We start from the raw sequence: 85,524 nt of genomic DNA on the forward strand, positions 1-85,524 counted from the left end.
ACAGACGATCACGCGGTGGCCGCGCCACCTCTACCCGCTCCCATCAGCGAAATCTCAAACGGCGGCTGCCGTACTAGCTTTACCCGCCAACGGCTACCTCCGCCTTTACCCGCCAACGGCTACCTCCGCGCTTTCCCACGGCCATTCGTCTCGTTGCTGCTCCGTGCCGGCTGGGTGCGCCACCGATGGGGACCACGGCAGGGGCGGTGCCGGGCTGCCTCTCACCGGCCTTCCCGCTCCGACGGCGCCGGTGACCCGAACACGCCAGCAACACCACATTCCATACCCTCAACCAAGGAGTTCTCGTGCTTTCGCCGACACCTTCACCTACTGCCATAGGCATTGGCAGTGGCGAGTTCCGGCTTGATCCCCGTTCGGGGGTCGGGCTTGGCGTCAGCGTTGACGTCAGTCTTCAGCCGGACCCCCGAACAGACCCCCTATTTCCTCTCACACCGCAGGCCAACCCGCCTGTCAGCACTGGAGCCTCGTCCTGCGACAGACCCTGCTTAGTCTCGGGTCTCTCCCCCTGGGGCTGGTATCCCCTACCTGGGAAGAAGGTGGTAGCCGGTGGATGATCCGGTCCTTCGGGTCCAGTCTCAGCTGACCGGCCGTGATCGTGTGCTGCTGGGCTGGTTGTACGACCACGGCGTGTTGACGTCGTTCCAGCTCGCGACCGCCCTGTTCCCGTCGTTGGACTTCTGTCAGCGGCGGCTGCGGACCCTGTACCGGTTGCGGTTGGTGGCCCGGTTCCGGCCACAGCGGGCCGACGGCGGCTCGTACCCGTACCACTACGTCATCGATCAGCTCGGCGCTGAGGTGGTCGCGGCCAGCCGGGACGAACGCCCACCGCGGCGGGACCACGCCCGGGTGGAGCGGCGGCGCTGGACCTCGACCCGCAGCCTCGCCCACCGCCTCGGAGTGAACGGCTTCTTCACCGACCTGGCCGGGCACGCCCGCACCCATCCGGGCACCGGCTTGGTGGAGTGGTTGCCGGAGGTGGCGTGTCAGCGCGCCGGTACGTTCACCAGCCGGCAGGATCCGGGGCTGGTGCGGGCGTATCAGCCGCGGGTTCGCCCGGACGGCTACGGCCGGTGGGTCGACGGCGGCGCCGAGGTGCCGTTCTTCGTCGAGTACGACACCGGTGCCGAGCAGTTGTCGATCCTGGCCGGCAAGGTGGCCGGCTATCGGGAGTTGTTCGGGACGATTGGGCGGGCGTTGCCGGTGCTGTTCTGGCTGCATTCGGCCGCCCGGGAGCGCAACCTGCGCCGTGTGTTGGCCGACGTGCCGCTGATGGTGCCGGTCGCAACCGGATCCCGCGACCACGCCGCCACGGCGGGCCTGGGCCCAGCGGACGCGGTGTGGGCTGTGGCCGGCGGGGGAGAGCAGCGGCTGCGGCTGGCGGATCTGGCCCGGCACGCCGTTGACGCCCCAAGCCGGGGTGAGGCTGCGTGATCGGCGACGGCACGACGGCGGCGGACAGTACCTCTGCTGAGGCTCGGACAGCAAGGGCCGGCGTCTGTCACGGATCTGTCGTGAGCGGCTCGGCCGGTGCTGACAGATCCGTGATAGCACCGGACGTCCGCTCCCACAGCGGCAGGGCCCCGTCCGAGTCCCGCGTCCGCTGCGGGCGGTCCGCGACCAGTGTCCGGTCCCTGTCCCGACGGTTGTCTGACGCTGGGTCGGTCCGCCATCCGGTCCCGCCTCCTGCGACTCACGGACGGACCGGAACCCCGGTCCGCGTCGAGGAGGTGATGGGCCACGACAGCACCGGCCCCTGACCCGGCCACCAGTCCGCGCGATAGCCGCGTCGAGGGTGTCATCCAGGTCGTCATCATGCTGGCGATCGGCGGCGCGGCGGGGGCGGCCAGCTTCACCCACGTGCACAACGTGGCCGCCGCGCACGGCCAACCCGGCTGGCTGGCCTGGGCCGACGCGATCGTCCTGGAGCTGATGTCCATCGCCTCCGGCCTGGAACTCCGACGCCGCAAACGCGCCCACACATCCACCGTGTTCCCAGCCACCGTGCTGGCCTGCGCCGTCACCCTGTCCCTGGCGGCACAGGTCGTCGAGGCCGAACCCTCGATCATCGGCTGGGTCGCCGCCGCCGTACCCGCGCTCGGATTCCTCATCACGGTCAAGATCGCCCTCGGCCGCACCAGCACCGCCACGCCCGCCACCGCCGAGACGATTCGGGACTGTCGACCGGATGAGGCAGGGTGGACCGTTCCAGCTGGCGGACCGGACGAGGGGACCCGGTCCGCCGTCACGGCGGGGGAGCGGTCCAGTACCCGGACCGTCCGCTCACCAGATGCGGGCTCGCCGCGGACGGGCAGGCACTGACCCGGGCGGCGCTCGCCGAAGCCCTCCGCGCAGCCGGTCACACCGTGTCCAACACCCGCCTATCCGAACTCCTCAAGACCCTCAAGATCGAGTCATCGGCACCACCCGAGCTGATCGCGAGCCCGGCCGTGCCGACCAACCCGACGCCACCGCCTCTGTCACCAGAGCGGCGCAACGGTGGCGGAGCAGCCACCCCTGCGCAGGTCGACCCCGACGGGGCTACCCCGCTCCTACCGCACACCCATCCATCTCATAACCAGGAGAACCCTGATCATGAACAGCCCAACGAATCACGCTGACCAGACCACCCGCACCACGACCGACAACACCACCGCACCCAGCGTCGGGGAGGTGTGGACGATCGAGCGCATCCGTGCCCTCGGCGTCACCACCAGCCTCGCCACCACCGCCTCGGTGCTCGGGATCAGCCGATCCCAGGCCTACCGGCTCGTCGCCACCAACCAATTCCCCATACCGCTGATCCGGGCCGGTAGCCGCATCATCGTCCCGGTCGCCGCCCTCCTCCACCTCCTCCAACCCGACCCCGACGCCACCGGCGGCGGGCGACTTGATGCCGATGCGAAGGTGAGCGTGGATGCGATGACCCCGCCACCAGCGGATTCCACCCGGCACTGCTGGCGGCACCATCCGAAGCATCCAGGAGACGATGAGTGAAGGGATCAACCTTCAAACGCTGCGGCTGCCGCGACAGCGTCACGGGCCGGCGACTGGGACGCTCCTGTCCCCAGCTCCGCCGGCCCGGCGGCGGCTGGTCCCGCACCCACGGCCACTGGCACTGGCAGATCGAGATCCCCGCCCGCGCCGACGGCACCCGCCGACCACTCCGCCACGGCCCGTACACCACCCAGGCCGACGCCGACGCCGTCCTCGACCGCATCCGGGCCGCGCTCGCCGTCCCCGACCCCACCGACCCGCACACCACCGTCACCACCCCGGCGACCTCATCGAAACCGCCGTCAAGACCGGCGCACCCATCCCCAACCCGGACCAGATCAGCCGGGCGCTGCACCTGGACATCACCCCCACCGAACTACCAACCATGCAGGCATACCTGACCGACTGGCTCGCCGGACGCAAGAACATCAAGACCGGCACCCTGCGCTCCTACGAAGGTCACATCCGCCTGTACCTGATCCCGCACCTCGGGCACCTGCGCATCGACCGGCTCCGCCCCGGCCACATCGACGCCATGTACGACACCATCGCCGAGCGCAACACCACCATCGCCGCCCTGCGCGCCAGCCGCGACCCCGCGAAACGCGACCAGGTCAAGAACCAGCGGATCGTCGGGCCGAGGACGCTGCACGTCATCCACGCCACCCTGCGCAAGGCCCTCAACGACGCCATGCGCCGCCACCGCTACATCGACACCAACCCCGCACTCATGGTCGAACTACCCACCGCCCGACCACCCAAGCCCACCGTCTGGACCGACCAACGCGTCAAAACCCTGGCGCGATACCGGCAAGACCCCCAGCCCCGTCATGATCTGGACCCCCGAACACACCGGCAGATTCCTCGACCACACCCACGGCGCGAACGACCGGCTCTACGCCCTCTACCACCTCATTGCCTTCACCGGCCTGCGCCGAGGTGAGGCCTGCGGCCTGCACTGGGACGACCTCGACCTCGACGCAGCAACCCTCACCGTCCGCTGGCAACTCGTCCAACACGGCTGGGCCACCGCGATCGACACGCCTAAAACCACCGACAGTGAAGCCGCGGTCGCTCTCGACACCGAGACCGTAGCGGTGCTGCGCGCCCACCGCGCCCGGCAACACCGTGAACGCCTCGCCGCCGGTGCCGCCTGGACCACCACCGGGCTCGTGTTCACCACGCCCACCGGTGGTCGGCTCCACCCGGCCGACGTCACCGACCACTTCCGACACCTCGCCACGCAAGCCGGGCTACCACCCATCCGGCTTCATGACCTTCGACACGGCGCCGCCACCATGGGCTTAGCTGCTGGTGTGCAGATGAAGATCATCTCCAGCCGGCTCCGGCACTCTAGCCCGCACTTCACCGCCAAGTTCTACGGCGATGTCCTACCCGAGCTATCCCACGCCGCAGCCGAAGCCACCGCCGCCGTCGTCCCTCGGCACCGTGGCGCGACAAAGCCGGCGTAGCCGCGAGCTGCCCACACGTCGCCACCAGCGTTGCGTCAGCCGGCACTGCCGCCCGTTGGCCGCGCTCCTTAGTGGATGTTCCGGAGTTGGCGGGCGTGGTGGTGCCCTATTTGACGGCGGTGGCGGGGGCTTATGGCGGGGCGGTGGTGCAGCGGGTGGCGGATCAGTCTGCGGACGCGACGGCGGATGCGGGGTTCCGGCCGAGCAGCACACGTACGCCTTCGTCGCGGAGGTTGGCTACGGCGTGCCGGAAGGGTGCCCGCGCGGCGAGGGCGGCGTTGACGAAGGGGACGATGGCGGTCGGCACCTGCCTGCCGATCAGCTCGGCGACCGAGGCCATGGCGTAGTTGTCGGCTAGACCGAGAGCGATCTTGTTGATCGAGTTGTATGTCGCCGGGGCGATGATCAGGGCGTCGGTGGTGGGCAGGGACCGGCGCTGGCTGGGGGATGCCCGGTAGCTGGAGCTCACCGCAGCACCGGTGAGCTCCTCGATCCCAGGCACGTCGATGAAGTTCAAGGCGCTCGGCGTGGCGGTTACCGCCGCTGTCCAGGATCGTTGCTGCGCTGCCCTGACGAGGTGGGCCACGTCGGAGGCAGGACTGGCCCCGCAGACGACGATCTGGAGGTGACCGCCGGTCACAGCCGGGTCCCAGCGCTGTGGGGGTGAACCAGGCAACACATGATCAGCGCAGGGCTGGGATGTTGTCGAGCTGATCCGGACGAAGGTGCTCCCTGAGGATGCCGGACGGGCGCTCCCGGTCCGGTGTGCATGCGACCACCTCGTCGGGGGTGACCGCGTAGTCGACGCTGAAGTCGTGATCGGCGTCAGGTAGTTCCTCGTCGAGGAGTTGGCTCTGGTGGATCGTGGTGGCGATGATGGTCTCCGTGGTCACGAGCCCGGCTTCGGTCAGGAGTGCGATCTCCAGGTCGGAGTAGCCGGCTCCCTTGCCGACCCGTACGCCGTTGCGTCGGCTGATCGCGACGCTGCCGCACACGATCATGTCCACCGGTCGCATGTCGTCGGGGCCGACCGTGGGGGCGATCTCGGGTGCTCCCGTGCTCGTGGCCGCAGTCTCGAAGGGGATTGCCAGGTCAGCCGGGTCCAGCAGGTAGAAGGGTTTCGGTGTGGCGAGTCGTGGGACCGCCATGTAGAGCAGTTTGCCCTCCTGTAGGGCGCGTACCCGGACGGGTAGTTGGGCTCGGTCGGGATTGCATTTGATGACCCGCGCCTTCTTCCAGGCATCCAGTTCGGCGAGCCGGGCCGCGGCGGCTTCCTTGCCGACGAAGTCGGGGATGTGGCCGTGCACCCCGGGCGGTGCGGCGCCTTCGCGTTCGAGGAGGTCCCAGACTCGTCGGCGGACGGACTGCTTGGCGTCGTCGGTGCTTGTCACGCTGCTGCTCCTACGGGGTGATGAGGGTGAGGAGTCGGTCGTTGACATCCTGAACCGACGGCTGATCGCTCCAGGGACGCAGTTGGCGGGCGGCTGAGAAGGCGAGGGTGAGGCCGCCTCCAGCACGGGTCCGCTCGATGACATCGATGCTCAAGTGAAGGTAGGAGACAGCGGTGTCGAGGTCGCGGTGACGGATGTTGGCGAGGGCTAGATTGCCGAGGATGACGGCGGTCGACTTGCGCCGTGCGGCGACGAGTTGATGAGCTTCTTCCAACGCCTTGATTGCCATGGTCGGCTTGTTCAACGACAACCAGCAGGAGCCCGCGAGTCGCGCGTGATGGCTGGGACAGTAGAGGGCTGAGGCCGGGTCCTGCGGGCTCATCGCAGCGAAGTGATCCTCGGCGACGCCAAGGGCCTCAGCGCAGTCTCGTACCTGGCCGAGCATCGCGTGTGCCTCAGCGCGGTGTAGTTGGGCGAGGCCGGCGAGCACCCGGCTGTCGCGACGGCTCACCGCAGCGGCCTGGGCGGTCAGGGCGACGGCGGCGGTTGACTGCCTGGTGCCGTAGAGCGCTAGGTAACTCTTGCGAAGGATGGCGTTGGCCTCGGCGACGGTGTCGCGGGCTTCTCTCGCGGCCTTGATCGCCTGGTCGAAGTAGGCGGCGCTGGCGGCGTGGTCGTGTCGCTGGGTGGCGTCCCAGACGAGTTGGCCCATCAGGGTGGCCGCTTCGGCGACCGCCGCAGCCAGTTCGCGCTGAACTGAGCCGGCGTCGGAGTATTGACGGAGGAAGACCGCCTGAGCGTGCAACTGTGCCGCTTCGGCGAGCAGGAGGGTCGAAGGGGTCCGGTCGTAGCGCTCGTCGAGATGCCGTACGCGTTCCCGCAGGTATGCCACGGTGACCAGGTCGACGCGGCCGGGTTGCCGCAGCGCGTGGTCGAGCCGTCCATCGGGTGTGGCGGGCGGCCGACGTGTGTCGGCCAACAGGTCAGCCAGTTCCTCTACGGAGACGTTGAGCGCCTTTGCCAGGTGCGGGCGGTGCCAGGGCTGCGGGTCGGTCTCTGCCCGTTCCCAGCGCACGACGGTGGAGCGATCGACGCCGAGGACCTCGGCTAGACGTTCCTGGCTGAGGCCGATCGCCTTTCGGCGCTGCGCCAGCCGATACCGCCGTGGGCCTCGCCGTCCGTTGCCGCCACTGTGCGTCACAGCTTCATTCATCCAGTTCACGGCATTCATCGCAATAGGGATGCATCGGTTCTGCGTCATTGCCGCCCTGGGATCTGCCAGTCGACAGCGGTTGAGTGGAAGGCGGGCGATCAAGCCGACCTACTGAGCTGGGGGTTCGAGGTGCGTGGTCCGAAGCGGAGTGGACCTGGGGATGAGCATCGGCTGCTGTCACCAGGTTCTTCCGCTCAAGGACGGAGAACTCCCCGCCTGCGTACCGCCATCGGGGCTGCGTGGGTGGGTGATCGGCGGCATACCCCAGGCCGCCGTGCGGCGGCGGTGGGCCCGTCATTCCCCCGGTGGGCCCACCGCCGACCGTCTCGACTGTTCGAGCAGCAGGCCAGAGAAGGCGATCGGCGGTGACGGGGCAACCAGGCCGCCTCTCGGGTGGAGGTGAGCATCTGCCGGTACGTCCGCTGTGGCTGTGCCGGCGGTGCGGCCAGCCATGGCCGTGCGGTGCGGCAAAGGTCGCCCTTCTGGCGGAGTATCGGGACGGCCCGGTCAGCCTCTTTCTCTACCTGGCCAGCTGCCTGCACGACGCGATCGACGATCTGCATCAGCTCCATCCCAACAACACCGGTAGCACCGCCAATGTCTTCGACCGATTCCTCGGCTGGCCCACCCAGCGCCGCAGCAGCAGCCCGCCTACGGCCGACTCGCAGACATCGGAGGAGACATGAGCGTGCGCGACATCGGGTCATCACCGCACTGGGGAGTCCTGCGATCGCCGGAAGGTTCCATACCCTGGTCCTGCAAGCCACCAGCTTCTACACCCTGGACTGCACCTACTCCTACCTGCCCGACCGGCGGTCCCGCCGGCTGATGTCCGTTCCGGTCGCATCGGTGAAAACCAGCTTCCCGACCTGACCCGTCTGGCCGTCGAGGCCCTGAGCGTCGTCTGTCGTTCGGGGGAGCAGCGATCAGGAGCGTCGGGTGAGCACGATCGTCGGTTTCCTGCCGTCCGGTGTGGCGAAGGAGTACGTCAGGGTGTCGCCGTCGATCACGTAGTCGGCCGTGTTGCCGAGCGCGGTCCGGAATCCGTCGACGCCGGGCAGGGGGGTCGTACGACCGTTGAGTGTCATCGAGCCGTCCCCCACGACGTCCGACACCGTGAAGGTGAGCCCGGTGTCGGTGTAGTTTCCGGTGAACCGAGCGGTCGCCCGTGCCGTCACGTCGGCGACCCGGCAGGTGGCCTTGTACCCGGCGGTGAACCGGCCCTCCGCCGTGAAGGTCGCCACCCACGGCCCATTGCACGAGGGCAAGGCGCCGTACTCCGCCGACAACGCCCGCATCACGTTCGCGGCGTCGGTTTCCCACTCGCCGACGAGCCCGCCCGACTTGCACAACTCGTCAACGGTGAGCAGTTCGCCCATCACGACGACCTCACCTGCGGCAGTCGCCCCGACGGCGGCGGCGCCCTCTCCCGACCCGGCCTGGGCTACCCCCGGTCTTGCCCCGTCCGGGCAGGCGCATCCTCCCTCGACCAGGCAGAACAGTGCGTGGCCGCCGGGGGCCAGGTCGACCGTTCCGGCGAGCGGCATGGTGACCGCACCCGCCGCGCCGCCTTCGATGGTGAGGCGTAGCACCTCACCGCCGGACGCGGCGATCCGTACCGGCAGCGCACCGAAGGCGGGTACCCGCATCCGGGCCTCGACGGGTTCGGCCGCGACGGTAAGGACCGGGGCGACGCGGGAGTCGGTGATCCCGGGGCCCCGCGACTCCCACACGTCACCGAGTTCGGGTGAACGTACGAGCGACGTGGCGATGCGGCGTACCGCCTCGGTGGCGGACCGGTCGAAGAGGGTCTCGACCGCCCGTGCTCCCCGGCGACCGAGCATGGGCAACATCGTCCGCCACGGATCGGCTCCGGCCGCGTCGGCCACCGCGTACAGGCCGATGGCGTCGTAGCTGCGCCTGGTGAGCGCCTTCGCCGGTTGCAACAGCCAGGTGTCCCAGCGCGACGCGCTCGACGGGGAGCCGCCCACGTAGGCTTCCCCGACCCATTCGGCCTGCCCCTCGATGATCCACAGCGGCGCGTTGTCGAAGCTGCGCAGCGGTGTCGCGTCGTACTGGAAGCAGTGCCAGATCTCGTGCGCGACAGTGCTCGTGATCGAGGAGGCGTCGTCGGAGAACAGCACTCGCGGCAGGGCGATGCGACAGGCCCGGGTCCTTCCGCCGGCATCAACCACCGGGGTCGCCAGGGCGTCGCCGCCGGTCCTCGAATCCGCGACCGTGCGTACCCGTACCGCCAGCCGCAGCCGGTGTCCGGTCCGCTCCTCGATGTCCGCGACGATCCCGGCCACGATGCCGGTCAGCTCCTCGTTCGACGGCACCGTGTCGGGCGCGACTGTGGTCGAGCCGCGTCGCGCGGGGGCCTGACCCGGCTGGAGGACGAGTTCCTCCTCGTCGCCGGCGGGTTCGATGATCGCCCTGATCTGGTCGGCGACGGGAGGGTCGAGAGTGGGCAGCGCCTGTGCGAGGGTACGCAGGGCCAGCCCGGCCAGGGATGGGGCGGTCGAACCCGGGATCGTCCAGGGCTCGACGCCCGGCAGCGGCTCGACGAGTCCGGCGACCATCCGCTGTGCCTGGTCGACCGGGAGCGTACCGTCCGCGTCCAGCAGCTCGCCAAGCGCCAGCAGTGCTGGATCGGGCCGGGCCTCGACCGCGTCGTCGCCGGACTGCGCGGGCGTCTTTTCCGCTCCGGTGCAACCGGAGGTCGCCGCGAGCAGGACGGTGAGCAGGAGCGCGAGGAGCGAACCTCGGCGACCGCGTCGTGACAAGGAGACCTCCGCGCGCTGTCCTGATGTCAGGTCGAGCTGTCCCGTCACCGCCGCTGCGACCGGCGGGCAGCCGAGCGGGGTGCGCGGTCGACAGTACGGGAAGCCGGCCACCGACACATCCGTCGTGAGCACCGGAGTGCGACGTCGGTCGACACCCGTTGGATCTGCGGGGTGTACGCACGGACAGGCCGCCGCCGGGGTCGGCGACGGCCAGCACCGCGAGTCTTCCGGTAGCTCAGCCGTTGTCGATCAGGCTGGCGATCTCGTTGTAGATCAGGTGCGCCTTGGCGCCCTGGTTGGACGGGCATCCACCCAGGTGGTGCAGGGCGATCACCCGGTGGCTGCTGTTCAGCACCGGGGAGCCGGAGTTGCCGCCGGAGGTGTCGCAGCTGTAGCTGATGTTCCAGGTGTTGTAGTTGGCGCTGCGTACGGTGCAGCGGGCGCCGTTCTGGGTGTTCTCGAAGATGGACAGGCGCTTGGGGCTGCCGTCACCGTGGCCCGGGATGTACATCTGGGCGCCGTTGGTGGTGGCGGTCGTCGCCAGGTACAGGGTGCCGAAGCCCTGGATGGCGGCGAAGTTGTTGACGGAGAACAGGGCGTAGTCCAGTTGGCTGGAGCCGCCGCTGCTCACCCGGTAGAGGGTGGCGCCGCTGACCTTGGTGCCGGGGCCGGGGTTCGAGCCGCCGCAGGTGGCGCACTGGTAGTTGAACTGCATCTCGCTGCCGCTGACCGCCGCCTGGGTGGAGAAGCAGTGCTTGTTGGTCAGCATGCGGTTGGTGTTGCCGACCCGCCAGGTGGTGCACATGCCGCCGCCGCTGATCAGCAGTCGCGCGACCGCGTTGCTGCGGGCGAACTCGGTGGGGTGGCTGCTCTGGTAGCAGACCACGTCGCGGCGGGCGTCGGTGCTGCACACGGACTGGGTGGAGAAGTTGTACTGGGCGACCTCGGTGCGGTCGTAGCCGCGCCAGAACCGGTCGATGGTGGCGGCGGTGGCACGCGAGGAACGGTTGCTGTGCAGGGTCACCACCGCGGTGTCGCCCTCCACGGACATGGCCCAGAAGCCCGGTCGGCCGTCGGTGGTGTAGTCCGAGCCGGTCGCCCGGTTCAGGTTGCGGTCGTACCGGTAGCTTTCGCTGCCGTCCGGGCTGGCGACGGTGACGTACTCGCCGGGGGCCAGGCGCAGCGAGCTGAAGTGCACCTTGACGTAGGTGGCGCCGGGGTGCCGGATGACCTGGGTACGGCCGTTGCGCAGGTACGACAGGGCGCTGTCGACCGTGCGCAACTCACCGACGGTGGTGACCCCCTCGGCCTCGAACTGCTCCGATTCGGGGGCCCGATCGGAGTGCGGAGCGAGAATCGGAGCCGAGGACGCCGCGGCGGGTGCCGACAGCAGGCTCAGTCCGAGTGTGCAGGCGCCGAGTGCGGCCACCAACCTACGTAGATGGCGCGGGGCGTTCTTCATCGCCGCTCCTCCCAGGAACCGGGCCTTAACGAGTGTTAAGCCTTCATACTGGAGCTCGGCCAACGCATGCAAGCATGTCGATGTTTTGCCCTCGAATTGCCCGGCGGTGAAGGGGTGATCGGGTCGGGTCCGAGGTCGGTGGTCGATGGCGGGGCGGCCGTCCTCTGGTGGGCCCGCGCGGTGTGGATCCCGGTGCGGTGGATCTTCCGAACGTTATCGCTCACCAACCGGCGAGCCTCTGATTGGGCCGCGCCTCCGGCAGGGGAGGTGGACGGTCCTCGGTCGATGATCATGATTGGATGCATCGCTCTGTGCAGGACTTCTTGAGTGAAAGGAAACTTTGTGGCAATCTCAGCTTCATCGACGTATGACGTTTTCTTGCCCCCTGTGTCGCCCCCGCGCGCAGCCCGACTCAGCCGGTGATGTTAGCGCTCACTCGTCGAGGTGATTCCACTCGAAGAAGGGTTGCGGGCACATGAAGACACTCCTACCACGGCGACGACTGTGGTCCTCCACGGCGATCCTGCGCACGCTGGCGGCCGGGGCGCTGGCGGCCGGCTTCGTCCTGGCACCGGTCAGTCCTGCCAGCGCGGCCAGCACCCTCGGTGCCTCGGCGGCGGAGAAGGGCCGCTACTTCGGTGCGGCCGTCGGGACGTACAAGTTCAACGACAGCACCTACATGTCGGTGCTGAACCGCGAGTTCAACAGCCTGGTCGCCGAGAACGAGATGAAGTGGGACGCGACCGAGCCCCAGCGCGGCGTGTTCAACTACAGCGCCGGGGACCGCATCGTCAACCACGCCCGATCGCGGGGCATGAAGGTACGCGGACACGCCCTGTTGTGGCACGCCCAGCAGCCACGCTGGACGGAGGGCCTGTCCGGCGGCGACCTGCGCAATGCCGCCATCAACCATGTCACCCAGGTGGCCAGCCACTTCCGGGGGCAGATCTACTCCTGGGACGTGGTGAACGAGGCCTTCGCCGACGGCGGCAGCGGTGCCCGGCGGGACTCGAACCTCCAGCGCACCGGCAACGACTGGATCGAGGCGGCGTTCCGTGCCGCCCGGGCGGCCGATCCCAACGCCAAGCTCTGCTACAACGACTACAACACCGACGGGATCAACGCGAAGTCGACAGGCATCTACAACATGGTGCGTGACTTCAAGTCCCGCGGGGTGCCGATCGACTGCGTGGGCTTCCAGTCCCACCTGGGCACCACCCTCCCCGGTGACTACCAGGCCAACCTTCAGCGCTTCGCCGACCTGGGCGTCGACGTGGAGATCACCGAACTGGACATCACCCAGGGCGGCAACCAGGCCAACATGTACGGCGCCGTCACCCGCGCCTGCCTGGCGATCTCGCGCTGCACCGGCATCACGGTGTGGGGGGTACGGGACTGCGACTCCTGGCGTGGTGGGGACAACGCTCTGCTGTTCGACTGCGCCGGCAACAAGAAGCCCGCGTACACGGCCGTCCTCGACGCCCTCAACAGCGGCTCGAACCCCAACCCGAACCCGACCGGCAACCGGCTGCGTAACGAGGCCTCCGGCCGATGCCTGGACGTCAACGGCGCAAGCTCCGCCAACGGGTCACAAATGATCATTTGGGATTGCCACAGTAACGCCAACCAGCAGTTCACCCAGAACGGGCGGGCGCTCCAGGTGATGGGCAAGTGCCTGGACGTGCCGAACAACGCCGGCACCGGGACCCGGGTACAGATCTGGGACTGCAGTGGTGCCGCCAACCAGCAGTGGGTCTTCAACGGCAACGGCACGATCAGCAGCGCGCAGACCGGGCTGTGCCTGGACGTCAACGGCGCCGCCACCGCCAACGGCAGCGCGGTGATCGTGTGGAGCTGCCACGGCGGCGGCAACCAACGCTGGTCAAGGGCCTGAGCTAAAGAGCAGGCACGACGGTCGGCACCGTAAGAAGGGAAACGACAATGGCTAGATCCCGTTCGAGTAACTACCTGACCCGGGTGCTCGCCTGCGCCATGGTCGCTCTCGGCGCGGTGCCGACCGCCGTGCTCGCCGCCGCCCCGCCTGCCGCCGCGGACACCACAGCGTTCCGCGGCGTCAACTGGGCCCGGCTGGGAGACAACTTCCACGGCGGACCGCTGATCCTGCACGGGCTGAGCAGCTCCGACAGCTATGCCACGGTCCAGGCCAAGGCCAACGCCATCTACACCGGATTCCAGAACAACCTGGGTGCCAACACGGTCCGGCTTCCGATCAACACCTACACCGTCGGTACGAGCTGGTGGAACTCGTACACCGGCGCGATCGACGCCGCGACGGCGAAGGGTTTCAAGGTCGTCCTCTCCTACTGGGACGACGGGGTCGCCGCCAGCGGCGGTCGGATCGTCAACACGAGCGCCTTCAACACCATGTGGAACACCGTGGTCGCCAGGTACGGCAACAACGACCTGGTCTACTTCGAGCCGATGAACGAGCCGGGTGGGCACACCGCCGCGGACTGGGCCAACGTGGTCGTCAACTGGCTCAACGCCCGCCCGTCGATTCCACGTCACCGCGTCTTCGTCAGCGGCGCCGGCCTGAACACCGACATCAAGTCGATGTGTGCCGACCGCCGGCTCGACGGGACGATCGTGTCGCTGCACCACTACACCTTCTTCAGCGGCGCGAAGAACTACGACCAGTGGGTGGCGTTCCTGCGGGACGCGATCGGTCCCTGCGCCGGGCGTACCGTCATGGACGAGTTCGGCGCGCCCATGGACACCGGGCTCAACTACCACGACGCCGCCAGCAGCGACAACTTCGTGCGCTACTTCCGCGCCACCACAGACGTGCTGCGGGAGTTGCGGATCGGCTCGATCTACTGGCCGGGCCTTGGCGGCAAGGTCACCGCCGGCCAGGGCGACGACTGGTACGCCATGCAGAAGCTGCACGGCACCGGCACCAACCTCACCCTGAGCACCCCCAACGCCAGCGGCCTCGATCGCCTCCGGTACGCCTGGGGCCTGACCGACGGCGGCGTCGGAGACCGGGTGAGCCGGCTACGCAACGTCGGCACCGGGCAGTGCCTGGACATCCCCGGCGCCACCACCGCCAACATCCAGGTCCAGGTGTACGCCTGCAACACCAGCACAGCCCAGCGCTGGACCGTGACGGCCGGTGGACAACTCACGGCCCTCGCCGGCCAGCGGTGCCTGGACGCGTACAACCGGGGGACGGCAAACGGCACAGTCGTCGGCACGTACGTGTGCAACGGCGGCGACAACCAACGGTGGACGATCGGCGGCGACGGCTCGATCCGCAGCGCTCAGTCCGGCCTCTGCCTGGACGTGAACACCACCACCCTGAAGGTCCAGCTCTGGGCCTGTTGGGGCGGCGACAACCAGAAGTGGCAGGTAGAGAACGTCTGACCAACAGGCCCGGTTCGCATGATGGCTCAGGCGGCGGCCGGTCGACGAAGGTGGGAAGGGCAGCAATGAGATCATTCGTTCGGGCCGGAAGAAGTCTGTTGCTGGCGGTGGGAGTGCTCGTCTCCGCGGTACTGCCTGCCGTGGTCGCCGATCAAGCGCCGGCTTCGGCGGCGACCCAGGCGACGTACTACGTCGCTCCGGGGGGCAACGACAACAACCCGGGCACGATCGCCGCACCATTCCGAACCGTGCAGCGCGCCCGGGACGCCGTTCGCACGATCAATGCGAACATGACCGGCGACATCCAGGTCTACCTGCGGGGCGGAACCTATCCGGTGGGCAGCACGATCGAGTTCGGGTCGAGCGACTCCGGCACCAACGGTTACCGGATCAGCTATGCCGCCTACCCGGGCGAGACCCCGGTACTTCAGGGCGGTGTGCAGGTCGCCGGCTGGACCCAACACAGCGGCAACATCTGGAAAGCCCCGCTCGACCGGGCCAACAAGCTGCGGTCGCTCTACGTCAACGGCAAGCGGGCCTTCATGGCGGCCAAGACCATCAACTCGGCCGGATGCCACGGGTCGTACACCATCACCGCGGGACAGGCCGACTGGGCCTGGGAATCCGGATCACAGTGTGCCGGCGCGAGGTACAGCCTTTCTGATCTCCCGGCGGTTGCCGGAAACCAGGAGGACATCGAGATCGAGACGGCGACCACCTGGACCACCGCCATCGTGGGAGTCCGCCAGGTGATCACCGAGGGGTCCAACCGGGTAGCCCTGTTCCAGCAACCCGGCGCAGCCATCGCCCAGGGAGCCTTCAACGGCAACGCCCAGATCAACGGCACCCACAAGGTCATGAACGCGTACGAGTTCCTGGACGCGCCGGGCGAGTTCTATTTCGACAAGTCCAGCCGGACGGTCTACTACTACAAGGCCGGCAGCGAGAACATGACGACCGCCTCGGTCTTCGCACCGAACAACGTGGCCACCGTGCTGCGGATCGCCGGCACCTCGACCAGCAACCGGGCGCGCAACATCACCTTCTCCGGGCTGACCGTGGAGCACTCCGACTGGAATCTGGTCAATGTCGCCGGGTCGGTGTTCAAGCAGGCGCAACAGGGCAACCTCAGCGCCTTCGCGTACGCCCGAGGCAACTTCCACGTCTACCACTACCGCAATGTCGACCTGACTCCCGGCATCGTCCACCTCCAGAACGCCGACGGCATCCTGTTGGAGCGCAACCGCGTCCAGCACACCGGTGCCGACGGGATCAACATGGTCAACGACGTGATCAACACCCGGTTGATCGGGAACTACACGAACGACATCGCGGGCACCGCGGTCAGCGTCGGTCATCCGCAGCACGTCTACCTCGGGGACCACACGTCGAACAACCGAGAGAAGTATCCGCCCCAGGTCGAGGGGGCGCCGAGGAACATCGAGATCAAGAACAACTACATCCATGACAGTGCGGTGTTGTTCAACGGGCACGGCGCGGTCGCGGCCTACTTCGTCGATTCCCTGACGGTGCAGCACAACCGCATCGAGAAGGCCCCCTGGGCGGGCATCACCATGGGGTGGGGGTGGTGGAACTTCGACGGCTCATCGGGATCGATCGTGCCCAACCGGCCCACCACGACGGCGAAGAACAACACCATCAGCCACAACCACATCATCGACACCGTCCAGCGGCTGAGCGACACCGCCCCGATCTACACCCTGGGCAGTCAGCCGGGCACGGTCGTCAGCGACAACTACCTCCAGGGGGTTCCGGCCGGTCACAAGTACGGGCTCCACCCGGACGAGGGCTCGGCGTACATGACCTTCCGGGACAACGTGCTGAGCGTCGACAAGAACATCACCTGGATGATCAACTCGGACGACTTCGGGCGTAAGCACGACCTGACCATCACGCGGACCTACGGCCCGATCAACAAGGTCTCCGAGAAGAACCTGCCCAACAGCACCATCGACGACATCATCGTCTCCTCCGACTACGTGTGGCCGGCCGCGGCGTACCAGATCGCGGTGAACTCCGGGCCGGAGGACTCGTTCCGGGATCTCGTCCAGGCCCGTGGGGTTCCGATGCAGGACTACGTCCTACCGGCCAGCACGACCGCCGCCGGTGGCGTGACCTCGATCCCGATCCGTAGCACCGGGGACCCGGCCAGAACCCTCTGGCTGGCCCCCTCCGGCACCACCAGCTTCGCGGTCGGCCCGACGATGACCAGGGCGGACGGCAACGCCACCAGCATCGCCGTGCCCACGACCTCGGGCGATTACCGGCTCTACGTCCTCGACGCCCAGGGCAACCGGTCGGCCGAATCCGCGTCGATCGTGCGGCGGCAGGGCACCAGCAGCGGGCAGAACGTCCAGCTCGTCGGCGCCCAGTCGGGTCGGTGTATCGAGGTGCCCGGCGCGGCCACCGCCAATGGCACCCAGGTACAGCTCTGGGACTGCGGCGCCGGCGCCCACCAACGGTGGACCTACACCGCGGGCAAGCAGCTGACGGTGTACGGCACCAAGTGCCTGGACGCCTTCGGCAACGGCACGACCAACGGCACGGCAGTCATCATCTGGGACTGCCACGGTGGGCTCAACCAGCAGTGGAACCTCAACCCCAACGGCACCGTCACCAGTGTCCAGTCCGGACTGTGCGTGGACGCCAACGGTGCCGCCACCGCCAACGGCACGAAGATCATTCTTTGGTCCTGCAACGGCGGCGCCAACCAGCAGTGGAGCCGACGCAACTGAGAAAACGGCTCCGGGGCCAGGCATCCTCGCCTGGCCCCGGAGCCTGCCTGCTCGACCGATCCGACGGGCCGGCGATTCTGCGCCGGCCCGCCGAGGCGGGACTACTCGGACTTGCCGAAGGCGTCGACGCCGGTCAACTCGGCCGAGAGGGCCCAGAGCCGCTCGGCGGCCTCCCGGTCCTCGGGGCTCTCGAAGGTCTTGGCGACCTTGCACGCCTGGAGGTAGCTGCCGCCCTCGGTCTCCAGAGCGGGTGAGGTCGCGGCCCAGACCTGGGTGGCGGCGCCCTGCTCGGGGGCCCGGAACTCCGGCAGCAGGGCGTTGCCCTCCTCGTCGATCCAGCCCGCGCCGACCATCTCCTCCTTGGAGAGGTGGCGCTGCAAGGGGGTGAGGATGTAGCCGGGGTTCACCGAGAAGGCCCGCACCCCGGCGTCCCGACCCAACCGGTCCAGCTCGGCGGCGAAGAGGATGTTCGCCGACTTCGACTGGCTGTACGCCGCCCACTTGTCGTAGCCCTCGACGAAGTGCACGTCGTCCCAGTTGATGCGGGGGGTCTCCCCGGCGCCGGAGGACAGCACGACGACCCGTGCGCCACCCTCGGCGGTCAGGGCCGGCCAGAGCCGGTTGACCAGGGCGTAGTGCCCCAGGTGGTTGGTGGCGAACTGGGCCTCCCAGCCCGGGCCGACCCGGGTCAGGGGGGTGGCCATGATGCCCGCGTTGTTGATCAGGATGTCGATGCTGCGGCCGGAGGCGAGGAACCGGTCGGCGAAGGCCCGTACGCTGTCGAGGTCGGCCAGGTCGAGCTCGTCGACCTCCACCCCCTCGATCTCGGCGACGGCCTCCCGGGCGACATCCGTACGCCGGGCCGGGACGACGACCCGGGCGCCGGCGGCGGCCAGGGCGCGGGTGGCCGCCAGGCCCAGGCCGGAGTAGCCGCCGGTGACGATGGCGAGCTTGCCGGCGAGGTCGATGCCGGCGAGCACCTCGGTGGCCGTGCTGTCGATACCGAAGCCCAGGTCGTCGGACTGATCAGAGAGAGTCATCTTCAACTTCCGGTCAGGCACCACTACTAATGCTGGCGCGTGGGAGGGGTCAGGCGGGCGTCTCGACGCGGTAGAGCCGCTGGGTCATGCTCGGGTACAGCAGCCCCTGGAGGATGCCGATACTGGCTGCCACCGCAGACGTGAGCGTCACCAACAGATGGAGCACCGTGAATTGTAGGCCAAAGGTGACTCCGTGGTGACGGAAGGCGTACGCGTAGGTGCGCTTGTCCAGGGCGATGCCGATCCCGGTGAGCACCGCGGCGGCCAGCAGCGCCCAGGGGCCCAGCAGCACCGTCGAGATCAGTGCGAACACCGCCGCCAGGATGAAGGCGCTGCCCAGGGCCCGGTAGCCGGTGCCGGCGCCGCCGGGGAGCTTGTTCAGCCGCAGCCAGTTGGGGGCGCCGAGCCGGGTGCGGTTGAACACCTTGGTCAGCATCACCCGCATGGTGCCGTCGTGGTCGTGGCGTCCCCGGATGGTCGGGACGGCCTTGACCTCGTAGCGGGCGTTGAGCCGGAAGCCGTAGTCCTGCTCCTCGGTCCACCGGAGCCGGTCGTTGAACTCGCCGACCTCCAGGAAGGTCTCCTTCCTCATCGCGAACAGCGCCGAGTGCAGACCGGGGATGGCACCCTCGACCTCGCAGAACCAGACGTACTGCTGGATGGCGCGGTAGCGCTTGACCAGGCTGTCGGGGAACATCGGCTCGGCCCGGTACATGCCGCAGATCGCGCCGAGCCCCGGCTCGGTCTGGAGGTACTCGACCGCTCGCTCGACCGCGTCCGGGTCGAGGGCCACATCGGAGTCGACGAAGAACAACACCTCACCCTTGGCGTGCCGGGCACCCAGGTTCCGGGCGGTGGAGACACCACTGTTGACCGGTACCTGCAACACCGTGACGTCCAGGGCCCGGGCGATCGCCACGGAGTCGTCCGTGCTGGCGTCGTCGGCCACGATCACCTCGACGGACGGGTAGGTCTGGTTCTTCGCCGCCTTGATGCACTCGCCGATGGTGCTGGCGTAGTTGTAGTTCGGAATGATCACTGAGACCAGCGGTTGTTCGTTCATCGGACTCCAACCTCTTCCTTGTTTCATCGGTATTGCCGTGCTGCCGTGCGCCCGCGAAGGGTGCTGAAGAGAACCTCGTGCGCGTCCAGCGAGGTGGCCACCGAGAAGCGCGCCCGGGCCGCTCGGGCCTTGCGTTCCCGCCACTCCCGTGGCACGGTCGCCAGTTCGGAGATGGCCTGTTCCAGCGCGTGTGGATCCCTGGGCGGCACCACCAGGCCGAATCCGGTCGCGGTGACCGGGTACCGGCTGCCGGGTAGATCGGTGGTCACCGACGGAATTCCGCTCATCATCGCCTCGGCCAGCACGGTGCCGAAGGATCCGGCGACCGCCGGGAGCGCGAACACGTCGACGGAGGCGTAGAAGTCGTTGACCTCCCGACCGCGCAACTCACCGAGGATCCGAACCCGACTGTCGCGGTCGATCTCCGCCTGCACGGCGGCCAGATTGTTGTCCCCGGCGATCGTGTGGTAATTGCCCGCGATCAGCAGTCGGGCGTCGGGGTCGGCGATCCGGTGGAACGCCCGTACCAGGTAGGCGATGCCCTTGTCCGCCACGATCCGGCCGAGGAATCCGACGTGCAGGCCGCGGGTCTCCCGGTATCGGGGCTCGCCGCCCCGCCGATCCAGACATGGTGGGGCGATCGGGGTGAAGGTGCGGTCCCGGATCTCCGGCCAGAACCGGGAGGCGTGGGCCTGGTCCCGGCTGGAGGCCACGACGACGGTGGAGCGACGGATGACCGCTCGGGAGACGGCGTCCGAGACCCGCGCGACCGCCCGGCAGAACCGCTTCGACGGCAGGTGGGGGTCGCTGTGCAGCACGCTCACCACCGGCACGCGCGGCGCCGGTGGCATCAGCAGTCCCGCTGCCGGCATCGGCAGGTTGAGGTGCAGCACCGACGATTGACGCGCCAACTGCCCGACCAGCATCGGATAACGGCAGGCGAGAGGCGACCGGCTGGCTCGCGTCAGCATGGGGGAGCGGTAGACGTCCACCCCACCGACGGCGTCGCGCAGCGGCAGCTCGGCGTCGTGCTGGGCGGTGACGACCGCGACCCGCCAACCCCGATTGGCCATGCCCTCGGCGATGCTGCGCGCTGTCTGCGTGAGGCCACTAACGTACGGCTCGTAGTAGGGGGCCGCAATCGTCAGATCGTATTTCCTGTCCGGCATCAGTACCGCATTCTCTGAGGTAGCTCTACGGCAGAATTTCCTGATCCCTGAACACATTAGCGGCCTGCCTGCGGCAGGCTTCTTGGTGAATTCTTGGAGGGCGGTGGGATGGAATTCCCATCGGTACCCTCCGTTACCGCAGCAGGTGACCCGGCCGCGGCGCGTCGCATGATCGCAGCGGTGACGAGCAGGCCGATACCGGCGGTAGCAAGCTCACTCACCGTGACGACCACTCGGCTGACCAGTGCCACCACTCCGGCCACCGGCACCGGCAGGATGACACTGAGTGCGGCCGTCACCACCACCTCCCGGACCCCGATGCCGTCCGGGGCGAAGACGGCGATCACCCCGGCCACCGCCCCGAGTCCGAAGGCGCCGAGGCAGAGCGGCAGCGCCCGCAGTGGCGGGGCACCCATCGCCACCGCCAGCAGCCACAGGTGGGCCCCGCCGATCAGCCAGGCCAGCAGTTGGGCGACGACCGCCTGCCGGATGCCGGTCCCGGACATCGCCGTCGTCGGCTGCGGGCGACGGCGCAGCCGGGCGACCAGGGTCGCGGCCCAGCCGACCAGCTCGGGGCGGACCAGGACGGCGGCCACCGGCAGGACGGCCAGCAGCAGCCAGGCGGAGGAGGCCCCGAAGACCTCCGGGCCGGCCGCCAGCCCCACGGTGGCGCCGGTCAGCAGGCTCACCACGAGAGCCAGCAGCCAGGCTGCCCCCATCCGGGCCGCCGGTACCCCGATGCGCCGGCCCATCTCGACGCTGACCAGGAAGCCCGCCACCTTGCCGGGCACGTACTTGACGAACTGGCCCAGGTAGAAGATCCGGGCCGCGTCCACGGCGGCCACCCGTTCGCCGACGCCGACCAGCATGGCCCGCCAGGAGATCATCGTGGCGACCAGACCGAGGGCGTTGGCCAGTACGGCCAGCGCCACCATCGTCGCGACGAAACCGGGCCGTTGGCCACGCAGGGTGGCGGCCACGGTGGACCAGTCCTGACCACGGAGGGTGACAACTATGAAGAACGCGGTCACCACCAGCAGGAGACCCATGGCGACCTTGCGGGCTACCGCCCACCATCGCTTCCGGGGCGCCGCGGTGATTGTTTCGGCGATTTCCGGGAAGGCCTGCTCTGCGTCCAGTTCTTTTGTCGACACGGGCCACCTTCTCCGATCATGGAAAGGAATCGACCTGGGTGACCAACGCTAACCGTGAACCGCTTGCTTCTTCCTTGTCCGACCGCCTCGCAGGTCATTTCTCCTGGAGCCCGGCGAAGCGTTCCCGGGCGTACAGCCGCAGGAGTTCGCCCATCCGGTAACTGCCCGGCGCCGAGGTCTCCAGAAGCTGCACGTCGACCAGCCGCTCCAGGATGCGTTCGGTGTGTGCCTCGGAACGGGCGAGCAGCCGGGCGGCGGTGGACCGGCTGAGTTCCGTCATGGGCGAGGTCCCCAGCAGCTTGAAGGCCTCGGCGATGGCCCGCTCCGAGCGGTCCGCGCTGCCGCAGAGCCGGTCGTAGGAGCCGGCCATGCTGGCCCGCAGGCCGACCCCGTCGAACTCCAGATTGTCCAGCCGGCGGCGCTCGTCGGCGAGCCGGTCGCGCAGCTCGGCCAGCGGCCAACCGGGACGGGCCACGAGCCGGGCCCCGACGATGCGCAGTGCCAGTGGCAGGCATTCGCACCACTCGGCGATCGCGGCCGCGGCCTCCGGTTCGGCGGCCACCCGTTCCGCTCCCACCCAGTGGCTCAGCAGCGCGATGGCGTCGGCGACGGTGAGCGGGCCGACCCGCAACTGGCTGACGTCACCGAGCCCCGCCAGCGGCTGGCGGCTGGTCACCAGGGTCCCGCAGCCGGCGCCGCTGGGCAGCAGCGGTCGCACCTGGGCGGCGTCGACGGCATTGTCCAGCACCAGCAGCAGCCGCCGACCGGCCACCACCGACCGGAACTGGGCCGCGGCCTCGTCGACCTGCTCCGGCGCGCAATTGACGCTGCTGACCCCGAGGGTGCGCAGCAGCCGGGCGAGGGCGTCGACCGGTGTCAGCGGCTCCGCGTCCACGCTGGTGCCGCGCAGGTCGATGTACAACTGGCCGTCCGGGTACCGGTTGGCCAGCTTGTGCGCGGCGTGGATGGCCAGGGTGGACTTGCCCACCCCGGCCGCCCCGTAGATCGACACGACCGGGGCCGAGTCGGTCGTGCCGACGGGGTTCAGCCAGTTCAGCAGGGGGGGCAGGTCGTCGTGGCGGCCGGAGAACCGGGCGATGTCGGCGGGCAGTTGCCGCGGTACCTGCCGCACCGGCGCGGAGACCGTCGCGACCGTGCCGGAGTGCGGCTCGTCGAGCTCGCCGCGAAGGATGGCGACATGCAGGTTCCGCAGTTCCGGTCCGGGTTCGGCGCCGAACTGGTCGACGATCTGCGCCCGAATGTCTACGTACGACTGCAAGGCCTCCGGGGTGCGGCCCATCGAGCACAGGGCCCGCATCTGCAACGCCACCAGCGGTTCAGCGAGGGGGTACGAGCCGAGGATCCGCCCCAGCCGGTCGACCACCGCCTCCGGGTTGCCCAGTCGCAGTTCCTCCATGCTCCAGGCCGCAGCCAGGCTGATCAACTGGGAGGCCACGCTGCGCCTGACCCGGTTGGCCCAGTCGCCGGCGAGGGTGGCCAGTGGGTCCCCCCGCCACAGGTCCATCGCCTCCCGCAGGGCGGCGATCCGCTCGACGTCGCTGGTCCGTATCCCGGCCCGACCGGTGTCGATGAGTTGGTTCAGTCGATGCAGGTCGACCTGCTGGCGGTCGACGTTGAGGACGTATCCGTCCCCGTGGCGGCTCAGGCTGATCGGTCGACCGGAGTCGTCCTGAACCTGGGCGAGGGCCCGGCGCAACCGCGCGACATGCGCGTAGAGCGCGCTACGGGGCGCATCCGGAGCCGCCGGGCCCCACACTCGCTCGGTCAGGGTGTCGATGGACACCGGGGTGCCTGCGTCCATGGCCAGGGCAGCCAGGACGGCACGCCGTTGACGTGGTCCCACGTCCAACGGGCCGTCGGCCGCCTCCACCTCGACGGGCCCCAGTAGTCGGATCCTCACACGCTCTCCCCCTGATCACGCCGAACCCGGCGAAGTCCTTAATGGACTTCGACCGGTGTCCGGTACCTCTGTCGAAAGCGCGCGTCGAGCACGTAGCGCAGGCCACCGCTCAACGCACCCGCGGAAATCGCGAGACTGTACAGAAAGCTGAGAAACACGCTGGGCGGAACCATCCGCCAGCCCGCAGTCCGCCGCACGTAGTTGAAGAGCGGCAGGTCGACGCTGATGAACCAGGCCAGAAAAGCGAGAGGTACGGCCGCCAGGTAGGGAGAGACCAACACCAGGGGGAGGCTGGCGGTGGCCAGAGAGGCGGCTGCCACCTCGGCGGGCCGGTGGGTTGCTTCCCGCTCGGGCTTGAGCTCGCGCTGCTTGAGCACGAGGGGAACCAGCGAGCCGGCTCGCCGGTAGAGCTTGCGCAGAATCGAGGATAGCTGGTCGTCGTCGTCGTGGTAACCGATCACGGACAAGGTACGGATGACCGGGTAGTGCTCGGCGATGCGGAGGCTGAACTCGTGGTCCTCGTTGGCGTACTGGCCCAGCAGACGCTCGTCGAAGGCCCCGATCTCGTCGATGACCCAGCGGGGGATGGCGCCGCTGGCGAAGTGGCCGGTGCGGGCCGCTCCCAGCTTGCGGGTGGCCCGGTAGTGGCCGTACAACACCTGCACCCACTCCACCACCCCGTCGTCGACCAGGGGACGGTCGCCGTAGACGCCCCACACCGCGCCGTAGGAGGGGTTCTCCTGGAAGATCTTCACGGCGTTGGCGACCGCCTCGGGGGCCAGGGCGACGTCGGAGTCGAGAAAGAACAGGATGTCGCCCCGGCTCGCCGCTATGCCACGGTTGCGAGCCGGACCGGCGCCCACATTCTCGGTCAGCGCGATCAGGGCGCAATCGAGCTTTCCGACAATCTCCCGAGTGTTGTCGGTGCTTGCGTCGTCAACGACGATGACCTCGACCGACGGGTGGGTCTGATGCAATGCCGAGAGCACACTCAGAGCTATGGTCTTGGCGCTGTTGTGGCAGGGTATTACCACCGACACCAGTGGCGAATTTCCGGAATTCATTGATGCTCCTCGGGCAGGATTTCGACTGCGCTGGGAGGTGAGCGACGCGCCTACTCATCGGTATCCTCATCGTCGAGAAGACCCGTCGGTCACCCTAGTACACAACCAACAGCCGTTGACAGTCGTGGATCACCTGGTGGGCGCTGAAACGCCCGGAATTGGCGCCTTCGCCTACTCGGCTCAATGTGACGATCATCTCTATCGGGGGGCCGAGATGACGAACTGCTGGGCCTTGTGGTCGGACAACCCCCGGGGCATGGTCAGCTCGTAACGGTGCACGGTGATGTCCGGGGTGGTGAAGAGCCAGTCGATGCGCCACAGCCGTGGCTTGTCGCCCACCGGCCAGGTGACCGGGTAGAGCGAGGAGAGCACCTTGGTCTGGTCGACCAGCCGGTCGGAGACCATGTCGAGCAGGTTCATCGAGGGCGAGGTGTTCAGGTCGCCGGCCATCACCGCCCGGTTCGGGTTGTTCTCCAGATCGGCCGCGATGGCCCGGTAGCTGGCCTGGCGGATCTCGAAGTTGAACCGGTCGATCTCGAACATGTTCCGGTCCTCGTCGCTGCGGAGCAGCAGGATCCGCACCGGTGGCTGGAAGATGTGCGCGTTGTAGAAGGAGACGACCTGGCCGTTGACCTGGATGTCGGTGCGCAGCCCCTGCGAGGTGTAGAAGAGCGGCCGGTCGACCAGGGCCGACGGCACCGGCTTCAGGTCATCCGGCAGGTACGGCGTCGAGTCCAGCCAGGCGTGTCCGACCACCGGCAACCGGGTGATCGTCATGTTGCGACCCTCGCGGACGATCGTGTACCCGGGGAAGGCGGCCGCCAGCTCCGCCGCCTGATCGATCTCGTACGCCTGGGCGAAGATGTCCACCAGGGAGTCGTCGACATGGGCGTACTCGTGCAGCATGTAGACGTCGGCGTCCATGTCCCGCAGGAAGTTGTAGAACTGCTCCGTGGTGGTGCGCTGCTCACCGCCGTTGCGCCGGTCCTGGTCCCAGTACTCGGTGTTCCAGGTCACCACCTTGATGGCGTCGGCGGGCGCCGGCGGCGGGGTGTGGAAGATCGTCGCGAAGTTGATCCCGCTGTAGCCGACCCCCAGGGCCAGGGCCAGCAGCGCCGCCCCGACCAGCTTCCAGCGCATCGAGCGGGCCAGCCAGGCCACCGGCAGCAGCACCACCGGGACCACCGCCCAGACGATCGGCGGCAGGAGATCGATCGGACCCCACACGTAGGTCCGGGCACTGAGCAGGTGGTGCAACGCGACGACGGTCAGCCAGCCGAAGCAGGCCACGGCGGCGAGACGTAGCCCCCACCGACGCCCACGGGAACCGGTACGGGGTTCCGGCGACGGCGCTGGTTCCTTTTCGTCCATTGTCACGGTCGTGCTTGCCGCCGCTTCCGTCATGGCAACTCCTTTACGTCACCCCGGTTCCTGCCGAGAGCGGTACCGGCCTCGGAAAAGGTATCGACGTAGACCTTGCTCGAAGCTTGTTCCGCACACCAAGGAGGGGGCAATCGCCGGTCGCTAGCGTCACGAGTACCAATACCGGATTCTGTCGACCTGGAAGGAGCGCGGATGGCGTACGCCCAGCTTATCGGCGCTGACCGGGTGTGGTGTCGGAGATGGTCCGATGTGCGAATTGCGCGGTATCCGGTGGCCGGTCCCGATTGGTCGGCGCGGCCCGCCGCGTATGACTCACCGGTGAATTACTCGATAACGCGAATGTTTGAAACCTGGCCGTCGTTGAGACGTCACATCGTCGTCAAGAAAACGGCATTTTTCGACACGGGAGGCGGAAGTGCACGCAGTGGTGACCGGAGCCGCCGGCATGTTGGGCACCGCGTTGTTGGCCAGACCCTGGCCGGGAGTGACCTGGACCGGAGTGGACATCCGGCCGCTGGCGCCGAGGGTCGAGGGCAAGGCGACTTTCATCCGGGCCGACGTCCGTGACGTCGAGGCGCTGACCCGTGCCTTTCGCTCCGCCGACGTGGTCATCCACTCCGCGGCAGCCCTGCCCAGCCACCGGTCGGCGGACATCCGCTCGGTCGACGTGGACGGCACCGAGGCGGCGCTGGAGGCGGCCCGCCGGGCCGGGGTGGACCGCTTCGTGCACATCTCCTCCACCGCGGTCTACGGACTGCCCAGGGACTGCCCCACCCCGGAGGACTACCCCTGCGAGCCGGTCGACCCGTACTCGGCGGCCAAACTCGGTGCCGAGACCGCCGTGCTCCGGCAACGTGAACGTGGGCTCTGCGCCCCGATCGTGCGGCCCAAGACCTTCCTCGGCGAGGAGCGTCTCGGCCTGTTCGCCATGCTCTTCGAGTGGGCCGACGAAGGCCGCCACTTCCCGCTGATCGGCGGCGGCGACGTCGCCACCCAGATGCTCGACGTCGAGGATCTCTGTGCGGCCATCCAGTTGATCTGCGAAGCCCCCGACGACGTCGCCAACGACACCTTCAACATCGGTGCCCGCGAGTTCCGCACCCTGCGGGAGGACTTCCAGGCGGTGCTCGACGCCGCCGACCACGGCAAGCGGGTGCTGGCCATGCCGGTGGGGCCCGCCGTCGCCGCGCTGCGGGTCCTCGCCGCCACCGGGCTGTCACCGGTCTACAAGCGACTCGTGCACAAGTTGACCCGCGACTCGTACGTCTCGATCGATCGGGCCACCAAGCAGCTCGGATTCAATCCGAGGTTCAGCAACGAGCAGGCCTTGCTGAAGACGTACCACTGGTGGCGGGCCAACGCCGCCGGAGCGCGGCGCAGCGCCGGACGTACCCACCGCGACCCCTGGAAGCAGGGCGCCCTGAGCCTGGCGAAGGCGCTGTTCTGACACTCCCCGGAGCAAGGAGAGGTCCGCCATGAAGCACGCCCTTGAAGCCCCGAGCGCCGCGTCACCGGAGGTGCCCGTGGTCGCCGTCGACCCGGTGGCCGCGGTGCAGGCGCTCAGACCCCTGGCCCGCCTCGGCGGGATGTTCGCCCTGCTGCGCCCCCGCCAGTGGCTCAAGGGCGTGCTGGTGCTGATGGCGCCGCTGGTGGCGTCCCCGGAAGCCGCGGTGACCCAGGTGGTGCCGCTGCTCGGCACCCTGCTGGCCTTCCTGGCCGCATCCTCGGCCGTCTACATCTTCAACGATCTGCGTGACCGGGAGCGGGACCGCCTGCATCCGGTCAAACGCAACCGTCCCCTGGCCAGCGGACTGGTGAGCACCAGTGCCGCGCTCACCCTGCTGTTCCTCCTGCTCGCCGGCACCGCGGCCCTGTTGATGCTGCTCCCGATCCTGGTCGGGGTCATCGTCGCCGGCTACCTGGCCATCAACCTGTGGTACTGCCTGGCGCTCAAGCACCAGCCCCTGGTCGACGTGTCCGTGGTCTCCGTGGGCTTCGTGCTGCGGGTGTTGGCCGGCACGATCGCGGTCGGCATCGCCGTCCAACCGGCCTTGCTGATCGGGGTCTACTGCGCCTGCCTGGCGCTCTCCCTCGGCAAGCGGCGCCACGAACTCGCCGCCCTGTCGGCCGCCGGTGGCGAGGCGGGCGACCATCGCCCGGCGCTGCGGTCGTACTCGGTGCCCTTCCTGGACCAGGTCGTGCTGGTGAACCTGGTGGCGGCCCTGGTCGGCTATGTCGCCTTCATCTGGGCCCAGACCCCGCCGTACGGGCCGGTCACCGCCGGGCTGACCTTCCCGTTCGCGGCCTTCGCGGTGCATCGTTACCTGCAGATGATCGCCATGGGCGGTTCCGGCGGGGATCCGGTGGAGGACCTCTTCCGCGACCGCGCGATGGTGGTGAACGTCGGTCTGTGGGCCGCGGTGCTGGCGCAGGCGATGTTGACCAGCTTCTGGCACCCCTGGTAACCGAACGACCCTCTGGAGATCCCCGTGAGCAGCAAAGACTCCCCTGAATACGACCTCTGTGTCGCGGTCAACTACTACTCGCCCTACGTCAGCGGGTTGACCGAGGTGGCCAGGGTGCTCGCCGAAGGTCTGGCCGAGCGGGGCTGGCGGGTGGCGGTGGTCGCCGTCCGGCACGACCCGTCCCTGCCGCTGCGGGAGAGCCGCAACGGCGTGGACGTCTACCGCAGCCCGGTGGTCGCCTCCATCAGCCGAGGCCCGGTCAGTCCCGGCTTCGCGCCCCTGGTGCGCCGGATCGCCCGCCGCTCGCAGGTGGTCAACCTGCACCTGCCGATGCTGGAGGGGGCGCTGATCACCGCCCTGCCCCTGGGGGTGCCGGTGGTCAGCACGTACCACATCGATCTGTGGTTGCCGCCCACCCTGGTGACCCGGGCGGCGATGGCGGCCGTGCGGGTGTCGTCGCGGATCACCCTGCGCCGGTCGAACGCCGTCGTGGTCAACAGCGACGACCAGGCCCAGTACTCCGAACTCTGGTCGATCCTGCGGGCCAGCCAACGATCGGCGATCCCCGCCCCCTGCCTGGACCGCCGTGGCGGCCAGCCGACCTTCCGGGAGACCGAGGGGCCGCACATCGGCTTCCTCGGCCGGATCGTGCCGGACAAGGGCCTGGACTACCTGGTCGCCGCCTTCGCCGAGATCACCGACCCGCAGGCGCGGCTGCTGCTCGGTGGGGACTACCTGACGGTCGCCGGCGGCAGTGTGATCGACCGGATCCGGGCCGCCGCCCAACGGGATCCCCGGATCCGGATCCTGGGGCTGCTGCGCGGTCAGCAGATCAATGACTTCTACGCCTCGATCGACGCCTTCGCCCTGCCCTCCGTAGCGGAGTCCTTCGGCATCGCCCAGGCCGAGGCGATGATGTGCGGCATCCCCTCGGTCACCACCGACCTGCCCGGCGGGCGGTATCCGGTGCTGGCGACCGGGATGGGCCGGATCGTCCAGCCACGCGACCCGGTCGAGTTGCGCGCGGCGCTGCTGGACGTGCTCGGCTGGGACGCCGACACCCGGCGGGAGGGCGCGAAGCGGGCCATCGAGGAGTTCAGCGTCCAGGGTTGTCTGGACCGGTATGCGACCCTGTTCCGGGCTCAGGGCGCACGGGCCAACGCATTGATGTGAACCATCGTCCCGTCCGGACGCCCGGCGGGAATCTGTCGCGGAGGTAGGCATGCAGAGCAGGGATTTCGGTCGTCTCGGCAGCGTCAGCGCGCTGACCCTGGGTGGGGGCGGGATCGGCGGGGTCTGGGGGGAGACCGATCACGCCGAGGCGGTGGCGACCGTGCAGGCCGCCATCGACGGTGGGGTCACCATGCTCGACCTGGCACCGACCTACGGTGACGGCTACGCCTCCGAGCAGGTCGCCGGTGCCGCCCTGCGCGCCATGCCGACCTCGGAGGTCCTGGTCACCAGCAAGATCGAATTACCCGAGCAGGACGGGGGCGATCTGCCGGAGAAGATGATCCGCAGCCTGCACGCGACCCTGGACCGCATCGGCCGCGAGCATCTGGACCTGTTCCTGCTCCACTCTCAACTGCATCCGCACGGCTGGACCGGTCCCACCCCCAGGACCCTGGGCTGGGACCTGTACCTGGACCAGGTGGTCCCGACCTTCGAGCGACTGCGGGAAGAGGGCAAGATCCGGGCCTGGGGGCTGACCGGGGTGGGTCACCCGCAGACCGTGATCGAGGCCATGCACCGGCAGCCCCGTCCGGACGCGGTCCAGGCCGTGGTGAACGCCCTGGACCTCAGCGGCGACATGTGGCTGCTCGGCTCCTCGGCTGAGCCTCGCAACGACGAGATCCGGCAGGCCGCGGTCGACACGGGGGTCTGCGTGATCGGGATCCGGGCGGTGGCGGCCGGGGCCCTCACCGAGGGCATCGACCGGCCGGTGGACGACGACTCCCCGGTCGCGGTCGACTTCGCTCGGGCGCAGCGGTTCCGGGCCCTGGCGGCGGAGTTCGGTGAGTCCCCGGCCTCCCTGGCCCACCGGTACGCCCTGAGCGTCCCCGGGGTGGCCACCGTGGTGCTCGGCGTGAAGAACCGCACCGAGCTGGCCGAGTGCCTGGCCGCCGAGGCCCGTGGTCCACTGTCCGAACAGGAGCAGAAGGCCCTGCACGACCTGAGGAGCTGACCCGGCGGCCCTCGGTTCGGCGCCACGACCAGAGGAGACCCGATGACGGACAGCATCACTTCGCGCTTCGGCTACGGCCCCGAGCACGACTCCGGCCTGGGTTTCGGTCTGCACCACGTCCAGTTGGCCATCGCCCCCGGCAGCGAGGACGCCTGCCGGGCGTTCTATGTCGGCGTACTGGGCCTGGTCGAGGTGCAGAAGCCGCCGGTGCTGGCCGCCCGGGGTGGCCTGTGGGTACGGGCCGATCGGTTGGAGATCCACCTCGGGGTGGAGCAGGACTTCCAGCCGGCCCGCAAGGCCCACCCGGGCATCGTGGTGAGTGACCTGGACGCGCTGGCCGCCCGGCTGGAGGCGCACGGGATCGAGGTGACCTGGGACGACAACTTCCCCGGACACCGGCGTCTGTACGCCTACGACAATCTCGGCAACCGGCTGGAGTTCCTCCAGCCGGATCCGGAGAACCCCGCGCGGTGGTGATCCAGCGCCCGAGCCGGTGGTGACGACCGGCGGACGCGGCCAGCAACGACCCGGTCCGGGGACAGCCTCGGGCCGGGTCGTCTTTGTTCAACTTATTCATGACGGGCGTCAGAATTTCTTGACTTCCGGTGCTGGGTGACTGACCATGGCCAACACAGCGAAGTGACCTCTCCCACAGTGGAAGGTCACCGGCAACTCCGTGGCATCCGCCGATTTCTGACGCACCCCACCACCCCCGCCCAGGAAGGGCCCCGTCCATGAAGAAGGTCATCGCCCTCGGGTTGATCGCCGCCACCGCGATCGCCCTCACCGGATGTACTGATTCCGACGCCTCCTCCCCGTCCGACTCCACCGACGGCGACCTGCGCCAGGTCCGGGTCGCGGCGCTGCCCATCACCGAGACCGCCGCGCTCTGGGGCGGCATCAAGGCGGGCATCTTCGCCAAGCGCGGCCTCAATGTGGAGGTGCTGCCCGCCCAGGGGGGAGCCCAGGCCATTCCGGCGCTGCTCAACGGCGACATCGACTTCGCGATCGGCCAGCCCTTCGGCCCCTTCCGCGCCGACCTTCAGGACCTCGGGGTCGTCGTGATCGGCAACTACGCCTCCTCGTACGCCGAGGGCGACGACATCAACGCCGTGGTGGCCTCGGCCAAGTCCGGCATCACCCGCCCGGCCGAGCTGGCGGGTCGCCGGGTGGCGGTGAACAGCCTGGGTGCGGCCGGCGACGTGACGATCATGGCGGCGGTCGAGAAGGACGGCGGTGACCCCGCCACCATCAAGTTCGTCGAGGTGGCCTTCCCGGACGCCCCGGCGCAACTGGAGGCCGGCAACATCGACGCCGCCTGGGTGCCGGAGCCCTTCGTCACCCAGCTGCGCAGCCGGGGCGACACCTTCATCGTGGCGCCCTACCAGGCCGTCGTGCCGGGTCTGACCACCCTGACCACGATCACCACCAAGGAGCGTACGGAGTCCGACGCCAAGCTGGTCGACGACTTCGCGGCGGCGATGAAGGAGACCCTCCAGTGGGCCCAGGACCCCGCCAACGAGGCGGCCGTCCGACAGGCCATCAAGGACAACCTCCAGCTGCCGGAGCCGGTGGCGGATTCGGTGAAGCTGCCGGAGTTCGGCTGGGACCTGGACCGCACCAGCCTGCAGACCCTGGCCGAGCTGGCCCAGAAGTACAAGGTGCTCGACAAGCAGCCGAACCTCGACCGGCTCATCCAGCAGAAGTAGCTGTCGTCGCCCGGCCCTCCCCGGCACCCGAGGCCGGGGAGGGCCGGGCCGGGCGTTTCCGATTCCGGGAGTGACATGGCCGTGTTCTCCACCCGACGCCTGCGCGGGCTACGCAAGGCGCTGCTGGGCCTCGTCGGCCTGGCCGGATTCCTCGTCGTCTGGCAGTTGGTCCCGACCCTGGGTCTGATCAATCCGCAGTACCTGCCGTACGTGACGGACGTGTTCGCGCGGTTGGCCGAGGAGTCCGTCGACCTGGCCTTCTGGCGGCGGCTGGGCGCCACCATGACCTCCTGGGCGATCGGTCTGACGGTGGCCACGGTCGCCGCCGGGGTCCTCGGCACCATCGTCGGCCTGGTGTCCTTCCTGCGCCGGGCCACCCACACGGTTGTCGAGTTCCTGCGGCCGATTCCCTCCGTGGCGCTGATTCCGCTGGCCGTGCTGATGTTCGGCATCCAGATGCAGGCCGCCCTGGTCATCATCATCTACGCCTCCTTCTGGCAGGTGTTCGTGCAGGTGATCTACGGGGTGGCCGATGTCGACACGGTGGCCCGGGACACCGCCCGCAGCTTCGGGTTGACCCGTCGCGAGCAGTTGACCCGCCTGGTGCTGCCGACCGCCCTGCCGTACCTGATGACCGGGGTGCGGCTGGCGGCGGCGGTCGCCCTGATCCTGGCCATCACCGCGGAGATGGTGATCGGCAACCCCGGCCTGGGCACCCTGATCGAGTTGTCCCGCTCCGCCGGGGACTCCGTCGGCCTGTACGCCTTCGTGGTGGTCACCGGTCTGCTGGGGCTGGCGGTCAACCTGGTCTTCCGGTTCGTCGAGCGGCGCACCCTGTTCTGGCACCAGTCCATCCGAGGGGAACAGGCCCGGTGAGCAAGCAATCCGACCAGACCCCGGTCGCCGTGGGCGAAGCGGCGACCAGAACCGCAGCCGTACGCAAGGGGGGTGTCGGCGCCCGCATCGCGGCCGGTTTCGGGCACTCCCTGGGGTTGCCGATGCTGCTGCTGGTGCTCTGGGGTCTGGTGGCCACCCGGTCGACCAACCGGTTCTTCCCCGGCCCGCTGACGATCTACGACGCCTTCGTGGAGACCTGGGTCGGCTCCGCCTTCGTCGAGGACGTGCTGCCCAGCCTGTACCGCCTGGGCCTCGGCATCACCGCCTCGGTGCTGATCGGCATCGCCGCCGGCACCATCATCGGTCTGGTGCAGTGGCTGCGTGAGCTGCTCGAACCCCTGCTGGAGTTCTTCCGGGCCATCCCGCCGCCGGTGCTGATCCCGGTGGTGATGCTGCTGCTCGGCATCACCGACACCATGAAGGTGGTCGTCATCGTCTCCGGCGCGATCTGGCCGATCCTGCTGAACACCATCGAGGGGGTCCGGTCCACCGACAGCGTGATGACCGAGACCGCCGACTCCTTCCAGATCACCTGGTGGGAGCGGCTGTGGTTCCTGGTGCTGCCGGCGGCCAGCCCGCGCATCATGGCCGGGGTCCGGCAGGGCCTGTCGGTGGCCCTCATCCTGATGGTGATCTCGGAGATGTTCGCCTCCTCCGCCGGCCTCGGCTACCGCATCTCCTACTTCCAGCGCAACTACCTCATCGCCGAGATGTGGAGCGGAATCCTCCTGCTCGGTCTCGTCGGCGTCTTCCTCGCCGTCGTCTTCGGAATCGTCGAGCGGCGCGTGCTGCGCTGGTACCACGGAATCAGGGAGGTCAACCGTGCCTGACCGGAGCACCCTGCTGCGGGTGGAGCATCTGCGCAAGGTCTACGAATCGGCCACCGGCGACGTCGAGGCGATCGGGGACATCAGCTTCACGATGGCGGCCGGTGAACTGGTCTGCATCGTCGGGCCCTCCGGCTGTGGCAAGACCACCCTGTTGAAGTGCCTGGCCGGTCTGCTGCGCCCGACCAGCGGGGTGGTAGAGATGGAGGGCGCACCGGTCACCGGGCCCAGCCCGGCCATGGCGGTGGTGTTCCAGGAGTACGGCCGCAGCCTCTACCCCTGGCTGACCGTACGCGGCAACGTCGAACTGCCGTTGCGGCACAAGAAGCTCAGCCGCGCCGAGCGGGACAAACTGGTCACCGACGCCCTGACCGTGGTGGGCCTGGATCATGCCGCCCGCAGCCACCCCTGGCAGCTCTCCGGGGGGATGCAGCAGCGGGTGGCGATCGCCCGGGCCATCGCGTACCAACCCGAGGTCATGATCATGGACGAGCCCTTCGCCGCGGTCGACGCCCAGACCCGGGCGGACCTGGAGGACCTGGTGCGGGAGCTGCACACCAGCCGCAACATGTCCATCCTGTTCGTCACCCACGACATCGACGAGTCGGTTTACCTGGGAGAACGGGTACTAGTATTGTCCAAGTCGCCGACCTGGGTACAAGAGGATCTCGCGATCGATCTGCCGCCTGTGCGTGATCAGATCACCACCCGCGCCCTGCCCCGGTTCACGGAACTGCGGACCCACGTCTACGACCAGATCCAGCGGGCCAAGCGCGGGCAGGCCGTCGCCCCACAAGCGGTGCGGTGACCGCCGCTGCCGCGACGAGGGATACGCCGAAAGGGAGGGCTGTGCGCAGTCGTCAGCCGAAGCAACTGCTGCTCGCCTTCTTCGGCGAGCACGTGGTCGACGCCGCCACCGGGCCGATCCGGGCCAGTGCCCTGATCAGTGTGCTGGAGCCGGCCGGTGTCGCCGCGCCGGCCACCCGCGCCACCCTCGACCGCCTGGTGGGCAGCGGCATCCTGGCCCGGACCAGAAACGGCCGGGAGACCCTGTTCTCGCTCACCGAGCACGGGGCGGCGGTGCTGCGTGAGGCGACGGACCGGGTCCGCGGCCCTCGGCCCTTCGACCCGCAGGGGCACGGCTGGACCCTGGTCACCTTCTCCATCCCGGAGGGGCAGCGGATGCTGCGGCACCGGCTGCGCTCGACCCTGACCTGGGAGGGCTTCGCGCCGCTGCGCGACGGACTGTGGCTGGCCCCCGGTGAGGTCGACCTGGCCGGGTCGTTGGAGCCGTTGCGGCAGGACCTGCCACCGCACACCGTGATCGCCTTCCACGCCCGGGAGCTGGCGGGCTTCCCGATCGGGGAGAGCGTGCGCGCCGCCTGGGACATCGAGGCGATCCGGCGCGAGCACCTGGCCTTCATCGAGGTGTGGGAGGACCCGGCTGCGGTGGATCTGGCGCCGAGCGCCCTGACCGTACGGACCATGCTGGTGGCGGACTGGCTGGCGTTGCTGCGGGCCGATCCCCGGCTGCCGGCCGAGTTCATGGACGCGCAGTGGCCGGCCACCCGGTCGGCGGAGACCTACCGCCGGATGCACGAGAAGTTGGCCGAGGCCTCCGCTGCCGAGTTCGCCGACCTCATCGAGGCCCGCACCCCGGTCAGGCGCCGAAGCGGGCGCGCAGCTCCGCCTTCCGCACCTTCCCCGACGCGGTCCGGGGCAGGTCGTCCACGATGACCACGTTCTTCGGCAGCTTGTAGCGCGCCAGCCTGCCGTCGAGGTGCGCCCGTACGGCGTCCACGTCCACGGCCGCCCCCTCGCGTACGGTCACGATCGCCCAGGGCACCTCGCCCCACCGCTCGTCCGGTACCCCGATGACGGCCGCCGCGGTGACTCCCTCCAACTCGCCGAGCAACTGCTCGATCTCGGCGGGGTAGATGTTCTCCCCACCGGAGATGATCATGTCTTTGAGGCGGCCGGAGATGTACAGGTAGCCCTCGGCATCCAGGTAGCCGAGGTCGCCGGAGCGGAACCAGCCGTCCGGGGTGAAGGCGTCCGAGGTCGCCTCGGGCAGCCCGTGGTAGCCCGGGAAGACGTTCGGCCCGGCGATCTCGATCTGCCCGACGCTGCCGACCGGGGCCGGCTGGCCGGTCACGTCCGTGATCCGGACCTGGGTGAAGAAGTGCGGCAGCCCGACGCTGCCCTGCTTGGCGCGGGTCATGTCCGGGGGCAGCGAGGTGGCCCCCGGTGAGGCCTCGGTCATGCCGTAACCCTGGGAGAAGGACAACCCCCGGGCCTCGTACGCGTTGAGGATGCGCGGCGGCACCGCCGAACCCCCACAGGTCAGCTTGGCCAGGGTCGACAGGTCGGTCGAGGCCCAGTGGGGATGGTCGGCCATCAGTTGGTAGGTGGTGGGCACCCCGCTGAGCATGGTCACCCCGTGCCGCTCGATCTGGGCCAGGGCGCGCCCCGGCTCGAAGCCCTTCTCCAGCACCATGGTGGCGCCCTTGAGGATGACCGGGAGGGCACCCATGCCCAGCGAGGCGACATGGAACAGCGGCGAGATCATCAGCGCCACGTCGGTCGAGACGACGTCGTAGTCGACCACGCAGTTGAGCGCCACCCAGGTCAGGTTGCCGTGGGTCAGCACGGCGCCCTTGGCGCGGCCGGTGGTGCCGGAGGTGTAGATGATCGCCGCCGGGTCCGCCGGCCCGGTGGCGACCTGGCCGGCGGGGTCGGGGGCCGTGTCCCGGACCAGTGCCGCGAGTCCCGGGCGCTGTGCGTCGCCCTCGCCGGTGACCACGAGGTGCGGTGGCGGGGTGGCCGTGACGGCGGCGGCCACCCGGGGGGCGAACTCGGGGTCGTGGATCAGTACCCGGGCACCGCAGTCGGTGAGCACATGGGTGATCTCCGGCGGCGCCAGCCGGGTGTTGACCGGGACGAAGACCGCACCCAGTTGCGCCGCACCGAACATCACCTGGAGGAACTCGGGGCTGTTCTCACCCAGGTACGCCACGGTGTCGCCCTTGCCGACGCCCAGCCGGCGCAGCACCGCGGAGATCCGGTCGGCGGCGTCGGCGAACTGGGCGTACGTCACCGTGGCCCCGTCGCCGTGGACCAGGGCGACCTTGTCGGGGGACTTGAGTCGGCGCTTGGCCATCCAGACGCCGATTCCGTGCTGGTGCATCAGCGGTCTCCTGGTGGTGGAGGTGGTGTGCCGACAGTGGCGCTCAGGCGTAGAAGCGGTACAGCCCCCTGGCGACGACGGCGGGTTTGGTGCACCCCTCGACCTCGATGGTCTGGTCGACCGCGATCTGGTAACCGCCCCGGACCTCGGTGACCTCGGCGATGGTGGCCCGCATCCGGACCCGGGCGCCGACCGGTACCGGGGCCGGGAAGCGCACCTTGTCCAGGCCGTAGTTCACCTTCGTGGTCACCCCCTTGACCTCCAGCAGCTCGGTCCAGAACGGGACGGCGAGGGAGAGGGTGAGGAAGCCGTGGGCGATCGGCGCGCCGAAGGGCCCGGTCCTGGCCCGCTCCGGGTCGACATGGATCCACTGGTGGTCGTCGGTGGCGTCGGCGAACAGGTTCACCTGGTCCTGGGTGACCGTGCGGTACTCGGTGTGACCGAGGTCGGTGCCGGCCAGGTCGGCCAGCTGCTCGTAGGCGATGGTGGTGGTCATGGCGGTTCCTCTCGTCGTCACCGGGCTAGGCATAGCAGTCGGGCCGCGTTGTCCTTGAGGATGCCCGGGAGCACCTCGGGTTTGAGGTCGGTGGCCGCCACGTCGCGCAGCCAGCGGTCGGGGGTGATCAGTGGATAGTCGGTGCCGAAGAGCACCCGGTGCTTGAGCATCGAGTTGGCGTAGCGCACCAACTCGGCCGGGAAGTACTTGGGGCTCCAACCGGACAGGTCGATCCAGGTGTTGTGCTTGTGGGTGGCCACCGACAGCGCCTCGTCCTGCCACGGCACCGAGGGGTGAGCCATGATGATCTGAAGGTCGGGGAAGTCGGCGGCGATCGGGTCGAGCAGCATCGGGTTGGACAACCCCAGCCGCAGGCCGTAGCCCCCCGGGGTGCCCGCACCGATCCCGGTCTGTCCGGTGTGGAAGACGGCCGGCACCCCGGCACGCTCGATCAGCGCCCACAGCGGGGCGTACTGCTCCTGGCTGGGGTCGAAGCCCTGCACGGTGGGGTGGAACTTGAAGCCGCGGACCCCTTCGTCCTCGATCAGCCGGGTGGCGAGTTCCAGGGCGGCCTCGCCGGTGCGCGGGTCCACCGAGCCGAAGGGGATCAGCACGTCGGCGTGCTCCGCCGCGGCCCGGGCGATGTCGGCGCTGGACAACGGCGGGTGCTTCAGCTGGGTCCGGGCGTCGACCGTGAACACGACCGCGGCCATGTTCCGCTCGCGGTAGTACTGCGCCACCGCCTCCACCGCAGGTCGCGGCCCGTCGGTCCGGAAGTACTTCGACACCGCCGCGACGAGTGGTTCCGGCAGCGAGGCGTGACCGTGGTCGTCGACCTCGATGTGGACATGCATGTCGATCGCCGTGATGGCGGCAAGGTCGATCGCGGGCTGGTACATCAGCGCAAACCTTCCTCGGGTGGTCAGGAGGCCGCGGGCTTGAACTCCTCGGGGAGTTCGGGGAAGCGTTCGCCGACGCTCTGCATGGCCGGGGCGAACTCGGTGGGCCAGGACTGCACCAGGGCCTCGTAGGTCCAGCCGCCCTCGCGGTGGGCGGACAGCCCCGCCTCCGGGTGGGTCCAGATCTGGAGCCGGTCACCACCGACGCCGATCACCTGGCCGGTCACCGAGGCGGCCGCGTCGGAACCGAGGAAGGCGATCAGACCGGCAACGTCGTCGGCCGTGCCGAAGCCCAGGTCGTGCCGGAAGAAGGCCGGCATCGGCTCACCCTGCGCCTCGGCCTGCACCGCCGCGGCGAAGTAGGGCACGGTGGCGGTCATGGCGGTCGCCGCCACCGGTACGACCGTGTTGGCGGTGATGCCGGCCCGCTTGAGTTCCAGGGCCCAGGTGCGGACCATGCCGACGATGCCGGCCTTGGCGGCGGCGTAGTTGGTCTGGCCGAAGGTGCCCCGCTGCCCGGTCGGGGAGCCGATGCAGATGATCCGGCCGCCCTCACCGGCCTGCCGCATGTGCCGTACCGCCTCCCGCACGGTGGTGAAGGTGCCGCGCAGGTGCACGTTGATCACCGTGTCGAAGTCCTCGTCGCTCATCTTCCACAGCACGGTGTCGCGCAGGACCCCCGCGTTGGTGACCAGGATGTCCAGTCGCCCGAACTGCCCGACTGCGGTGCTGACCAGTTCCTGGGCCGTCTCGGTGGGGCCGACCGGGGCGGTCACCGCGACGGCCCGCCCGCCGGACGCCTGGATCGCCGCGACCGCCTCGGCCGTGACCGTGGCGTCGACGTCGTTGACCACGACGGATGCCCCCCGGCGGGCCAGCTCCTTGGCGTAGGCGAGGCCCAGACCCCGACCGGATCCGGTGACGATCGCGACTTTGCCGTCCAGTGACATGGTGCTGCTCCTTTGTGTCCATTCGATGTGAGCACAAACCATTGAAAAAGTCAATTATTTGTGAAGCTTGCTACCATCGTCCTCATGTCCCCTATCGGAAGGACCCGGCCGACCGGACGCGACCGGCTGCGGGACACCGTGCTCGCCGGGGACCTGAGCTTCCTGCTGGCCCGCGCCAACGCCCTGACCCTCGCGGCGGCCAACGCGGCGTTGGCCGAGCACGGGCTCAAGGCCCGCTCCTACTCGGTGCTCGCCCTCGCCGCCGACGACATCCGTCCCACCCAGCGGGAGCTCGCCGAATTCCTGCGGCTGGATCCGAGTCAGGTCGTGGCGTTGGTCGACGGGCTGGAGAAACGGCAGCTCGTCGAGCGCCAGACCGATCCCGCCGACCGCCGCGCCAACGTCCTCGTCGCCACCGAGGCCGGTCGGGCCCTGTTCGCCCGGGCCCAGGAATCGGCCCGGGCGGTGGAGTTGGGCCTGCTGGCCGCCGTGACCCCCCAGGACCATGAGCGGCTGGCCCAACTGCTGCGGCTGCTGGCTTTCCCCGACTGATGCCGTGAACCGGGCGGTGCTCTGCTGGCACCGCCCGGCCCCGGTCATCCCGCCTGCGACTACGCTGCGGCGCAGTCGACGGCCGGGTAACCCCGGATCAGGGCGGTGGTCACCGCCTGGCCGTTGAGCGAGCCGGTAACTCGGACCGTAGCCGACCCGGTCGGCACCGCCGTCACCCGCGTGGCGAACTGCTGGAAGGCGTTGCCCCCGGCCGCCACCCCGGTGAAGGACCGCTGGCCGTACGCGGTCTCCAGGGTGATGTCCACCGGCGCGTCATGGTCGTTGCGGACCTGCACCACCAGGTACCCCCGACCGGCGATGCACCGGGCCTGCACGGTCACCGTCGCGGGCAGCACCGGTCGCATCGCAGGCTCGCCAGACCAGCGGATCCAGGTGTCCGCCAGTGGCACCTGCCCGACCCCGGGCCTGGACCAGTCGCAGACCCCGCCGGGGAAGACCGCCTGGAGACGCTGCCACTGCTCGTCGGTGAAGCTCACCCCGTAGGCGGCCCGGTCCAGCGGCGCCAGCTGGCACTTGAGCACTGCGGAACTGGTCGGACCGCCGGCGACCACCCGGGGATTGCGGTGGAAGGGGAACAACTGGTTGCACTGGGCGGCCGGATCCAGGGTCAGGGCCTCGGTGATCCGGTCACCGTCGGCCGCGATGCAGCCGTCGGCCAGGCCCTCCGGCCGGGACAGCCGGGTCAGGGCCACCTCGTCCAACTCCGGCCGGGCCGCCGCCAGCGCCGTGCGGGCGGTCAGCCAGGTCTCCATGTTCTCCAGCGCCAGGGTCAAGGCGGTCTCGGCGGCGGCCCCAGGAGCGGCGGTGATGCTGATGTGGTTGTCGGCGTTGCCGTTGGCCGCGACGATCCGCTCCCGCATGGTCCAGGACCGGAAACGGTCGTGGAAGTCGCCGGAGGGGTCGGTGTAGCCCCGGGTCTCGATGATCGGGGTCCAGCGCAGCCCGCGGTCGAACTGGTTGACCCGGCCGGTCTCGTAGGCCACCTTGATCGCCTCGACGTCCGCCGAGGTGCGCTGCGGGGTGCGGTTGCCCTGCACGTCCAGACCGCCGATGCCCTCGTTGAGCCGGACGAACTGCTCCGGGGTGATCGTGCCGGACTCCAGGGTCTCCAGGCCGTACTGCACGCCCACCGTGTCCGGGACGATCGGCCTACCGAAGCCGGTGGCCGGGTCGACGCCGTACACGTTGGAAATGAAGTCGGCCATCGCGCACCGCAGGCCGGTCGGGTTGGTGACCGGGTGGTACCGCTGCGCCGCCGGGACGTGGCTCGGGCAGTTGGTGGGCCAGTCGACCCCGTCGAAGAACTGGTAACCGAAGCAGGTGTTCGGGCTGGCGAAGCCGGTCACCGCGGTGTGCTGCGCGGTGGACAGACCGGCGGCGGAGGCGGCCTGGCTGATGAAGCGGCACTCGTGGCCGCTGACCGTCGTGGAGCGCTCGTCCGGGTAGCCGATCTGGCCGATCACGCCGTCGATGATGCCGGGGTAGGCGTTGGAGAGCAGCAACTGCTGCATGGTGCCGCCCGAGCCGCCCCAGCCCATGGTGAAGGCGGGCACGCCGTACGTCTCGATGAAGTGTTCCTTGACCATCAGAGCGGTCTCGGCCGAGGTCACGTCGTTGCAGTTGTTGGCGAACACGTTGAAGGTCGAACTGGCCACCGCGTAGCCCCGGCTGAGCAGGCGGTGGTCCATGATCCCGCCGGTGCTGGTGGCCTGGGTGTAGCCGATGCCGCAGGCCCCACCGAAGGTGTAGACCAGCCGCTCGTTCCAACCCTCCGTGCCCGTCCAGGGGTCCGGCGCCGGGGTGCCCGGCTCGTGCAGCAGCGCGATCTCGTAGACCGCCCGGTTGATGGTGCCCCGCTCGACGCGCACGATGTACGGGACGGTCCGGCCCTCGATGGTGGTGGTCGTGGCCAGGTTGCCCGGCCGAGGGCCCTCGGGCAGGGCCGCGAAGGTGCCGGCGGTGGTGCGGTACTGGTACGTCACCTGGGGCGCCGCCACATGGCAGTTCTCGTCGACCGGCCCCAGGTTCCAGGGGCTGCCCGAGGCCGTGCAGACCAGCGGGATGTGCGGGCCGGAGAGGACCGGGCCCTGCGCGGGGTGGTTGACCAGGGTCAGGTCGGCCGTGGGGCGGCCCTGCCCGTTGCCGTTGGACCGGACCTGCAGGGTGTTCTCGCCCAGCGCCAGATCGTCGACCAGGCCGAGCAGGGTACGGCCGTCGCCGACCGGGCGGAACTGGCTGCTCAGGTTGCGGCCGTCGAGGTGGACCCGCACCTGGTGCGGCGGAACGTTGCGGGGCACCTCGATGCGGACCAGGGCGTCACCGCCGCTGACCATGTCGGCGCGGGTCGAGACGACCGCCACCTCGAAGGAACGGTCGATGCCCGCACCGGGCGGCGGGGCGGCCAGGGCCGGCACCGCTGAGCTGCCGACCAGTGTGGTGGCGGCGAACGCCGTGAGGGCGACTTTCCAGGATCGGTGCGGTTTTCCCCAGGGTCGACGTAAGTGCATGGCAGGGCCCCTTTCAGCCGGGAACGGGCGGCTGGACCTCCTGGTCACATGTGCACCGGGAACCTAATGCGAAATCTGATCGTGCGTCAACGAATCTGCAATCTATCTACTTCAGACGCTACTTCCCGGCCTCCGCGGCCCACAGGATCTGCTCGAAACGCTGTTGCGCCGGCCGGGCCAGCGCCTGGGAGATGTCCAGGAACAAGGTCCGCGCCTGCGCCCGGGGGAAGGAGGCCGGCAGAAAGGTGGCCGGCAGGTCGGGATCCTCGCCCACCAGGGCCCGCCAGTCGTTGACCATCTCGGTCCGCCGCACCAGCGCCTGCGCCGGTGCCACCATGCCCGCGGTGGCCTTCCAGGCCAGCTCCCGGTGTCGCTGGAGAAAGGACTGGTACCCGGCGGCCAACTCGTCGATCCGCCAGGCGGCCTCCAGCCGGGCCCGGCCACTGGGCAGCAGATCGAGGTCGGTGGCGCGCAGCACCACGGCGTCACTGATACCGAGTTCGCTCAACTGCTCCCGTACCTCGTCGAAGCGGTCGTGCGGGGTGACCCAGGTGGCGTCGTACAGCGGTGAGAAGGTCAACCAGCGCAACCGGGCCCGCAGCAGTCGGCGCAGGTTGGCGTCGTCGAGCGGCAGGGTGAAGGCGATCAGGGTCCACCGGCCGTCCCAGGTGCTCTCGTCCGTGCTGGCGAAGATGCGCCGGGCCCCCCGCTGGAGCAGGTGCCAGGCCGACTCGGTCAGCCGGTAGCTGGTCCGGCGGCCCTCCTTGGTCCGCTCCAGCACCCCCCGCTGGGTCAACCGGCTGAGGGTCGCCCGGGCGTTCGCGGGTGCGATGTCGAATTCGGCCAGTACGGCGACCAGGCCGCCGGACGGCAGCGGGGCGTGCCCGGCGTGCCAGTAGTCCCCGAACAGCGTGACCAGCAGCCGTTGGGCGCGGGCCCGTCCCACCGCCGCCGCGCTGTCCGACGGTGTCTCCAGCGCGTGATGGAGCTCGGACATCCAGCTAAATTACTGCGTCTCGGGGCGCGGTGGTGGCGGCACCCGGCCCGGCGGCTGCCGGTACGAGGCGCCCAACGCCCGGGACAGCGTCCGCCCGGCGGCCTGCACCAGCGGCGCCAGGGCCAGTGGGTCCGCCCGGTCGTGGGCGACCACCAGCGAGATCGCGGCCACCACCTGCTCGGGGGTACGGATCGGTGCGGCGACCGAGAGGGCGTCCATGGTGACCTGGCGGTCGCTGACCGCGTACCCGACCCGGCGCACCTCGGCCAGGCAGCGGCGCAGTCGCCGGGGATCGGTGATGGTCAGCTCGGTGTAGCGCTCCAGGGGTGCGGCCAGCACCTGCTCCTGGACCTCGTTCGGGGCGTAGGCGAGCAGGACCAGCCCGACCCCGGTGGCGTGCAGCGCGAACCGACCCCCGACCCGGGTGAGTACGGGCACCGCGTGCCGCCCGGCGATCCGCTCGATGAAGACGAGTTCCAGGCCCTGCCGGACGGCCAGCTGGACGTTCTCGTGGGTCACCTCGTAGAGGTCTTCCATGATCGGTAGGGCCACCTCCCGCAGCCCCAGCCCTCGGGGGGCCAGCGAGCCCACCTCCCACAGTCGCAGACCGATCCGGTACCGCCCGTCCTCGCCCCGCTCCAACGCCCCCCAGGCGACCAGTTCCGCAGCCCGGCGGTGGGCGGTCGGCAACGGCAGCCCGGCGCGGCGGGCCAACTCGGTGAGGGTCAGCGCCGGAGTGGCCGGGGTGAAGGCGTCCAACAGCGCCAGCACCTTACTGGTGACCGACCGGCCGGGCTGCGCCTGCATCCCGCCATCATCGCGCCTGCTCCGGTCACAGCTCCAGGACCAGCCGGGGGGTACGGGCCCGGGACACACAGATCATCATGGTGTCCCCGGCCGCCCGCTCCTGCTCGGTGAGCAGGCTGTCCCGGTGATCCGGCACCCCGGCCAGCACTGTCGTCTCGCAGGTGCCGCAGGTGCCCTCCCGGCATGAGGAGAGCACCTGTACTCCGGCCTCCTCCACGGCCTGCAGGATCGGCACCCCCGCCGGCACGGTCAGGGTCCGGCCGGAGAGGGTCAGCTCGACCTCCACGGCGGTGTCGACCTCCCCGACTGCGGAGACCGGGGCGACCGGGGTGAACCGCTCGACGTGCAGACTGCCCGGCGGCCAGCCGGAACAGTGCTCCTCCACCGCCTTGATCAGCGCCTCCGGCCCACAGCAGTAGACCAGCCCGGCCTCCGGACGACCCAACAGCCCGGGCAGGTCCAGCAGGCCGGTCTCGTCCTGCGGACACAGGCGTACCCGGTCGCCGTACTTCTCCCGCAGGGAGTCGGCGAAGGCCATGGTGTCGCGGCTGCGGCCCCCGTACACCAGTTGCCAGTCGGCACCGGCGGCGTCGGCGGCGGCGACCATCGGGCTGATCGGGGTGATGCCGATGCCTCCGGCGATGAAGAGGTACCGTCCCGCCGCTACCAGCGGGAAGTTGTTCCGGGGGCCGCGCACCGCGACCGTGGCCCCGGGAGTCAGCCGGTCGTGCACGAGCAGCGACCCGCCGCGCCCCTGAAGCTCCCGCTGCACCGCGATCCGTAGCCCGGATCGGTCCGCCGGATCACCGCAGAGGGAGTACTGGCGCACCAGGTCCGGGCCGAGCAGCAGATCGAGATGGGCCCCGGGGGTCCACTGCGGCACCGGGCCGCCGTCCGGGCGGGCCAGGGTGATCGCCACGACCTCGTCGGCCACCTGCTCCCGGGCGGTGACCATCAGATACATCTCGGTCACGCCGGCACCGCCATGAGGGTCGGCACCTCCGGCGGAGGCGACACCGCCTGATGGCCCTGCGGGTGGGCGAGCAGCCACTCCCACAGCTCCACCGGCTCCTCGGCCACCCGCTCGGCGCCGCAGTGGCAGACGCCGCGCAGGATGTCCGTGCCCGGCATCCAGTGGATCCGGTAGACCCGGTCGCCGGTCAGCATGCCGGCCGGGCCGCTCACCGGGTCGCCTCCACCCTCCCCGCGTCGACCAGGCGGGCCAGCAGCCGCCGGGCCGCCAGGCCGCCGGTGTCGATGTTGATGCTCAGCTCCTGGTACTTCTCCGGTTCGGCGGCGATCACCTGTTCCAGGATGTTGAGGGCGGTCACGTCCTGCATGACCACGGTGTGGTTGCTCTGGTGCAGGTACTCGCTGACGGACTCGTCGTCGATGGCGAAGTCCCGGGCCACCGCCCAGAAGTCGTAGGTGGTGTGCTCCGTCGAGGGGGTGATGGCGTACACGATCTCGGCGTGGAAGGCCTCGCTGTCCTCACCCTGCGCCGGCGGGTACACCCCCTGCGGGGCGATCCGGCTGTGCAGCAGGTAGAGACACGGCGGGTGGTACTCGATGTCCTGCCAGCGGGTGATCCGGCCCTGGATGCCGGTGGAGCGGGCGTAGAAGGGCGGGCACTCCGCGTCGTCCATGTGCCGACTGACGTAGACGATGCCGCGCTCGTCGTCCACCTCGGTGGTGATGGGGGTGTCAGCCACCTCCGGGGTGCCGATGTAGCCACCGTGCAGATAGGTCTCGTGGGACAGGTCCATCAGGTTGTCCACCAGCAGGCCGTACCGGGCGTTCAGCGGGGCCATCCCACGGACCACCGCGTACCGGGGGTCGACCAGCCAGGGGGCCCGGGGAATCGTGGCCGGATCGGCCCGCTCCCGGTCACCGATGAACACCCAGATGAAGGAGTCCTGCTCCACCACCGGGTACGCCGCGACCCGGGCGGTACGCGGAATCCGCTGCTGCCCCGGTACGAAGACACAGGATCCGGTCCGGTCGTAGGTGAAGCCGTGGTAGCCGCAGACGATGGTGTCGCCGTCGAGCCGGCTCTCCGACAACGGGTAGCGCCGGTGCACACACCGGTCGGCCAGCGCCACCGCCTCCCCGGCCTCGGTGCGGTACAGCACCAGCGGCTCACCGAGCACCGTACGGGCCAGCAGGTTACGCCCGACCTCGCCACCGTAGGCCGCCACGTACCACTGGTCACGTGCGAACGCCATGGGGATCCCTCCTCCTCGTCCCACCAGCCGGATCATGCCGGTGGACATCGGTGATCGGGACCACGCCTTTCATTGAATGAAAGGGGAGGGCCACTCGATCACCGGGCTCGTTCTGGTTAGGGTGTGACGTCGTGCTCGGCGGGGGACTCCACATTGGGGCGGTGCTGGATGACGATCACTGCGAATGACCTGGAACTCGTCACCGCAGCGCAGTCGGGCGACGGTTCGGCTCGCGACCGACTCATCGCCGCCCACCTGCCGTTGCTCTACAACATCGTCGGTCGGGCCCTGCACGGTCACGCCGACATCGACGACGTGGTCCAAGAGACCCTGATCCGGGTCATCCGGGACCTGCCCGCCCTGCGCGCCCCGGAGAGTTTCCGGTCCTGGCTGGTGGCGATCGCGGTGCGGCAGATCGCCACCCACCGGCAGCGGCTGCGTACCGCCACCCACCGGACCACCATTGTCGACCCGGCCGACCTGCTGTCGGCCGCCGGTGACGTCGAGGACGAGGCGATACTGCGGCTGCACCTGGCCGACCAGCGCCGTCAGGTCGTGGCGGCGACCCGCTGGCTGGACCCCACCCACCGCCCGATGCTGTCCCTGTGGTGGCAGGAGTGCGCCGGCCAGTTGACCCGCCGGGAGATCGCCGCCGCCTGCGACACCCGGGTAGCGCAGGTCGGGGTGCGCCTGCAACGGATGCGGGAGCAACTCGAACTGAGCCGGGGCATCGTCGCGGCGCTGGCCGTGCGGCCACGCTGTGCCGGACTGACCGAGACCCTCGACGGCTGGGACGGAGTCCCCAGCTCGGTGTGGCGCAAGCGGATCGCCCGGCACACCCGGGACTGTCCCACCTGCTCCACCCTCACCCAGGGGCAGGTGCCCACGGAAAAGCTGCTGCTGAGCATCGCGCCGCTGGTGGTGCCGGCCGGTCTCGCCGCCGCGTTGGCCGCCAAGGGGCTGCTGACCACGACCACCCTGGCCACCCCCGCCCTGGCGGCGTCAGCCACGACGACGGCCACGACGACGGTCGGCGGCGGCACCCCGGGCACCCTGTTCGGCAAGCTGACCCAGATGATCAGTGCCCATCCGGTGGCCGGTCTGGCCGCCGGTGCGGCCCTGGTCGTCGCCCCGGTGACCCTCGTGGTGCTGCAACCCGGGTCGGCATCGAACCCACCGGCCGCCATCGCGGCACCCACCACGGCAGCCCCGGTGGCGGCCACCCTGGCGCCCTCCGCCGAGACCTCACCGGCCCAACCCTCCCTGGCCCGGCGGTCCCCGGTCCCGTCGCCATCCTTCGCCACCCCGCCGCCGGTCGCGCCCCCGCCGACTGCGGCCCCCTCGCCGACGAACGGACCGACCATCCCGCCGGGTACCATCCCGCCGGGCACCTGGTCGCTGGAATCGGTGAAGGTGGCCGGTCGCTACCTCAGCCATGACGGCAAGTACGCCGCACTCGCCGCAATCGACGCGGCCAGCCCCAGGACGGACCGGCAGCGGGCGACCTTCACGGTCAGCCGCGGACTGGCCGACTCCGACTGCGTCACCCTGCGCCTGGCCGACGGGCGATACCTGCGGCACTGGGGGATGCAGGTGCAGCTGAGCACCAGGGACGACACCACCATCTTCCGGGAGGACGCCACCTTCTGCCCGGGCCCGGGAGGCGGCACCGGATCGGTGATCCTCCGGTCGTACAACTACCCCTCGCATGTGGTGCACTACCGCGACGGCGGCTTCTGGTTGGACGTTCCGGACGGCAGCCCGGCCTTCACGGCCGCCAGCTCCTTCGTCGTACGCGATCCCTGGGCCTGACCCGATTTCCGTTATCCACCGGGCGTTCGGGCGGTCTCCTACTGTGTGAGGCACCGACGCATCACCGTCCCGGAGCGGACCCGCCCGGCCGGCATCCCCGCGCGCGGAGGACCGGATCCCGCAGGGTGGGGTGGTCATGGCTGACGACGACCAGCAGCCACCCCCGCATCTGCTGGCCACCGAACCGGCGGAGCATCCGCCGATGCGTCCGCTGTGGATGTGCCGCCAGTGCGGTCAACCCTGGCCCTGTACGCGGGCCAAGCTGGCCCTGCTGGCCGACTACGCGACCGATCCGGTGGGCCTGCGGCTCTACCTGGCCGGCTGTCTGTGCGACGCCATCGACGATCTGCACCGGCTTAGCCCCAGCCTCACCGGCAGCGCCACCGACATCTTCGACCGTTTCCTGGGCTGGCCGGGCCAACTGGCCCGCGCCTACCGGGTGACCCGGCGCTCCGGCCGACCCCCGGGCGGCGATTCGGCGGCGACCCCCCGACCGGGGAGCGGTGCCCGGACCGAAGGTTCAGAAGAGGGTTGTGGGCTCGACCGGGATCGGAGTCGGTAGGGGCGCCAGTTCGGGTACCCGGGCGCGTACCTCGTCGTGGAAACGGCGGGCCAGGGTCGGTGCCTGCGCGTTGTCCGGGGTGTGGACGAACAGGGTGGGGGAGCGTCCCTCGCGCAGCCAACCCACGGTGATGTCGACCCACCGCTGCCACCCCTCGACCGTGCGGTCCGGGTCGTCGCGGCCGAGATAGCGGACGATCGGCCGGTCGGTCAGTGCCCGCGTACGCAGCGGGGTGCGGGGCTTCTTGGTCCAGGCCTCCCGTTCGGCGTCGCTGGTCGGCGGGTCGGCGAAGAAGGTCGTGGTGTCGAAGGGCACCCACTCGGCGTCGGTCTCGGCGAGCACCGCCTCCAGTCGCCGGGCCGCCGGGTCGTCGGTGAAGAACTCGGGATGGCGAACCTCCACCGCACACCGGTGGGCGGCCGGCATCCGGCGTAGGAACCGGGCCAGGGTGGGCAGGTCCGAGGGAGCGAAGGATGGGGGGAGTTGCACCCAGAGGGCGTGGGCCCGCGGGCCCAGGGGCTCGATCGCGTCCAGGAAGGCCCGCATCGGCTCGGCTACCTCGGTGAGCCGTCGTTCGTGCGTCACCACCTTGGGCACCTTCGGCACGAACCGGAAGTCCGGGTCGGTCTGTCGGGCCCAGGAGGCCACCGTGTCCCGGGCCGGGGTGGCGTAGAAGGTGGTGTTGCCCTCGACGGCGTCGCACCACCCCGCGTAGTGCCGCAGTCGTTCCTCGGCCGGCAGCGGATGCGCCAACAGTCGTCCCTGCCACGCCTTGTGTGTCCACATGGCACAGCCGACGTGTAGCCGCATGCTCTCGGTCCCTTCGCCACCACCGGCGTACCGACCCGATGGTGCGCACGCCTACGGCACAAACCGTATCCGCGCTGGATCAGCGGTCGGCCTCGGTGCGCTCGACGGTCAGGCCGGAGACTCCAGCGGTGGCGTCGATGTCGTAGCGGTCCGTCGCCTCCGCCCACTGCGGGGCGGTGAAGGTGGTGCCCCCGGCTACCCCGGAGTGGGTGGTGCCGTCGACCGTGACCGTGCCGGCACCGCCGCCTGCGCGGACCTGGACGGGCGCGTCGCCGGCCAGGCGGACGAGGACCTGACTGGCGCCGCCGCCGAGCACGGTGCGTTGGGTTCCGGTGGGGGTGGGCAGGGTCAGCTCGATCCGGTTGGCCCCCGCGGTGAACTCGATCTCGCCCACCTGGGCGTTGCCCAGGTCCAGGTGCTGCTCCTTGGCCCCGCCGTTGAGCCGGATGTGCCAGCGTACGGATTCGTGCAGGGCCACCTCGACGATCGCCGGGCCCGCCTTGCCGGTGTCCCGCAGGCTGGTCATCACCCTCCCCTCGGTGAGCGAGGCGGCCGGGCGCAGAGCGGCGTCGCCCGGCGTGGACACCCGGTAGGCGTCCTCGCCCAGGTCGGCGGTACGCAGTCGGATCACGTCGGCGCCGTCGAGCAGCACGAAGGTGGCCTCCCGCAGATCACCGACGGCACCGGTGACGACATGCCCGGACCGGCCCTCGCCGCGCACGGTCACCCAGGTCCAGGTGGCCACCAGGACCACCACCACGACCAGCAGCACCCCGCCCAGCCACCACCAGAGCCGTCGCCCGCCGACCGTCGCGTCGCCCATCTCGCCTCCCGTATCGGTTTTTCCGGTGAGCTACTACCCATCGGGTTCCTCACCGACTCTTACGTACCCCGGGCCCCGGGGCTCACCGCATGATCGTCAACCTGGGGTTGACGGGCGGGCAATCGTCAACCTACGGTTGACGCATGACGAAACCGGTGCAGATGAGCAACCCGATCCGGCTCGACGACCTGATCGAGACCATCAAGCAGACCCACACCAACGCCCTGGATCAACTGGCCGGCGCGGTCATGGTCGCCGACCACATCGGTGAGGTCGCCGACCATCTGATCGGCCACTTCGTCGACCAGGCCCGCCGCTCCGGGGCCTCCTGGACCGAGATCGGCCGCAGCATGGGGGTGAGCAAGCAGGCCGCCCAGAAGCGCTTCGTCGCCGGGGCGATGGACCCTCAGGAGGGCTTCCAGCGGTTCACCCCGCGTGCCCGCAACGTGGTGGCCGCCGCGCACAACGAGGCCAAGGCCGTCGGTAATGCCCACACCACCCCGACCCACCTGGTGCTCGGGCTGCTCGCCGAGCCGGAGGCGCTGGCCGCCAGGGCGCTGGCCGCTGCCGGGGTGTCGGCCGAGGCGGTGCGCCAGGCCGCCACGGCCGCGCTGCCGCCGGCGGCCGAGGAGGTGCCCGACCTGATCCCGTACGACGCCGCCGCGAAGAAGGCCCTTGAGTTGACCTTCCGCGAGGCGCTGCGACTGGGGCACAACTACATCGGTACGGAGCACATCCTGCTGGCGCTGCTGGAACAGGAGGACGGCCAGGGGGTGCTGACCGGGCTCGGCCTGGACAAGGCCGGCACGGAGGAGCAGATCGTGGCGACCCTGGCCGAAATCCGGGCCTTCGAATAGATGATCAGGAGGCGGTGGGGAAGCCGTACCGGGCGGCGTGCTCCGGGTCGGCCGGGTCGATCTGGCGCAGGCCGGCGTCGGCCAGGCGCTTGTTCACCTCGTCGAGGTGTTCGCGTACCAGCCGGGCCTCCTCCTCGGTGACCCGTCCCCGGTGGGGCTTGCCGGCGTGCTCGATCGTGCCGTAGTCGATCTTCTCGGTGGCCCGGCGGGACTTCGGCGGGCGGACCCGCTCGGCGGTCCTGAGTAGTTGGGCCATCGGCATGTCCGTGGCCAGGGCGTCGAACTCGCTGGCGGTCAGCACCACCCGACGGGGTTCGCCGTCGCCGTGCCGGTCATGGATCTCCACCACGGCGACATCCAGCGCCGCGTCGTCCAGGCTCTCCACCTCCAGCGCTGTCGCGTCCAGCTGCACGGGCCCGGCCACCAGGTCAGGGTGCTCGAGGACGACGACGCGGACCGCCTCGTCGTCGGCGCCCAGCACCGTGCCGCTGAAGTCGGAGACGCGGATCGTCTTCTTGCCCATGAGTGCGCTAGCTCCCGTCGTAACCCGGTCGAAGGACCAGCAGACGTTACCCGACAGGTGTGCGAACGGCGGCGCTGGCTCGCCGTCGGAGTCGGCCTGGCCACCCGGTCGGTGACGGGGGGAGATCCGCCGGATCAGTGGGTGTTGAGGTGACAGGCCGAACCGCCGACCGACGACCGGTTCAGTGCCTCCCAGGACAGTCGGCCGGTACGCCGGCTGCGGTGCCGCGACTGGCCGAGGAGGCGACTGGCCCTCCTGTCGTACGGCCAGATCCGGGTGGGGTCCTGCTGGTGACGGTCGTCCGGGTGCATCGGCATGAGCCCACCGTTCCAGAAAAAGTTGTACATCTATGGAATTGGCTATGACGCCGCAACGATGACCTGGGTTCCGGCGGACGCGAAGATCACGCAACCGCGTCCCTCCGGAGGGTCGGCGCCCTGGCCCTCGCCCGTCGTAGGGTGGGTGGGCGGCAGCGAGTGCGCGGGAGGTGGACGGGTGCGCGACCGGCGACTCCACCTGCACCTGGCCACCTGGCTGGGGCAGTGGCCGGCGGGCAAGGGGCTGCACGTCGTGGGTTCCTGGCGACGCAGCCACCCGGCCTGGGACGGACGCCTGCGCCCGGCGATCGCGGTCACCACCGGCGAGAGCACGGTGCTGTCCGTGCCACCCGACCGGGTCACCGGGGTACGCGAACTGGCCCGGCGGTCCGAGGCGCTACTGCCCGCGCTGCCGGCGGCGGTCGGTCAACCGTCGGGATGGGTGGTGCACGACGACGTGTTCCGGTGGAGCACGGCCCCCGCTCCGCTGCCGGAGATCGGTGAGTGGGTCGCGCCGACCACCCTCGGCCTGCCCTCCTGGCTACGGCTCTTCGACCGGCCCGTGCTGGTGGTCCGCGACGACCGGGGGCGCTACCTGGCCGGGGTCGGGATCAAACGGCACGACCCGTTCGGGCAGGAACTGGCGGTGGGCACGGTGCCGACCGCCCGGGGGCGGGGACTGGCCCGGTGCCTGGTGGCGCAGGCGGCCCGCCGGGTGCTCGACGAGGGTGCCGTGCCGACCTATCTGCACGACCGGGCCAACGCGGCCTCGGCCCGGGTGGCCGAGGCGGCCGGTTTCCCGGATCGGGGTTGGGGATCCTACGGGGTCTATCCCGGCTGACCTGCCTCGGCAGGGCGCGGACCGTGAATCCCGGGCCGGATCCACGGTCCGCAACCTCCCCCCAGGTCCGCGTACGACGTCTGCCGATCACGCTACGTATCGGCTCGTCGGCAGGGCAAGCCTCCACCGGCTCCTTCTGCTGTCCAATAGTGGACTTGACCAGGAGAAATGTGTTCCGGTGGAGATCACTGGCGGAGCATGCGCAGCAGGTCGACGATCTGTCGGGTGACCGGGCGCAGGACCCGCAGCCGGGAGAGGGAGACCAGTCGGTCGATCAACGGCACCGCCCCGTCGATGAGCATCCGGGTACGGGCCTGCCCCGGCGAGCGGTCGTAGACCCAGAAGAGCACCACCCCCATGTACGCCAACCAGAGCAGTTCGGGCAGGTGGGGACGCAGTTCCGGGTCGACCTTGGTGGTGGAGCCGCTCAGCACCTCGTCGAACAGTTCGATGGAGGCCTGGCGTGGGCCGCTCGACTCGGGCGAGAAGGGGCTCAGCGGTGAACTCGGCTCCGCGGCGAACTTGAAGACGCTGGCCGCGAAGTCGTGCGCCGGGGTCGACACGTCGATGGCCGCGTGCAGCACCCCGGCCAGCCGGGCGGCGAAGGTCGTCTCCCGGTCCAACACCGGTCGTGCCGCGGCCCGGTGCTCCTCCTCGGTCCGGGCGTAGAACTCCTGGATCAGGCGTTCCTTGGAGTCGAAGTAGTAGTAGGCGTTGCCGACCGCAACCCCGGCCTCCTGGGCGATGGCGCGCATGGTGGTGCGGGCGTACCCGCGCTCGCGGAACAGCCGCAACGCGGTTTCCAGGATCAACTGCCGGGTCTGTTCGCCCCGGGCGGTCGTCGCCTCACCCGCAGCGGTCGTCGGCACAGGCTGGTCGGTCATCCGGGCCACCGTATCCGGTCGGCCCCCCGGACGGCACCGACCCCGGTTCCCGGACCATCTCCCTGACCGCCGAGGCGGCGGCCACCACCCCTCGCGCCAACGGCAGCAGGTGGGGACGGGAGAGGCGCTCGGCGGTGGCCCGGTACTCGGCCAACGCCCACAGGCAGGCGATCCAGGCGCCGTCGCCGATGTAGAGCGCCCCGTCGTCGGCCACCACGGTGATGTCGCGCAGGGTGGCCTCGTGGTCCAGGCCGGGGAAGCGCTGCCGGGCCTCGGCCGAGCCGGCCGGCACGAACTCCAGGGGTACGAGTTGCGCCTGCGCGGCCAGCCACTCGCGGGCCGTCCGGCAGATCGGGCAGTGCGCGTCGTAGAGGACGGTGAGGTACCGGATGCCAGCACCCCCGTGCGTGCTGGCATCCGGAGGCCCACCAGTCGGCTGCTGGGTGCTCATCGGGGCGGTGCCGGCGGCTGGGCGGGGCCCTGGGTGGGGCCTTGGGCCGGGCCTTGGGTGGTGGGGCCTTGGGCCGGGCTCTGGGCCGGACCCTGCGCGGGGGCGGCGGCCGGGTGAGGCTGCTGCCTCGGCAGGTACCCGGCCGGCGGGGCGGCGGCCGGGTGGGGCTGCTGCCTCGGCAGGTATCCGGCCGGCGGCAGCGGGGGTGCGGTGGCCAGTTGGCGGAGTCGGCTCTTGCGGTAGCGGTTGAGGGTGAAGACGTTGAAGAAGTGCAGGGCACCGAGCACCAGCAGCACCAGCCCGACCTTCCAGGACAGTTCCTCCATGGCCTCACTCGTCGACTCGATCAACCCCGAGTGCCGCATCGCCACGGTCACGTAGCCGAGGTTGAGCAGGTAGAACCCGACCACCAGCAGGTTGTTCACCGCGTTGGCCAGTCGCTCGTCGGCGAACACCTCCTGAAGGAAGACCAATCCGTTGCGGGCCAAGGTCCGGGCCACCCAGATGGTCAGACCGACGCTGACCACCAGATAGACCAGATACATCCAGACTTTGATGTCCATGCCACCACACCTCGATTTGAACGTGTTCAAGTATCGACATCGCTAGTGTAGGAGGCGAGTTGAACGTGTTCAACAGTGGACGGCCGAAGTGGCGTACGCCTCAGCGGGTCAGGCCCAGCACCTCGGCGGCGGCCCGGCCGATGGCGTGGCTGGCGCCGTAGGTGAGCACGAAGGCCCGGCTGCCCACCGGCCGCCACCCGCTCGGCCAGCCCATCTCCACCACAATCACCGGATGGGCGGCGGCCAGCGCGGCGACCAGCTCCGGCCCGCCGGGCAGCCGGTGCAGTCGTCGGCCGACCAGCACGATCGGGCGGTCGCCGGCCCGCCGCCGAAGCTCCTCCGGGTCGGACTCGGCGGCCACCACCTCGACCAGCTCCGTGCCGTCCAGATGCGGGCCGAGACCCCACGGCACCCGCCCCTGCACGACTGTGGACCGGGCATGCACCTGCACCACCAACGGATCGACCGACTCGCTCAGTTGACCCTCCACCCGGACGGCTCGGCGGGCCGCCGCGTATCCCAGGTCGGGGGAGGGGACCGGGGTCGGGCCGGTGGCACGGGTCCACTCGGCCAGTTCCGCGGCACGTCCGGCGGCCTGCTCCACCCGCTCCCGGGCCAGCCGACCCTCGCCGACCGCCGCGACGATCTCGGCGGCCACCCCTTCGATCAGGGTGGCGTCCACCTTGGCCCCGATGCAGAGCAGGTCCGCGCCGGCGGCCAGGGCGCGTACCGCCCCGGGGGCGATCCCGCCGGCCGCCAGGGCGGCACCCTTCATCTCCAGCGCGTCGGTGATCACCGCACCGGTGAAGCCGTACTCCCGACGTAGCAGGTCGACCAGCACGGCGCGGCTGAAGGTGGCGGGCTGGGTGCCGGTCAGGGCCGGTACCCGGATGTGGGCGGTCATCACCGCCTTGGCCCCGGCCGCGATCGCCGCGGCGAACGGCGGCAGGTCCCGGCGGCGCAACACCTGCGGCGACACGTCCACGGTGGGCAGGGCGTGGTGGGAGTCGGTCACCGTGGCACCGTGCCCGGGGAAGTGCTTGGCGCAGGCGGCCACCCCGGCGGCCTGAAGACCGGCGACCGCGGCGGCGCAGTGGGCGGCGACCCGCACCGGATCGGCACCGAACGACCGGGTGCCGATCACCGGGTTCTCCGCGGTGCTGTTGACGTCGACCGCGGGCGCCAGGTTCACGGTGACCCCGACGGCGGCCAACTCCCCGCCGATGGCCCGGTAGATCTCCCGGGTCAACCCCTCGTCGTCGATCGCCCCGAGTGCCGCGTTGCCCGGGTAGGGGCTGCCGGTGGCGTGCGCCAACCGGGTGACGTCGCCACCCTCCTCGTCGATCGCCACCAGGACCTCGGCCCGGCCGGTACGCAGGGCAGCCGTGCTGGCCGCCACCTGCGCGGGTGTGTCGATGTTGGTCCCGAACAGGGTGTGCCCGGCCAACCCCTCGGCGACCAGTTCGACCGCCCAGTCCGGCGGGACCGGCCCTCGGTACGCGGCCAGCAGGGTGCCCAGGGCCAGCCGGCGAAGTCCCGGATCCCGCCGCACGCGCGCTCCTCCCGATGCGGAGATGTTGATCGTGATGTCGGATCTGCTGAGCGAGCCGCTCACCTGCTGCGGATACGCTACGGCTACCCGTTCGAGGCGAAGCTATGGTTAGCGACGCTTACTAAAATCAAGGACATGGCATGAGCGCGACCCGGCTTCCCGGCACACCACGGCTGTTGCGGGCCCTCAACGACCGCGCGGCGTTGGAACTGCTGCTGGAGCAGGGGCCGCTGACCCGGGCCCGGATCGGCGAGCTGACCGGCCTGTCCAAGGTCACCGCCTCCCAGTTGGTGGAACGGCTGGAGGAGCGGGGCCTGGTGACCCGGGTGGGTGAGCAGGCCGGCGGGCGGGGGCCGAACGCGCAGCTCTACGCCGTGCGGCCGGGCAGCGCGTACGTCGTCGGGGTGGACGTCGGGGCGGAACGGGTGGTGGCCGCCTGCGCCGACATCACCGGCGCGGTGGTCGGGCGGGTCGAACAGTCCACCAAGGACACCGACGACCCGGTGGGGGTGGTGCACAACGCGGTGGTCCAGGCCGCCAGCAGCGCCGGGGCGCAGTTGGACACCGTACGCCGGATCGTGCTCGGCACCCCCGGCCTGGTCGATCCGGGCACCGGCGACATCACCTTCGCCTTCGACCTGCCCCGCTGGCACCGTGGCCTGCTGGCCGCCCTCCGCGAGGACCTGGACACCCCGGTGGTCTTCGAGAACGACGTCAACCTGGCCGCGGTGGCCGAGGCCCAGTCCGGCGCGGCCCAGGGGGTGGCAGATTTCGTGCTGGTCTGGATCGGCGCCGGGGTCGGCCTGGCGATCATGCTGAACGGCCGGTTGCACCACGGCAGCAGCGGCGCGGCCGGGGAGATCGGCTACCTGCCGGTGCCCGGGGCGCCGATCCCGCGCGACGTGTCCCGCCGGGCCAAGCCGGCCTTCCAGCAGGTGGCCGGGGCGGACGCGATCCGCGCCCTGGCCCGCGAGCACGGCTACCCCGACGGTGGCGCCGCCGAGGCGGTCAAGGCCGCCATCGCCGCCGGTACGGCCGGCGGGCCGATGCTCGACGAGGTGGCGCGCCGGTTGGCCCTCGGGGTGGCGAGCACCTGCGTGGTGCTGGACCCACCGCTGGTGGTGCTGGCCGGGGCGGTCGGCCAGGCCGGTGGGGCCGCGCTGGCCGAGCGGGTGCAGCACGAGGTAGCCGCCATCACCCTGGTCCGCCCCCGGGTGGTGCCCACCGGGCTGACCGAGGAACCGATCCTGCACGGCGCGCTGCGCACCGCCCTGAACGCCGTCCGGGACGAGGTCTTCGGCTCCACGGTCGGCTGAGGACCCCGCCGGGTCAGGTCAGGTCCCGCCGGGTCAGGTCAGGTCCCGCCGGGTCAGGTCAGGTCCCGCCGGGTCAGGTCAGGTCCCGGCGCCGGAACACGGCGAACGCGGCGACGGTGAGACCTGCGGTGAGCAGCAGCAGCACGGCCAGGGCCGGTCGCCAGGTCAGCAGGTAGCTGCCGTCGCAGTAGCCGTAGTAGACGCTGGTGCAGACACTGTTGTCGTAGAGCCGGACCTCCTTGGTGAGCCAGGCGGCCACATGGGTGCTGAGCATGAGCTGATCCGGCCGGGCCACCTCCAGAATCTGCAGCACGATCCGGCCGCCCAACTCCCACACCACCAGGTACGCCATCACCGCGCCGAGGGCCGCCGCGGTGTGCCGACCGATGGTGGCCAGGGCGAAGCCGACCCCGGTGGCCAGCAGCACCAGCCCGATGCCCCGACCCCACAACTGGGCCAGGGCGGCCCAGAAGGTCGGGTCGGTGGGGCCGGGATAGCCGTCCAGGTGGGCGACGACCCAGAAGGTGACCAGGTACGCCACCGAGGCGAGCACGGACAGCACCACGACCGCACCGAGCAGGGTGCCCAGTTTCGCACCGAGCACCATCAGTCGGCGGGGCCGCCACAGCAGGAGGTTGACCACCCCGCCGGAGTTCAGGTCGGCACCGATGTAGGAGGCCCCGACCAGGAAACCGAACATCAGCAGGAAGGCGATCAGGAAGTACAGCAGCGACTCGGCCTGCTGGGTGAAGGTGAAGACCCCCTCCAGGAAGTCGGCCGTGACCGGCAACCGGTCCAACTGGGCGGGATCGACCTCGGCGCAGTCGTGCGGCAGGTAGGCGCCGTCTCGTTGGGCCCACTCCTCACCCCGATCGCGGGCCAGGCAGCGGGCATGTTCCGCCTCCAGGGACTGTCGACTGGCCGCGGCCTCTCTCTGGGCGGTGACGAGTTCGTCCCGGGTGGGCGAGTGCGATCCGGCCAGGGTGGTCCCCGCGGTCACCACGAACGCCGACAGCAGCAACAGGACCATCAGCTGCACGAAGCGGCGGGCGGTCAGCCGCTCCACCTCGGCGCGGAACAGGTTCACCGATCCACCCCCCGGAACTCGTCGAGGTCGATGACCGGGCCGGCGGCGGGGGTCGCCTCGCCGAAACCGGACCGGGGCCCGCCGTCGGCCTGCCGGGGGAGAGTCGGCTGCGGCCCGGCCCCGGTCAACTCCAGGAAGACGCTCTCCAGATCCGGTCGCACCGGGGTCAGCTCCCGCACCCAGAGTCCCTGCTCGCCCAGGGTCCGGCTGATCAGGGTCGGATCCGTCACCCGGCCGACGACCAGATGGTCCGGGTGCCCGGTGACGGTCAACCCGGCGCTGCCCAACAGCTCCTCGGCCCGGACCAGGTCGTCGGCGCGTACCAGACACTCGTTGCGGTCGAACCCGGCCAGCACCTCGGCCACCGGCCCGGCCGTCACCCGCCGCCCCCGGGAGATGATCGTGACGTGGTCGCAGATCAGCTGGATCTCGGCCAGGATGTGACTGGAGACCAGCACGGTCACCCCGTTGCCGGCCAGGGTCCGCATCAGGTCCCGCATCTCCCGGATGCCCGCCGGGTCCAACCCGTTGGCCGGCTCGTCCAGAATCAGCAGCTCGGGCCGTTTGAGCAGAGCCGAGGCCACCGCCAGGCGCTGCTTCATGCCGAGCGAGTACCCCTTGACCCGGTCGTGGCCCCGATCGCGCAGACCGACCTGCTCCAGCACCTCATCGACCCGGCTGACCGGCAGACCCCCGGCCGCGGCCAGCAGCCGCAGGGTGCGGTGGCCGGTGAAGTTACCGAAGAACTGCGGACTCTCCACGATCGCGCCGACCCGGGCGGCGACCCGGGGCAGGGACTCCGGTGCGTCCGCACCGAGCACCCGCAGATGGCCCGCGTCGGCGCGGACCAACCCGAGCAAGGCCCGCAGGGTGGTGGTCTTGCCCGACCCGTTGGGCCCCAGGAACCCGTGCACCTGACCGGCCTCGACCAGCAGGTCGAAGCCGTCCACGGCGACCCGGGGACCCTTGCGCAGACTGCGGAAGGTCTTCCGCAGGCCCTCGATCTCGATGACCGCGCTCACGCGGAGGACCCCGGACCACTACTGGGCATGACCGCCGACTCGGCTGAGGTGAGCAACGACACGGCGCTCACCCTACGGCCACCGCGCCCGCCCATGGGGGCGGCACGCGTTGCGTGGTTGGATGGGCGGGTGACTGGTGACCTGATCCCTGGCGCCGGTGGCGCCTCGACCGCCCCCGCACCCGTGGACGCGGATCTGGTGGTCAGCCTCGACGGCGTCGGCGTACGCCGATCCGGCACCGCCCTGCTGCACGACGTCGACTGGCGGGTGGAGCTGGACGAACGCTGGGTGGTGCTCGGCCCCAACGGCGCCGGTAAGACCACCCTGCTCAACCTGGCCTCGGGGCGGCTGCACCCGACCGTCGGCACCGCCCATGTGCTGGGGGAGCGGATCGGCCGCACGGACCTCAACGAGCTGCGTACCCGCATCGGCCTGACCACCGCGGCCCTGGCCGCCAGCCTGCCGGCCGACGAGCGGGTCACCGACGTGGTGATGACCGCCGCCTGGTCGGTGGTCGGCCGCTGGCGGGAGAGCTACGACCCGGCCGACGAGGCTCGGGCGCGGGCCCTGCTGGGCCAACTCGGGGTCGGTGGGCTGGCCGACCGCAGGTACGGCACCCTGTCGGAGGGCGAACGCAAGCGGGCGCAGATCGCCCGGGCGCTGATGACCGACCCGGAGCTGCTGCTGCTCGACGAGCCGGCGGCCGGGCTGGACCTGGGCGGCCGGGAGGAGTTGGTGGCCCGGCTGGCCGAGCTGGCCCAGGATCCGGACGCCCCGGCGATGGTCCTGGTCACCCACCACGTGGAGGAGATCCCACCCGGGTTCACCCACGCCCTGCTGCTGCGCGACGGCGGGGTGATGGCCCAGGGCCTGCTGGCGGAGACCCTCACCGCCGACAACCTCACCAAGACCTTCGGCCTGCCGCTTCAGGTCGAACGCAACGGCGACCGCTACACCGCCCGCGCCGCCTGAGGGGTGAGGGAGGCCGCGTGCGTCAGCCCCGTGTCGTCGTGGTGGGCAGCGCGAACATGGATCTGGTCGCCACCGCCGAGGCCCTGCCCCGGCCGGGTGAGACCCGGCTCGGCACGGACTTCGTCATGGTGCCCGGCGGCAAGGGGGCCAACCAGGCCATTGCCGCTACCCGGGCGGGCGCCGACTGCGCCTTCCTCGGTGCGATCGGCTCGGACTCGTTCGGCGTCACCCTGAAAGCCCGGATCACCGCCGCCGGTGTCGACACCAGCCCGCTACGGGTGACCTACGGTTCCTCCGGAGTGGCCCTGGTGATGGTGAACGCCGCGGGCGAGAACGCGATCCTGGTGACGCCGGGGGCGAACGCCTCGCTCACCGACCTCACCGAGGCCGAACTCGACCTGGTACGCGGGGCCGACGTGCTCGTCGCCCAGTTGGAGATCCCGGTCGAGACGGTGACCGAGGCCGCCGTGACCGCGCGGGAGGCAGGCAGGCGGGTGGTGCTCAACGCGGCACCCGCCCTCCCGATGCCGCCGGAACTGCTGGCCGCCGTGGACCTGCTGGTGGTCAACGAGAACGAGGCACAGGCGTACACCGGCCGGGGCCGGGAGGACCCGTACGCCCTGCTGGACCTGGTGCCACGGGCGGTGCTCACGCTCGGCGCGGCGGGTGCCTGGTACGGCGATCGGGACGGCACCGCCGTGCACCTGCCGGCCGTGCCGGTGGCGGCTGTCGACTCCACGGCCGCCGGGGACGCCTTCACCGGCACCCTGGCGGTGGCCTGGGGTGAGGGCCGGGACCTGGTCGACGCGGTGCGCTGGGCGGTGGCGGCCGGGGCGGCCTGCGTCCGGCGTCTCGGCGCCAGCGTGTCCCTGCCCCACCGGGCCGAGATCGACGAGTTGTACCCGACCTCCTGAGCCGGCCCCGCCGGCAGCGGAGACCCGACCGGGTCAGCCGCCGCCGACCACTGCCGGAGGGTCGGTGGCAGCGGCCCGGAAGGCCCGCCGGTACGCCGAGGGCGAGGTCCGCATGGCCCGAGCGAAATGGTGCCGGTAGGTGACCGGGGTGTCGAAGCCGACCGTCGCCGCCACCTGCCCGACCGGGGTGTCCGTGGTCTCCAGCAGGGCCAGGCTGGCCCGGATCCGCTGGTCGATCAGCCAGCGGATCGGGCTGGTGCCGGTGCTGCGGGCGAAGTGCCGCAGGTAGGTACGGGTGGACATGTGTGCCTGTCGGGCCAGCCGCGCCACCGTGATCGGCTCCCGCAGGTGCGCCAGGGCCCAGACCAGGCTGCCGGCGATCCGGTCGTCCTCCGGGTCCGCCGCCACCGGGGCCTCGATGAACTGTGCCTGGCCACCGTCGCGGTGCGGCGGGATCACCAGCCGGCGGGCCACCGCGTTGGCGACCGCCGCCCCGTGGTCGCGCCGGACCAGATGGACGCAGAGGTCCAGACCGGCCGCGCTGCCGGCACTGGTGAGGATGTCCCCGTCGTCCAGGTACAGCACCTCGGGGTCCACAGTCACCTTCGGGTAGCGGCGGGCCAGCAGGTCCGCGTACCGCCAGTGGGTGGTGGCCCGACGACCGTCGAGCAGACCGGCACCGGCCAGGGCGAAGGCGCCGGAACAGATGGAGACGATCCGGGCACCGGCCCGGTGTGCCCGGCGCAGGGCGGTGACCAGCTCCGGCGAGGGCACCCCGGTCACCTCGGGCACCCCGGGCACGATCACCGTCGCGGCGGCGGCCAGCACCCCCAGGCCGTACGGGCTGTGCAGGGTGGCGCCGCCGATGACCGGCACCGGGCCGGGGCGCTCGGCGCACAGCCGCAGGTCGTACCAGGGCACGCCGAGTTCCGGGCGGGGGAGTCCGAAGACCTCGGTGACGATCCCGGTCTCGAAGACCGACATTCCCGGGTACGCGAGCACGGCGACGGTGCGGTCGACCGGTGCCATGGCGGGATGTTAGCGCAGGCCGTCGTCCCCGCCACTCCTGCTGACGCCCGCGCAGCGGCCAGGATCGGTGCCATGACCCGTGCCTTCGCCGTACCGGCTGCCGATCCCGCCACCGCTACCGCCTACTTCCTGGCCGAGTTGAGTGTCACCACCGACGTGGCCGACGTGCACGCCGACCTGACCGCCGGGGTGCCCGGCCTGGTCGTGGTGGACTCCCGGGGCGAGGCGGCCTGGGTCCAGGGCCACCTGCCCGGGGCCGTGCACCTGCCCACCGCCCGGATCGCCGAGCGGGCCGCCCAGGTCGTGCCGACCGGTACGCGGGTGGTCACCTACTGCTGGGGTCCCGGCTGTGACGGTGCCACCCGGGCGGCGTTGGAGTTCGCCCGGCTCGGCTACCCGGTCAAGCAGATGCGGGGCGGCTACGAGTACTGGGTCCGTGAGGGCCTGCCGGTGGTCACCCCGACCGGGCTGACCCGTCGCGCCGTGGACGACCTGACCGCCCCCGCCCGTACCGCCCGCTGCGACTGCTGACCATCCCGCCGCCCTCGGCCTGCGTCGTTGTGCCGCCGTGCGTCGGCGAGTCGGCGTGCGTCGTCGGGCGGGTCCGATCGTCGGTCAGCCGGCGTCGTCGTTGAGTTTCTCGCCGCGTCTACGCAGCATCGCCAGGCCGGGGATACCGGCCACGGCGAGCTTGAGGTCCCGGGTGACGTCCAGCAGGTCGTGCAGGTCCGGGCCGACCCGGTCCAGGGTGGCCAGGATCGGCATGACGTCGGCGGTGAGATGCTGCCGCAGCTTCGGCAACTCGTCGACCAGGCGTACCGCCGCGGCCACCTCCTCGTGGCTGAGTTGCTCGATGAAGTGGGTGGCCATCGGCGCGGCCCGGCGCAGCGCCGGCTCGTACGCGGTCAACAGTTCGGCGGCGGTGGCCGCGGCCTCGGCCGCCACCCCGACCGCCTTGGCCGCCCGGCCGGACACCGTCTGCGCCCGCGCCACCACCTCGGCGGCGGCAGCGGCGACCGTACCGGCGTTGTCCACCGCGGCGGTCGCGGCGGCGCTGATCACCGCGACCTCCCGGACGGCGACCTCGGCGTCGGTGAGCACCTGGTCGGTGCGGTCCAGGGTTTCCTCGATCCGGTCGACCACCCCGTTGATCCGGGTCAGCAGCGCCTCCACCCCGTCCAGGACCGCGAAGGCGCGGGCCGGGATCGCGGCGAAGGAGGCGGCCGAGTCGAGGGCGGTACGGGTCAGGCCGACGACGGCGGTCGGCCGGGGAAGGGGGATCACCATAGGTTCCAGTGTGCGTCCGACGGGCCACCGTCGCCGCGCGGGTGGTCACCAGCGGTCGCTCTGCTCCACGGCCCGCTGCACGGCCCGGTAGATCTGCCCGAAGCGCAGGGCGTCCGGGGTGCGCAGCACCATGGCCTCCTGTCCCCGGTACTGCACCCACAGCTCGTGCACCCGGTTGCCGCGTTCGTAGGAGCGGTCCAGCCAGCCCAGCGGGATCTCCAGGAAGGGCACCAGGGCCAGGGCGATGACCAGGCAGGCCACCAGCGCCACCAGGGCCGGCACCCAGCCCCGGTCCTGGGCCGAGAAGAGCAGCGACAGTACGCAGACCACCCCGATGAGCGGGGGCAGGGACAGCAGCAGCACCAGTACCCCTCGCCCGAGCACCCGGCCCCGGACCGCGAGGGTGGTCTGTCCCTTCTGATGCCAGACATAGGTGACCTCGGAGATCGGGATGACGTGTCCTCCGACCCGGATCGACTCCGAGGAGACCTGCACCGCCTCGTCCCGGTAATAGAGCGCCATCACTAAGCCTAACCATCTTCCGGCAACTGATGGCGATGGCGCGGTCACCCTGAGGGGTGTGGTCGAGCGGAAACCCCTGCTCGACCGGAGGCGTTAACGGGGAGCCCGTCCCTGCATCTGGGCTTCCATCGCGCGTTGGACGGCGCGGTAGATCTGCCCGAAGCGCAGCGCGTCCGGGGTGCGCAGCAGCCGTACCGGATGGCCCCGCCAGCGGATCCAGACCTCACGGGGGCGGCTGCCCCGGGCGTACGAGCGGTCGAAGTACTCGAAGAGTTGGTCGGCGACCGGCCCGGCGGCCAGTCCGATCAGGATGGAGACCCCGATGATGGCGACCGTGACGGTGGTCGAGCCGTCGAGCCAGACGGCCAGCGCGATGCCGAGGACGGCGGCCACCAGTGGGCCGATCATCGCCGCGCCGAGGGCGCCCCGACCGACCAGCACCCGCCAGGACCGGCTGCCCTGGTGGTGCCAGACCTCGCTGATCTCGGCCAGCGGGTAGGCGTCGCCGTTGACGGTGACGGCGGTGGAGGTGACCTGTACGGACTTGTCGTCGTAGTACGTGACCATGGGAACTCCGGGGCGCGGGACTGGCAGCCAGACTACGTGCCGGCGGCGGCTGGTCGTAAGGTTGGCACGCGACTTCGACGAGGAAGTGAGGCTCAGCGTGGGCGAGTTCGTGCGGCTGGAGACCGGGGACGGCATCGGCACCATTCGGCTGGAACGGCCGCCGATGAACGCCCTGAACACCCAGGTACAGGAGGAGTTGCGCGCCGCGGCGACGGCGGCCACCACCAACCCGCAGGTCCGCGCGGTCATCGTGTACGGCGGGGAGAAGGTCTTCGCGGCCGGGGCGGACATCAAGGAGATGGTCGACATGTCCTACGTGGACATGGCAGACCGGGCCGCCGACCTGTCCAGCGCGCTCGGCGCGATCGCCCGGATCCCCAAGCCGGTGGTCGCCGCGATCACCGGGTACGCCCTGGGCGGTGGTTGTGAGCTGGCGCTGGCCTGTGACTGGCGGGTGGTGGCCGAGGACGCCAAGCTGGGCCAGCCCGAGATCAAGCTGGGCATCATCCCCGGCGCCGGGGGCACCCAGCGACTGGCCCGACTGGTCGGCCCAGCCCGCGCCAAGGACCTGATCATGTCGGGTCGGATGGTCGACGCCCAGGAGGCGCTGCGCATCGGCCTGGCCGATCGGGTGGTCCCGGCCGCCGAGGTCTACGAGGCGGCCGTGGCGCTGGTGAAGCCGTACCTCAACGGGCCGGTGCAGGCGCTGCGGGCGGCCAAGCTGGCGGTCGACGGCGGCCTGGACATGGACCTCAACTCGGGCCTGGCCTGGGAGAGCCAGCTCTTCGCGGCGCTGTTCGCCACGGAGGACCGGCGGGAGGGGATGACGGCCTTCGTCGAGAAGCGCAAGCCGGACTTCACCGGTCGATGAGGGTGGTTCACATTCCTCCTACCGGTCAGTAGCGTGTGACTCCGGTCAGGCTAGGCGAAGGAGCGGCGATGACGGAGCGGATCGAAGGCCACGGCGGAGACCTGGCCCTGGCGGCGCTGCGGGCGTACGGGGTGCGGGAGATGTTCACCCTCTCCGGCGGTCACGTCTTTCCGCTCTACGACGCCGCCCACAAGGCCGGATTCCCGCTGTACGACGTGCGGCACGAGCAGTCCGCCGTCTTCGCCGCCGAGGCGGTGGCCAAGTTGCAGCGCCGCCCCGGCCTGGCCGTGCTCACCGCCGGTCCCGGGGTGACCAACGGCATCTCCGGCCTGACCAGCGCCTACTTCAACGCCTCCCCGGTGCTGGTGCTGGGCGGTCGGGCCCCGCAGTTCCGCTGGGGTTCCGGCAGCCTCCAGGAGATGGACCATCTGCCGCTGGTCGCCCCGGTCACCAAGCACGCCGAGACGGTGTTCAGCGCCGACGACATCCCCCGGGCGGTCGCCGCGGCGCTGACCACCGCCCTCACCCCGCACCGGGGCCCGGTCTTCCTGGACTTCCCCCTGGAGGCCGTCTTCTCCACCGGCGACGCCGACCTGCCGGCCGGACCGGCCATCGCCCCGATCGAGGCCGACCCCGAGGAGGTGGCGAAGGCCGCCGCCCTGATCGCCTCGGCGCAGCGGCCGGTCATCATCGCCGGGTCGGACGTCTACGCCGGTGACGCCGTGGCGGCCCTGCGCGCCGCCGCCGAGGCCCTCGGAGTACCGGTCTTCACCAACGGCATGGGCCGGGGGGCCCTGCCCCCGCAGCACCCGCTGGCCTTCGCCAAGGCCCGGCGGGTGGCGCTGAAGAGCGCCGACGTGGTCGTGGTGGTGGGCACCCCGTTGGACTTCCGGCTCTCCTTCGGTGACTTCGGCGACGCCGCCGTGGTGCACATCGTCGACGCCCCCAGCCAGCGGGCCACCCATGTGCAGCCCGCCGTGGCCCCCGCCGGTGACCTGCGCGGCATCCTGACCACCCTGGCCGAGTACCCCGGCGACCGGGTCGACCACACCGACTGGGTGGCGCAGTTGCGTACCGCCGAGGACGCCGCCAAGGCCCGCGACGCCGAGGAGATGGCCGCCGAGACGGACCCGATCCGTCCCGCCCGGGTCTACGGCGAGTTGCGCCGGGTCCTGGCCGCCGACGCGATCACCATCGGCGACGGCGGGGACTTCGTCTCGTACGCCGGCCGCTACCTGGAGCCGGCCCAGCCGGGCACCTGGCTGGACCCCGGCCCGTACGGCTGCCTGGGCACCGGCATGGGCTACGCGATGGGGGCCCGGGTCACCCACCCGGACCGGCAGATCTGCGTGCTGATGGGCGACGGGGCGGCGGGCTTCTCGCTGATGGATGTGGAGTCCCTGGTCCGGCAGAAGCTGCCGGTGGTCATCGTGGTCGGCAACAACGGCATCTGGGGTCTGGAGAAGCACCCGATGCGGGCCATGTACGGCTACGACGTGGCCGCCGATCTTCAGCCCGAACTGCGCTACGACCAGGTGGTGACCGCCCTGGGCGGGGCGGGGGAGACGGTCGCCAAGGCCGCCGATCTGGGCCCGGCCCTGCACCGGGCCTTCGAGGCCGGGGTGCCCTACCTGGTCAACGTCATCACCGACCCGGCCGACGCCTACCCCCGCTCGTCCAACCTGGCCTGATCCCGGGGCGACCTGCCCCGGGGGTCACACCTCGGGGCGGGGCTCCTCGCGGGGCGGGTCCCCCTCGCGGCGGCGCAGGTCGTCCTCGCGCTTGCGCAGGTCGTCCTCCCAGCGGCGGAAGAGTTCCTGGTCCTCCTTGCGCGAGCGCTCCTCGATCGAGCGCAGGAACTCGGGGTCGTCGTCCGGCGCGAGCGGCCGGGCCGGCTGGCGCACGGTGGACTGGACTCCGCCCGGGAACACCCCCCCACCGGCGGGCTTGCGCTGGCGTCCGGCGAGGAACCAGGCGATCGAGCCGATCAGGGGGAAGAACAGGATCATCAGCACCCAGGCGATCCGGGGCAGATGACGAACGTCGTCCTCCTCGGCCGAGAGGCAACTGATCAGGGCGCAGACGGCGAGGACGACCTGTACCAGGAAGAGGAGGATATAGAGCCGGGCCATGCACCCATCATGTCCTACTCCCGGTCGATGCTCACACCCCGTACACGACCAACACGACGCCGATCAGGGCGAACCCGGTGATGCACAGCCCGACGGCGCCGTAGGTGCGACCGCCGGTGCGGGGCACCCCGGTGCCCACGGCCCGTCGCCAGCACAGCGTGATCGTGGCACCCCAGCAGAGGATGGCCAGGGCGGCCAGTACCGCCCCGAACCGGTCGGCGACCAGCGCCAGCCGGACGGTCAGGATCGCCACCACGGTCACCGCCAGCGCGGCGCGCCGCCAGGCCAGCCGGGTCCGCTCGGGCTGAAGCCCCGGATCGCGGGCGGCGGTCATCTGTCGATCGCCCCGGCCACGACCGCGACCACCAGTAGCAGCGCGCCGAGGCCCACCACGATGGCGAGCACGGCCGGGAAGCGGGAGGCCGGCAACTCCTCGCCCAGCCGGATGGCCCGGTCCACCCGCGCCCAGTGGTCGATGGCGCGGATCGCCACCGCGCCGCCGAGCAGCAGCAGCGCCACGGAGATCGCCTCGCGCAGGTGCCGTGGCGACAGGGTGGGCAGGAACTGGGCGGCCGCCAGGCCACCGGCGATCAGCGCCAACCCGGTGCGCAGCCAGGCCAGGAAGGTTCGCTCGTTGGCCAGGGAGAAGCGGTAGTCGGGGGTGGTGCCGACCGAGCGCAGTTCCTGCGGGTCGAACCAGTTCCTGATCCTCTGCCACACGGTGGTGATTATCCGGTGTCAACTGGGCATAACCTGGAAACATGACGGATCTTGACGTGACGACTTTGCGCGCGGCGTACGACGCCCAGCTGCGGCCGGGCCTGCCCGACCCGGTTCCGGACGGCGCGAGCATCGAGCAGGACGGTCCGTTGTTCCGGATCTGGGGTCTCGACTCTGGTGGTCTGGTGACCTACCGGGACCTCGGCGGGCTGGCCGGCACCGAACTCGACGCCCTGATCGCCCGCCAGGTGGCGGCGTCCCGGGAGCGGGGCGAGCCGGTGGAGTGGAAGCTGCACGGCCACGACGAGCCGGCGGACCTGCCGCAGCGGCTGCGGGCGGCCGGTTTCCTGCCGCAGGCCCAGGAGACCGTCCTGGTCGGCCCGGTCGCGCCGCTGGCCTCCGCGCTGCCGGTGGTGCCCGAGGGGGTACGACTGCGGGAGGTCACCACCCGGGCGGATCTGGACCGGATCGCGGCTCTGGAGACCGAGCTGTGGGGTCGTGATCTGGCCGGCCTCGCCGACGGGCTGGAACGGGAGATCGCCGCCGATCCGCAGGCGATCACCGTCGTGGTGGCCGAGGCGGGGGAGACGGTGGTCAGCGCGGGCTGGGTCCGCTATCCGCCGGGCAGCACCTTCGCCACCCTCTGGGGCGGGTCGACGCATCCGCAGTGGCGTCGGCAGGGTGTCTACCGGGCGCTGGTCACCTACCGGGCGCGGCTGGCCGGCCAACGCGACCGGACCCTGTTGCAGGTCGACGCCGCTGACCAGAATCGTCCACTGCTGGGGCGGCTCGGTCTCGTCCCGGTCACCAGCACCACGCCCTACGTCTACACTCCGTGATCATGAAGCTCCGGCTGACGGACGAGGAGATGTCGACCCTCAAGACGGGGGCCTTCGGGGCGGTGTTCCTGGTGTCCAACGCCGACCCGGGGGTGCTGGCGCTGTTCCGGGAGAGCTTCGCCGCATCCGCGGCCATCATCGACGCCAGCGGGGTGGTCGAGACGGCCCTGCGCAGCGGGCCCCTGCCGAAGCTGCCCCGCCACTCGGAGGCGGAGGCCGAGGCGGTCGTCCTGCCCGCCCTGCGGGAGGCGGTCAGGATCCTGGCGGAGAAGTCTCCGGAGGATGTCGCGGTCTACCGCTCGGTGGTGCTGGCCGCCGCCGATCGGACGGCGCGGGCCCACAACGGGATCAGTGCGGCGGAGGCGCAGGTCATCGAGCGGATCGCCGAGGCGCTGGTCTGAATGGGGGACCTTCCGGCGCCTCGGCGCGTGCCGGTTGGCCGCAGGTGGCCCGGGGCGGGGAGAATGCCGGTGAGCTGAGTCACTCGGGGCGCGTCCGGAAGGTAAGCTACTGGCAGGTAACATTGCTGCGTGGGCAACTGCACCGCAGCCTGAAGTTGACCTAACGGTGGCTAAGGAGCAAGGCTGCGCCCAGCACAGGGCAAGTGATCACACCACCACAGCAGGAGGGTCGTCGAAGCGCGATGAATATCGTCGTACTCGTCAAGCAGGTGCCTGATTCGGGCGCGGACCGCAACCTGCGTCCTGACGACAACACAGTCGACCGCGGTTCGGCGAACAACGTCATCAACGAGATGGACGAATACGCCATCGAAGAGGCGTTGAAAATCAAGGAAGCGCACGGCGGCGAGGTGACCATCCTGACCATGGGTCCGGACCGGGCGACCGAGTCGATCCGTAAGGCGCTGTCGATGGGCCCGGACAAGGCGGTGCACGTGGTGGACGACGCCCTGCACGGGTCGTGCGCCGTGGCCACCTCCAAGGTGCTCGCCGCCGCCCTCGGTCAGCTCAACGCCGACCTGGTGCTCTGCGGGTCGGAGTCGACCGACGGCCGGGTGCAGGTGATGCCGCACATGCTCGCCGAGCGGCTCGGGGTAGCGGCCCTGACCGGGGCCCGCAAGCTCACCGTCGAGGGCGGCACCCTGACGGTGGAGCGGCAGACCGAGGAGGGCTACGAGGTGGTCACCGCCTCGACCCCGGCCATCGTGTCCGTCTGGGACACCATCAACGAGCCCCGGTACCCGTCCTTCAAGGGCATCATGGCCGCCAAGAAGAAGCCGGTGCAGACCCTGTCCCTGGCCGACCTGGGGGTGGCCCCGGACGAGGTGGGCCTGGCCGGGGCGACCAGCGTGGTCGTCGAGCACAGCAAGCGTCCGCCGCGCTCCGGTGGCGCGAAGGTCACCGACGAGGGTTCCGGCGGCGCGCAGCTGGTCGAGTTCCTCGCCACCGAGAAGTTCGTGTGAGGGGTGTGGGACATGTCTGAGGTTCTCGTCGTCGTCGAAGCCACTGGTGAGTTCGGCGTCAAGAAGGTCACCCTGGAGATGCTCACCCTGGCCCGTGAGCTGGGCAGCCCCTCGGCCGTGGTGCTCGGTGGCACCGGTGCCGCCGAGGCACTGTCGGCCAAGCTGGGCGAGTACGGCGCGGAGAAGATCTACGCCGCCGAGGGTGAGCAGATCGACGGTTACCTGGTGGCCCCGAAGGCCACCGTGGTCGCCGAGCTGGTCAAGCGGGTGCAGCCGGCCGCCGTACTGCTCGCCTCCTCCCAGGAGGGCAAGGAGATCGCCGCCCGACTGGCGGTCAAGCTGGACAACGGCATCCTGACCGACGTGGTCGCCCTGGCCGCCGACGGCACCGCCACCCAGGTGGCCTTCGCCGGCTCCACCATCGTCACCTCCAAGGTGACCCGGGGCCTGCCGCTGGTCACCGTCCGGCCGAACTCGGTGACCCCGACCCCGGCCGCCGCCACCCCGGCGGTCGAGCAGCTCACCGTCACCGTCAGCGACACCGACAAGCTGGCCAAGGTGGTCGACCGGGTGGCCGAGCAGAAGGGCTCCCGGCCCGAGCTCACCGAGGCCGGCGTGGTCGTGGCCGGTGGCCGTGGGGTCGGCAACGCGGACAACTTCAAGCTGGTCGAGGAGATCGCCGACCTGCTCGGCGGCGCCGTCGGCGCCTCCCGGGCGGCGGTGGACTCCGGCTTCTACCCCCACCAGTACCAGATCGGGCAGACCGGCAAGACGGTCTCCCCGCAGCTGTACATCGCGCTGGGCATCTCCGGTGCGATCCAGCACCGGGCCGGTATGCAGACCTCGAAGACCATCGTCGCGGTCAACAAGGACGGCGAGGCGCCGATCTTCGAGCTGGCCGACTTCGGTGTGGTCGGTGACCTGTTCAAGGTGGTCCCGCAGGCCGCCGAGGAGATCCGCAAGCGCAAGTGAGGCAACCGCGACAGCCGCCGCCCGGTATTGCCGGACGGCGGCTGTCGTGCGTCGGGAACAAGGGAGCTGATCGGCGGGCCGGGGAGCTGAACCGGCCCGCCGATCAGCCCGTCAGAGCGCCCCTCAACAGGCTGTCGCCGGAGTGGGCGGTGTCGTTGTCGAACTGCTCGGCGGAGACGTCCACGACAGAGTATTGCCGCAGGTCCACGTTCGGCGGCAGCGGCAGCAGCACCTCAGGACCGCTGCCCAGCACGCCGACCGAGAACATCTCCATGTTCTGCGGGTTGATCAGCCACACCTCGTAATACCCCGGTACGGGCGGGAGATTCGTCACGTGCAGGTGCAGTTCTCCGCTGCCGAGCACCCGGGCGTCGCCCCGGGCCTGTGGCGGGGTCGAGCCGTACGCGGCCAGTTGGGCACCGGCCGTCACGGCCGGCTGCGGCGGAGCGTCCTCCCGCAGCACTGCGGCCGTGCCGACCACCCCCAGGGACCTTCGACGCCGAGGCCCGCCGGTACCGCGACAACATCGTGGTGACCGCGGTGCCGGTCTGATGTCCAGGTCGGGTCATCCAGCCTGCGGTCGGGGCGCACCCGGTCGTTAGGCTGAGTCGTGATGGCTTACCTGGATCATGCGGCGACGACCCCGGTGCTCCCCGAGGCACTTGAGGCGTACGTCGCGGCCGCCCGCGAGGTCGGCAACGCGTCCTCACTGCACGCCTCCGGTCGGCGTGCCCGGCGGCAGGTGGAGGAGTCGCGGGAGCGGGTGGCCGCCGCACTGGGTGCCCGACCCTCCGAGGTGATCTTCACCGGTGGCGGTACGGAGAGCGACAACCTGGCGGTCAAGGGCATCTTCTGGGCCCGCCGGGACGCCGACCCCGCGCGCCGCCGGGTGGTCTCCAGCGCGGTCGAGCACCACGCCGTACTCGACGCGGTGGACTGGCTGGGCCGACACGAGAAGGCACAGCTGGGGTGGCTGCCGGTCGACGAGGTCGGTCGGCTGCACCCCGACGCGCTGCGCGCCGAACTCGCCGAGCACGGCGATCAGGTGGCCTTGATCACCGCGATGTGGGCGAACAACGAGGTCGGCACGGTGCAGCGGATCGGTGAACTGGCCGCCGTCGCGATGGAGTTCGGGGTGCCGATCCACACGGACGCGATCCAGGCGGTCGGCCAGGTACCGGTCGACTTCGCCGCCAGCGGTGTCGCCGCCCTCACCGTGACCGGGCACAAGCTCGGCGGCCCGGTCGGGGTGGGTGCCCTGCTGCTGGCCCGGGAGGTGGCCGCCGTCCCTCTGCTGCACGGTGGGGGGCAGGAACGGGACGTGCGCTCCGGCACCCTGGACACCGCCGGCATCGTCGCCTTCGCCGTCGCCGTCGAGGCCGCCGTCAAGGGCCAGCAGGAGTACGCCGTCCGGGTGGCCGCCCTCCGCGACGACCTCGTGCAGCGGGTCCGGCAGGCGGTGCCCGAGGTCGTCTACAACGGCGACCCGGATGACCGGCTGCCCGGTAACGCACACTTCTCCTTCCCCGGCTGCGAGGGGGACGCCCTGCTGCTGCTGCTGGACGCCCAGGGCATCTACTGCTCGACCGGTTCGGCCTGCTCGGCGGGGGTGGCTCAGCCCTCGCACGTCCTGCTGGCGATGGGTGCGGACGACGACCGGGCCCGCTCCTCGTTGCGCTTCTCCCTCGGCCACAACAGCACCTCCGCCGATGTCGACGCCCTGATCGCCGCGCTGCCCGGGGCGGTCGAACGGGCCCGCCGCGCCGCCCAACGCAGCCCCCGCTGACGGCGAAGGAAGGGCCCCTGCTTAACGCCTGCGGTAGAGCAGGGGTCCCCTGTTAACACCTGCCCCACCGAGCGCCGACCGGGGCGGGGGATAGGCTCGACGGGAAGGGAGCGTGGTCCGGGTGAGGGTGTTGGCGGCGATGTCCGGCGGCGTGGATTCCGCCGTGGCGGCGGCGCGGGCGGTGCAGGCCGGGCATGACGTCACCGGCGTACACCTGGCTCTGGCGCGCAACCCGCAGACCTATCGCACCGGCGCTCGGGGCTGCTGCACCCTGGAGGACTCCCGCGACGCGCGCCGCGCGGCCGACGTGCTCGGCATCCCGTTCTACGTGTGGGACATGGCTGACCGCTTCCACGCCGACGTGGTAGACGACTTCGTCGCCGAGTACGCGGCCGGGCGTACCCCCAATCCGTGCCTGCGCTGCAACGAGAAGATCAAGTTCGCCGCGGTGCTGGACCGGGCGGTGGCCCTGGGGTTCGACGCGGTGGTCACCGGCCATCACGCCCGGCTGGGTCCGGACGGTCTGCTGCGCCGCAGTGTCGACCTGGCCAAGGACCAGTCGTACGTGCTGGCCGTGCTCACCCGGGAGCAGTTGGACCGGTCGATGTTCCCGCTCGGCGACTCGACCAAGGCCCAGGTGCGGCAGGAGGCCGCCGAGCGTGGCCTGGCCGTCGCCGACAAACCGGATTCGCACGACATCTGCTTCATCGCCGACGGCGACACCCGGGGCTTCCTGGCCCAGCGGCTGGGCGAGTCGCCCGGCGACGTGGTCGACGCCACCACCGGCTCCGTGGTCGGCCGGCACACCGGGGCGTACGCGTACACCGTCGGGCAGCGGCGTGGTCTGCACCTGGACCGGCCCGCCCCGGACGGTCGACCCCGGTACGTGCTGTCCATCACCCCCAAGACCAACACGGTGACGGTGGGCCCGGCCGAGGCCCTGGAGGTGTCCACCGTCTCCGCCACCCGTCCGGTCTGGACCGGCGGTTCCCTCCCGGATCAGCCGATCGAGTGCGAGGTGCAGTTGCGGGCGCACGGTGACGTCGTACCCGCCGCCGTCACCGTCGACGGCGACCGGCTGCGTGCCGACCTGCGCCGTCCGCTGCGGGGGGTGGCGGCCGGTCAGGCCATCGTCGCCTACCGCCCGGACCCGGCCGGTGACATCGTCCTGGGCTCGGCCACCATCACCGACTGATCGGCCACCCCGCCTGCCGCCGCAGGGCCGCTACCTGGTCCTGGCCGGTGCCGAGGGTCCCGGCCTAGGGGTCCGTGTCGGACCGGGGAGCGGTGGTCGGGGCAGGTCGGGGTACGCCAGCGGGTAGGGTGCTGCCGTGACTGATCGGGATTGGCCCTGGCCGGTGGGCGCGGCGACCGGAATCGGGTCGCTGCCCGGCACCGACATCGCCGAGGCACAGCGGATCGTGCTCGGTGAGCTTCCCGCCCTGCCACACCTGCCCGAGTTGCCGGCCCGGGGGCCGGGCGCCGACCTGATCGGGCGCACCGCCGGCCTGCTGGCCGAGTTGCCGGTGGAGTTGTACGCCGGGCGCTGGCGGGTCGCGCCACGTCCCGGCAAGGACCTGCGCCGCGCCCGCGACCTGATGGAACGGGACCTCGACCAGTTGGCCGAGCAGGCCGAGGAGTACGCCGGCACGATCAAGATCCAGGCGGGCGGTCCCCTGACCCTGGCCGCCTCGCTGGAGTTGCCGATCGGCGGCCGGATGCTGCGCGACCCCGGCGCGGTACGCGATCTCGCCGGCTCCCTGGCCGAGGGGCTGCGCAATCACGTCGATGCGGTGGCTCGTCGGGTGCCGAGGGCCAGGGTGCTGCTCCAGTTGGACGAGCCCTCGCTGCCGACGGTGTTGGCCGGTCGGATACCGACCGAGAGTGGCCTCGGCACGTACCGGGTCATGGAGTCGGAGGTGGCCCGGACCCTGCTGCACGGGGTGATCGAGGCGGCGGGCGTACCGACCGTGGTGCACTGCTGCGCCCCGGAGGTGCCGCTGGAGCTGATCCGGTCCGCCGGCGCGGTCGGGGTGGCCCTCGACCTGAGCCGGGTGACCGAGCTGGACCCCCTGGGTGAGGCGCTGGATGCCGGCCTGGGCCTGCTGGCCGGGGCCGCGCCGACAGCGCCCCCGTCCGGGGCCGCGTCGACCGCATCGCCGTCCGGCGGTCCGGCGACACCCTCGGCGAGTGGGGCGCCGACCTCGGCCCAGGTCGCCGATCGGGTACGCGGACTCTGGGACCGCCTGGGCTTCCCCCGGGCCCAGCTCGCCGAGCAGGTGGTGGTCACTCCCACCTGCGGGCTGGCCGGGGCGACTCCGGCGTACCTCCGGGCGGTCATGGCGGCCTGCCGGGACGCGGGGCGTCGGCTCGCCGAGGTGTGAGTTTCCTGTCGTACCCGGTGGGCAGGATGACCGACATGATTGGACGACTGCGTTCCACGGTCATCGACTGCCCGGACCCTCGGGCCCTGGCGGGCTTCTACGCCGAGCTGCTCGGCCTGCCGCTGGTGGAGGGTGACTCCGAGGGCGACGACTGGGTGGTGCTCGGGGGCCCACCCGGCCATCAGCCCCGGTTGGCCTTCCAGCGGGCACCGGATCTGCTTCCCCCGGCCTGGCCCGATCCGGAACGACCCCAACAGCTCCATCTCGACGTGACGGTGGACGACATCGAGACGGCGGAGCAGGCGGTGCTGGCGCTGGGTGCGCGGCGACTGCCCGGTGAGGGCGAGGGTTTCCGGGTCTACGCCGACCCGTTCGGGCATCCGTTCTGTCTCTGCTGGAGCTGACCGCCTCCGGCGGGCCCCTGGGGGCCTGCCGGGGTTTGCCGACTGACGGCATGATCGTCTCCATGACCACCGCCGTGTCACATCGAGTCGCCGGTTCGATCTTCGGGCTCGCCTTCGGCGACGCCCTGGGTAAGCCCACCGAGTTCCTCAGCGTCGCCGAGATCGACGATCGGTACGGGCCCACCGGCCCCAGGGACCTGGTCGGCGACCCGGCGCTGGTCACCGACGACACCCAGATGGCGCTGGCGGTGGCCTGGGCGCTGCACGACGCTCCGGAACTCACCCCCGAGACGGTGCAGCCGCTGCTGCGGCAACGCTTCCTGACCTGGGCCGGCAGCCCGGACAACAACCGGGCGCCGGGGATGACCTGCCTACGGGCCTGCGCCGAGCTGTCCCGGGGACTGCCCTGGCAGCAGGCCACCGTGATCGACTCGAAGGGCTGCGGGGCCAACATGCGGGTCACCCCGGTCGGGCTGCTCGAGGTCGACCCGGACACCCTCGCCGGGCTGGCCCAACTTCAGGCCGGCCTGACCCACGGTCACCCGACCGGCCTGGCCGCCAGCGAGCTGACCGCGTACGCCGTGTGGTTGTTGCGGGCCGGGGTCGCCCTGGCGGAGCTGCCCGGTCTGCTCACCGACCGGGTGGACGAGCAGCGGAAGGTCTACCGGGCCGACTGGCTCGGCGACCTGTGGCGGCGCGCCGGGGCCGCGACGCCGCAGGAGTTCATCGCGGCCGGTTGGGACGAATGCGGTGCGGCGCTGGGTCGGCTCGACGCGGCCTTGTCCGCACCGGACGAGGGTGGCGACCCGTGCCAGCTCACCGGTGAGGGGTGGATCGCCGAGGAGGCCCTGGCCACCGCCCTCTACTGCGCCCTGCGGCACGCCGACGACCCGGTCGGCGCCCTCGCCCGGGGCGCCCGGACCTCCGGTGACTCCGACTCCATCGCCGCGCTCGCCGGCGCTTTCGTGGGCGCGGCCCAGGGCATGGCCGCCTGGCCGGCGCAGTGGGCCGAGCAGATCGAGTACGCCGACCAGCTGGCCGCCCTGTCCGCCGGCCGCGACTGAACCGGCGGGTCGACCGGGTAACGGCTGGTGGCCGCCCTGGTGGGCCGGGTTGTCCGACCCGCAGACTACGGTGCGGAGGTAGCACGATCACGGGAGGTCCGGTGGCCGGAGGCGGCAGCGTGTCCGAAGAAGCGAGCGGTCAGCAGGTCAGCGCGGCGCAGGAGGCGGCGGCGGGAGCCGAGCCGACCCCACAGGCGCGGGAACGTCACGCCACCCTTAGTCAGGAGCTGACCGAGCATCAGTACCGCTACTACGTGCTCGACGCGCCGACCGTCTCCGACGCGGAGTTCGACCGGCAACTGCGTGAGCTGACCGCCCTGGAGGAGGAGTTCCCGGCTCTGCGTACGCCGGACTCGCCGACCCAGCGGGTCGGTGGCACCTTCTCCACGGACTTCACCCCGGTGGACCACGCCGAACGGATGATGTCGCTGGACAATGCCTTCGCCGACGAGGAGCTGGCCGCCTGGGCGGAGCGGGTGGAACGGGACGCCGGTGGGCCGGTGCCCTACCTGTGCGAGCTGAAGGTCGACGGGCTGGCGATCAACCTGACCTACCAGGGAGGTCGGCTGATCCGGGCGGCCACCCGGGGGGACGGGCGCACCGGCGAGGACGTGACCGCCAACGTACGCAGCATCCGGGACGTGCCCAGCCGGCTGACCGACTCGGAGCAGTACGGCCCGGTCCCCGAGTTCATCGAGGTGCGAGGCGAGATCTACTTCCCGGTCGAGGCCTTCGCCGACCTCAACGCCGGCCTGGTCGAGCAGGGCAAAGCGCCCTTCGCCAACCCCCGCAACGCGGCCGCCGGCAGCCTGCGGCAGAAGGACCCGCGGATCACGGCCTCCCGGCCGTTGCGGCTGGTGGTGCACGGCATCGGCGCCCGGCGCGGCTTCCAGCCGAGTACCCAGTCCGAGTCGTACTCGGCGTTGAAGGCGTGGGGGCTGCCGACCAGTGACCGCTGGCGGGTGCTGCCGGATCTGGCCGGGGTCCGCGACTACATCGCCCACTACGCCGCGCACCGGCACGACGTCGAGCATGAGATCGACGGGGTGGTGGTGAAGGTCGACCCGGTGCCGATCCAGGGACGGCTGGGCTCGACCAGCCGGGCACCCCGTTGGGCGATCGCCTTCAAGTACCCCCCGGAGGAGGTCAACACCAAGCTCCTCGACATCGAGGTCGAGGTCGGCCGTACCGGGCGGGCCACCCCCCGGGCCGTGCTGCAACCGGTGAAGGTGGCCGGCTCCACAGTGACGTACGCGACCCTGCACAACGCCCGCGAGGTGCAGCGCAAGGGGGTGCTGATCGGCGACACGGTGGTGATCCGCAAGGCCGGTGACGTGATCCCGGAGGTGCTGGGCCCGGTGGTCGATCTGCGTCCGCCGGACGCCCGACCCTTCGTCATGCCCACCCACTGCCCGGCCTGCGGCACCCCGCTGGCCCCGGCCAAGGAGGGGGACGTCGACATCCGTTGCCCGAATGCCCGCAGTTGCCCGGCGCAGTTGCGGGAGCGGGTGTTCCACCTGGCCGGACGAGGCGCGTTCGACATCGAGGCGCTCGGCTACAAGAGCGGGGCCGCTCTGCTCGACGCGCAGATCATCACCGACGAGGGTGACCTGTTCTCCCTGGACGCGGAGCAGTTGGCCGGTTCGTCCTTCTTCGTCAACAAGGACGGCAGCCTGGGCACCAACGCGACGAAGCTGCTCGACAACCTGGCCGTGGCCAGGGAGCGTGACCTGTGGCGGGTGCTGGTGGCGCTCTCCATCCGGCATGTCGGGCCGACGGCCGCGCAGGCCCTGGCCCGGCACTTCCGCTCGATCGAGGCGATCGACACCGCCTCCGAGGAGGAACTCTCCTCCGTCGACGGGGTCGGTCCGACCATCGCGGCCAGCATCCGGGAGTGGTTCGCCGTCGACTGGCACCGCGAGGTGGTCCGCAAGTGGGCCGAGGCCGGGGTACGGATGGCCGAGGAGGCCGTGGCGGAGGGGCCCCGCCCGCTGGAGGGGGTCACCGTGGTGGTCACCGGCACCCTCAGCGGGTACTCCCGCGACCAGGCCGCCGAGGCGATCCAGTCGCGGGGCGGCAAGGTCTCCGGCTCGGTCTCCAAGAAGACCGGCTTCGTGGTGGTCGGGGACAATCCCGGGTCCAAGGCGGACAAGGCGGCAACGTGCAAGGTGCCGATCCTCGACGAGGAGGGTTTCCAGGTCCTGCTCGACGCAGGGGTCGAGGCGGCCCGCGAGGTGGCACGAATCGACGCCTGACCCCTTCGGGGCACTCGCGAAGGATACCAACTTAATTACGACTACGCCCGATTCGTGACTGTCGCGGCGGGAAAACCGGCACCGGGGGCGTTTCATTGGGTCACGGCACGTGAGAGCACGTGCCAGGTTCCGTACCGGGAGGTGTGATGGAGCCGCCCGACCCGCGCAACCTGGTCCCGCCCGAACGGGCGGCGCAGTTCACCGCCTTCGTGGCAGGTGTGCTCGCGGTGGCCGTGCTGGTCTCCGCCGGCCCTCTGGTGTCGCTGGGCACGTCGGTGTCCACGTTGCCGGTGGCCTTCTGGACGATGGCCCTGCTCGCGGTGGCCTGCGACGCGCGCCCGTTCGTCGCGCCCGGGCGACGGCAGTCCTCCGCGGTCTACCCGTCGAGCTGCTTCACCTTCGCCATCCTGCTCGGCTGGGGGCTGGGTCCCGCGGTCGCCGTGCAGGCGGTGGCCGTGCTGGTCTCCGGGGTCCGGTCAGGTCACGCCCCCTGGCGTACCGCCTTCAACGCGGCCCAGTACGCGTGCTCCCTGGCCGCCGCGTACGCCATCGGCCGGCTGGCACCCGGTGCGGCCTTCGACGGCGGGTCTCTGACCTGGGCGGACGTCGCGGCGATCGGCGGCGCCGGGGTGGCCTGGTTCCTGGTCAACTACGGTCTGGTCACCGCCGCCGTCCGGCTGCGTTTCGGCGAGCGGTGGTGGCCGAACGCCTGGCGGGGTCTGCCCTTCGAGTTGCTCTCCACCGGTTCCCTGCTGCTGTTGGCACCGATCCTGGTGACTGCGGCCCGGGCCAGCGCGGCCCTGGTCCCGCTGGTGCTGGTGCCGCTGTTCGCGGTGTACCGGATGGCGCGGCTCACCGTGGAGCAGCGTCAACTCGCCGCGCTCGACCCGCTGACCGGGCTACCCAACCGCAAGGCCCTGCTGGCCGAGGTCAACGAGCAGGTGCACCGGCACGCCGAGCGTGCCGCGCGGGGGGAGCCGGAGGCCCACCTGGCCCTGCTGCTGATCGACCTGGACCGCTTCAAGAACGTCAACGACGCCCTGGGACACGCCGTGGGGGACCGGCTGCTGGTCGAGGTGAGTGCCCGACTGACCGACGTGGTCGAGCCGCCGGGCCTGGTCGCCCGGCTCGGCGGCGACGAGTTCGCCATCGTGATGACCGGCCTGACCGAGGTCGGGCAGGCCCGGGCCTTCGCCGACCAGGTGGTGCAGGTGCTGGCCGAGCCGGTGCAGTTGGACGGCCTGCCGTTGGATGTCGGTGGCTCCATCGGCATCGCCCTCTATCCGGACCACGGCGAGGACTTCGCCACCCTGATGCGGCACGCCGACGTGGCGATGTACGACGCCAAGCACCGCAACGACACCGTGGCCGTCTACACCCCGGAGTCCGACCACAACTCGGCCGAGCGGCTCAGCCTCCTGGCCGACCTGCGCAGGGTGCTGGAGGCGGGACCGACGGGACAGCCGCAGGCCCCGGCGGCCACCTCCCCGGTACGCGGCGGGGACGGCGCCACCCTGCCGGTGGCCGCGGCGGCCGGTGGACGTACCGGCCAGCGGTGGTGGTCCCGGCGCCGCCGTCGGCTGCCTACCGAGGTCCACCACGACGAGCTGATCAACCAGATCGTGACGGCGGCGGACCCGATCCTGCGCCGCAGCACCCAGCCCAGCCCACCGGCACCGGGCGGCGAACCGGTGTGGGCCGGACCGATCCCGCCCGAGGAGCCGCCCGAGCCGGCTTCGGAGGTGGGGGAGATCATGCTCTACTACCAGCCGCAGATCGAGATCGCCACCGGCACGGTGGTCGGGGTGGAGGCGCTGCTGCGGTGGCGTCACCCCCGCCGGGGCATGGTCGACCCGGAGGAGCTGATCCGGGTGGCCGAGCAGAGCGCGGTGATGCGGTTGCTGACCCGTCGGGTCGTCGACGACGTGGTGGAGCAGCTCGCCAAGTGGTCCTCGGCCGGTGTCGGGCTGCGGGCGGCCCTCAACGTGAGCGTGCGGGACCTGCACACCGGTGAGATCGCCGAGCAGATAGCCGACCGGCTGACCCGCTACGGGGTGGCCCCCGAGCGACTGCAACTGGAGATCACCGAAGGTGCCCTGATGGCCGACCCCCGTCGGGTGCTGACCACCATCACCCAACTGCACCGGATCGGGGTGGGCATCGCCCTCGACGACTTCGGCACCGGCTACTCGTCCCTGCAACACCTGCGTCGGCTACCCCTGTCGGAGGTGAAGGTCGACCGGTCCTTCGTCCTCGGCATGGTCGAGGACAGCGACGACGCGGCGATCGTACGGTCGACCATCGAACTGGCCAAGGCGCTCGGGTTGCGGGTGGTGGCCGAGGGGGTGGAGGACGAGCGGACCTGGCGGATGCTGCACGCGGCCGGCTGCGACGCCGCCCAGGGCTGGTTCTACGCCCGGCCGATGCCGGCCGAGGAACTGGTCGCCTGGCTGGCCCGCTACCGTCCGGTGCGCCCCCTGGCCACCTCCGAGGAGGCCGAGCTGCCGCGCCGGCACCCCCGCTGACCCACCCGCCCTCGCTGATGAGAGGGCCGGGGTCGGCAGAGCCCGCCGATCCGGGCGTGAACCGGGGCCGGGGAGCCCCCAGCGGTCGGCCGGGCACGAAACAATAGACTCGCTGGACGTCACCACGGGTCGCAGGACCGGGTGCGCGTAGGCAGACGCAGGGACAGCCACGAAGGGGGCACTGATGGCCGCCATCTCCCGCGAGGAGGTCGCGCACCTGGCGCGACTGTCGCGGCTCGCCGTGACGGAGGAGGAACTCGACACCTTCGCCGGCCAGCTCGACGTGATCCTCCAGGCGGTAGCCCAGGTGGGCGAGGTCGCCGCCGCCGACATCCCGCCCACCTCGCACTCGGTGCCGCTGACCAACGTGTTCCGCGAGGACGTGGTGACGCCGTGCCTGACCCCGCAGGAGGTGCTGTCGGGCGCACCGGACGCGGAGGAGCAGCGGTTCCGCGTACCGCGGATCCTGGACGAGGATGTGGCATCGTGAGCGAGCGGATCATCGTGCTCGGTGACGGCACGGGGCGAAGCGGAGTGGCGGCATGAGTGACCTGACGAAGTTGAGCGCCGTCGAGATCGCCGGCCTGGTGGCCTCGGGGCAGGCCTCCGCGGTCGAGGTGACCCAGGCGCACCTGGACCGGATCGCCGCCGTCGACGGGCGGGTCAACGCCTTCCTGCATGTCGACAGCGAGGGTGCCCTGGCCGCCGCCCGGCAGGTCGACGCCCAGCGTGCCGAGGGTGCGCAGTTGGGTCCCCTGGCCGGGGTGCCGGTGGCGGTCAAGGACGTGCTGACCACCAAGGGGGTGCCGACCACCGTCGGCTCGAAGATCCTTGAGGGCTGGCGTCCGCCGTACGACTCGACGATCGTGCAGCGGCTGCGCGACGCCGGCACGGTGATGCTCGGCAAGACCAACATGGACGAGTTCGCGATGGGCTCCTCCACGGAATACTCCGCGTACGGCCCGACCCGCAACCCCTGGGACACCGACCGCATCCCGGGTGGTTCCGGGGGTGGTAGCGCCGCCGCGCTGGCCGCGTACGAGGCACCCCTGGCGATCGGCTCGGACACCGGTGGCTCGATCCGCCAGCCGGGTGCGGTCACCGGCACCGTCGGCGCCAAGCCGACCTACGGCGGCACCTCCCGTTACGGCCTGGTGGCCTTCTCCTCCTCGCTGGACACCCCCGGCCCCTGCGCGCGTACGGTGCTCGACGCCGCGCTGCTGCACGAGGCCATCGGGGGGCACGACCCGCGCGACTCCACCTCCATCGCCGCGCCGGTGCCGGACGTGGTGGCGGCGGCGAAGCTCGGTGCCACCGGCGACCTGACCGGGGTACGGCTGGGCATCGTCACCGAGTTCGCCGGTGAGGGGGCCGAGCCGGGGGTGATGGCCGCCTTCCACGAGGCGGTCGACACCCTGACCAAGCTGGGTGCGGAGATCGTGGAGGTCTCCTGCCCGCACTTCAAGTACGCCCTGCCGGCGTACTACCTGATCGCCCCGAGCGAGTGCTCCTCCAACCTGGCCCGCTTCGACGGGGTCCGGTTCGGGTTGCGGGTCGGCGACGACGGCAACCGGTCGCTGGAGGAGGTCATGTCGCTGACCCGGGAGGCCGGCTTCGGCCCCGAGGTCAAGCGGCGGATCATGATCGGCACCTACGCCCTCTCCTCGGGCTACTACGACGCCTACTACGGGCAGGCCCAGAAGGTTCGCACCCTGATCACCCGCGACTTCACCGCCGCCTTCGAGCAGGTCGACGCGCTGATCTCGCCGACCACCCCGTTCGTGGCCTTCCCGCTGGGTGCCCGCACCTCCGACCCGTACCAGATGTACCTGGCCGACCTCTACACCATCCCGACCAACCTGTACGGCGGGCCGGGCATCTCGGTGCCCTGTGGTCTGGCCGACGGGCTGCCGGTCGGTCTCCAGGTGATGGCCCCGACCATGGCCGACGACCGGATGTACCGGGTCGCCGCCGCGCTGGAGAGCGCCGTCGGCACCCTCGCTCCGCCGGCCCTGTGATCAGAGGGTGCGCGGGCGGTCGAACGCCCGCGCACCTCATCGCCGTACGCCCGGTGTGGTCACCCCGACCGCACCGGGCGCGGTCGTTGTGGAATCGACACCCTGGCAACCGCGCGGATGATTGCTCAGAGTCACGCTTGCTGATTGGATGAGTACGAGTCTGCCGGACTCTGGTCGCCGGCCAGACGCGAGCCGTTTCTGATCGACGAGCCGTTCTGATCGACCTGGATGTGCGATGAAGACACTGCGCCCGGTCATGGCCCTGACGATGGTGGTCGCCCTGCTGCTGGTCGGCGCCCCACCGGCCGCAGCGGCGACCGTCACCATCACCTCCGGCGCACCCCGGTCGCCGATGGTTCTGGGCCAGACGTACGCGGTGCACACGGTCGAGGCCGCCGGTGGTACGGCGCCGTATGCGTTGTC

Annotated in this window: 77 protein-coding genes and 7 pseudogenes; 44 read left to right on the forward strand and 40 right to left on the reverse strand. The window is 70.7% G+C overall.

Annotation, left to right across the window (positions count from 1 at the left end):
* Nucleotides 1–567: 567 nt before the first annotated feature.
* The 4 genes and pseudogenes from ACLQ2T_RS05465 to ACLQ2T_RS05480 all read left to right on the forward strand — a co-directional run bounded on the left by ACLQ2T_RS05465 (nucleotide 568) and on the right by ACLQ2T_RS05480 (nucleotide 4,487).
* Nucleotides 568–1,452: a replication-relaxation family protein gene (locus ACLQ2T_RS05465; protein WP_425764879.1), complete on the forward strand. Its 885-nt coding sequence runs from the start codon at nucleotides 568–570 to the stop codon at nucleotides 1,450–1,452.
* A gap of 381 nt (nucleotides 1,453–1,833) precedes the next feature.
* Nucleotides 1,834–2,639: pseudogene (locus ACLQ2T_RS05470) on the forward strand (DUF2637 domain-containing protein).
* A complete protein-coding gene (locus tag ACLQ2T_RS05475; RefSeq protein WP_425764880.1) occupies nucleotides 2,614–3,015 on the forward strand; it encodes a helix-turn-helix transcriptional regulator in 402 nt (133 codons plus the stop codon). The pseudogene ACLQ2T_RS05470 and the gene ACLQ2T_RS05475 overlap by 26 nt, the downstream one beginning before the upstream one ends.
* Nucleotides 3,012–4,487, forward strand: a pseudogene (locus tag ACLQ2T_RS05480) (tyrosine-type recombinase/integrase). Before ACLQ2T_RS05475 ends, ACLQ2T_RS05480 begins: the two are co-directional and overlap by 4 nt.
* 199 nt (nucleotides 4,488–4,686) lie before the next feature.
* On the opposite strand, the pseudogene ACLQ2T_RS05485 reads toward ACLQ2T_RS05480, so the two are convergent.
* From ACLQ2T_RS05485 to ACLQ2T_RS05495, 3 genes and pseudogenes are all read right to left on the reverse strand, one after another.
* Nucleotides 4,687–5,127: pseudogene (locus ACLQ2T_RS05485) on the reverse strand (flavoprotein); the annotation flags it as partial.
* Between the two features lie 43 nt (nucleotides 5,128–5,170).
* On the reverse strand, nucleotides 5,171–5,926 hold the full coding sequence (locus ACLQ2T_RS05490; protein WP_425764881.1) for a 5-formyltetrahydrofolate cyclo-ligase: 756 nt from the start codon (nucleotides 5,924–5,926) through the stop codon (nucleotides 5,171–5,173).
* Complete coding sequence (locus ACLQ2T_RS05495) at nucleotides 5,889–7,091, reverse strand: helix-turn-helix transcriptional regulator (protein ID WP_425764882.1); 1,203 nt, start codon at nucleotides 7,089–7,091, stop codon at nucleotides 5,889–5,891. The genes ACLQ2T_RS05490 and ACLQ2T_RS05495 overlap by 38 nt, the downstream gene beginning before the upstream one ends.
* Nucleotides 7,092–7,456: 365 nt before the next feature.
* On the opposite strand from ACLQ2T_RS05495, the gene ACLQ2T_RS05500 reads away from it, so the two are divergent.
* Both ACLQ2T_RS05500 and ACLQ2T_RS05505 read left to right on the forward strand, forming a co-directional pair.
* On the forward strand, nucleotides 7,457–7,777 hold the full coding sequence (locus ACLQ2T_RS05500) for a hypothetical protein (RefSeq protein ID WP_425764883.1): 321 nt from the start codon (nucleotides 7,457–7,459) through the stop codon (nucleotides 7,775–7,777).
* A gap of 19 nt (nucleotides 7,778–7,796) precedes the next feature.
* Nucleotides 7,797–7,937, forward strand: a pseudogene (locus ACLQ2T_RS05505) (cyclophane-forming radical SAM peptide maturase AmcB); the annotation flags it as partial.
* An 80-nt stretch (nucleotides 7,938–8,017) separates the two neighbouring features.
* Here the strand turns inward: ACLQ2T_RS05505 and ACLQ2T_RS05510 are convergent.
* Both ACLQ2T_RS05510 and ACLQ2T_RS05515 read right to left on the reverse strand, forming a co-directional pair.
* Nucleotides 8,018–9,877 carry a hypothetical protein gene (locus ACLQ2T_RS05510; RefSeq protein WP_425764884.1) on the reverse strand — a complete coding sequence of 620 codons (1,860 nt, stop codon included), beginning with the start codon at nucleotides 9,875–9,877 and terminating at the stop codon, nucleotides 8,018–8,020.
* A 235-nt stretch (nucleotides 9,878–10,112) separates the two neighbouring features.
* Nucleotides 10,113–11,339, reverse strand: coding sequence for a trypsin-like serine peptidase (locus tag ACLQ2T_RS05515; RefSeq protein ID WP_425764885.1), 1,227 nt, complete (start codon nucleotides 11,337–11,339; stop codon nucleotides 10,113–10,115).
* Nucleotides 11,340–11,814: 475 nt separating this feature from the next.
* Between ACLQ2T_RS05515 and ACLQ2T_RS05520 the strand changes: the two genes are divergently transcribed.
* From ACLQ2T_RS05520 to ACLQ2T_RS05530, 3 genes are all read left to right on the forward strand, one after another.
* Nucleotides 11,815–13,233 carry an endo-1,4-beta-xylanase gene (locus ACLQ2T_RS05520; RefSeq protein ID WP_425764886.1) on the forward strand — a complete coding sequence of 473 codons (1,419 nt, stop codon included), beginning with the start codon at nucleotides 11,815–11,817 and terminating at the stop codon, nucleotides 13,231–13,233.
* 47 nt (nucleotides 13,234–13,280) lie between these two features.
* Nucleotides 13,281–14,723: an RICIN domain-containing protein gene (locus ACLQ2T_RS05525; protein WP_425764887.1), complete on the forward strand. Its 1,443-nt coding sequence runs from the start codon at nucleotides 13,281–13,283 to the stop codon at nucleotides 14,721–14,723.
* A 65-nt stretch (nucleotides 14,724–14,788) separates the two neighbouring features.
* Nucleotides 14,789–17,479, forward strand: coding sequence for an RICIN domain-containing protein (locus ACLQ2T_RS05530; RefSeq protein ID WP_425764888.1), 2,691 nt, complete (start codon nucleotides 14,789–14,791; stop codon nucleotides 17,477–17,479).
* A gap of 101 nt (nucleotides 17,480–17,580) precedes the next feature.
* Here ACLQ2T_RS05530 and ACLQ2T_RS05535 read toward each other — a convergent pair whose 3' ends face one another.
* The 7 genes from ACLQ2T_RS05535 to ACLQ2T_RS05565 all read right to left on the reverse strand — a co-directional run bounded on the left by ACLQ2T_RS05535 (nucleotide 17,581) and on the right by ACLQ2T_RS05565 (nucleotide 26,294).
* Nucleotides 17,581–18,519 (reverse strand): oxidoreductase, encoded by a 939-nt coding sequence (locus ACLQ2T_RS05535; RefSeq protein WP_425764889.1) that lies wholly within the window; start codon nucleotides 18,517–18,519, stop codon nucleotides 17,581–17,583.
* 49 nt (nucleotides 18,520–18,568) lie between these two features.
* Entirely contained in the window at nucleotides 18,569–19,582 is a 1,014-nt protein-coding gene (locus tag ACLQ2T_RS05540) for a glycosyltransferase family 2 protein (protein ID WP_425764890.1), read from the reverse strand.
* Between the two features lie 23 nt (nucleotides 19,583–19,605).
* Nucleotides 19,606–20,808, reverse strand: a complete 1,203-nt coding sequence (locus ACLQ2T_RS05545; RefSeq protein ID WP_425764891.1) for a glycosyltransferase family 4 protein — start codon at nucleotides 20,806–20,808, stop codon at nucleotides 19,606–19,608.
* Complete coding sequence (locus ACLQ2T_RS05550) at nucleotides 20,808–21,905, reverse strand: lysylphosphatidylglycerol synthase transmembrane domain-containing protein (protein WP_425764892.1); 1,098 nt, start codon at nucleotides 21,903–21,905, stop codon at nucleotides 20,808–20,810. Before ACLQ2T_RS05550 ends, ACLQ2T_RS05545 begins: the two co-directional genes overlap by 1 nt.
* 94 nt (nucleotides 21,906–21,999) lie before the next feature.
* The gene (locus ACLQ2T_RS05555) at nucleotides 22,000–23,826 is read right to left on the reverse strand and encodes a BTAD domain-containing putative transcriptional regulator (protein ID WP_425764893.1); all 1,827 of its coding nucleotides are present in this window, start codon (nucleotides 23,824–23,826) and stop codon (nucleotides 22,000–22,002) included.
* A gap of 38 nt (nucleotides 23,827–23,864) precedes the next feature.
* Nucleotides 23,865–24,890 carry a glycosyltransferase family 2 protein gene (locus ACLQ2T_RS05560; RefSeq protein ID WP_425764894.1) on the reverse strand — a complete coding sequence of 342 codons (1,026 nt, stop codon included), beginning with the start codon at nucleotides 24,888–24,890 and terminating at the stop codon, nucleotides 23,865–23,867.
* A gap of 198 nt (nucleotides 24,891–25,088) precedes the next feature.
* A complete protein-coding gene (locus ACLQ2T_RS05565) occupies nucleotides 25,089–26,294 on the reverse strand; it encodes an endonuclease/exonuclease/phosphatase family protein (protein WP_425764895.1) in 1,206 nt (401 codons plus the stop codon).
* Between the two features lie 394 nt (nucleotides 26,295–26,688).
* Here ACLQ2T_RS05565 and ACLQ2T_RS05570 point away from each other — a divergent pair, with 394 nt between their 5' ends.
* The 10 genes from ACLQ2T_RS05570 (at nucleotide 26,689) to ACLQ2T_RS05615 (ending at nucleotide 36,093) form a co-directional block, all read left to right on the forward strand.
* Nucleotides 26,689–27,720, forward strand: coding sequence for an NAD-dependent epimerase/dehydratase family protein (locus ACLQ2T_RS05570; protein WP_425764896.1), 1,032 nt, complete (start codon nucleotides 26,689–26,691; stop codon nucleotides 27,718–27,720).
* Nucleotides 27,721–27,748: 28 nt separating this feature from the next.
* Nucleotides 27,749–28,738, forward strand: coding sequence for a UbiA prenyltransferase family protein (locus ACLQ2T_RS05575; RefSeq protein ID WP_425764897.1), 990 nt, complete (start codon nucleotides 27,749–27,751; stop codon nucleotides 28,736–28,738).
* Between the two features lie 24 nt (nucleotides 28,739–28,762).
* On the forward strand, nucleotides 28,763–29,911 hold the full coding sequence (locus tag ACLQ2T_RS05580) for a glycosyltransferase family 4 protein (RefSeq protein WP_425764898.1): 1,149 nt from the start codon (nucleotides 28,763–28,765) through the stop codon (nucleotides 29,909–29,911).
* Between the two features lie 49 nt (nucleotides 29,912–29,960).
* A complete protein-coding gene (locus ACLQ2T_RS05585; RefSeq protein WP_425764899.1) occupies nucleotides 29,961–30,923 on the forward strand; it encodes an aldo/keto reductase in 963 nt (320 codons plus the stop codon).
* 42 nt (nucleotides 30,924–30,965) lie between these two features.
* On the forward strand, nucleotides 30,966–31,400 hold the full coding sequence (locus ACLQ2T_RS05590; RefSeq protein WP_425764900.1) for a VOC family protein: 435 nt from the start codon (nucleotides 30,966–30,968) through the stop codon (nucleotides 31,398–31,400).
* A 257-nt stretch (nucleotides 31,401–31,657) separates the two neighbouring features.
* Nucleotides 31,658–32,632 (forward strand): ABC transporter substrate-binding protein, encoded by a 975-nt coding sequence (locus ACLQ2T_RS05595; protein ID WP_425764901.1) that lies wholly within the window; start codon nucleotides 31,658–31,660, stop codon nucleotides 32,630–32,632.
* A 75-nt stretch (nucleotides 32,633–32,707) separates the two neighbouring features.
* Nucleotides 32,708–33,508, forward strand: a complete 801-nt coding sequence (locus tag ACLQ2T_RS05600) for an ABC transporter permease (protein ID WP_425764902.1) — start codon at nucleotides 32,708–32,710, stop codon at nucleotides 33,506–33,508.
* Nucleotides 33,505–34,359, forward strand: a complete 855-nt coding sequence (locus tag ACLQ2T_RS05605; RefSeq protein WP_425764903.1) for an ABC transporter permease — start codon at nucleotides 33,505–33,507, stop codon at nucleotides 34,357–34,359. Before ACLQ2T_RS05600 ends, ACLQ2T_RS05605 begins: the two co-directional genes overlap by 4 nt.
* Complete coding sequence (locus ACLQ2T_RS05610) at nucleotides 34,352–35,164, forward strand: ABC transporter ATP-binding protein (RefSeq protein ID WP_425764904.1); 813 nt, start codon at nucleotides 34,352–34,354, stop codon at nucleotides 35,162–35,164. The genes ACLQ2T_RS05605 and ACLQ2T_RS05610 overlap by 8 nt, the downstream gene beginning before the upstream one ends.
* 41 nt (nucleotides 35,165–35,205) lie before the next feature.
* A complete protein-coding gene (locus ACLQ2T_RS05615) occupies nucleotides 35,206–36,093 on the forward strand; it encodes a PaaX family transcriptional regulator C-terminal domain-containing protein (RefSeq protein WP_425764905.1) in 888 nt (295 codons plus the stop codon).
* On the opposite strand, the gene ACLQ2T_RS05620 is transcribed toward ACLQ2T_RS05615, so the two are convergent.
* Genes ACLQ2T_RS05620 through ACLQ2T_RS05635 form a run of 4 tightly spaced genes read right to left on the reverse strand, consistent with a single transcriptional unit; the run spans nucleotide 36,017 to nucleotide 39,888 of the window.
* Complete coding sequence (locus ACLQ2T_RS05620; protein WP_425764906.1) at nucleotides 36,017–37,543, reverse strand: acyl-CoA synthetase; 1,527 nt, start codon at nucleotides 37,541–37,543, stop codon at nucleotides 36,017–36,019. The two genes, ACLQ2T_RS05615 and ACLQ2T_RS05620, sit on opposite strands and share 77 nt — an antisense overlap.
* 43 nt (nucleotides 37,544–37,586) lie before the next feature.
* Entirely contained in the window at nucleotides 37,587–38,039 is a 453-nt protein-coding gene (locus ACLQ2T_RS05625) for a MaoC family dehydratase (protein ID WP_425764907.1), read from the reverse strand.
* 17 nt (nucleotides 38,040–38,056) lie between these two features.
* Entirely contained in the window at nucleotides 38,057–38,938 is an 882-nt protein-coding gene (locus ACLQ2T_RS05630) for an amidohydrolase family protein (RefSeq protein ID WP_425764908.1), read from the reverse strand.
* 23 nt (nucleotides 38,939–38,961) lie between these two features.
* Entirely contained in the window at nucleotides 38,962–39,888 is a 927-nt protein-coding gene (locus ACLQ2T_RS05635) for an SDR family oxidoreductase (RefSeq protein ID WP_425764909.1), read from the reverse strand.
* Nucleotides 39,889–39,972: 84 nt separating this feature from the next.
* Here ACLQ2T_RS05635 and ACLQ2T_RS05640 point away from each other — a divergent pair, with 84 nt between their 5' ends.
* Complete coding sequence (locus ACLQ2T_RS05640; RefSeq protein ID WP_425764910.1) at nucleotides 39,973–40,440, forward strand: MarR family winged helix-turn-helix transcriptional regulator; 468 nt, start codon at nucleotides 39,973–39,975, stop codon at nucleotides 40,438–40,440.
* Between the two features lie 59 nt (nucleotides 40,441–40,499).
* Here the strand turns inward: ACLQ2T_RS05640 and ACLQ2T_RS05645 are convergent, their stop codons facing one another.
* From ACLQ2T_RS05645 to ACLQ2T_RS05670, 6 genes are all read right to left on the reverse strand, one after another.
* Nucleotides 40,500–42,968, reverse strand: a complete 2,469-nt coding sequence (locus ACLQ2T_RS05645; RefSeq protein WP_425764911.1) for a DUF6351 family protein — start codon at nucleotides 42,966–42,968, stop codon at nucleotides 40,500–40,502.
* A 118-nt stretch (nucleotides 42,969–43,086) separates the two neighbouring features.
* Nucleotides 43,087–43,965: a PaaX family transcriptional regulator C-terminal domain-containing protein gene (locus ACLQ2T_RS05650; protein WP_425764912.1), complete on the reverse strand. Its 879-nt coding sequence runs from the start codon at nucleotides 43,963–43,965 to the stop codon at nucleotides 43,087–43,089.
* A gap of 9 nt (nucleotides 43,966–43,974) precedes the next feature.
* Nucleotides 43,975–44,772, reverse strand: a complete 798-nt coding sequence (locus ACLQ2T_RS05655) for an IclR family transcriptional regulator (RefSeq protein WP_425764913.1) — start codon at nucleotides 44,770–44,772, stop codon at nucleotides 43,975–43,977.
* A gap of 25 nt (nucleotides 44,773–44,797) precedes the next feature.
* On the reverse strand, nucleotides 44,798–45,736 hold the full coding sequence (locus ACLQ2T_RS05660; protein WP_425765223.1) for a PDR/VanB family oxidoreductase: 939 nt from the start codon (nucleotides 45,734–45,736) through the stop codon (nucleotides 44,798–44,800).
* A gap of 5 nt (nucleotides 45,737–45,741) precedes the next feature.
* Complete coding sequence (locus ACLQ2T_RS05665) at nucleotides 45,742–45,957, reverse strand: hypothetical protein (protein ID WP_425764914.1); 216 nt, start codon at nucleotides 45,955–45,957, stop codon at nucleotides 45,742–45,744.
* Nucleotides 45,954–46,997, reverse strand: a complete 1,044-nt coding sequence (locus ACLQ2T_RS05670; protein WP_425764915.1) for a Rieske 2Fe-2S domain-containing protein — start codon at nucleotides 46,995–46,997, stop codon at nucleotides 45,954–45,956. Before ACLQ2T_RS05670 ends, ACLQ2T_RS05665 begins: the two co-directional genes overlap by 4 nt.
* Nucleotides 46,998–47,165: 168 nt before the next feature.
* Here ACLQ2T_RS05670 and ACLQ2T_RS05675 point away from each other — a divergent pair, with 168 nt between their 5' ends.
* Both ACLQ2T_RS05675 and ACLQ2T_RS05680 read left to right on the forward strand, forming a co-directional pair.
* Nucleotides 47,166–48,809, forward strand: coding sequence for a sigma-70 family RNA polymerase sigma factor (locus ACLQ2T_RS05675; RefSeq protein WP_425764916.1), 1,644 nt, complete (start codon nucleotides 47,166–47,168; stop codon nucleotides 48,807–48,809).
* 136 nt (nucleotides 48,810–48,945) lie between these two features.
* Nucleotides 48,946–49,254, forward strand: a pseudogene (locus ACLQ2T_RS05680) (hypothetical protein); the annotation flags it as partial.
* 75 nt (nucleotides 49,255–49,329) lie between these two features.
* Here the strand turns inward: ACLQ2T_RS05680 and ACLQ2T_RS05685 are convergent.
* Entirely contained in the window at nucleotides 49,330–50,157 is an 828-nt protein-coding gene (locus tag ACLQ2T_RS05685) for a DUF72 domain-containing protein (protein ID WP_425765224.1), read from the reverse strand.
* 103 nt (nucleotides 50,158–50,260) lie between these two features.
* A complete protein-coding gene (locus ACLQ2T_RS05690) occupies nucleotides 50,261–51,004 on the reverse strand; it encodes a hypothetical protein (protein WP_425764917.1) in 744 nt (247 codons plus the stop codon).
* 143 nt (nucleotides 51,005–51,147) lie between these two features.
* Between ACLQ2T_RS05690 and ACLQ2T_RS05695 the strand changes: the two genes are divergently transcribed.
* The gene (locus ACLQ2T_RS05695; protein ID WP_425764918.1) at nucleotides 51,148–51,861 is read left to right on the forward strand and encodes a Clp protease N-terminal domain-containing protein; all 714 of its coding nucleotides are present in this window, start codon (nucleotides 51,148–51,150) and stop codon (nucleotides 51,859–51,861) included.
* Between the two features lie 4 nt (nucleotides 51,862–51,865).
* On the opposite strand, the gene ACLQ2T_RS05700 is transcribed toward ACLQ2T_RS05695, so the two are convergent.
* Both ACLQ2T_RS05700 and ACLQ2T_RS05705 read right to left on the reverse strand, forming a co-directional pair.
* On the reverse strand, nucleotides 51,866–52,384 hold the full coding sequence (locus ACLQ2T_RS05700; RefSeq protein WP_425764919.1) for a hypothetical protein: 519 nt from the start codon (nucleotides 52,382–52,384) through the stop codon (nucleotides 51,866–51,868).
* Nucleotides 52,385–52,518: 134 nt separating this feature from the next.
* Nucleotides 52,519–52,701 carry a hypothetical protein gene (locus tag ACLQ2T_RS05705; RefSeq protein ID WP_425764920.1) on the reverse strand — a complete coding sequence of 61 codons (183 nt, stop codon included), beginning with the start codon at nucleotides 52,699–52,701 and terminating at the stop codon, nucleotides 52,519–52,521.
* Nucleotides 52,702–52,879: 178 nt separating this feature from the next.
* On the opposite strand from ACLQ2T_RS05705, the gene ACLQ2T_RS05710 reads away from it, so the two are divergent.
* A complete protein-coding gene (locus ACLQ2T_RS05710) occupies nucleotides 52,880–53,542 on the forward strand; it encodes a GNAT family N-acetyltransferase (protein WP_425764921.1) in 663 nt (220 codons plus the stop codon).
* Between the two features lie 185 nt (nucleotides 53,543–53,727).
* Here ACLQ2T_RS05710 and ACLQ2T_RS05715 read toward each other — a convergent pair whose 3' ends face one another.
* From ACLQ2T_RS05715 to ACLQ2T_RS05730, 4 genes are all read right to left on the reverse strand, one after another.
* The gene (locus tag ACLQ2T_RS05715) at nucleotides 53,728–54,426 is read right to left on the reverse strand and encodes a TetR/AcrR family transcriptional regulator (protein WP_425764922.1); all 699 of its coding nucleotides are present in this window, start codon (nucleotides 54,424–54,426) and stop codon (nucleotides 53,728–53,730) included.
* Nucleotides 54,389–54,877, reverse strand: coding sequence for a thiol-disulfide oxidoreductase DCC family protein (locus ACLQ2T_RS05720; protein WP_425764923.1), 489 nt, complete (start codon nucleotides 54,875–54,877; stop codon nucleotides 54,389–54,391). The genes ACLQ2T_RS05715 and ACLQ2T_RS05720 overlap by 38 nt, the downstream gene beginning before the upstream one ends.
* Nucleotides 54,874–55,440, reverse strand: a complete 567-nt coding sequence (locus ACLQ2T_RS05725) for a hypothetical protein (RefSeq protein WP_425764924.1) — start codon at nucleotides 55,438–55,440, stop codon at nucleotides 54,874–54,876. Before ACLQ2T_RS05725 ends, ACLQ2T_RS05720 begins: the two co-directional genes overlap by 4 nt.
* Nucleotides 55,441–55,540: 100 nt before the next feature.
* Nucleotides 55,541–56,992, reverse strand: coding sequence for a glycoside hydrolase family 3 N-terminal domain-containing protein (locus tag ACLQ2T_RS05730; protein WP_425764925.1), 1,452 nt, complete (start codon nucleotides 56,990–56,992; stop codon nucleotides 55,541–55,543).
* A gap of 140 nt (nucleotides 56,993–57,132) precedes the next feature.
* On the opposite strand from ACLQ2T_RS05730, the gene ACLQ2T_RS05735 reads away from it, so the two are divergent.
* Nucleotides 57,133–58,308, forward strand: coding sequence for an ROK family transcriptional regulator (locus tag ACLQ2T_RS05735; protein ID WP_425764926.1), 1,176 nt, complete (start codon nucleotides 57,133–57,135; stop codon nucleotides 58,306–58,308).
* A gap of 73 nt (nucleotides 58,309–58,381) precedes the next feature.
* Here ACLQ2T_RS05735 and ACLQ2T_RS05740 read toward each other — a convergent pair whose 3' ends face one another.
* Both ACLQ2T_RS05740 and ACLQ2T_RS05745 read right to left on the reverse strand, forming a co-directional pair.
* Entirely contained in the window at nucleotides 58,382–59,395 is a 1,014-nt protein-coding gene (locus tag ACLQ2T_RS05740) for an ABC transporter permease subunit (RefSeq protein WP_425764927.1), read from the reverse strand.
* Entirely contained in the window at nucleotides 59,392–60,417 is a 1,026-nt protein-coding gene (locus tag ACLQ2T_RS05745; protein ID WP_425764928.1) for an ABC transporter ATP-binding protein, read from the reverse strand. The genes ACLQ2T_RS05740 and ACLQ2T_RS05745 overlap by 4 nt, the downstream gene beginning before the upstream one ends.
* A gap of 93 nt (nucleotides 60,418–60,510) precedes the next feature.
* Here ACLQ2T_RS05745 and ACLQ2T_RS05750 point away from each other — a divergent pair, with 93 nt between their 5' ends.
* Nucleotides 60,511–61,389 (forward strand): ABC transporter ATP-binding protein, encoded by an 879-nt coding sequence (locus ACLQ2T_RS05750; protein WP_425765225.1) that lies wholly within the window; start codon nucleotides 60,511–60,513, stop codon nucleotides 61,387–61,389.
* 17 nt (nucleotides 61,390–61,406) lie between these two features.
* Complete coding sequence (locus ACLQ2T_RS05755; protein WP_425764929.1) at nucleotides 61,407–62,303, forward strand: ribokinase; 897 nt, start codon at nucleotides 61,407–61,409, stop codon at nucleotides 62,301–62,303.
* Between the two features lie 33 nt (nucleotides 62,304–62,336).
* Here the strand turns inward: ACLQ2T_RS05755 and ACLQ2T_RS05760 are convergent, their stop codons facing one another.
* The gene (locus ACLQ2T_RS05760; RefSeq protein WP_425764930.1) at nucleotides 62,337–63,332 is read right to left on the reverse strand and encodes a helix-turn-helix domain-containing protein; all 996 of its coding nucleotides are present in this window, start codon (nucleotides 63,330–63,332) and stop codon (nucleotides 62,337–62,339) included.
* 72 nt (nucleotides 63,333–63,404) lie between these two features.
* On the opposite strand from ACLQ2T_RS05760, the gene ACLQ2T_RS05765 reads away from it, so the two are divergent.
* Entirely contained in the window at nucleotides 63,405–63,863 is a 459-nt protein-coding gene (locus ACLQ2T_RS05765; protein WP_425764931.1) for a rhodanese-like domain-containing protein, read from the forward strand.
* 84 nt (nucleotides 63,864–63,947) lie between these two features.
* On the opposite strand, the gene ACLQ2T_RS05770 is transcribed toward ACLQ2T_RS05765, so the two are convergent.
* The 3 genes from ACLQ2T_RS05770 to ACLQ2T_RS05780 all read right to left on the reverse strand — a co-directional run bounded on the left by ACLQ2T_RS05770 (nucleotide 63,948) and on the right by ACLQ2T_RS05780 (nucleotide 65,708).
* Nucleotides 63,948–64,619, reverse strand: a complete 672-nt coding sequence (locus ACLQ2T_RS05770) for a hypothetical protein (protein WP_425764932.1) — start codon at nucleotides 64,617–64,619, stop codon at nucleotides 63,948–63,950.
* A gap of 45 nt (nucleotides 64,620–64,664) precedes the next feature.
* The gene (locus tag ACLQ2T_RS05775; protein WP_425764933.1) at nucleotides 64,665–65,141 is read right to left on the reverse strand and encodes a DUF6232 family protein; all 477 of its coding nucleotides are present in this window, start codon (nucleotides 65,139–65,141) and stop codon (nucleotides 64,665–64,667) included.
* A gap of 93 nt (nucleotides 65,142–65,234) precedes the next feature.
* On the reverse strand, nucleotides 65,235–65,708 hold the full coding sequence (locus tag ACLQ2T_RS05780; protein WP_425764934.1) for a DUF6232 family protein: 474 nt from the start codon (nucleotides 65,706–65,708) through the stop codon (nucleotides 65,235–65,237).
* A 97-nt stretch (nucleotides 65,709–65,805) separates the two neighbouring features.
* On the opposite strand from ACLQ2T_RS05780, the gene ACLQ2T_RS05785 reads away from it, so the two are divergent.
* A complete protein-coding gene (locus ACLQ2T_RS05785; protein WP_425764935.1) occupies nucleotides 65,806–66,579 on the forward strand; it encodes an enoyl-CoA hydratase/isomerase family protein in 774 nt (257 codons plus the stop codon).
* A gap of 68 nt (nucleotides 66,580–66,647) precedes the next feature.
* The gene (locus ACLQ2T_RS05790; RefSeq protein ID WP_425764936.1) at nucleotides 66,648–68,270 is read left to right on the forward strand and encodes an acetolactate synthase; all 1,623 of its coding nucleotides are present in this window, start codon (nucleotides 66,648–66,650) and stop codon (nucleotides 68,268–68,270) included.
* 24 nt (nucleotides 68,271–68,294) lie between these two features.
* Here ACLQ2T_RS05790 and ACLQ2T_RS05795 read toward each other — a convergent pair whose 3' ends face one another.
* The 3 genes from ACLQ2T_RS05795 to ACLQ2T_RS05805 are packed head-to-tail and all read right to left on the reverse strand — an operon-like array spanning nucleotide 68,295 to nucleotide 69,431.
* Nucleotides 68,295–68,711 (reverse strand): PLD nuclease N-terminal domain-containing protein, encoded by a 417-nt coding sequence (locus tag ACLQ2T_RS05795; protein ID WP_425764937.1) that lies wholly within the window; start codon nucleotides 68,709–68,711, stop codon nucleotides 68,295–68,297.
* 31 nt (nucleotides 68,712–68,742) lie between these two features.
* On the reverse strand, nucleotides 68,743–69,045 hold the full coding sequence (locus ACLQ2T_RS05800) for a DUF202 domain-containing protein (RefSeq protein ID WP_425764938.1): 303 nt from the start codon (nucleotides 69,043–69,045) through the stop codon (nucleotides 68,743–68,745).
* The gene (locus ACLQ2T_RS05805) at nucleotides 69,042–69,431 is read right to left on the reverse strand and encodes a YidH family protein (protein ID WP_425764939.1); all 390 of its coding nucleotides are present in this window, start codon (nucleotides 69,429–69,431) and stop codon (nucleotides 69,042–69,044) included. Before ACLQ2T_RS05805 ends, ACLQ2T_RS05800 begins: the two co-directional genes overlap by 4 nt.
* Nucleotides 69,432–69,472: 41 nt before the next feature.
* On the opposite strand from ACLQ2T_RS05805, the gene ACLQ2T_RS05810 reads away from it, so the two are divergent.
* From ACLQ2T_RS05810 to ACLQ2T_RS05825, 4 genes are all read left to right on the forward strand, one after another.
* Nucleotides 69,473–70,270, forward strand: a complete 798-nt coding sequence (locus tag ACLQ2T_RS05810; protein WP_425764940.1) for a GNAT family N-acetyltransferase — start codon at nucleotides 69,473–69,475, stop codon at nucleotides 70,268–70,270.
* Nucleotides 70,271–70,272: 2 nt separating this feature from the next.
* A complete protein-coding gene (locus ACLQ2T_RS05815; RefSeq protein WP_425764941.1) occupies nucleotides 70,273–70,671 on the forward strand; it encodes a hypothetical protein in 399 nt (132 codons plus the stop codon).
* 242 nt (nucleotides 70,672–70,913) lie between these two features.
* Nucleotides 70,914–71,693 carry an electron transfer flavoprotein subunit beta/FixA family protein gene (locus ACLQ2T_RS05820; RefSeq protein ID WP_425764942.1) on the forward strand — a complete coding sequence of 260 codons (780 nt, stop codon included), beginning with the start codon at nucleotides 70,914–70,916 and terminating at the stop codon, nucleotides 71,691–71,693.
* A 12-nt stretch (nucleotides 71,694–71,705) separates the two neighbouring features.
* On the forward strand, nucleotides 71,706–72,665 hold the full coding sequence (locus ACLQ2T_RS05825; protein WP_425764943.1) for an electron transfer flavoprotein subunit alpha/FixB family protein: 960 nt from the start codon (nucleotides 71,706–71,708) through the stop codon (nucleotides 72,663–72,665).
* 103 nt (nucleotides 72,666–72,768) lie between these two features.
* Here ACLQ2T_RS05825 and ACLQ2T_RS05830 read toward each other — a convergent pair.
* A pseudogene (locus tag ACLQ2T_RS05830) lies at nucleotides 72,769–73,152 on the reverse strand (anti-sigma factor); the annotation flags it as partial.
* 126 nt (nucleotides 73,153–73,278) lie between these two features.
* Between ACLQ2T_RS05830 and ACLQ2T_RS05835 the strand changes: the two are divergent.
* The 10 genes and pseudogenes from ACLQ2T_RS05835 to ACLQ2T_RS05880 form a co-directional block, all read left to right on the forward strand.
* Nucleotides 73,279–74,451 (forward strand): cysteine desulfurase family protein, encoded by a 1,173-nt coding sequence (locus ACLQ2T_RS05835; RefSeq protein ID WP_425764944.1) that lies wholly within the window; start codon nucleotides 73,279–73,281, stop codon nucleotides 74,449–74,451.
* A gap of 121 nt (nucleotides 74,452–74,572) precedes the next feature.
* Nucleotides 74,573–75,646 (forward strand): tRNA 2-thiouridine(34) synthase MnmA, encoded by a 1,074-nt coding sequence (gene mnmA, locus ACLQ2T_RS05840; protein WP_425764945.1) that lies wholly within the window; start codon nucleotides 74,573–74,575, stop codon nucleotides 75,644–75,646.
* 136 nt (nucleotides 75,647–75,782) lie between these two features.
* Nucleotides 75,783–76,835 (forward strand): methionine synthase, encoded by a 1,053-nt coding sequence (locus ACLQ2T_RS05845; RefSeq protein ID WP_425764946.1) that lies wholly within the window; start codon nucleotides 75,783–75,785, stop codon nucleotides 76,833–76,835.
* Between the two features lie 35 nt (nucleotides 76,836–76,870).
* Nucleotides 76,871–77,239: a VOC family protein gene (locus tag ACLQ2T_RS05850; RefSeq protein ID WP_425764947.1), complete on the forward strand. Its 369-nt coding sequence runs from the start codon at nucleotides 76,871–76,873 to the stop codon at nucleotides 77,237–77,239.
* 62 nt (nucleotides 77,240–77,301) lie between these two features.
* A complete protein-coding gene (locus tag ACLQ2T_RS05855; RefSeq protein ID WP_425764948.1) occupies nucleotides 77,302–78,303 on the forward strand; it encodes an ADP-ribosylglycohydrolase family protein in 1,002 nt (333 codons plus the stop codon).
* A gap of 119 nt (nucleotides 78,304–78,422) precedes the next feature.
* Nucleotides 78,423–80,558 (forward strand): NAD-dependent DNA ligase LigA, encoded by a 2,136-nt coding sequence (gene ligA, locus ACLQ2T_RS05860; protein WP_425764949.1) that lies wholly within the window; start codon nucleotides 78,423–78,425, stop codon nucleotides 80,556–80,558.
* Between the two features lie 146 nt (nucleotides 80,559–80,704).
* Nucleotides 80,705–83,083: a putative bifunctional diguanylate cyclase/phosphodiesterase gene (locus tag ACLQ2T_RS05865; protein WP_425764950.1), complete on the forward strand. Its 2,379-nt coding sequence runs from the start codon at nucleotides 80,705–80,707 to the stop codon at nucleotides 83,081–83,083.
* A 184-nt stretch (nucleotides 83,084–83,267) separates the two neighbouring features.
* Nucleotides 83,268–83,573 (forward strand): Asp-tRNA(Asn)/Glu-tRNA(Gln) amidotransferase subunit GatC, encoded by a 306-nt coding sequence (gene gatC, locus ACLQ2T_RS05870; protein WP_425764951.1) that lies wholly within the window; start codon nucleotides 83,268–83,270, stop codon nucleotides 83,571–83,573.
* A 52-nt stretch (nucleotides 83,574–83,625) separates the two neighbouring features.
* Nucleotides 83,626–85,101 (forward strand): Asp-tRNA(Asn)/Glu-tRNA(Gln) amidotransferase subunit GatA, encoded by a 1,476-nt coding sequence (gatA, locus tag ACLQ2T_RS05875; RefSeq protein ID WP_425764952.1) that lies wholly within the window; start codon nucleotides 83,626–83,628, stop codon nucleotides 85,099–85,101.
* Nucleotides 85,102–85,336: 235 nt separating this feature from the next.
* Nucleotides 85,337–85,524 (forward strand): annotated as a pseudogene (locus ACLQ2T_RS05880) (putative Ig domain-containing protein); the annotation flags it as partial.

The organism is Micromonospora sp. DT229 (assembly GCF_049844505.1).
Lineage (GTDB): Bacteria > Actinomycetota > Actinomycetes > Mycobacteriales > Micromonosporaceae > Micromonospora.

What these genes read in the sequence shown, in the direction of transcription:
- ACLQ2T_RS05475 (WP_425764880.1), top strand. Translation starts at nt 2,614, where the DNA reads ATGAACAGCCCAACGAATCACGCTGACCAGACCACCCGCACCACGACC.
- ACLQ2T_RS05490 (WP_425764881.1), bottom strand. Translation starts at nt 5,926, where the DNA reads ATGTCAACGACCGACTCCTCACCCTCATCACCCCGTAGGAGCAGCAGC.
- ACLQ2T_RS05495 (WP_425764882.1), bottom strand. Translation starts at nt 7,091, where the DNA reads ATGAATGAAGCTGTGACGCACAGTGGCGGCAACGGACGGCGAGGCCCA.
- ACLQ2T_RS05515 (WP_425764885.1), bottom strand. Translation starts at nt 11,339, where the DNA reads ATGAAGAACGCCCCGCGCCATCTACGTAGGTTGGTGGCCGCACTCGGC.
- ACLQ2T_RS05520 (WP_425764886.1), top strand. Translation starts at nt 11,815, where the DNA reads ATGAAGACACTCCTACCACGGCGACGACTGTGGTCCTCCACGGCGATC.
- ACLQ2T_RS05525 (WP_425764887.1), top strand. Translation starts at nt 13,281, where the DNA reads ATGGCTAGATCCCGTTCGAGTAACTACCTGACCCGGGTGCTCGCCTGC.
- ACLQ2T_RS05530 (WP_425764888.1), top strand. Translation starts at nt 14,789, where the DNA reads ATGAGATCATTCGTTCGGGCCGGAAGAAGTCTGTTGCTGGCGGTGGGA.
- ACLQ2T_RS05535 (WP_425764889.1), bottom strand. Translation starts at nt 18,519, where the DNA reads ATGACTCTCTCTGATCAGTCCGACGACCTGGGCTTCGGTATCGACAGC.
- ACLQ2T_RS05540 (WP_425764890.1), bottom strand. Translation starts at nt 19,582, where the DNA reads ATGAACGAACAACCGCTGGTCTCAGTGATCATTCCGAACTACAACTAC.
- ACLQ2T_RS05545 (WP_425764891.1), bottom strand. Translation starts at nt 20,808, where the DNA reads ATGTGTTCAGGGATCAGGAAATTCTGCCGTAGAGCTACCTCAGAGAAT.
- ACLQ2T_RS05560 (WP_425764894.1), bottom strand. Translation starts at nt 24,890, where the DNA reads ATGAATTCCGGAAATTCGCCACTGGTGTCGGTGGTAATACCCTGCCAC.
- ACLQ2T_RS05565 (WP_425764895.1), bottom strand. Translation starts at nt 26,294, where the DNA reads ATGACGGAAGCGGCGGCAAGCACGACCGTGACAATGGACGAAAAGGAA.
- ACLQ2T_RS05575 (WP_425764897.1), top strand. Translation starts at nt 27,749, where the DNA reads ATGAAGCACGCCCTTGAAGCCCCGAGCGCCGCGTCACCGGAGGTGCCC.
- ACLQ2T_RS05585 (WP_425764899.1), top strand. Translation starts at nt 29,961, where the DNA reads ATGCAGAGCAGGGATTTCGGTCGTCTCGGCAGCGTCAGCGCGCTGACC.
- ACLQ2T_RS05590 (WP_425764900.1), top strand. Translation starts at nt 30,966, where the DNA reads ATGACGGACAGCATCACTTCGCGCTTCGGCTACGGCCCCGAGCACGAC.
- ACLQ2T_RS05595 (WP_425764901.1), top strand. Translation starts at nt 31,658, where the DNA reads ATGAAGAAGGTCATCGCCCTCGGGTTGATCGCCGCCACCGCGATCGCC.
- ACLQ2T_RS05600 (WP_425764902.1), top strand. Translation starts at nt 32,708, where the DNA reads ATGGCCGTGTTCTCCACCCGACGCCTGCGCGGGCTACGCAAGGCGCTG.
- ACLQ2T_RS05620 (WP_425764906.1), bottom strand. Translation starts at nt 37,543, where the DNA reads ATGCACCAGCACGGAATCGGCGTCTGGATGGCCAAGCGCCGACTCAAG.
- ACLQ2T_RS05625 (WP_425764907.1), bottom strand. Translation starts at nt 38,039, where the DNA reads ATGACCACCACCATCGCCTACGAGCAGCTGGCCGACCTGGCCGGCACC.
- ACLQ2T_RS05630 (WP_425764908.1), bottom strand. Translation starts at nt 38,938, where the DNA reads ATGTACCAGCCCGCGATCGACCTTGCCGCCATCACGGCGATCGACATG.
- ACLQ2T_RS05635 (WP_425764909.1), bottom strand. Translation starts at nt 39,888, where the DNA reads ATGTCACTGGACGGCAAAGTCGCGATCGTCACCGGATCCGGTCGGGGT.
- ACLQ2T_RS05640 (WP_425764910.1), top strand. Translation starts at nt 39,973, where the DNA reads ATGTCCCCTATCGGAAGGACCCGGCCGACCGGACGCGACCGGCTGCGG.
- ACLQ2T_RS05645 (WP_425764911.1), bottom strand. Translation starts at nt 42,968, where the DNA reads ATGCACTTACGTCGACCCTGGGGAAAACCGCACCGATCCTGGAAAGTC.
- ACLQ2T_RS05650 (WP_425764912.1), bottom strand. Translation starts at nt 43,965, where the DNA reads ATGTCCGAGCTCCATCACGCGCTGGAGACACCGTCGGACAGCGCGGCG.
- ACLQ2T_RS05655 (WP_425764913.1), bottom strand. Translation starts at nt 44,772, where the DNA reads ATGCAGGCGCAGCCCGGCCGGTCGGTCACCAGTAAGGTGCTGGCGCTG.
- ACLQ2T_RS05660 (WP_425765223.1), bottom strand. Translation starts at nt 45,736, where the DNA reads ATGTATCTGATGGTCACCGCCCGGGAGCAGGTGGCCGACGAGGTCGTG.
- ACLQ2T_RS05670 (WP_425764915.1), bottom strand. Translation starts at nt 46,997, where the DNA reads ATGGCGTTCGCACGTGACCAGTGGTACGTGGCGGCCTACGGTGGCGAG.
- ACLQ2T_RS05675 (WP_425764916.1), top strand. Translation starts at nt 47,166, where the DNA reads ATGACGATCACTGCGAATGACCTGGAACTCGTCACCGCAGCGCAGTCG.
- ACLQ2T_RS05685 (WP_425765224.1), bottom strand. Translation starts at nt 50,157, where the DNA reads ATGTGGACACACAAGGCGTGGCAGGGACGACTGTTGGCGCATCCGCTG.
- ACLQ2T_RS05690 (WP_425764917.1), bottom strand. Translation starts at nt 51,004, where the DNA reads ATGGGCGACGCGACGGTCGGCGGGCGACGGCTCTGGTGGTGGCTGGGC.
- ACLQ2T_RS05695 (WP_425764918.1), top strand. Translation starts at nt 51,148, where the DNA reads ATGACGAAACCGGTGCAGATGAGCAACCCGATCCGGCTCGACGACCTG.
- ACLQ2T_RS05700 (WP_425764919.1), bottom strand. Translation starts at nt 52,384, where the DNA reads ATGGGCAAGAAGACGATCCGCGTCTCCGACTTCAGCGGCACGGTGCTG.
- ACLQ2T_RS05705 (WP_425764920.1), bottom strand. Translation starts at nt 52,701, where the DNA reads ATGCCGATGCACCCGGACGACCGTCACCAGCAGGACCCCACCCGGATC.
- ACLQ2T_RS05715 (WP_425764922.1), bottom strand. Translation starts at nt 54,426, where the DNA reads ATGACCGACCAGCCTGTGCCGACGACCGCTGCGGGTGAGGCGACGACC.
- ACLQ2T_RS05720 (WP_425764923.1), bottom strand. Translation starts at nt 54,877, where the DNA reads ATGAGCACCCAGCAGCCGACTGGTGGGCCTCCGGATGCCAGCACGCAC.
- ACLQ2T_RS05725 (WP_425764924.1), bottom strand. Translation starts at nt 55,440, where the DNA reads ATGGACATCAAAGTCTGGATGTATCTGGTCTATCTGGTGGTCAGCGTC.
- ACLQ2T_RS05735 (WP_425764926.1), top strand. Translation starts at nt 57,133, where the DNA reads ATGAGCGCGACCCGGCTTCCCGGCACACCACGGCTGTTGCGGGCCCTC.
- ACLQ2T_RS05750 (WP_425765225.1), top strand. Translation starts at nt 60,511, where the DNA reads ATGGGGGCGGCACGCGTTGCGTGGTTGGATGGGCGGGTGACTGGTGAC.
- ACLQ2T_RS05760 (WP_425764930.1), bottom strand. Translation starts at nt 63,332, where the DNA reads ATGGCACCGGTCGACCGCACCGTCGCCGTGCTCGCGTACCCGGGAATG.
- ACLQ2T_RS05765 (WP_425764931.1), top strand. Translation starts at nt 63,405, where the DNA reads ATGACCCGTGCCTTCGCCGTACCGGCTGCCGATCCCGCCACCGCTACC.
- ACLQ2T_RS05770 (WP_425764932.1), bottom strand. Translation starts at nt 64,619, where the DNA reads ATGGTGATCCCCCTTCCCCGGCCGACCGCCGTCGTCGGCCTGACCCGT.
- ACLQ2T_RS05775 (WP_425764933.1), bottom strand. Translation starts at nt 65,141, where the DNA reads ATGGCGCTCTATTACCGGGACGAGGCGGTGCAGGTCTCCTCGGAGTCG.
- ACLQ2T_RS05780 (WP_425764934.1), bottom strand. Translation starts at nt 65,708, where the DNA reads ATGGTCACGTACTACGACGACAAGTCCGTACAGGTCACCTCCACCGCC.
- ACLQ2T_RS05790 (WP_425764936.1), top strand. Translation starts at nt 66,648, where the DNA reads ATGACGGAGCGGATCGAAGGCCACGGCGGAGACCTGGCCCTGGCGGCG.
- ACLQ2T_RS05795 (WP_425764937.1), bottom strand. Translation starts at nt 68,711, where the DNA reads ATGGCCCGGCTCTATATCCTCCTCTTCCTGGTACAGGTCGTCCTCGCC.
- ACLQ2T_RS05800 (WP_425764938.1), bottom strand. Translation starts at nt 69,045, where the DNA reads ATGACCGCCGCCCGCGATCCGGGGCTTCAGCCCGAGCGGACCCGGCTG.
- ACLQ2T_RS05810 (WP_425764940.1), top strand. Translation starts at nt 69,473, where the DNA reads ATGACGGATCTTGACGTGACGACTTTGCGCGCGGCGTACGACGCCCAG.
- ACLQ2T_RS05815 (WP_425764941.1), top strand. Translation starts at nt 70,273, where the DNA reads ATGAAGCTCCGGCTGACGGACGAGGAGATGTCGACCCTCAAGACGGGG.
- ACLQ2T_RS05820 (WP_425764942.1), top strand. Translation starts at nt 70,914, where the DNA reads ATGAATATCGTCGTACTCGTCAAGCAGGTGCCTGATTCGGGCGCGGAC.
- ACLQ2T_RS05825 (WP_425764943.1), top strand. Translation starts at nt 71,706, where the DNA reads ATGTCTGAGGTTCTCGTCGTCGTCGAAGCCACTGGTGAGTTCGGCGTC.
- ACLQ2T_RS05835 (WP_425764944.1), top strand. Translation starts at nt 73,279, where the DNA reads ATGGCTTACCTGGATCATGCGGCGACGACCCCGGTGCTCCCCGAGGCA.
- ACLQ2T_RS05850 (WP_425764947.1), top strand. Translation starts at nt 76,871, where the DNA reads ATGATTGGACGACTGCGTTCCACGGTCATCGACTGCCCGGACCCTCGG.
- ACLQ2T_RS05855 (WP_425764948.1), top strand. Translation starts at nt 77,302, where the DNA reads ATGACCACCGCCGTGTCACATCGAGTCGCCGGTTCGATCTTCGGGCTC.
- ACLQ2T_RS05865 (WP_425764950.1), top strand. Translation starts at nt 80,705, where the DNA reads ATGGAGCCGCCCGACCCGCGCAACCTGGTCCCGCCCGAACGGGCGGCG.
- gatC (WP_425764951.1), top strand. Translation starts at nt 83,268, where the DNA reads ATGGCCGCCATCTCCCGCGAGGAGGTCGCGCACCTGGCGCGACTGTCG.
- gatA (WP_425764952.1), top strand. Translation starts at nt 83,626, where the DNA reads ATGAGTGACCTGACGAAGTTGAGCGCCGTCGAGATCGCCGGCCTGGTG.